We start from the raw sequence: 115,343 nt of genomic DNA on the forward strand, positions 1-115,343 counted from the left end.
GAAGGCCTCTGGAGGTTTGGCGCAAGATCGGGAACCAAGGCCCTGCGGACCTTATCGCAGCCTCGCGGGCTCGGCAGCGGCTACAGGGCCAATGTTGAGCCGAGATCGTTGTGGCAGTGGCTACAGCGAAAATTCCTACAACACGCGTCGACTCCCATCACCTTGTCCCGCCGGGCCCCGGACTCTATGGTTTAGTCTGTCACTGCAAACTCAGTGACAGGGCGTAGGAACCCTTTTGATGACCCTGGGCGCACTGGAGCCAGTTCAATGAAAAAGGTTGTTTCCGATACACCCGCCCTACCCACCTCACCCCGCCGCTACATGGCCCTGACCAGCAACGACTGCACCATCCCCGCCTTGCTGATCGACACCGAGGCGCCATTGGATGTGCTGCACGAAGCCGCCGCCCACCGCATCCGCGCCGCGGCCCAGTTGCTGGAAAACCTCGCCAGCGACGCCAACCTGCACGGCAACCCGGCGCTGCTCCAGGATTTCGCCCAGCTCTGCGTCATCCCCCTGCGCGACGGTTGCGACCTGCTGGACGTACTCGGCCGGCGCCTGCAGGAACAACTGCTGAGCTGAACCTCGATCCGGGGCCGGCGACTCCAGCCGGCCCTGCGCCGACGCCGTCCTCAACCCGGTCATTGCAAAGGGACATTAGCCCATCTGTGCTAATCGACCCTCCCCCACCCCGGCGATATAGTGCCAACCACTCACTCGCTCGCTCTTCTCAACACCGCCGCTCTGCGGTGTCGGGGTCGGCTGCGCCGTAGAAAACACAATAATGCCAAGGAAGAATCACCATGAACCTCCACCCCACTGCTCGTCCCCTCGCCCTGCTGAGTATCCTGGCGCTCGCCCTGGGCGGTTGCGCCATTGCCAAACCCAGCAACGACGACCTCAAGAACCGCGCCCAGACCACCCTCGGCAAGCCCGTGACCACGGTCTCCAATGTGCGTAGCGACGCGTCCCAGACCTACTTCACCGCCAGCACCAGCAACGGCGAATACAATTGCATCCTGCCCAGTGGCGGCATGGTCGCCTTCGCCTCCATGGGCGGCGTCGTGGCGCTCCCCGCCGAGTGCACCAAGCAGTAAGCCGCGGCCCATCGCCGAGGGTTCATGGCGCCAGACTTCACACCGTGAAGCAGGGCCTGCAGATCTCTGGCTGCAGCGCCCGGTGCGGCCACACAGGGCTGCTCAGCTGGAAATCCGCGACTTCAACAGCCAGGCCTCGAAGGCTGTGGCAGTCAGCGGCCGGCTGATCAGGTAGCCCTGGGCCGTGTCGCAATGCCAGCGCTCCAGCAGGCGCAGGCTGCGCTCCTGCTCCACCCCTTCGGCCACCACCTTGAGCCCCAGGTTGTGGCTCATCTCGATGGTGGAACGCACGATCACCGCGTCGCCGCTGGTTTCGTCGAGGTTGCGGATAAACGACTGGTCGATCTTCAACTCCTGCACCGGCAGCCGCTGCAATTGCGCCAGCGACGAGTAGCCGGTGCCGAAGTCGTCCACCGACAGGCTGATGCCGCAGTCGCGTAGGCTCTGCAACACCTCCAGCGCCTGCTCCGGATGACGCATGATCGCGCTTTCGGTGATCTCGAAAATCAGCTGCTCGGCGGACAATCGATAACGCTGCAGCAACACGCTCACCCGCGCCGCCAGGTCGTGGCCATGCAGGTCGTCCGCCGAGATGTTCAGCGACAACTGCAGATGCAGCCCGCGCATGTTCCATTCGGCCAGTTGCCGCATGCCCTCCTCGATCACCCACAGGGTCAGGCTGTTCATGCTGCCGGTCCGCTCGGCCAGGGGGATGAACTCCGCCGGCGAGACCATGCCGAATTCCGGATGCTGCCAGCGCAGCAGGGCTTCGGCCTGGTGCACATGGCCGTGACGCAGGTCCAGCTTGGGCTGGTACAGCAAGAACAGCTCGCCTTCCGCCGCGGCCCGGCGCAGGTCGCGGATCAGTCCGATCTGGCGCTGATGGGCCAGGTCGCGGTCCTGCTGGTAGATCTGCAGGTAACCGGGCTGGGCGGCCGCATCGTGGCGGGCGATGGCGGCGCGGCTGATCAGCTCTTCCGCCGATTGTCCGTCGGTGGGGTAGACCGCCACGCCGATGCACACCTGGCGCTGCACTTCATCGCCACGCAGGGGCTGCGGCCGGCTCAACAACGCATGGAGCCGGTCGGCCATGGCCACCGCGCCATCGATCTCGGTATTTTCCAGCAGCAACAGAAACTCGTTGGCGGTGATGCGCGCGGCGGTGTCGCCGGTGGACACCGTCTCCGACAGCCGCCGGCTGACTTCGCGCATCATTTGCTCCACCCCTTCCGGGCCCAGGCCTTCGTTGATCGCCCGATAGTCCTCGATCCCCAGGTACAGCAGCACCACCTTGCGCCCGGCGCTGATGGCGTTGCTCAGGCGCTCCATGGCCAGCGCCCGGTTGGGCAGGCCGGTCAGGGGATCGTGCAGGGCGTTGTGGGCCAGTTGCAGCTCGCGGCTGGCAATCCCGCTCTGCATGGCGTTGATCGCCTCGGCCAGCAAGCCGAACTCGTCGGTGCGCTTGAGCACCACCGGCACCTGGTAGTTGCCGGCGCCGATGCGTTGGGCGGCATCGGCCAGCACATTCAATGGCCGCGACACCCGCCGCGCCATGAACAGGGCGCCGGCCAGCGACACCACCAGCGCCGCCAGGGCAATCACCAGGAACTCGCGGTCCAGCGGCGCAAAGGCCTGCAAGGCGTGATCCAGCGGGCTTTGCAGCAACGCCAGAACCTTGGGGTCGTCGGGATCGTCGGTATTGGCCAGCTGCAGGGCCTGATTGAGGAAGCGCTTGCCGTGGGCATCGCTCAACTGTGGTCGCGCGCGCCAGGACGCATTGCGCAGGGTGGTGATGATGGTCGCCCAGAAAATATCCGGCTGAGTGCTGAACAGCTCCCCCGCGCGCCCGTCCTGCAGGGTGAGGAAGGACACCTCCAGGTTGCTCATGGAACGCAACTCGCTGGCGAACAGGTCGTCCATGCGAAACGCCATGACCACCCGATTCATGTGCATCGGCGTCAGCACCTGCCCCTGTACCAGCAGATAAGGCTGGCCCTTGAGCGCGACGATCAACATGCTTTTGTTCTGCCGCAGGGCCGTGCGCAAGGCTCGGTCGTAGGGGAAATGCTCACGCTCGGCGATCGCCCCCAGGGTGCTGGCGATCACCGTGCCTTCGGCGCCGAGCACGAACAGCTCGCTGCCGCGGGTGCCGGTACCATGCTGACGCAGCGCCTCGAGAATCGCCTGCGAGTCGCCGCTGATCACCGCCTCACGGAACTGCGCGTCCACCACCAGCCAGTCCACGCCATAACGCAAGCGCCGACCGCGCAGTTCCAGCAGGCGTTCGAAGACCCGGGTGCCGGTTTGCAGCTGCACTTGCGCCTGGTTTTCCACCGCATGATTGGTCGCGGCCTTGACGGCGAAATACACCACCCCGATCACGATCAACAGCAACAACGCCAATACCCCAGTGATCCTTACCTGGAACGTATGGCGCCACTTCATGAGACGGCTCTCGTCGCCGCGACCTCACTGTTGTCGCCCCTGCACCCCCACGGCGACACCCGCCGCTCCCCGCTGAAAAGTCCTTTGATCATTACGCGTCCCTCTGGGCAGCTTAAGATGCGTCAAATAAATGCCATTTCCCTGACAACATTTAATCGGTCCAGATTAGACTGCCAAGAGAAGAAGATCACGCAATAAAATCAGGGGGTTCATAAAGTCATTTTTTTGTCACCGCCAATTTACCAACGTTCTTGCGCAGAAATGACAGCCTCACAATCAGCGCTTTGGAGGCTGCCCTGCGTTGCGGCGACAAGGACTGAAATAATTGATCCGGCCCGGGCACCATTGAAACCGCTCGTCACCTGCCCCATCTAACTTCGCATACCCCATTGCGCAGGTGCCCCATGAGCGACCAGCAAGAACTTCCTGAAACCATGAGTGAATACGCCGACCCGGAAAACGCCGAACTCCATACCTCCTCCGGCAAGGGTCTGGCCCTGCCTGGGCAGAATCTGCCGGACAAGGTCTACATCATCCCGATCCACAATCGGCCGTTCTTCCCCGCGCAAGTCTTGCCGGTGATCGTCAATGAAGAACCCTGGGCCGAAACCCTGGAGCTGGTGAGCAAGTCCGAACACCATTCCCTGGCGCTGTTCTTCATGGACACCCCGCCGGAAGACCCGCGCCATTTCGACACCTCGGCCCTGCCGCTGTACGGCACCCTGGTCAAGGTGCACCACGCCAGCCGCGAAAACGGCAAGTTGCAGTTCGTGGCCCAGGGCCTGACCCGCGTGCGCATCCGCACCTGGCTCAAGCACCATCGCCCGCCCTACCTGGTGGAGGTCGAGTACCCGCACCAGCCGAGCGAGCCGACCGACGAGGTCAAGGCCTACGGCATGGCACTGATCAATGCGATCAAGGAACTGCTGCCGCTCAACCCGCTGTACAGCGAAGAGCTGAAGAACTACCTCAACCGCTTCAGCCCCAACGACCCGTCGCCGCTGACCGACTTCGCCGCCGCGCTGACCTCGGCCACCGGCAACGAACTGCAGGAAGTGCTCGACTGCGTGCCGATGCTCAAGCGCATGGAGAAAGTCCTGCCGATGCTGCGCAAGGAAGTCGAGGTCGCGCGCCTGCAGAAAGAGATTTCCGCCGAGGTCAATCGCAAGATCGGCGAGCATCAGCGCGAGTTCTTCCTCAAGGAACAGCTCAAGGTCATCCAGCAGGAGCTGGGCCTGACCAAGGACGATCGCAGCGCCGACATCGAGCAGTTCGAGCAGCGCCTGACTGGCAAGGTCCTGCCTCCTCAAGCGCAAAAGCGCATCGTGGAGGAAATGAACAAACTGTCGATCCTCGAGACCGGCTCGCCGGAGTACGCGGTCACCCGCAACTACCTGGAATGGGCCACCGCGGTGCCCTGGGGCGTGTACGGCGAGGACAAGCTCGACCTCAAGCATGCGCGCAAGGTGCTGGACCAGCACCACGCCGGGCTCGACGACATCAAGAGCCGGATTCTCGAATTCCTCGCGGTCGGCGCCTACAAGGGCGAGATCAGCGGCTCCATCGTGCTGCTGGTGGGCCCGCCCGGCGTGGGCAAGACCAGTGTCGGCAAGTCCATCGCCGAATCCCTGGGCCGGCCGTTCTACCGCTTTAGCGTCGGCGGCATGCGTGACGAGGCCGAGATCAAGGGCCACCGCCGCACCTACATCGGCGCCTTGCCGGGCAAGCTGGTGCAGGCGTTGAAAGACGTCGAGGTGATGAACCCGGTGATCATGCTCGACGAGATCGACAAGATGGGCCAGAGCTACCAGGGCGACCCGGCCTCGGCGCTGCTGGAAACCCTCGACCCGGAACAGAACGTGGAATTCCTCGACCACTACCTGGACCTGCGCCTGGACCTGTCGAAAGTGCTGTTCGTATGCACCGCCAACACCCTGGATTCGATTCCCGGCCCGTTGCTGGACCGGATGGAAGTGATTCGCCTGTCGGGCTACATCACCGAGGAAAAACTGGCCATCGCCAAGCGCCACCTGTGGCCCAAGCAGCTGGAAAAGGCGGGTGTGTCCAAGGCTAACCTGAGTATCAGCGACGCGGCCCTGCGCGCGGTGATCGATGGTTACGCCCGCGAGGCCGGCGTGCGCCAGCTGGAAAAACAGCTGGGCAAACTGGTGCGCAAGGCCGTGGTGCGGCTGCTGGAAGATCCGGACGCGGTGATCAAGCTCGGCACCAAGGACCTGGAAGCCTCCCTGGGCATGCCGGTGTTCCGCAACGAGCAGGTGCTCAGCGGCACCGGGGTGATCACCGGCCTGGCCTGGACCAGCATGGGCGGCGCCACGCTACCGATCGAAGCCACGCGGATTCATACCCTCAACCGTGGCTTCAAGCTCACCGGGCAATTGGGCGATGTGATGAAGGAGTCGGCGGAAATCGCCTACAGCTACGTCACCTCGCACCTCAAGCAGTTCGGTGGCGATGCCAAGTTCTTCGACGAGGCATTCGTCCACCTGCACGTGCCGGAAGGCGCCACGCCGAAGGATGGCCCGAGCGCCGGGGTGACCATGGCCAGCGCCCTGCTGTCGCTGGCGCGCAACCAGCCGCCGAAAAAGGGCGTGGCCATGACCGGCGAGCTGACCCTGACCGGGCATGTCCTGCCCATCGGCGGGGTGCGCGAGAAGGTCATCGCGGCGCGCCGGCAGAAGCTCTACGAGCTGATCCTGCCGGAAGCCAACCGCGGCCACTTCGAAGAGCTGCCGGACTACCTCAAGGAAGGCATCACCGTGCACTTCGCCAAGCGTTTCGCCGATGTGGCGAAAGTGTTGTTCTAAACGCGGATCTGTAGGAGCAGCGTCGACCGGCTGCTCCTACAACGCCTCGCCTGCCCCACCACATATTCCTCAATCTTCGGTTATGCTCGCCCTTTGTCATGACCGGAGCTTTCTGACCCATGTCACCGATTCGTCTGTTGCTGCCCCTCAGCCTCGCCCTGCTCGCCGCCTGCGCCAGCCAACCCAAGCACAACGTCACGGTCGAGAACCAGAGCGAATGCCCAGTGCAACTGAGCAACGGGCAAAACCTGATCCTGACCCTGCCGAGCAACCCGACCACGGGTTATCGCTGGGCGATCCAGGACTCGGCCGGCGGCGTGCTGCGCAAAATCAGCCCCGAGGTCTACAGCAACCCCGAAGACAGCGGCCTGGTAGGCAGCGCCGGCCAGTCCACCTGGCGCTTCCAGGCCTTCGCCGCCGGCACCGGGCGCCTGCTGCTGACCTATCAACAGCCCTGGGCTCCGGAAGTCGCGCCGGTGAAAGCCTTCGACTGCACCATTTCGGTCAAATGACATGGGCTGGCTGATCCTGGCGCTGATGGGCGCGGTGACCTTCCTCTACGGCCTGAGCATCCACGCCACCCTGCTGTGCCTGCTGGTCAAGCCGCTGCCGGTGCTGGCCCTGCTTGGCTGGCTGCACGATGCGCCCCCCAGCGACTATCGCCGCTGGATCAGCCTCGGCCTGTTGTTCTCCCTGCTCGGCGACGTGCTGCTGGCCTGGCCCGCCGACCTGTTCGTGTTCGGCCTCGGGGCCTTCCTGGTTGCGCACCTGGCCTACCTCAAGGCCTATACCAGCGATTGCCGGCGCCTGGCGCCCTTGCCCCTGCTGCTGGCCCTGGTCGTCGGCGCGGCGTTGCTGGGCCTCCTGATCAGCCATGGCCTCGGCCCGTTGCTGGTGCCGGTGATCGTCTACGGCCTGGCCATCAGCGCCATGCTCTGGCGCGCCCTGGCTCGCTTGGGCAGTGAGGTGCCCAAGCGCTCGGCGCAACTGGCCGCCGCCGGCGCCGTGGCCTTTGTGTTCTCCGACAGCATGATCGGCATCAGCCGTTTTGTGGTGGCCTTCGATGCCGCGCCCTACCTGATCATCCTCAGTTACTGGCTGGGGCAATGGGGGATTGCAGCCTCGGCCTTCCGCCAGAAGCCCCGCTGAACCTGTAGCCCTGTAGCCGCTGCCGAGCCCGCGAGGCTGCGATCGGCTGCGCAGCGGCCGTAAAACCAGTCGCCACGGCTCTTCAGATAAACCCCATGCACAGGCTTGGCGAGGACTACGTCCTCGTGCGCAGCCTCGCAAGCTCGGCAGCGGCTACAGGGCCACAGGTGGGCATCAACCTTGTGTCGCCCTTGAGGCCCCGAAGGCCCTTCGGGCCTTATCGCAGCCTGCGTCAGCGGCTACAATGCCGCCCCTCTTTCTATCTCCACCGCTGGAACCGCCGTGAGCAAAGAACCCGACCGCCTTTTCGCCCAGCCCCTGGCCCAGGTGCCCGACTTCGCCTTCAACGAGGACGTGGTGCGGGTGTTCCCGGACATGATCAAGCGCTCGGTGCCGGGTTACCCGACCATTGTCGAGAACCTCGGCGTGCTCGCCGCCCAGTTCGCCCAGCCCAACAGCGTGCTCTACGACCTGGGCTCGTCCCTCGGCGCCGTGACCCAGGCCCTGCGCCGCCATGTGCGCACCGACGGCTGCCGGGTGATCGCGGTGGATAACTCGGCGGCCATGGTCGAGCGCTGCCGCGAGTACCTCAACGGCCAGGACTCGATGTTCCAGGAGCTGTTGCCGGTCGAAGTGATCGAAGGCGACATCCTCGCCCTGGAATTCCAGCCGGCCTCGGTGGTGGCGCTGAACTTCACCCTGCAATTCATCGCCCCCGAACAGCGCCTGGCCCTGCTCGGGCGCATTCGCCAGGCGCTGCTGCCCGGCGGTGCGCTGATCCTCTCGGAGAAGCTGCGCTTCAACGACTCCGAGGAGCATGCGCTGCTCACCGACCTGCACATCGCCTTCAAGCGCGCCAACGGCTACAGCGAACTGGAAATCGCCCAGAAGCGCAGCGCCATCGAAAACGTCATGAAGCCCGACAGCCTCGAAGAACACCGCGAACGCCTGCTGGCCGCCGGGTTCTCGAAAGTCGTGCCGTGGTTCCAGTGTCTTAACTTTGCCTCGTTGATTGCCTTGCCATGATCGATCTGTCCCCCCTCGCCCGCCGTCTGGCCGGTACGCCGCTGGCTGACTGGGCCAACACCCTGCAAGCGCAACTCGACACCAAGATGGAAAAGGGCCACGGCGACCTGGAGCGCTGGCAGAGCGCGCTGGACGCGCTGCCGAAGATCCAGCCGAGCACCATCGACCTGCTCAATGGCCTGACCCTGGACACTGACTGCGACGACGCCACCCGCGCCCAGATGCGCAGCGCGCTGATGGGCCTGTCGCCCTGGCGCAAGGGCCCGTTCGACCTGTTCGGCGTGCACGTGGACACCGAATGGCGCTCGGACTGGAAATGGTCGCGGGTCGCGAAGCACCTGGACCTGCAAGGCAAACGCATCCTCGATGTCGGCTGCGGCAACGGCTACTACATGTGGCGCATGCTCGGCGCCGGTGCCCACAGCGTGATCGGCGTCGATCCGAACTGGCTGTTCTTCTGCCAGTTCCAGGCGGTGCAGCGTTACCTGTCGGAGCCCGCGGTGTGGCACCTGCCGTTCCCGTTCGAGGACCTGCCGCCCAACCTGGAAGGCTTCGACACGGTGTTTTCCATGGGCGTGTTCTACCACCGCCGCTCGCCGATCGAGCATTTGCTGGCGCTCAAGGACTGCCTGGTCAAGGGCGGCGAACTGGTGCTGGAAACCCTGGTGGTGGAAGGCGACCGGCATCAGGTGCTGGTGCCGGAAGACCGCTACGCGCAGATGCGCAACGTGTGGTTCCTGCCGTCGGTGCCGGCCCTGGAACTGTGGCTGCGCCGTGCCGGCTTCAGCGATGTGCGTTGCGTGGATGTGAGCGTGACCAGCATCGAGGAACAGCGCGGCACCGAGTGGATGAAGTACCAGTCGCTGAGCGATTTCCTCGACCCGAACGATCACAGCAAGACCATCGAAGGCCTGCCGGCGCCGATGCGCGCCGTTATCGTCGCCAGGAAGTAATTGCGGCGTCTGGGCGGATCAGCGCGCCCGGCGCGCCTTGAAAAACTCGCTCAACACCGCGCCGCACTCTTCGGCCAGCACTCCGCCCTCGACCAATACCCGGTGGTTGAGAAAGCCCTGGCTGAAGAACTGCCCCTGGCTCTGCACGATGCCCGCCTTGGGCTCCAGCGCGCCGTACACCACCCGGGCGATACGCGAATGCACGATCAGCCCGGCGCACATGCTGCACGGCTCCAGGGTCACGTAGAGGGTGCTGCCGGGCAGTCGATAGTTGTCGAGCGCCTGGGCCGCGGCGCGGATCGCGACCATCTCCGCGTGGGCGCTGGGATCGCTGCCGCTGATCGGGCAGTTGAAACCTCGGCCGATGATTTCCCCGTCCTGCACCAGCACCGCGCCCACCGGCACCTCGCCCAGGGCCGCGCCCTGGGCGGCCAGGGCCAGGGCTTCACGCATGAAGTCCTGGTCGCGGCTGCGATCGATGATCCGGGCGGGGCGAATCTGCCGCATCAGGCCACCTCGATGGCGGCCATCAGGCCGGTTTCCATGTGGTCGATCACATGGCAATGGAACATCCACACCCCCGGGTTATCCGCCACCAGCGCCACCCGGGCACGCTCGTTCTTGCCCAGCAGGTAGGTGTCGGTGAAGTACGGGGTGATCTTCTTGCGGTTCGAGGCGATGACCTTGAAGCTCATGCCGTGCAAGTGGATCGGGTGCTGGTACTGAGTCATGTTCTTCAATTCGAAAATGTAGCTCTGGCCCTTCTTGAGCGTGGCGATCGGGCGGTCGGCACAGGTCTTGTCGGTGATGTCCCAGGCCTTGCCATTGATCTGCCAGAGGCTCGGTGGCTTGCCATTGTCCACGTTCACCGAGACCGAGCCAACCCACTCGAAGTTGAAGTTGAGCTTCTCGGCGTTATCCAGGTCCGGCTCGGCGATCGGGTTGGCCGGCAACGCCGGCGGCCACTCGGTCGGCACGTCGCTGTTGGCCACCGAACGCAAGGTGCCCAGGCGCACCGGGCCGTTGCGCAACGACAGCTCTTCGCCGGCCGGCGGTGCCTTGATCGCCAGGCAGATGCGCATGCCCGGCCCCAGCCAGTACTCCTTGCCCAGCGGCCGCGGCTCGATGGGGTTGCCGTCCAGGGCGTAGATCTGCGCTTCGACACCCGGAATGTTGATGCGGTAGGTCAGGGTGTTGTCGAGGTTGAGCAGGCGCACGCGGGTGATCTGCCCGGCCGGGATCTCCACCACTGCCTGGGACACGCCATTGATGGTCGACAGGCGCCCCGCCGTGCCGCCACGCGCCGCCTCGCGGGGAATGCTGAAAGGCACGAAGGCGCCGGCTTCATCTACATGCCAGCTTTTCAGGCTCAGGGTGCGTTCGTACTTGAAGCCGGTGGGCTCGCGCTCTTCGATGATCAACGGGCCGACCAGGCCGCGGCCCAGTTCTTCGCTGCTGTTGACGTGGGGGTGGTACCAGTAGCTGCCGGCATCCGGCACGCGGAACTTGTAGTCGAAGTACTCGCCCGGCATCACCGGCAATTGCGAGACGTAAGGCACGCCGTCCATTTCCAGCGGCAGGCGGATGCCGTGCCAGTGGATGGTGGTGGCCACCGGCAGGTGGTTGATGAAGCGCACCCGTAGCCACTCGCCCTGGCGCACCCGCAGCTCGGTACCCGGCGCAGACGGGCCAAAGGCCCAGGCTTCGGTCTTGTGGCCCGGCACCAGTTCCACGTCCAGCGGCGCGGCGATCAGTTGATAATCGTGGCCCGCCTCGGCGTCGGCCATCTTGCCCAGCCAGTAACGCGCCGCGCCACCGGCGCCCACGCCAACCACTGCAAGACCGGCCAGACCACCGAGTATCTGTCGACGGGTAAAGGACATGGACTCAACTACCTCACGTATCCGCGGCGGGCCGGGGCCCGCAAAAGGCGAATACGATACACCCGCAGTTGAGAAACAGTAAGGCCGGCGTGGTGACCGGCCGCAGGCGTAACCGCCCCTGTAGCCGCTGCCGAGCCTGCGAGGCTGCGTACGGGCGCGCAGCGCCCGCCAAGGCATCCAACGTGGTGGCTCAGGTGCAACGCATTGCCTGGGTTGCGGACGCTTCGCATCCGTACGCAGCCTCGCTCGCTCGGCAGCGGCTACGTCGGAGATAGGCCGACGAGCAGATGCACCACGCCGCCGACCAGCGCCATTACCCCGGGCACGCCGGCATTACGCAAGGCCGTGGCATCGAGCAAGGTCGGGTCATGCAATTCCACCCGCACCCGGGTCAGGGCCACACGCTGCCGGCTCTTGAGGTTGTTGGCGCCGCCCAGCGCCGCAATCACGGCCTGGTCCAGGGCGGCGTCGTCCTTGACCGGGGCCGTCGTTTTCGGCTGGTCGGGCACCAGGTCCGGGGTCAGGGCTTTCCAGAACGCCCGCTGCAATTTCTCGAACATGTTCAGTTCTCCAGAACCGGTGAAGGGGCCAGCGTCGATTGCCGATGCTGGTGCAAGGCGTCGCGCACCTGCTCGGCGCTTTCCAGGCCGAGAATGCGCCCGGCGAGGGCCTGGCACTGGCTCAGCTCGACCTCGCGCACACCGGCCTTGATCGCCGGAATCAGCGGCACGCTGACCGACAGCTCGTCCACGCCCAGCCCCAGCAACAGCGGCACCGCCAGGGTTTCCGAAGCCAGCGCCCCACACACGCCGACCCACTTGCCATGGGCATGGGCGGCCTTGACCGTGGAGGCGATCAGGCGCAGCACCGCCGGGTGGAAACTGTCGGCCTGGCTGGCCAGGCGCGGATGATCGCGGTCCATGGCCAGGGTGTACTGGGTCAGGTCGTTGGTGCCGATGGAGAAGAAATCCACCTCCGGCGCGAACAGGTCGGCCAGCAGCGCCGCCGACGGCACTTCGATCATGATCCCCAGCTTCGGCAATTCCTTGAGCCCCAGGGCCAGGGCTTCGTCCTCCAGCATCTGCCGCGCCTGCCGCAACTCCGCCAGCTGGGTGACCATCGGCAGCATGATATGCAGGCGGGCCAGCCCGGCGCTGGCGAGGATCGCCCGGAACTGTTCGCGCAACAGCTGCGGGCGCTCCAGGCACAGGCGAATCCCGCGCATGCCGAGGAAGGGGTTGGCTTCAGGCTCCATCGGCACATAGGCCAGCGGTTTGTCGCCGCCGACATCCAGGGTCCGCACCACCAGATTGCGCTCCGGCCCCAGGGCCCGGGCGATGGCGCTGTAGGTCGCGGCCTGTTCCTCGTGGCTCGGGGCGATGCCGCGGTCCTGGTAAAGAAACTCCGAACGCAACAGACCGACGCCCTCCCCGCCCAGGTCCATGGCCTGCTCGGCCTCGGCCAGCGAGGCGACGTTGGCCGTCACCTCGAAGTGATGGCCGTCGCGGGTCACCGCGGCCTGGGCCGACTGCTCCAGCTCCTGGCGCTGGCGCTGCTGTTGCTGCTGACGTCGTGCCTGCAACTGCGCGATCACCGCCGGCGCAGGCTCCAGGTGCAATTCGCCCTGGTCGGCATCCAGCAGCACCGGTGTACCGCTGGCCAACGCCAGCACCTGTACCGGCAGGCCGCAGACCGCCGGCAACCCCAGGGCCCGGGCCAGAATCGCCACATGGCTGGTGGCCCCGCCGCCGACCGTGGCGAACCCCAGCACCTTGCGGGTATCGAGGCCGGCGGTCTGGGACGGGGTGAGCTGCTCGGCAATCAGGATCGCCTGCTCCGGCAGGGCCCAGGCGCTGTCCTGCACACCCAGCAGCAACTTGAGCACCCGCTGGCCGACATCCATCAGGTCCAGGGCACGCTCGGCCAGCAACGGACTGCCTGAACCCTTGAACAGCTCGGCGGTGGCTTCGGTGGCGCGGTTCCAGGCGAATGCCGCGCTCTTGCCGTCGCTGATCAGGGCCTGGGCCTGCTCCAGCAGGCTCGGGTCTTCCAGCAATTCCTGGTGAGCCTTGAAGATCTCGCCCTGGGCTGTGCTGGCGGCCTTGTCCCGCAGCGCTTGCAGGGCCTCGGTGGCCTGCGCCAGCGCCCGCTCCAGCTGCCCGCGCTGCGCGACCTGATCGCTGGCGAACTCGACGATCTCAAGCTTCTGCTCGGCGACCTGCACCACTTGCCCGAAGGCCGAGCCCGTCGAGGCGCAGACGCCCCGCAGCAACTTGCCCGCTGGCGCGGCAACCGGCGCCACAGGTTCAGCGGCGATCACCGCGGTCACCGCCTCGCCACAACCACTCGCCAGCAATTCGGCCAGGGTCTTGATCGCCGCCTCGGCATCCGCGCCCGCCGCGCTGACCTGCAAGGCATCACCCTGCGCGGTCTGCAACGCCATGATCGCCACCAGGGACTTGGCGTTGGCGCTGGCCTGCTGCTTGTGCAGGCAGATGCTCGCCTTGAAGCCCTTGGCCGCCTGGGCGAACACCGCCGCAGGGCGCGCATGCAGGCCATTGGGATTGGGCAGCGTCACCGGTTTGGAGAACAGCGCCTCGCCCTCTTCCTCGGGCTCCGCGCTTGGCGCAGGCGCGCCCAGGCTCAGTTGCAACAACGGCTGGCCGCTGTCCACCAACGCACTGTCCCTTGTCAGCCAGGTGAACGGCTCGCCACTGACCACCAGCATCAGCGTCAACAGGCTGCGGGCATGCACGACGATGTAGTCGGCATCGAACTCGATCAACGGTTGCCCAGCCTCGACCCGCTGGCCCTCCTGCACCAGGCGGCTAAAACCCTTGCCCGCCAGGTTCACCGTGTCCAGGCCGATGTGCATCAGCACCTGCACGCCGTTGTCGTCGGTGATACTCACCGCATGGCCACTGTCCTGCACGTTGCTGACCACACCGGCCAGCGGCGCGCGCAGGGTCTGCGAGGTCGGGTCGATGCACAGGCCGTCACCGATGACCCGGCTTGAGAACACCGGGTCCGGCACTTGCTCCAGGGGCATCAGCAGCCCGGACAGCGGCGCGAGCAGTTGCAATTGTTGGGTTGTAGCCATGACTTCACCTGCTGTTTGTTCTTGTAAGTGCCGATGGAGCGCGAGCCCCGACAGCATCGCTTATTTCCACCAGTACTCGACCTGCAATCCGACGTTCGCACCATGCCTGGCCGTGCCGAAGGCGCCGGTATCGGACAGCGCCGAACCCGCCGCCAGCTCGTTCGCCGCGCGCTTGGCGGCCTGGTTCCAGCTGGCATAGGTGTAGTACAGGCGCACCTCGGGGCGCGCCCAGAATTCCGGGCCCTTGGGCGACCAGGTCGGGGCGAAGGTGAACTTGCTGAGCTTGCGCGTGCCGCCGGGGGCCTCGACCTGATCGTGGCCCAACTCGGTGACCAGCTTGAACTGCTCGCTGATCGCATAGGCCGGGCGGATGCCCAGGGAGATCCAGTTCTGGTCGTTACCGTCGGGGCGGATGTCTTTCTGATAGATCGCCTCGACCTGCCCGCCAAAGCGCGGGGTCAATTGCCAGTCGAAGAACTCCACCAACCGGTAGCTCTTGTTGCTGTCGTCCAGTTGCACATTGCCGGTGTAGCCCAACCCCGTGCCCGGGCCTTCGCCGTACTGCAATGCCAGCTTGTTCTTGCCGCCCAGGAAGTCCTTCTGCACATGCTGGGCGGTGATCGCCCAACCCCGATGGGCGTCGCGACTGTCGGGCTTGTCGATGTAGCTCAGGCCCAGCTCCAGCTCGCCGCCGGGGTTGGTCTTGAAACCGGCGACGTTGAAGTCGTGCCGGTTGATGTAGTCCTTCTGGTACAGGTTGTCCTTGCGCGAGAAGGCGTAGCTGTATTTCAGGTCGCCGATCAGCACATCCTCGATGCCGCCGCCGGTGGCGCTCTGGTTCCAGTAGTAGAAGTCGGAGATATGGATGTCGTTGCGCTTGTAGTAACGCCGGCCGGCCCACAGCGAGCCGCCATTGAGGCTGGGCATGTTCGACCACTGGGCATACATCTGCGGCATGCGCGCCGAGCCGTTGTCGCCCTGGAAGGTCAGGCTGCGGTCGTACTGGTTATACAGCGACGCCATGGCATCGACACTGAGCACCGAGCCGTCGTCCAGGGTGTACAGGTCCTGGCGCAGCTCCAGCTCGGCATACTGTTCGCATTCGTTGCCCAGGCGGTACTTGGACTGCGCGCCGGGCAGCTGGAAACAGGATTGCGAGCTGCTGTTGACCGAGCTCCCGAGGCCGCTACGCAGGTAACCGGCGAACTCCAGGGCCTGGGCCGAGAACGGCAAGGCCAGGCAGACGCAAGAGGCTGCAAGACCGCGATTTATTGTTGTTTTCATAAGCCACCCCATTATTTTTATTCTGTGTGTGCCCCGCAGGCGCCGCCCTACCGGCGAGCGAAAGCTCGCGGTGTGCCGGGCACGCCGCGCTCATGCGGGGAAGGTTGTCAGCGGTCGATCAGGTGCAGGACAAAGGACTCGTAAGGCCGCAGGAACAGCTCGCGACTGCGGGTTTGATGGTCTGCGTAGTTACTGATGACCAGGCGCTGCTCCATGCGCTCGGTCATCACTCCCTCCGGCAACTGCACTTCGCAGGCGCTGCCGTAGAAATTGTTCACCACCAGCAGGCGCTCGCCCTGGCCCTCGCGCAGATAGGCCCAGACCTGCGGATGCTCGGCCAGCAGCTGGCGATACTCGCCGTCCTGGATCAGCGGCTCGCGACGGCGCAGGGCAATCAGTTGGCGGTAGTGGTGCAACACCGAATCCGGGTCTTCGAGCTGCTGCGCGACGTTGATCCGCGCAGCATTGGCCGGCACGCCGATCCAGGGCTCGACGCTGCTGAAACCGGCATGGGCCTCGGTATTCCATTGCATCGGCGTGCGCCCGTTGTCCCGGGACTTCTGCATGATCGCCGCCATGTTGTCCGCTTCGTTGTCGCCGGTTTCGCGCTTGAGGCGGTAGATGTTCAGAGTCTCGACATCGCGGTATTGGTCGATGTGGGTAAAACCGGGGTTGGTCATGCCCAGCTCTTCGCCCTGGTACACGAACGGCGTGCCCTGGAGGAAGTGCAGCGCGGTGGCGAGCATCTTCGCCGAGACCACCCGGTACTCGCCGTCGTCGCCGAAACGCGAGACCACCCGCGGCTGGTCGTGGTTGCACCAGAACAGCGCGTTCCAGCCACCGCCGGCCTGCATGCCGCTCTGCCAGTCACAGAGGATGCGCTTGAGCTGGAGGAAGTCGAAATCGGCGCGAATCCACTTCTGCAGGTTCGGGTAATCGACCTTCAGGTGGTGGAAGTTGAAGGTCATCGACAGCTCTTTCGACTCGGGCTGCGAATAACGAATGCAGTGCTCGAGGCTGGTGGAAGACATCTCGCCGACGTTGATCAGGTCAAAGCCCTCGAAGACCTCGCGATGCATCTGCTGCAGGTACGGGTGCACGTTCGGCCCGTCGGTATAGAAGCGCCGGCCGTCGCTGGCGTCTTCCGGGAAATCGGCCGGCTTGGAGATCAGGTTGATCACGTCCAGGCGGAAACCGCCCACGCCCTTGTCGCGCCAGAAACGCATCATCTTGAACACTTCGGCGCGTACCTGGGGGTTGTCCCAGTTGAGGTCGGCCTGGGTATGGTCGAACAGGTGCAGGTAGTACTGGCCGGTCTGCGCTTCGTATTCCCAGGCGGAACCGCCGAATTTGGATTCCCAGTTATTCGGCTGGTCGCGCCAGATGTAGAAGTCGCGGTACGGGTTGTCGAGGCTGCTGCGGGCCTGCTGGAACCACTCATGTTCGATGGAGGTGTGGTTGACCACGATGTCCAGCATCAGCTTGATGCCGCGCTTGCCGGCCTCGGCGATCAGCAGCTCGCAATCGGCCATGGTCCCGTAGCTCGGGTCGATGGCGTAGTAGTCGCTGATGTCATAGCCGTTGTCGCGCTGGGGCGAACGCAGGAACGGGGTGAGCCACAGGCAATCGACGCCCAGCCAGTGCAGGTAGTCGAGCTTGTCGACCACCCCCAGCAGGTCGCCGGTGGCCTGGCCGCTGTGGCTGTAGAAACTCTTCGGGTAGATCTGGTAGATCACCGAACGCTGCCAGTCTTGCATGGCGGGCTCCTTCAATGGGGTTGGTACTGGCCTTGAGGGCCTCATCGCGAGCAAGCTCGCTCCTACAGAGGAATATGCGGTCATGTAGGAGCGAGCTTGCTCGCGATGCGATTTTTCAAGCGACGCGATACCCCGGCCGGATGATCTTCATGCTCAAGCCGCAGGTCAGCACGAACGGCACCACCAGGGCGACGACCATGCCGACCACGAACATCGGGATGTACTGGGGAATGATCGAGATGAATCCGGGCAGCCCGCCGACGCCGATGGCCGAGGCCTGGACCTTGTTCAGCGAGAGGAAAATGCAGCCCAGCGCCGAGCCGATCAGCGCAGCGTAGAACGGGAACTTGTAGCGCAGGTTGACCCCGAACATGGCCGGCTCGGTGATGCCGAAATAGGCGGAGATCGCCGAGGTCGAAGCCATGCTGCGGTCCCGCGCGTTGCGGCTCATGCTGAACACCGCCAGCGCCGCGCTGCCCTGGGCCAGGTTGGACATGACGATCATCGGCCAGATGAAGGTGCCGCCCTGGGTCGAGATCAGTTGCAAGTCCACGGCGAGGAACATGTGGTGCATGCCGGTGATCACCAGCGGCGCGTAGAGCAGGCCGAAAATCGCCCCGCCGACCATCGGTGCCAGTTCGAACAGGGTGACCACGCCTTCGGTGATCAGGATCCCCAGGTGCCGGGTCACCGGGCCGATCACCGCCAGCGCCAGCACGCCGGTGACCACGATGGTGGTGATGGGCACGACCAGCAGGGTGATCGCATTCGGCACCCGCGCCCGCAGCCATTTCTCGATGACGCTCATGACGTAGGCCGCCAGCAGGATCGGCAGGATCTGCCCCTGGTAGCCGACCTTCTCGATCTGGAACAGACCGAAGATGTCGAAGTACGGCAGGCTCTGGCCCTCCAGCCCGGCCACGGCCTTGCCGTAGTTCCAGGCATTGAGCAGGTCGGGGTGCACCAGCATCAGGCCCAGCACGATGCCGAGGATTTCGCTGCCGCCAAAGCGCTTGGCCGCCGACCAGCCCACCAGTGCCGGCAGGAATACGAAGGAGGTGTTAGCCATCAGGTTGATCAGGCTCCACACGCCATCCAGGGTCGGATAGGCCTCGAGCAGGGTCCGGCCTTCGATGAACATGCCCTTGGCGCCGATCAGGTTGTTCACCCCCATCAGCAGGCCGGCAATGATCAGCGCCGGCAGGATCGGCATGAAGACATCGGAAAACACCCGCACCAGACGCTGCATGGCGTTGGTCTTGTCGGCGCCCTTCTGCTTGACGTCGGCGATGGTGGAAGCGGCCAGCCCGGTGAGTTGGCGCAACGCGGCATAGACCTTTTCGACTTCGCCGGGGCCAATGACCACCTGGAACAGGCCACCGGTGAAAAACGAACCCTTGACCAGATCGATCTGGTTCAGCGTGGCGCTGTCCACCCGGCTCGGGTCCTTGAGCGCCAGGCGCAGGCGGGTGACGCAATGCGCGGCTTGTTCGAGGTTGTCGGCGCCACCGAGGCTGTGCAGCAACTCGCTGGCGATCGTGGAGTAATCGTGGCTCATGCTTGTTCTTCCGCTTTGGTTTTTTGTTATTGGCAGCACGCCGAAGCGAAAAATACTCGTCTGTACGAGTTAAAGCAACAACTCGTACAGACGAGTTTGCCGACGTCGCTCCGAAACCCAGGTCGCAGGCAGTTTCTGCTGCGCAAAAACGGCTCTAGATCCACACTTTCCGGCAAAGCGCGCCATGCGCGACAGAAAATTCTTAAACTGCTGTAAGGTGTTTCATTGCCATTTCGACACCCGCAGTCAGGCGTTCGACCCACTCGCCTCAAATAGACAAATCCGCTCACGGCCCTTAAGGTTCCCGCCTTGAGCGCAGACGGCACAGAGCCATCCCATGAGTAAATACAACCAGATCTACAGCGATCTGCTTGCCAGCATCACCACCGAGCGCCTGGAACGCGGCGCTCGTCTGCCTTCCGAAACCGAGTTGATGGACAGCTACCAGGCCAGCCGCGGCACCGTGCGCAAGGCCATCGAGCAGTTGCAGGAGCGCGGCTTCGCCCAGAAGATCCACGGCAAGGGCACTTTTGTGCTGTCGCCGCACCCGATCGAGTTCCAGCTGGGCGGCATTGTCAGCTTCCAGGAAACCTATCCGCGCCTGGGCAACGACGTCAGCACCGAGGTGGTGGAGTTCACCCAGTTTCCCCTCGAAGGCGCGTTGCGCGAACACCTGCAGGCCGAGGAAGGCAGCCTGATTACCCGCATCAAGCGGGTGCGGCGTATCGATGGCAAACGGGTGATTCTCGACATCAACCACTTCGTCGCCGAGTTGATCCCGGGGCTGGACCGGCAGATTGCCGAACACTCGATCTACGCCTATATCGAGCAGACCCTGCAATTGCAGATCAGCTACGCCCAGCGGACCATCGAAGCCACCCCACGCACCCGGGATGACCAGCAGCACCTGGACCTGGAGGGCCAGAGCCACGTGATAGTGGTGAGCAACCAGACCTTCCTGCAGGACGGCCGGCAGTTCGAATACACCGAATCACGCCATACCCTGGACAAGTTCTACTTCTCGGACGTCGCCCGGCGCTGACCGCCGCGGCAGGCCCGCTCAGCCCAGCAGCGCCACCAGTTCGGCGCTCGGGGTGCCGACCCGCCGGGCCTCCTTGGCGACGTTCACGGATTGCGCGACCCGCGCCACTTCTATCACCGGATGCTGCAACTGGTAACCGCCCCGGGCCGCCAGCCAGCTCAGCACTTCCGCCAGATGCCAGAGCGAGGCACTGCCCTCGTGGATCGCCAGGGGGAAACTGCCGGCATGGTTGAGCATCAACTTGCGCATGTTCTGCCGGGAGACCCCGACGATATCGGCAATCTCGCTCAGGCCGACGAAATCCGGGCTGGCCTCTACCAGTCGCGCATCCGGAATGATCCGCTTGATATCGCTCAGGGCACTGAGCAGGGCCGCTTCGCCGCTTTCGGCCTCGCGGCTGAATTCCAGGGCCAGGCGCCCCGCCAGCCCGGTACCGACCAGCGCGTCGGTGCAGCCCCCCGCGCCCAGGCGCTCCACCAGCACGTCCGGGTCGCAGTCGTGGGCGGGCAGCAGGTAGTTGAGGGTAAACAGGTATTCCATGGTCATGACTCCCGACGAGGTTGCGGGACTTTCCCGCCGCGCAGCTGATTCAGCGTGCAGTTGTCGATTACCCGGCACAGCGCCCGGGCATGCTGGAGGGGATTTTTCGGCGTGCTCCACACACTGGTGATGCAGAACTCGCCGCAACGACACACCTCACTGTTGTAAGGGCAGTAGATCCTGCCCCAGGCATGACCGCCGCCGACTTCGACGCGCCAGCCCTGCCATTCGGCGTAGCGCAGCGCCATTTCAATGTCTTTCCTGGGATGAGGTGTGCGAGCCATCCATGGCCTCCAGTCTCGTCAACAATGAAAAGGTTGTCAACTGACAACCATGAAATCTTTCAACACCCGCACCGGCATCGCCAAAGGCTGCCGCAGGGCGTTCGATGAATGTCTGTCGAGGGTACACAGGCCAGGCGGACGACGATGGGCCCAAGTCTTTCCTGGTATTGCGGGAGGGCTGGAAAGCGGTTTTTTTAAAGACCCTGAAACACAAATGGCGATCGACACCCGAAGGTCTCGATCGCCATTGCTGTTGCCTGAACGATCAGTGGCCGATCACTCGGCCAGGATCACTCCCACTCGATGGTGGCTGGCGGCTTGCTCGACACGTCGTAGGTGACGCGGGAGATGCCTTCGATCTCGTTGATGATCCGGCCGCTGACGGTTTCCAGCAGCTCGTAAGGCAAGTGCGCCCAACGCGCGGTCATGAAGTCGATGGTTTCCACGGCACGCAGGGCCACGACCCAGGCGTAACGACGGCCGTCACCGACCACGCCCACCGATTTCACCGGCTGGAACACCACGAACGCCTGGCTGACCTTGTGGTACCAGTCGGCCTTGCGCAGCTCTTCGATGAAGATGTGGTCGGCGCGACGCAGCAGGTCGGCGTATTCCTTCTTCACTTCGCCAAGGATACGCACGCCCAGGCCCGGGCCCGGGAACGGGTGACGGTAGACCATGTCGTACGGCAGGCCCAGCTCCAGGCCCAGACGACGGACTTCGTCCTTGAACAGCTCGCGCAGAGGCTCGACCAGCTTGAGGTTCATTTCTTCCGGCAGGCCGCCCACGTTGTGGTGCGACTTGATCACGTGGGCCTTGCCGCTCTTGGCGCCAGCCGACTCGATCACGTCCGGGTAGATGGTGCCCTGGGCCAGGAACTTGATGTTGTCCAGCTTGCAGGATTCGGCATCGAACACATCGATGAAGGTACGGCCGATGATCTTGCGCTTCTTCTCCGGGTCGGCTTCGCCGGCCAGGTTGTTGAGGAACTGCTCCTCGGCGTTGGCGCGGATCACCTTGACGCCCATGTTCTCGGCGAACATGGCCATCACTTGCTCGCCTTCGTGCAGGCGCAGCAGGCCGTTGTCGACGAAAACGCAGGTCAGCTGGTCGCCGATGGCCTTGTGCAGCAGGGCCGCAACCACCGAGGAATCGACGCCGCCGGACAGGCCGAGCAGCACGTTGTCGGTGCCGACCTGGGCACGCACCTGGGCAATGGCGTCTTCAGCGATTTTCGATGGGGTCCACAGGGCTTCGCAGCCGCAGATGTCGAGGATGAAGCGCGACAGGATGCGACCGCCCTGCTTGGTGTGAGTCACTTCCGGGTGGAACTGCACGCCGTAGTAACGCAGGTCGTCGTTGAACATGCCGGCGATCGGGCAGCTCGGGGTGCTGGCCAGGATGTGGAAGTCTTGCGGCATCTTGGTGACCTTGTCACCGTGGCTCATCCACACGTCGAGGCCGAACAGGCCGTCGGCGTCGACGTGGTCTTCGATGCCGTCCAGCAGGCGGCTCTTGCCGACCACATCGACGCGGGCGTAACCGAATTCACGCAGTTCGGAACCCTCGACCTTGCCGCCCATTTGCTCGGCCATGGTCTGCATGCCGTAGCAGATACCGAAGACCGGCACGCCCAGGTCGAACACCGCTTGCGGGCAACGCGGGCTGTTGGCTTCGTGCACGGACTCGGGGCCGCCGGCGAGAATGACGCCTTTGGGAGCGAATTCGCGAATCGCTTCGTCATCCATGTCGAACGGATGCAGTTCGCAGTACACGCCGATTTCACGCACGCGACGGGCGATCAATTGGGTGTACTGAGAACCGAAATCGAGGATCAGGATGCGGTGGGCGTGAATGTCGAGGGCCATGATTCAGTCTCGTCTAGGTAATTCGAAAACAGTCGTGATTCAGAAACGACTCGGGGCTGAATAAAACAGCCCCGGTCATTTAACGTTTTGCTTGAAGCATCAACCTACGCGGTAGTTTGGCGCTTCCTTGGTGATCTGCACGTCATGGACGTGGGATTCAGCCATGCCGGCGCCAGTGATGCGTACGAACTCTGGCTTGGTGCGCATTTCTTCGATGTTGGCGCTACCGGTGTAGCCCATGGAAGAACGCAGGCCACCCATCAGCTGATGGATGATGGCGGTCAGGGTGCCCTTGTAGGGAACACGGCCTTCGATGCCTTCCGGAACCAGCTTCTCGGCACCCGCGGAGGAGTCCTGGAAGTAACGGTCGGAAGAGCCCTGGGCCTGGGACATGGCGCCCAACGAACCCATGCCGCGGTAAGCCTTGTAGGAGCGACCCTGGAACAGTTCGATTTCGCCTGGCGCTTCTTCGGTACCGGCGAACATCGAGCCCATCATCACGCAGGAAGCACCGGCGACGATGGCCTTGGACAGGTCACCGGAGAAGCGGATGCCGCCGTCGGCGATCAATGGAACGCCGGTGCCTTCAAGGGCCGCGGCGACATTGGCAATGGCGCTGATTTGCGGTACGCCGACACCGGCGACGATACGGGTGGTGCAGATCGAGCCAGGGCCGATACCGACCTTGACCGCATCGGCGCCCGCCGCGGCCAGGGCCTTGGCTGCGGCACCGGTGGCGATGTTGCCGCCGATCACCTGCACTTGCGGGTAGTTCTCCTTGACCCAGCGAACGCGGTCGATCACACCCTTGGAGTGACCGTGGGCGGTGTCGACCACCACCACGTCCACGCCGGCGTTGACCAGGGCGGCAACGCGGTCACCGGTGTCTTTACCGGTACCGACGGCAGCCCCGACGCGCAGACGACCTTGATCGTCCTTGCTGGCCAGCGGGTAAGCCTTGGCTTTTTCGATGTCGTTGACGGTCATCATGCCTTTGAGGGCGAACTTGTCGTCGACGATCAGCACGCGCTCGATGCGGTGTTTGTGCAGCAGCTCGCGCACGTCGTTCTTGTCGGCGCCTTCCTTGACCGTGACCAGGCGCTCTTTAGGCGTCATCACTTCACGGACGCTGGCGTCCAGGCGGTTTTCGAAACGCACGTCACGGGAAGTGACGATGCCGACCAGGTCGCCATCGTGCAGTACCGGAACGCCGGAAATGTTGTGCATGCGGGTCAGTTCGAACAGGTCGCGCACCGTGGCGTCAGCCTCGATGGTAATCGGGTCTTTGACGACGCCGGCTTCGAACTTCTTGACCTTGCGGACTTCGGCAGCTTGCTGCTCGATGGTCATGTTCTTGTGGATGATGCCGATGCCACCTTCCTGAGCCATGGCGATTGCCAGACGGGCTTCAGTGACGGTGTCCATTGCGGCGGAAACCAGTGGAATATTCAGCTCGATGCCACGGGTAAGACGGGTCTTGAGACTGACTTCGTTAGGAAGCACCTCGGAATAACCGGGCACTAGGAGAATGTCGTCGAAGGTCAGAGCTTCTTGGCTGATACGCAGCATCGCGGGGGCTCCCGAGCGGGAAAATGGAAGCGCGCCATTATACTCAGACACCTACCCGGGCTCAATGTAAAACTCTGTCTATTATCAACGGGGTGATGGATGGGGAATTTGCCGGAACACGGCATCTGTTTCGCGAACAGACATGGCACCTGCCGATGATGAATTCACCCCCCGGAACCGGCTGCCGAAATCGCCTTACAACTCCACCTTCACCCAGCTCACCGGCTGATCCAGCCATTCGGCGAACTCGTCGAGAAAACTCTGCTTGAACCCGGCTTCGGCCCAGTTGTTGAAGATGAAACCGAGGTTGGAAAACCCGCACTCCTGCAAGAACAGAAAGCCATTGATGTCATCTTCATGCCCGCACTCGGGGCAGGTGAAGTTATCGGTGCGCCCGGGCATCCAGTCCTCCAGGCTCTCGAACAGCGCCTCCCCCACTTCCTGGCGGCACTCGGCACAACCCGCTTCCTCGAGAAACCCCTTGGCCGGGGTATAGATGCAGCGCTTGGTAATGATCTCCAGGCCGTTGACCGGTTCACCGAAGGGCAAGGCCTCCGGGTGCAGCACCACCTCCCGCGCGCCTGGGGCGATCGCATGCGCCATGCGATTGCCGGTACGACCACAGGTGCTCAAGGCCTCCTCGACGATGTTCTTGCGCACCAGCCAACGCACGATCGCCCGGGCGCGGGGTTCGTGAACCGGCAAGGTGGAGATTTTCGGGACGATGATGCTTTGCGAGTTCATGGATGGGGCCTGAAGCGTTTGAAGGGAAGTCTGCGTCGCCTACTCGAACAGTACCGTCAGCGAGTCGATACCTGCCAATAAGTGTAGAAGTCGGCGTGCCTGGCAAATCCGAGGGCCCGCAGCTTAATCCCTGAACCCCAGAGGTCAAGTGCTCAGGTAACGACCGACCAGGGCAATGCCGCTGGCCAGCACCAGCCAGGTCACCAGCCGGACGAACGCCTCGCGGGACAACTTCATGGTCAGCCGCCGACCAATCCACAGGCCCAGGGCCATGGCCGGCAACAAGCACAGCGCCAGCACCAATAAAGGCAGTTGCGCATAAACGCCGGCAATGGCGAACAGGCTCAGGCGTACCACCGTGCTGCAACTGATCAATGCACTCTGGGTAGCCCGCGCCGCATCCTTGGGCAAACGGCTGTTCAAATAGATGGCATATAAAAAGCCGCCACTGCCGAACAGCGCGCCGAACGTTCCACCCACGGTCCCCATGGGAATCGCCCAGCCCGCCGCCAGCGCCTTGGGCCTTGCCTTGACCCAAAGGCTGTACACCGCATAAGCACTGATAAACAGCCCCATCAACAGCAGCAACACATCGGACTTGAGGTTGAGCAGGAAGATCACCCCCAGGGTGCAGCCCAGTGCCATGCACGGCAGCAGGCGCAACAGCTCGGAGCGATCGACATCCCGCCGCGACGGCAGGAGATTGCCAAAGGCCGCGACAAAATCCAGCAGCACCAGCAGCGGGATTATCTTCGACAGCGGCATGAACAGGATCAGCACTGGCCCGGCCACCAGCGCCGTACCAAACCCGGCGATGCCAAACACGATATACGCCAGGGCAATCCCCAGGCCGATCGCCAACCAGCCACTCGTCCCCAACGACCACTGCCCCAACAACTCGACCATGCTCATCGATTCGCCTTCCTTCTTTATCAAGGAATGACTTTAGCCAGCCACAAGCCTTGCGACTAATATCATCAAAGCCATCTACTCATCTCAAAAAGGCATGACGCGTGATTTCAACCCGCCAACTGCGCTACTTCGTGGAAATCGCCGACAGCGGCAGTTTCAGCGCCGCCGCCGAACGCCTGTTCGTTGCCCAGTCCGCCCTCAGCCGGCAGATCAAGGAACTGGAAACCCACCTCAAGACCCCGCTGTTCGAGCGCACTGCGCGCCTGCCCAGGCTGACGGCGGCGGGCGAGGCGTTCTACCCGCGCGCCCGCAACCTGCTCGATGAGCTAAACAAGGCCAGCGAACTGGCGACCCAGGTCGGCCAGGGGCAGTTGGGGACATTGCGCCTGAGCCACTCGAGCACCGTGTCCATGAGCGGCCGCTTGCTGCGCGCCATCAGCAGATACCTGGAGCGGTGCCCGGGGGCCTCGATGGATATCGCCACCCTGTCCTCCGAAGCGCAATTGGAGGAAGTCGCCGAAGGCCGGCTGGATATCGGCCTGCTGCGACTGCCGGTACTGCGCCAGCGCGAGGGCGTGCAGATCACGCCGCTGTTCAGCGAACGCCTGCTGCTGGCCGTGCCGCTGGGCCACCCTCTGGCAGCAGATCCTCCCAAGCAGGGCGTGGATCTGGCGCAACTGCGCGACGAAGCCTTTATCTCCATTCCCCATCCGCAGCGTGGCGGCCTGAGTTACCTGTCGGCCGAGCTGTGCATGCGCCAGGGCTTTTTCCCCAAGGCGGCGCGGGTGCTGTCGCGCAAGACCACTCAGTTGCAGTTGATCCAGGCCGGATTCGGCATCGCCCTGCTGCCCGAGTCGATGCGTGACATCGCGCCCGCCAGCCTGCACTTCCTGCCCTTGGCGGACCCGGCGTGCCAGAGCACGGTCGCCCTCGCCTGTCGGCAAGATCCGACACCTTTGGTCAAACAGTTCATCGAACACTTCCACAACGCTCTCACGCCCTAACCGCCGAAGGCGTATTCGAGGCCGGCAAAGGCATCGTCTCCTTTTGTTTCGATCCATGGAGATTGTTTGCCGAATGCCTTTAAACTGCGCCCCATGATTAAAGATCCCTTTGCAAGACTCGGCCTGGACCGCGAAGTCCTGACCGTCAGCCAGCTCAACGGCCGTGCGCGGGTGTTGCTGGAAGACGTGTTCAGCAACATCTGGGTCGAAGGCGAAATTTCCAACCTCGCCCGCCCGGCGTCCGGCCATGTGTATTTCACCCTCAAGGACAGCGGTGCCCAGGTGCGCTGCGCGCTGTTTCGGCAAAATGCCGCGCGGGTGCGCCAGGCGCTGAAGGACGGCCTGGCGGTCAAGGTACGCGGCAAGGTCTCGCTGTTCGAAGGCCGCGGCGACTACCAACTGATCCTCGATACGGTCGAACCGGCCGGCGACGGCGCCCTGCGCCTGGCCTTCGATGCGCTGAAGGAAAAGCTCAGCGCCGAAGGCCTGTTCAGCAGCGAACGCAAAGTGCCGCTGCCCGCCCATCCGCAGCGCATCGGCATTATCAGTTCGCCGACCGGCGCGGTGATTCGCGACATCATCAGCGTGTTCCGGCGCCGCGCACCACAGGTGGCCCTGACCCTGATCCCGACCGCCGTACAAGGCCGCGAGGCGACCGCGCAGATCGTCCGCGCCCTGAAGATGGCCGATGCCCGGGGCTTCGACGCGCTGATCCTGGCCCGTGGCGGCGGCTCCCTGGAAGACCTTTGGTGCTTCAACGAAGAAGCCGTGGCCCGGGCGGTGGATGCCTGTGTCACGCCGATCGTCAGCGCCGTGGGTCATGAAACCGACGTATCGATCAGCGACTTCGTCGCCGACGTGCGCGCACCAACGCCCTCGGCGGCGGCCGAACTGCTCGCGCCGGACGCCAGCGACCTGCAACACCGCGTCGAAAGCCTGCATCGGCGCTTGGTGATGCGCATGCGCGATCGGCTGCTGCGTGATCGTCTGCGCCTGGAAGGCATGGCCCGGCGCCTGCGTCACCCAGGTGAACGCCTGCGCCAGCAAGCGCAGCGCCTGGACGACCTGGACATGCGTATGCGCCGGGCGTTCGAGCGCAGCCTCAATACCCGCCGCGAGCGCCTGATCCGCCTGGAAACCCGGCTCGCCGGCCAACACCCCGGGCGGCAACTGGCGCTGCTGCGGCAACGCCTAGACAGCCTGGCCGAACGCCTGCCACGGGCCATGCGCGAAGGTCTGAAATCCCGTCGCCTGCAACTGCAAAGCCAGATGCAGACCCTGCATGTGGTCAGCCCGCTGGCCACCCTGGGCCGTGGCTACAGCATCCTGCTGGACGAACGCGGCCAGGCCATTCGCAGCGCCGCACAGACCCAGCCGGGCCAGCGCCTCAAAGCCCGGCTCGGCGAAGGCGAACTGCAGGTCCGGGTCGAGGACAATCACCTGACGCCTGTCACCCTTTCTTTACTGGATTGATCCATGCCGCGTTTTCTGAGCTCCCTGCTGTTGCTGTGCCTGACCTTCAACGCCCACGCCGATAGCTACATCACGCGCCTGCTGAACAAACCGGTGCCCGGCGGCGTGGCGGTGATCGACCTGGGCAGCGCCACCCAGGCGCCCAAGGCCAGCTACCAGGGAAAACCGCTGCTGGTGGTCAAGGAACAGAACAACTGGCTGGCGATTGTCGGCATCCCGCTGACCGTCAAGCCGGGCACCCAGCAGATCAGTGCTGGCGGTCGCAACCTGAACTTCAGTGTGGGCAGCAAGAAGTACCCGGAACAGCACATCACGCTGAAGAACAAACGCCAGGTCAACCCCGATCCGGCCGACCTCAAGCGCATCGACGCCGAGTTGGCCGAGCAGGTCCGCGCCTACCGCAGTTTCAGCCCTAACACCCCGAGCAACCTGCTGCTGGACAAGCCGGTGAGCGGCCCGCTGTCGAGCAAGTTCGGCGTACGCCGCTTCTTCAACGGTGAGGAGCGCAATCCACACGCCGGGCTGGACTTCGCGGTACCTGCGGGGACGCCGATCAAGACGCCGGCGGCCGGCAAGGTGATCCTGATCGGCAATTACTTTTTCAACGGCAACACCGTATTCGTCGACCACGGCCAGGGCTTTATCAGCATGTTCTGCCATATGTCGAAGATCGACGTGAAGGTCGGCCAGCAACTGGCCCGCGGCGGCGTGGTCGGGAAAGTCGGCTCCACCGGGCGCGCCACCGGGCCGCACATGCACTGGAACGTCAGCCTGAACGATGCCCGGGTCGATCCGGCGATCTTTATCGGGGCCTTCCAGCCCTGAGCCGTGGCTCCCGCAGGGATTGCGCAGGTTCAAAACTCTGCGCAATAAGATCGAGCCAGCCGTAAGCTCGACAGAATAAAATCTCGCAAAAAACCATTTTTAAGAGATTTATCTCAATTTTTTTCGACTGCTTGCCATCTTTCACCCCAGTGGTTAGGGTTGAGGGCATGAAAACCTCTCACACCCTCATTCAGCGCCGTCAACACCGAAGCCTCTGCCTCGTCAGCGCACGACTGCCAGGTTGAGTCGCGGTACCTCGTCCCCTGCTTCAAACAACACACCCATTGATTCACCGGCAGGCCGCCTCTTCTCGGCCCGGACAATAAGGATTTCCCCATGAGCATGCTCAAAGACCCTTCCTCGAAGTACCGCGCGTTCCCGACCATCAACTTGCCGGACCGCACCTGGCCGTCGAAGACCATCACCCGCGCGCCGATCTGGTGCAGCTCCGACCTGCGTGATGGCAACCAGTCGTTGATCGAGCCAATGGATGCGGTGAAGAAGCTGCGCTTCTGGAAAACCCTGGTCGCCGTCGGCGTGAAAGAAATCGAGGCCTCCTTCCCGGCCGCTTCGCAGACCGACTTCGACTTCGTGCGTACCCTGATCGAAGGCGGCCACATCCCGGACGACACCACCATCCAGGTGCTGACCCAGGCCCGTGAAGACCTGATCGCCCGCACTTTCGAATCGTTGCGCGGGGCGAAGAAAGCCATCGTCCACCTGTACAACGCCACCAGCCCGTCGTTCCGTCGCATTGTCTTCAACCAGGACAAGGAAGGCGTGAAAGAAATCGCGGTGAACGCCGCCAAGCTGTTCGTCAAATACGCCGCCCAGCAGCCGGAAACCCAATGGCAGTTCGAATACTCGCCAGAGACCTTCAGCGCCACTGAGCTGGAGTTCGCCAAGGAAGTCTGCGATGCGGTGATCGAGGTCTGGAACCCGACGCCAGCCAACAAGGTGATCCTCAACCTGCCGGCCACCGTCGAAGTCGCCACGCCGAACATCTATGCCGACCAGATCGAATGGTTCGGCCGCCACATCAACCGTCGTGACAGCGTGATCATCAGCCTGCACACCCACAACGACCGTGGTACCGGCGTAGCCGCCACCGAGCTGGGCCTGATGGCCGGCGCCGACCGCGTCGAAGGCTGCCTGTTCGGCAACGGCGAACGTACCGGCAACGTCGACCTGGTCACCGTGGCCCTGAACCTCTACACCCAGGGCATCGATCCGGAACTGGATTTCTCCGATATCGACGGCGTGCGCAAAGTGGTCGAAGAGTGCAACCAGATCCCGGTTCACCCGCGTCATCCGTATGTCGGCGATCTGGTTCATACCGCCTTCTCCGGCTCGCACCAGGACGCTATCCGCAAGGGCTTCGCCCAGCAGAAATCCGATGCGCTGTGGGAAGTGCCGTACTTGCCGATCGACCCGGCCGACATCGGCCGCAGCTACGAGGCGGTGATTCGCGTCAACAGCCAGTCGGGCAAAGGCGGTATCGCCTACCTGCTGGAGCAGGAATACGGCATCAGCTTGCCGCGCCGCATGCAGATCGAGTTCAGCCAGGTGGTACAGCGTGAAACCGATCGCCTGGGCCTGGAGATGACCGCCCAGCAGATCCACGCGCTGCTCCACAGCGAATACTTGCAGGCCAACACCCCGTACGCGCTGGTCAGCCATCGCCTGCAGGAAGAAAACGGCCACAGCGCCGTGGAAGTGGAAGTGTCCGGCAAGGGCCAGGGCGAGACCAACCTGCACTGGCGCGGCAAGGGCAATGGCGCCCTGGAAGCCCTGGTGGCCGGCTTGCCGGTTCCGGTGGAAATCATGGACTACAACGAGCACGCCATCGGCGCGGGCACCAACGCCAAGGCCGCGGCCTATATCGAACTGCGCGTGAACGGCGAGCGTGCGGTGCACGGTGTGGGTATCGATGAAAACATCACCACCGCCAGCTTCAAGGCCCTGTTCAGCGCGCTGAACCGCTCCCTGAGCCAGCTGGACGCCAAAGCCGCCTGACGGTTTTACGGCGACAAAAAAGCCCCGGATGATCCGGGGCTTTTTTTGCTGTGTATTTATTGCCCCGCTCAGGCGGTGGTATTGATCCGCGCCGTCAGCGCCTGGAGCAAGGCCGCCTGCAACACCTGCAGGTTGTTGGCGGTGATCGCGATCTGCGCCTGCACCTCCAAGGCCTGTTGTGCCTTCTGCTCCTCGCTCGCCTGCCCCTTCTGCACCCCGGACAAGTGCGACTGCTGCTCGGACAGGGTCTTTTCCGTCTGGTCGATCTGCTTCTGCAACTGCGCGACGATATCGGCGGTGGATGAGCTGAGGTCGGCCTTGGCGCCGTATTCCTGCATGTCGACACTCACCGAGTTGCTGTCTTCGACAGCGCTCTTGTCCTGCACCTCGAGCGGACTGGCCTGCTGCTCGGCGATGTTGAGCTTTTGCGGCGCGGCCCCCAGCGGGAATGGATTGATGCTCGCGGCACCGATAGTGGTCATGACAAATCTCCCTGAAAATCCTCTTACCCCTTAACGGCCCACCCCGACAGATCTTTAAGCCTGGGTGAACTCGAAGGTGTCCGCATCGAGGTAGGCTGGAAAGCGCGCGCGGTAGGCCGCCAGATCCGCGGCATTCAGGCAGACCTGGAATACCCCGTCGGCCTCACCGGCGCTGAGCAGGGTCTCGCCCTGGAAATCCAGCACCTGGCTATCCCCGGTGTAGGCAAACCCCTTGCCGTCGGTGCCGACCCGATTGACCGCAGCCACATAACACAGGTTTTCGATGGCCCTGGCCGGCAACAAACGGTTCCAGTGCTGGCGCCGCGCCCCCGGCCAGTTGGCCGTGTACAGCAGCAAGTCGGTATCCCGGGCATCGCGGCTCCACACCGGAAAACGCAGGTCGTAGCAGATCAGCGGCCTGACCCGCCAACCCTTGAGTTCGAACTGCACCTGGCGTTCGCCCGGCGTGTAGTGATCGTGCTCGCCCGCCATGCGGAACAGATGGCGTTTATCGTAATGCCAGACCTCGCCGTCAGGGCGAGCCCACAGCAGGCGGTTGCGGTGGCTGCCGTCGGCGGCCTGGATAATCACGCTGCCAGTGATGACCGCATCGAGCCTGGCGGCCTGGCTGCGCAGCCACTTGCTGGTCGGGCCGTTTTCCGCCTCGGCGAGGGCTTCGGACTCCATGGAAAATCCGGTGGTGAACATTTCCGGCAGGATAATCAGATCAGCGCCCCGGGCCTGTTCGAGCAACAGCTCGAAGTGCTCGAGATTGGCCTGGCGGTCGTGCCAGACCAGAGAGGTCTGGATCAGCGCCACATTCAGATTGGGCAAAGCACTCAGATCACGCATAGCTTCTCCGCTGCCCGACGCAGCGTCTCCTCACGCTTGGCAAAGCATAGCCTCACCAGACGCTGTCCTTGCGGTGGCTCGTGGTAGAACACCGACACCGGAATGGTCGCGACACCGTGCTCGCGGGTCATCCAGATCGCCATCTCGACGTCATTCAGGTCCGGGCGGATCTGCGAGTAGTCCACCAGTTGGAAGTAAGTACCGGCCACCCGGGTAAAACTGAATCGCGAAGGTGCCAGCAGGTCGCAGAACAGGTCGCGCTTGGCCTGATAGAAACCGGGTAGCTCTTCGACATGCTCCGGGTGTTCGGCCATGTAGTCCGCCAGAGCGTACTGCAAAGGGGTCACGCCGCAGAAGCTGACATATTGATGCACCTTGCGCAGCTCCGCGCTCAGGGTCGGTGGTGCGACCACATAACCGGTTTTCCAACCGGTCACGTGATAGGTCTTGCCGAAGGAGCTGACCACGAATGCCCGTTGGTACAGCTCCTCATGGGCCAGCACGCTGACGTGGGGGATGCCGTCGAATACCAGATGCTCGTACACCTCGTCGCTGACCAGGTAGATATCCCGATCGCGAATCAGCGCAGCCAGCCGGTCCAGTTCCGCATGGCTGATCAGCGCACCGCTGGGGTTGTGCGGGGCATTGAGAATGATCATCCGCGTACGCGGGCTCAGGGCCTCGCCAAGCTTCTGCCAGTCGATGGCGAAATCGGTCAGGCCAAGCTGTACATGCACGCAGCGCCCGCCAGCCAGCTCCACCGAAGGCTCATAGCTGTCGTAGCAAGGATCGAAGACGATCACTTCATCACCGGGCTGGATCACTGCCTGGATGGCGCAGAAGATCGCCTGGGTGGCGCCCGGAGTAATGGTTACCTCGGTGTCGGCATTCACCTGCACGCCATAACTGCGGGCGATCTTGGCCGCCACTTGCTGGCGCAAGGCCGGCAGGCCGGTCATCGGTGCGTATTGGTTGTGGCCGCTGGCGATATGCCGGGCAACCGCATCGCGCAGGGCCTGCGGGCCATCGAAATCGGGAAAACCCTGGGACAGGTTCAGCGCGCCGGTTTCCACGGCGAGCTGTGACATTTGCGTGAAGATAGTGGTGCCGACATTCGGCAGCTTACTGGTGATCATGGGTGGTTCCCTGCTGAACACCCGGCTCTACGGCGGCTCGGGGAGGTCCCGAGAATAGCCCAAACCACAGGCATGAAAAAGGGCGCCAAAGGCGCCCTTTTTCCAAGGCAAATCCTGTAGGAGCCGGCTTGCCGGCGAAGCCGCGGACCCGCTTCAATGCTTCGCCGGCAAGCCGGCTCCTAGCGGGTGACTCAGCGCTTGTCTTTGCGCTTCTTCTCGGCCTTTTTGTGGTGCGTCATCAAACGACGCTTCTTGTTGACCTGACGGTCGGTGAGCGTGTTCTTGTTGCCTTCGTACGGGTTTTCACCGCCCTTGAATTCGATGCGGATCGGCGTACCGACCAGCTTCAGAACACGCCGGTAGGTGTTTTCCAGGTAGCGCACATAGGACTTCGGCACCTTCTCCACCTGGTTACCGTGGATCACGATCAGCGGCGGGTTGGCGCCACCCAGGTGGGCATAACGCAGCTTGATGCGACGGTTGTTGACCATCGGTGGCGCGTGCTCGCTCACGGCGTCTTCGAGAATCTGCGTCAGGCGGCTGGTCGGCCAGCGGGTTACCGCGGACTTGAAGGAGTTCTGCACCGACTGGTAGAGGTTACCCACGCCAGTACCGTGCAACGCCGAGATGAAGTGGATGTCGGCGAAGTCGACGAAGAACAGCCGGCGCTCCAGCTCGGTCTTCACATAGTCACGCTCGCGCGGGTCCATGCCATCCCATTTGTTCAGGGCGATAACCAGCGCCCGGCCTGCTTCCAGGGCAAAGCCCAGCAGGTTCAGGTCGTGATCCACCACGCCTTCGCGGGCGTCCATAACGAAGATCACCACGTTGGCGTCCTTGATCGCCTGCAGGGTCTTGACCACCGAGAACTTTTCAACTTCCTCGTGGATCTTGCCGCGCTTGCGCACACCGGCGGTGTCGATCAGCGTGTACTTCTCTTCGTTACGCTCGAAGGGAATGTAGATACTGTCGCGGGTGGTACCCGGCTGGTCGTAGACGATGACCCGGTCTTCGCCGAGCATGCGGTTGACCAGGGTCGACTTGCCCACGTTCGGCCGGCCGATGATGGCGATCTTGATCCCGTCTTTTTCGCTCGGGCCCGGAATGCGCTTGGCTTCCTCGCCTTCGGCTACGACTTCTTCCTCGCCCTCTTCCGGCTCGTCTGCGTCGTCTTTCGGGAACTCGCGCAGGGCGATTTCCAGCATCTGCGTGATACCACGACCGTGAGCGCCGGCGATCGGGATCGCATCGCCCATGCCCAGCGGGGCGAACTCGGCACGTGCCATGTCAGGGTCGATATTGTCGACCTTGTTGGCGATCACGTAAGAGGTCTTGTTACGTTTGCGCAGGTGCTCGCCGATCATCTGGTCGGCCGCGGTGAAACCGGCCTTGGCATCTACCAGGAACAAGACGACATCGGCTTCTTCGATGGCCAGCAGCGACTGCTCGGCCATCTTTTCGTCCATGCCATGCTCGTCACCGGAGATACCGCCGGTGTCGATCAGAATGTAGGTACGCCCTTGCCACTTGGCCTCACCGTATTGGCGATCACGGGTCAGACCGGACAGGTCGCCGACAATGGCGTCGCGAGTCCGAGTCAGGCGGTTGAACAAGGTGGACTTGCCGACGTTCGGTCGGCCCACCAGGGCGATTACGGGAACCATGCGGCTCTCCACTGCGTTAATTCAGAAAATACAAAAGCCGCTGCGAGGCAGCGGCTGGTGCTCGGGGCAGCACGTGACGTGCTGCGAACCTTGCCGGGGCAAGGCCGCTTGGGGATCAACCCCAAGCATAGTCAAACCATTACTTGATGGTCAGGGCTTCCAGTTTGCCGCTGTTGCCATACACATAAATCATGTTGCCCACTACCAGCGGGCGCGCACGCAGACCATCGCTGTCGATACGCTCACGGCCGACGAAGCGACCGTCCACCTGGCTCAGCAGGTGCAGGTAACCTTCCAGGTCGCCGACCGCCACGTAGCTGGAGAAGACTTCCGGGGCCGACAGTTGACGGCGGGCCAGCGAGTCGTTGCTCCACAGCGCAGTGGTGGAACGCTCGTCGATGCTTTCGACTGTGCCGGAGGACAGGCTCACATAGACGCTGCCGAAACCTTGAGCGACACCCGCATAGCTGGAAGCATCGCGCTGCCAGAGCGGACGACCGCTTTCCAGGTCCAGCGCCGCTACGCGACCCTGGTAGCTGGCGACATACAGGGTGCCGCCGGACAACAGCAGGCCACCGTCGATGTCGACCACGCGATCCAGCTCGGAACGACCTTGCGGAATAGCCACACGCTGTTCCCACACCGGCACGCCGTTACGGATATCCAGGGCCACCACTTTACCGGTCGACAGACCGGCAACCGCCAGGCGGTTGGTGGTGATTGGCGCACTGGTGCCGCGCAGGGTCAGTACCGCTGGGGTGCTGTCGTAGACCCACATCTGGTTGCCGGTGGCGGCATCGAGGCCGATCACACGGTCATCCTGGGTCTGGACCACCACCACATCGCCATTGGTGGACGGCGGAGCCAGTACTTCACTGGTCACCCGCGCGCGCCACTTCTCTTCGCCGCTCGAAGCGTCCAGAGCGACCACTTCGCCCTTGAGGGTACCGATCATGACCAGGCCGTAACCCACGCCAACGGCACCGGACACAGGCAACTCCAGGTCCTGTTTCCATTTGACATCGCCGTTCATGCGATCCAGTGCCTCTACCACGCCAGTGACGTCGGCGGCGTAGATAGTGCTGCCGTCGATCGCCGGAACCAGCATGTTGTAGGTTTCGCCCTGGCCGTCACCGACCGAACGGCTCCACTGTTTCTGCAGGACCACTTCTTCTTTGAAGTCGACCAGTTCGGCAGGTGGCAATTCTTTCTTGCTGTTGCTGCTGCAACCCGCGGCCAGAACGGCCAGAGCCAGCAATGCTGCATGTTTCCAACGGATCACGTCACGCATCCCCTTTGGCCAGGTCGTCCAGCTTGATTTGTAGGCCACCGACCGCCGCTTCATCGGACAGCGCGGCCTTGGCTTTTTCGTACGCAGCATGGGCTTCGTCGGTACGGCCCAATTGGACCAGCAGGTCGCCCTTGAGCTCTTCGCGAGTGGCCAGGAACGCCTTGTCGGCATCGCCTTCGAGCAGCTTCAGCGCTTCATCGGCCTTGTTCTGCGCGGCCAGGACCTGGGCCAGGCGCTGACGGGCGATTTCGCCCAGCGTCGGGTTGGCCGGCTTGTCGGCGATGGCTTTGAGCTCGGTCGCTGCGTCGTCCAGCTTGCCGGTGTCGACCGCCACCTTGGCGACGAACAGGCTGCCGTATTGCGCGTAGGCAGTACCGCCGAACTCACTGTTGAGCTTGCCGGCCAGGTCTGCCACACGGGCTGCATCCGGCTTGCCGTCAGGCGTCAGCGTGGTCTCCAGCAATTGCTGATAGAGCATCGAGGCGCCTTGCGATTGATTGTTCTGATACTTGTGCCAGGCCTGCCAGCCGAACACGATGACCAGCGCCAACAGGCCGCCGGTGACCAAGGGCTTGCCGTTGCGCTGCCACCAGTCCTTCAAATCCGCCAGCTGTTCATCTTCGGTACTCGACACCCCAATACTCCTTATTCGCTAAATCGGCTGTTTGACAGCTTCAACCCTGCACGACGCAGGTGGCCAGGTGTGCAGCGAGCGCATCCCAGGCAATGCTTTGTTGTTCGCCCTGGCCACGCAGGGGTTTGAAACCTACCACTTGCTGGGCCAGTTCGTCGTCACCGAGGATCAATGCGTACAATGCACCGCTCTTGTCGGCTTTCTTGAACTGGCTCTTGAAGCTGCCGGCGCCGGCGTTGATCTGCAGGCGCAGGTTGGGCAACTGATCACGAACCCGTTCGCTCAACGCCAGAGCAGCCAGTTCGGCGGCTTCCCCGAAGGCGCAGAGGTAAACGTCGACCTGGCGCGAGATCTCTTCCGGGATCTGCTCCAGGGTTTCCAGCAGCAGTACCAGACGCTCGATACCCATGGCGAAACCGACGCCCGGGGTAGGCTTGCCGCCCATCTGCTCGACCAGGCCGTCGTAGCGGCCGCCGGCACAGACGGTGCCCTGGGCACCGAGCTTGTCGGTGACCCATTCGAAAACGGTCTTGCTGTAGTAATCCAGCCCGCGCACCAGCTTCGGGTTGATCACATAAGGGATACCGGCGGCATCCAGACGGGCCTTGAGGCCCTCGAAGTGCACGCGGGACTCTTCGTCCAGGTAGTCGGCCAGCTTCGGCGCGTCCACCAGTACGGCTTGAGTGTCCGGGTTCTTGGTGTCGAGCACGCGCAGCGGGTTGGTTTTCAGGCGGCGCTGGCTGTCTTCGTCGAGCTTGTCCATGCGTGCCGAGAGGAACGTCACCAGCGCATCGCGATAACGCGCACGGGCTTCGGCGGTTCCCAGGCTGTTCAGCTCGAGCTTGACCGCGTCACGGATACCCAGTTCGCCCCACAGGCGCCAGGTCAGCACGATCAGTTCGGCGTCGATGTCCGGACCGTCGAGGTTGAAGACTTCGCAACCGATCTGGTGGAACTGACGATAACGGCCTTTCTGCGGACGCTCGTGACGGAACATCGGGCCGATGTACCAGAGTTTCTGCACCTGGCCACCGCCAGTGATGCCATGCTCGAGCACAGCGCGCACGCACGCCGCGGTGCCTTCCGGACGCAGGGTCAGGGAGTCGCCGTTACGGTCGTCGAAGGTGTACATCTCTTTTTCGACGATGTCGGTCACTTCACCGATGGAGCGCTTGAACAGCTCGGTGAACTCGACGATCGGCATACGGATCTGCTTGTAACCGTAGTTATCCAGCAACCGCGCAACGGTGCCCTCGAAATAGCGCCACAGGGGCGTCTGCTCGGGCAGGATGTCGTTCATGCCACGAATGGCTTGCAGAGACTTGCTCACAAAAAATCCTTAATTCGTTCGATTAGCCGCGCGCGATCAGCGCTGCGTCGGCTTCGACCTTTTCGGCCGCTTTCTCGCGGATCAGCTTTTCCAGTTGATCCACAAGATTGTCATTCGTCAGTTTCTGCGACGGTTTGCCGTCGATGTAAATCAGGTTCGGCGTCCCGCCGGTCAGGCCGATATGCGCCTCTTTGGCTTCACCCGGACCGTTGACCACACAACCGATGACCGCCACGTCCAGCGGTACCAGCAGATCCTCGAGACGCCCTTCCAGTTCGTTCATGGTCTTGACCACATCGAAATTCTGCCGCGAGCAGCTCGGGCAGGCGATGAAGTTGATGCCACGGGAACGCAGATGCAGGGACTTGAGAATGTCGTAGCCGACTTTCACTTCTTCGACCGGGTCGGCCGCCAACGAGATGCGAATAGTATCGCCAATCCCTTCGGCCAGCAGCATACCGAGGCCCACGGCGGATTTCACCGTGCCTGAACGCAAACCGCCGGCTTCGGTGATACCCAGGTGCAGCGGCTGGATGATTTCCTTGGCCAGCAGCCGATAGGCTTCGACGGCCATGAACACGTCGGAGGCTTTCACACTGACCTTGAAGTCCTTGAAGTTCAGGCGCTCAAGGTGCTCGACGTGACGCAGGGCAGACTCCACCAGCGCCGCCGGGGTCGGCTCGCCATATTTCTTCTGCAGGTCTTTTTCCAGGGAACCGGCGTTGACGCCGATACGGATCGGGATCCCGCGATCACGGGCCGCGTCCACCACCGCGCGCACGCGGTCTTCACGACCGATGTTGCCGGGGTTGATCCGCAGGCAATCGACGCCCAGTTCGGCCACGCGCAAGGCGATCTTGTAGTCGAAGTGGATGTCGGCAACCAGCGGCACCTTGACCTGCTGCTTGATACGGCCGAAAGCTTCGGCCGCGTCCATATCCGGTACGGAAACCCGCACGATATCGACACCGGCGGCTTCCAGACGGTTGATCTGGGCCACAGTGGCCGCCACATCGTTGGTGTCGCTGTTGGTCATGCTCTGCACGGCAATGGGGGCATCGCCACCCACGGGTACCGAGCCGACCCAGATCTTGCGGGACTCGCGACGTTTGATTGGAGATTCGCCGTGCATGACTATTGACCTAACTTCAGGCGAGCAGTCTCGCCACTGGTGAACGGAGCCACATCGACCGCTTGTCCGTTGTAGCTGACCTGCGCACCACGGGCATAACCCAGGCGCACGGCAAATGGCGGCTTGCCGGAAACATCGGCGGTCTCGCCCTTGCGCTTCAGGCCACTCAACAGCACTTTGCCGCTGCCGTCGGTGATCTGGGTCCAGCAATCGGCTGTGAACTGGATCTGTACCTGACCCGCGCCGGCTACAGGCGCGGCGGCAGGCGCAGTTGGCGCTGCCGGGGCAGCCGGAATAGTCGCTGCTGCGACCACAGGCGCTACAGGGGCAGGCGCGGCCGGAGCGCTCGGCGCTGGTGCCACGACCACTGGAGCAGGAGCAACCGGGGCTGCAGGTGCGGCAGCCGGAGCGCTTGGCGCAGGAGCTGTAGCATCAGCCTGGGCCTGGCCTGGAGCCGGGGTTTCAGGCAGGGCCAGGGCGGTTTCGCCCTCGGTCTGACCTTCCACGACCGCCTGGTCTTCCGGCTCATCGATCGGATGAATCTGCGTGGTGCCGTCGGCCCCTTCGACTTCGACGTGTTCCTGATTGAGACCAACCAGCTCCTTGGTGCGCACGGACGTTTGATCCTGCCACCAGATAAAGCCACCACCGATCACCGCGATCAGCAGCAACAGGCTGACGATGCGCAAAATGGTGTGGGAAACCCGTACTGGCTCTTCGATACGGCCGAGGCTGTGCACATTGCTGCCCTGGGAATCGGTGCCCGTGTATTGGTCGAAGGCCTGGACCAGAACGGCCTGGTCCATCCCCAGCAACTTGGCATAGGCACGGATATAACCGCGGGCGAAGGTATGCCCCGGCAGCTTGTCGAAAGCGCCGGCTTCCAGATTGCTCAACGAGTTTGCGGTCAGATTGAGCTTGAGGGCCACTTCAGCCAGCGACCAACCATTGCTTTCGCGGGCCTGACGCAGGGTCTCACCGGGGTTGACGCGAGTCGCTGCTAGAACTTCGGGATGCGCCGCTTTCATCATTGCTCCGACAGGTATTGCTGATATTCCGGCGTACCGGGATAGAGTCGTTTTAATTGCAGGCCGTAACTGGCGGCCTTGTCGCGATCTTCGAACACCGTTGCCAGCCGAACGCCGAGCAATAGACTACGTGCATTTTGCTCGCTCAGCAGGCTAAAACGATCGTAATAGTCGCGTGCGGGCACATAATGCCTGTCTTCGAAGGACAACTCAGCCATTTCCAGCAATGCGCGAGGCTGCTGGCGGTTCAAGCGCAGGGCTTTTTCCAGGTGTTGCCGGGCCAGGTCACGGTCACCCAGCATCGCGGCGGTCATGCCAAGGTTCTCGAACACTCGGGATCGCTCGGGGTACAGGGTATCAGCAGCCGCCTGTTCAAAGCGCTGATAAGCATCTTTGTAACGTTTTTCTTCAAAGAGAAAACTGCCGTAGTTGTTCAGGATACGGGCATCGGAGGGACGAGCAGCCAGGGCCTTGCGGTAATGCTGGTCAGCCAGCTCGGGTTCCATTTCAGCCTGGAACACCAAGGCCAGGGCGGCATTGGCGTCAGCATCGGACTCGTCCAGCTCCAGGGCCTTTTTCAACGGTACTTTCGCCCGCTCGGTCATGCCTTGCTGCAGATATCCCAGGCCCAGCTGAACATAGGCCTCACGCGCCTCGTCCCGCCCCTTGCTTGTCTTCATCGGGTTGAAATCCCCCGAAAGAACACAGCCAGCCGACAGGCTGACAAAAAGCAGAAGCAGCGCGACGCGCAAGGTCATGGAGATCCTCTCTCAGGTACGATTCGCAGCGCTTTGCGGCATATCGGCGTCGGCGCTCAACTCGCGCACGGCGATATAACGTTCGCTACGACGGGTGCGATCCAGCACCTGCCCGACCAGTTGTCCACAGGCCGCATCGATGTCTTCGCCGCGCGTGGTACGCACGGTGACGTTGAAGCCTGCGTGATGCAGTTGATCCTGGAACCGGCGAATGGCGTTGTTGCTCGGCCGCTCGTAACCGGAATGCGGGAACGGGTTGAACGGGATCAGGTTGATCTTGCAAGGAATGTCCTTGAGCAACGCGATCATCTCGACAGCGTGTTCAACCTTATCATTGACGTCCTTGAGCAGCGTGTACTCAATCGTCAGCACACGTTTCTCGCCCAGCGACGACATGTAGCGCTGGCAGGACTCGAGCAGCATCTTCAGCGGGTACTTCTTGTTGATCGGTACCAGCTGGTTGCGCAGCGCATCGTTTGGTGCGTGCAGGGACAACGCCAGGGAAACGTCGATGTGCTTGGCCAGCTCATCGATCATCGGTACCACGCCGGAGGTCGACAGGGTCACGCGGCGCTTGGAAATGCCGTAGCCCAGGTCGTCCATCATCAGGTGCATGGCCGAGATGACGTTGTCGAAGTTCAGCAGCGGCTCACCCATGCCCATCATCACCACGTTGGTGATGGCACGGTCGACGGTCGCCGGGACGCTGCCAAAGGATTTGTTGGCAATCCACACCTGGCCGATGACTTCGGCGGCGGTGAGGTTGCTATTGAAGCCTTGCTTGCCGGTGGAGCAGAAACTGCAGTCCAGGGCACAGCCTGCCTGGGACGAAACGCACAAGGTGCCGCGTTTGCCCTGGGGAATGTAAACGGTCTCGACGCAGCTGCCGGACGCCACGCGCACCACCCACTTGCGGGTGCCGTCGCTGGAGATGTCCTCGCTGACCACTTCCGGACCACGAATTTCGGCAACGGCCTTGAGCTTTTCGCGCAAGGCCTTGCCGACGTTCGTCATGGCGTCGAAATCATCGACGCCAAAGTGGTGAATCCATTTCATTACCTGACCGGCACGGAAACGCTTCTCCCCGATTGAGTCGAAGAATTTTTCCATTTCCGGTTGAGTCAGACCCAACAGGTTAGTTTTGCCAGTCGATGTAGTCATGGTTTCACCTTCACTCACGGGCCTTTGGCTTAGCGAGTGGTCACTTCGGTGGAAGCGAAGAAGTAAGCGATTTCGCGTGCAGCAGCGGCTTCGGAGTCCGAACCGTGAACGGCGTTGGCGTCGATGGATTCAGCGAAGTCAGCGCGGATGGTGCCGGCAGCAGCTTCTTTAGGGTTGGTAGCGCCCATCAGCTCACGGTTCAGAGCGATAGCGTTTTCGCCTTCCAGAACCTGAACGACAACCGGACCGGAAGTCATGAAAGCAACCAGCTCGCCGAAGAAGCCACGAGCGCTGTGCTCAGCGTAGAAGCCTTCAGCTTCGGCTTTCGACAGTTGCTTCATTTTCGAAGCTACAACGCGCAGGCCAGCTTTTTCGAAACGGGTAACGATCTCGCCGATGACGTTTTTTGCAACAGCGTCAGGCTTGATGATGGAGAAAGTACGTTGAACAGCCATGGTGTAACTCCAGAAACGGTGATTAAAGCGAAAAATTAAACCCGCGAATTATACGCGGGTTTATAGGGATTGCCTAACTGCGTACGGGACAGACTCAGTCTGCTTCTTCGATCCAGGCGGCCTGAATGGCTTCAAGAACCTTCTCGCCACCGCGAGCCGGATCGTCGCTGAATTCCGGCAGCGCCAGAACCCATTGGTGCAGATCGACAAAGTTTACGTACCGCGGATCCACATCCGGCTTGGACTCAGCCAGCTGGATCGCGATTTCCAGCACATCAACCCATTTCAGACTCATGATGATTCCTTGAATCAGTGCGGCGCTTCGGCTGCATGGTTGAGCGAGTATTTCGGAATTTCGACGGTCAGGTCTTCCTCGCCGACGATCGCCTGGCAGGATAGACGCGATTGCGCCTCCAGGCCCCAGGCTTTGTCCAGCAAGTCTTCTTCCAGCTCGTCGGCTTCGTTCAGCGAGTCGAAACCCTCGCGAACGATGCAGTGACAGGTAGTACAGGCGCAGACGCCGCCGCAGGCGCTCTCGATCTCGATGTGGTTGTCATGCGCCACTTCGAGAATCGAGGTACCCGGGGCAGCCTCTACAACCAGGCCATCCGGGCAAAACACGGCGTGTGGCAGAAAAATGATCTGCGGCATCAGTTATTCCTCGATTTCATTCAGATTGCGCCCCGCCAGAGCGGCTTTCACCGTCGAGTCCAGGCGGCGGGCAGCAAAAGCATCGGTCACTTGCGACAGACGCTTGGTCTGCTGCTCGATGGCGTAACCATCGGTGCCACGCATCAATTCACTCAATTCCTGCATTTGCAGCTCGATGACCATGCGCTCTTCGGCATCCAGCAGACGCTCGCCGTCCGCTTCCAGAGCGCCCTGCACCGCCTCGATCAGGCGCTGGGCATCGACCTGCTGCTCACGCAGCACGCGGGCGACCTTGTCGTCGCTGGCGTACTGGAAGGAATCCTTGAGCATCCTGGCGATTTCGCCATCGGTCAGACCGTAGGAGGGCTTGACCTGGATGCTGGCTTCGACGCCCGAACCCAGCTCGCGAGCGGACACGCTCAGCAGACCATCGGCATCGACCTGGAAGGTCACGCGGATCTTCGCCGCCCCGGCGACCATGGCCGGAATGCCGCGCAGTTCGAAACGCGCCAGGGAACGGCAGTCGCTGATCAGCTCGCGCTCGCCCTGCAACACATGAATCATCATGGCCGACTGGCCATCTTTGTAAGTGGTGAAGTCCTGGGCCCGAGCAACGGGGATGGTGGTGTTACGCGGAATCACCTTCTCCATCAACCCACCCATGGTTTCCAGCCCCAGGGACAGCGGAATCACATCAAGCAGCAGCAGTTCGCCACCATCGCGCTTGTTGCCGGCCAGGGTATCGGCCTGGATCGCGGCACCAATGGCCACCACCTGGTCCGGGTCGATCTCGGTCAGCGGCTGGCGACCGAACATTTCGGCGACCGCCTCGCGAACCCGTGGAACACGGGTCGAACCACCGACCATGACCACTGCCTGGACATCTTCCAGCTCGACATTGGAATCACGCACGGCGCGACGGCAGGCCTTGAGGCTGCGCGCCACCATTGGTTCGATCAGGGCATCGAAGGCTTCGCGGGTCAGCGGTGCCGACCAGGCGCCATAGGTCACATCGACCGACGGGGCATTGGTGAGCGCTTCCTTGGCGGCACAGGCGATTTGCAGCAGATTGCGCTGCTTGCCCGGATCGAGATCGGCGGACAGGCCAGCGCTCTCGATGATCCAGCCGGCGATCGCATGATCGAAATCGTCACCGCCCAGGGCGCTGTCGCCACCGGTGGCCAGCACTTCGAAGACGCCGCCGGTCAGGCGCAGAATAGAAATATCGAAAGTCCCGCCACCCAGGTCATAAATGGCCACCACGCCTTCGGCGTGTTGATCCAGACCATAGGCCACGGCCGCCGCAGTCGGCTCGTTGAGCAGACGCAACACATTGAGACCGGCCAGCTTGGCCGCATCCTTGGTCGCTTGACGCTGCGCATCGTCGAAATAGGCCGGAACGGTGATCACCGCCCCCACCAGCTCACCGCCCAGGGTCGACTCGGCGCGTTGACGCAATACCTTGAGGATGTCGGCGGAGACTTCCACCGGGCTTTTCGGGCCCTGGATGGTGTCGATGAACGGCATGTGCGACTCGCCGTCGACGAAGCGGTATGGCAGCTGCTCGCCCAACTGCTTGACGTCGGACAGACCACGCCCCATCAAGCGCTTGACCGACAACACAGTGTTCAGGGGATCGGCAGACGCCGCCAGCCTGGCGGACTCGCCCACCTCGACACGGTCGGCGTGATAGCGCACGGCAGACGGCAGGATGACCTGCCCGTTGGCATCGGCCAGCGGCTCGGAAAGACCACTGCGCAAGGCAGCGACCAGCGAATTGGTAGTACCCAAGTCGATCCCCACAGCCAGGCGACGCTGGTGCGGTTGAGGACTTTGGCCGGGTTCAGCGATCTGCAGTAGGGCCATGTTTATCTGGACTTATCTGTATATCAGGCGTGCGACCGGAGCGGCACTGGGTTAATCGTCGAGGCGCTCTTCTAACTGGCGCACTTCGTAGGTGAGCTTGTCGAGGAACTGCATGCGCCGCATCAGGCGCTCGGCCTGTTCGCGTTGCGCAGCATCATCCCAACAGGCTGCGAAGCTTTCGTTCAATTCATCCTGGGCCACTTTCAGGCGGCGCTTGAAAGCTGCAATACCGGCCAGGTCGGCCTCGTCCTGCAGATCCTCGAGCTCTTCGCGCCACTGCATCTGCTGCAGAAGGAACTCCGGATCGTGCACCGTGACCTCCAGCGGCAGCTCATGGCCGCCCATCGCGAGCAGGTATCGCGCGCGCTTGGGAGGACTCTTGAGAGTCTGGTAGGCCTCGTTGAGGCTGGCGGATTGTTCCAGCGCCAGGCGCTGCTCACGCTCGGAAGCGTCAGCGAAGCGGTCCGGATGAACGGCACGCGCCAACTCACGGTAGCGCGTGGCCAGCTGATCGAGATCCAGGCGGAAGCTCGGTTGCAGCTCAAATAAAGCGAAATGACAAGGAGTACCCACGAGCTGCCTCAGATGTTGAAGCTTTCGCCGCAGCCACATTCACCGCGCACGTTGGGGTTGTTGAACTTGAAGCCCTCGTTCAACCCTTCCTTGACGAAGTCCAGTTCGGTGCCGTCCAGGTAGGTCAGGCTTTTCGGATCGATGATCACTTTCTCGCCATGACTCTCGAACACCTGATCGTCTTCACCGATCTCGTCGACGAACTCCAGGACATAGGCAAGGCCGGAACAGCCCGTGGTGCGAACACCCAGACGAATCCCATCACCTTTGCCGCGCCCGTTGAGGGAGCGCCGCACGTGTTGAGCAGCCGCTTCTGTCATGCTGATAGCCATCGTGACTCCTTACTTGTCGCTCAATCTGTGAAAGCTGATCCGCGAAAATCAGATCAGGCCTTTCTTCTGCTTGTAGTCGCGAACGGCGGCCTTGATGGCGTCTTCGGCGAGTACCGAGCAGTGGATTTTCACTGGCGGCAGGGCCAGCTCTTCAGCCAGCTGAGTGTTCTTGATGGTCTCTGCTTCATCCAGAGTCTTGCCTTTCATCCACTCGGTAGCCAGGGAGCTGGAGGCGATCGCCGAGCCGCAACCGTAGGTCTTGAACTTGGCGTCTTCGATGATGCCCTGCTCGTTGACCTTGATCTGCAGGCGCATCACGTCGCCGCACGCCGGAGCGCCGACCATGCCGGTGCCGACATCAGGATCTTCCGCGTTCATCTTGCCGACGTTGCGCGGGTTCTCGTAGTGGTCGATGACCTTTTCGCTGTAAGCCATGATTCTTAATCCTCACTCATCAGGGCCGCTCTTGAGCCCCTGTAGTTACGCCTGCGTCAGTCGCCGCGTCGCTACAGGAGCTGTACCTGGCGGCTTCTATATTTAGTGTGCCGCCCACTCGATCTTCGAGATATCGACGCCGTCTTTGTACATGTCCCACAGCGGCGACAGAGCGCGCAGCTTGGTCACGGCCTCGCAGACTTTCTGCGCGGCATAATCGATTTCTTCTTCGGTGGTGAAGCGGCCGAAGGTGAAGCGGATCGAGCTGTGTGCCAGTTCGTCGTTGCGGCCCAGGGCGCGCAGCACGTACGAAGGCTCCAGCGAAGCCGAGGTGCAGGCCGAACCGGAGGAAACCGCCAGATCCTTGAGCGCCATGATCAGCGACTCGCCTTCGACGTAGTTGAAGCTCAGGTTCAGGTTGTGCGGCACGCGGGAGGTCATGCTGCCGTTGATGTACAGCTCCTCCAGGTGCTCGACCTGCTTGTAGAAGCGGTCGCTCAACGCCTTGATGCGCAGGTTTTCGGCAGCCATGTCTTCCTTGGCTACACGGAAGGCTTCGCCCATGCCAACGATCTGGTGGGTGGCCAGGGTGCCGGAACGCATGCCGCGCTCATGACCGCCGCCGTGCATGGTCGCTTCGAGGCGAACCCGCGGCTTGCGGCTGACGTACAGCGCGCCGATACCTTTAGGACCGTAAGTCTTGTGGGCAGAGAAGGACATCAGGTCGACTTTCAGCGCCTGCAGGTCGATATCGACCTTGCCGGTGGACTGAGCCGCATCGACGTGGAACAGAATGCCTTTGGAACGAGTCAGCTCGCCAATGGCGGCGATGTCGTTGATGGTGCCGATTTCGTTGTTCACGTGCATGATCGAAACCAGGATGGTGTCGTCGCGCAGGGCAGCTTCAACCATGGCCGGAGTGATCAGGCCGTCTTCGCCTGGCTCGATGTAGGTGACTTCGAAGCCTTCACGCTCGAGTTGGCGCATGGTGTCCAGGACAGCCTTGTGCTCGATCTTCGAGGTGATCAGGTGTTTGCCCTTGGTGTGGTAGAAATGCGCGACACCCTTGATTGCCAGGTTGTCGGACTCGGTGGCACCGGAGGTCCAGACAATTTCACGCGGGTCGGCATTGACCAGGTCAGCCACTTGGCGACGGGCATTTTCCACCGACTCTTCGGCCTTCCAGCCGAACACGTGGGAGCGGGACGCCGGGTTACCGAAGTTTCCGTCGACCAGCAGGCATTCACTCATCTTTTGCGCGACACGCGGATCAACCGGGGTGGTCGCTGAGTAATCAAGGTAAATCGGCAATTTCATGGACTCTCTCCTAAATCAGGCTGGCTGGCGTGCCGCTAGCTCTTTGGCTGTCATTCGACGGCGGACGCTTCAATCTTGTCCAGGTGCTGCGCCTTGCCATTACAGCGGCGCTGATCCTGACGCTGGGCTACTTCTTGCACCTCACGGCGAGTCACAAGGTCAGCCAAGCTGATACCGCTCAGAAATTCGTGAATCTGCAGGCTCAGATCGCACCACAGGTGGTGGGTCAGACAGGTGTCGCCGGAATGGCAATCGCCCTGGCCCTGGCATTTGGTTGCATCGACCGACTCGTTCACCGCATCGATCACCTGGGCCACCTGAATGCCTTGCATGTCACGCGACAGCTGGTAGCCACCGCCTGGACCACGCACGCTGGACACCAGATTGCTGCGGCGCAGCTTGGCGAAGAGCTGTTCGAGATAGGACAGGGAGATGCCTTGGCGCTCAGAGATATCGGCCAGGGACACCGGCCCATGTTGCGCGTGCAACGCCAAGTCAAGCATGGCTGTTACCGCGTATCGGCCTTTTGTAGTCAGTCGCATGGACAAGTACCACGGAGTGTTTCGGGATGGGAGCGAGTATGCAATTCCCGAGTAATTAAGTCAACTATAAGACCTACTACTTTAGTCAGGTTTACCCGCAAAAGAGCGCGCGAATCATAGCAAAGTCTGCAGGGTAATGGCACGCCCTGGATTTGCTCGGTGACTAATGGGTCGCCAACGCCCTTTTGGACGTTGCGCAAGCAGGCTCACTTCGACAAAGCGAACCTGCTCGCGATCAACGCCAAAGCGCCCGAAAGGCTCAGCCGACCTGGCTGTCGCCCTTGTCCTTGACGCCCGCGAAGTCCTCATCGCGCAGCGCCGGCAGATCCTTGGCACAGTAGTTACTGCCCAGATCCTTCAAGGCCCCGCACATACCCTCCAGACGTCCATCGACGGCCTGCAGGTGATCGAGCAACTGGCCAATGGCCCGCGCCACCGGATCCGGCATGTCTTCACTGACCCCATAGGCGTCAAAACCGAGCTTCTCGGCCATGGCCTTGCGCTTGGCTTCCTGCTCGTCATCGGACTTGACGATGATACGCCCGGGAATACCCACCACCGTGGCGCCCGCCGGCACCGCCTTGGTCACCACCGCATTGGAGCCGACCTTGGCGCCCGCCCCTACAGTGAACGGCCCCAGCACCTTGGCGCCCGCCCCCACCACCACGCCATCTTCCAGGGTCGGATGACGCTTGCCCTTGTTCCAGCTGGTGCCGCCCAGGGTCACACCCTGATAGAGGGTCACGTCGTCACCGATCTCGGCGGTCTCGCCAATGACGATGCCCATGCCGTGGTCGATAAAGAAACGGCGACCGACCTTGGCCCCCGGGTGAATCTCGATCCCGGTCAACCAGCGCCCGAAGTTCGACACCAGGCGCGCCAGCCACTTCCAACCCATGCCCCACAACGCGCCGGACAGGCGATGAATCCAGATGGCATGCATGCCCGGGTAGCAGGTCAGGACCTCGAACGCGTTACGCGCCGCCGGGTCACGATGGAAAACACTCTGGATATCTTCACGCAAACGCTCAAACATCATCATTCTTCCGCTTAAGGAGCTCGCCACGGGCCGCTTTCTGGGTTTCCGTGAGGATGCCACGCAAAATATTCATCTCCGCCCGGCTCACCGAGCTGCGTCCGTACAACCGGCGCAGGCGCGCCATCAAGTGCCGTGGTTTTTCCGGATCGAGGAAGTCGATGGCCACCAGCGTCTGCTCCAGATGCTCGTAGAACCGCTCCAGTTCGTCCATGGTCGCCAGCTCATCACTGCGCGGCGACGCCACTTCATCCTTCTCGACCTTGCTCGGCTGGCCTTCGGCCGCCAGCCAGGACATACGCACTTCATAAGCCAGTACCTGCACCGCCGTCGCCAGGTTCAGCGAGCTGAACTCCGGGTCCGAAGGGATATGCACGTGAAAATGACATCGCTGCAGCTCGTCATTGGTCAGGCCGGAATCCTCACGACCGAAGACCAAGGCAATTTCGGCGCCCTGCCCCGCTTCTTCCACCACCTTGACCCCGGACTCACGGGGGTCGAGCAACGGCCAGGGGATACGCCGGTCACGGGCGCTGGTGCCAAACACCAGGGTGCAGCCAGCCAGGGCATCTTCCAGGGTGGCGACCACCTGAGCGTTTTCCAGAATGTCGGTAGCGCCGGAGGCGCGCGCATCGGCCTCATGGGACGGGAAAATCCGCGGCTCAACCAGCACCAGCCGCGACAGCCCCATGTTCTTCATGGCACGCGCAGCCCCGCCGATGTTTCCGGGATGACTGGTATTGACCAGGACGACACGAATGTTCTGCAGCAAGGGAGGCGCTCTCGGACACGGGAAAGGGGAGCAGATCTTACAGAACAGCCAGCGCTCCCGCCTCAAAAATAACTGCTTCTGGATCGCACCTTATAGAAGCCGACCAGTTGCAGACGAACCACCACTCGTCAAAATGTCCGCGTATTTATGGGCTTGAGCGGCAGACCAGGCAAGCGGAGCGAATGTCGACCTTCATCTGCAAAAGTTTTCTGCTAGAATGCTCGGCTTTCTTTAACAACCTTAGGTGACCTATCCATGCAGCCAATGCTGAATATCGCGCTGCGCGCCGCCCGCAGCGCCAGTGAACTGATTTTCCGCTCCATCGAGCGCCTGGATACCATCAAGGTCGACGAAAAAGACGCCAAAGACTACGTATCCGAAGTTGATCGCGCTGCCGAGCAGAAGATCATCGACGCATTGCGCAAGGCCTACCCGACTCACGGCATTCTCGGTGAAGAAACCGGCCTGCACGCTGGCAGTGGCGAAGGCGAAGACTACCTGTGGATCATCGACCCACTGGACGGCACCACCAACTTCCTGCGCGGCATTCCTCATTTCGCTGTCAGCATCGCCTGCAAATACCGCGGCCGCCTGGAACACGCCGTGGTTCTGGACCCGGTGCGTCAGGAAGAATTCACCGCCAGCCGTGGTCGCGGCGCCCAACTGAACGGTCGTCGCCTGCGCGTCAGCGGCCGCACCAGCCTGGACGGCGCCCTGCTGGGTACCGGCTTCCCGTTCCGTGACGATCAGATGGACAACCTCGACAACTACCTGGGCATGTTCCGCGCCCTGGTCGGCCAGACCGCCGGCATCCGCCGCGCCGGCGCTGCCAGCCTGGACCTAGCCTACGTGGCTGCCGGTCGTTTCGACGCCTTCTGGGAGTCAGGCCTGTCCGAGTGGGACATGGCTGCGGGCGCCCTGCTGATCCAAGAGGCCGGCGGCCTGGTGAGCGACTTCACCGGCGGTCACGACTTCCTGGAAAAAGGCCACGTGGTTGCCGGCAACACCAAATGCTTCAAGGCGGTCCTCACCGCCATCCAGCCGCACCTGCCGGCTTCGCTGAAGCGCTAAGCGCCAGCGACAAAAAAGCACCCCTCGGGGTGCTTTTTTATGCCTGGGGTTTATCGGAAAACAACTCTCCCTGTAGAAGCCTCAAAAACCTGCAGGCAATAAAAAAGCACCCCGCAGGGTGCTTTTTCATGATGACAATGAATGCTTATTGCACCGGCTGGTTCTGGCCCAGGATCAACTGACCTTCCTTATTGACCGGAATCTGGCTGCCTGGATCACGATCCATACGCACCTGACCCTGCTTGCCGTTCAGCTCGTACTTCACGTCATAACCCACGACCTTTTCGCTGATGTCGTTGACCGTGTTGCAGCGAGTCTGAGTGGTGGTGTAGGTGTCACGCTCCTGCATGCCTTCCTGCACCTTGTTACCGGCGTAACCACCGCCGACCGCACCAGCGACCGTGGCGATCTTCTTGCCTGTGCCGCCGCCGATCTGGTTGCCCAGAAGGCCACCGGCCAGCGCACCGACCACCGTACCGGCGATCTGATGCTGATCCTTCACCGGAGCCTGACGGGTCACGGTGACGTCCTTGCACACTTCACGCGGTGTTTTGATCTGTTGTTTGACCGGCTGAACTGCCAGCACCTGCGCATACTCAGGGCCACTATTGACCAGCTTGTAGGTGGCAACAGCCCCCCCAGCAGTCACAGCGACGGCACCTAATACCGCACCAACCAGCATCGACTTGTTCACGTGAACCTCCTGACCATCACAAGCGGGACAAGCCCGCGCTTCTCCCAGCCTTGGAGCATAAAAAAAGGCGCGAGTTCAATACTCGCGCCTTTTCGACTGCTTGCCGGGAAGGGAAAACCGTTATGGACGGTCGTCGACTTCCTTCTCGGTATTGGTCGGAGGAATCAGGTCCTCGCTGCTCAGGTTCAGCCAGATCAGCACCACGTTGGCGATGTAGATCGACGAGTAGGTACCCGCCAGGACACCGACGAACAAGGCGATGGAGAAGCCCCACAGGTTGTCGCCACCGAAGAACAGCAGTGCCGCGATCGCCAGCAGGGTGGAGATCGAGGTCGCCATGGTGCGCAACAGGGTCTGAGTGGTCGAGATGTTAATGTTCTCGATCAGGCTGGCCTTGCGCAGCACACGGAAGTTCTCACGCACCCGGTCGAACACCACGATGGTGTCGTTGAGCGAGTAGCCGATGATCGCCAGTACCGCCGCCAGCACCGTCAGGTCGAAGGTGATCTGGAAAAACGACAGGATACCCACGGTCACCACCACGTCGTGGATCAGGGAGACGATGGCGCCGACCGCGAACTTCCACTGAAAGCGGAAGGCCAGGTAGATCAGGATGCCGCCCAGCGCCATCAGCATGCCGAGGCCGCCCTGGTCGCGCAGCTCTTCACCCACTTGCGGGCCGACGAACTCGACGCGCTTGACCTGCGCCGGGTTGTCGCCGCCGGTCTTCTGCAGCGCCTCCGCCACCTGGTGGCCCAGTTGCGGATCTTCACCCGGCATCCGCACCAACAGGTCGGTGGTCGCACCGAAGCTTTGCACGATCGCTTCGTGATAGCCGGATTCGCTCAGTTGAGCACGAACCTTCATCACATCCGCCGGACGCTCGTAGGTCAGCTCGATGAGCGTACCGCCGGTAAAGTCCAGGCCATAGTTCAACCCCTTGTGGAACCAGCTGAACAGCGCCAGAACGGTCAGGAGCAAAGTGACGCCGAACGCAACGTTCCGCACGCCCATGAAGTTGATAGTACGTAACATGGCAGCCCCTTAAATCCACAACTTCTTGAAGTCACGACCGCCGAAGATCAGGTTGACCATCGCGCGGGTCAGCCAGATGGCCGTGAACATCGAGGTAAAGATCCCGAGGGACATGGTCACCGCAAAGCCTTTGACCGGGCCGGTGCCCATGGCAAAGAGAATCCCGCCGACCAGCAACGTGGTCAGGTTGGAGTCGAGAATCGCGGTGAATGCCCGGCCGAAGCCTTCGTTGATTGCCCGCTGCACGGTCATGCCGGCGGCGATCTCTTCACGTATCCGCGAGAAGATCAGTACGTTGGCGTCCACCGCCATACCCATGGTCAGCACGATACCGGCGATACCCGGCAGGGTCAGCGTAGCCCCCAGCAAGGACATCAGGGCCAGCAGCAGCACCATGTTCAGCGCCAGCGCCACGGTGGCGATGATGCCGAAGAAACGGTAGATGGCGATGATGAACAGCGACACGAACAGCATGCCCCACAGCGATGCATCGATACCCTTGGTGATGTTGTCGGCACCCAGGCTCGGGCCGATGGTGCGCTCTTCGGCGAAGTACATCGGTGCAGCCAGACCACCGGCACGCAGCAGCAGCGCCAACTCGGAGGACTCGCCCTGGCCGTTCAGGCCGGTGATGCGGAACTGGCTACCCAGCGGCGACTGAATGGTCGCCAGGCTGATGATCTTCTTCTCTTCCTTGAAGCTCTGCACCGCGACGTCTTTCTCGACACCGTCGACCACTTGCTTGGTGTAAGTGGTGGTCGGCTTTTGCTCGATGAAGATCACCGCCATGCTGCGACCGACGTTGCTGCGGGTCGAACGACTCATCAGCTCGCCGCCGTGGCCATCGAGCTTGATGTTCACCTGTGGACGACCATGTTCGTCGAAGCCCGCCTGGGCGTCGGTCACCTGGTCACCAGTGATGATCAGGCCACGCTCGATCAGCGCAGGAGGACGATTGCCTTCACGGAACTCGAAAGACTCGGAAGTGGCTTTCGAAGCGCCCGGCTCGGCGGCCAGACGGAACTCAAGGTTGGCCGTCTTGCCCAGGATACGCTTGGCTTCAGCGGTGTCCTGCACGCCCGGCAGCTCAACCACGATACGGTTGGCGCCCTGGCGCTGAACCAGAGGCTCGGCAACACCCAGCTCGTTGACGCGGTTACGCACCGTGGTCAAGTTCTGCTTGATGGAGTATTCACGGATTTCCGCCAGCTTGGCCGGGGTCATCGCCAGACGCAGCACCGCCTGACCATTGAGGTCGGCCGGAACAATGTCGAAATCGTTGAAGTTCTTGCGGATCAGCGCACGGGCCTGTTCACGGGTCGCTTCGTCGCTGAAGCCCAGTTGAATGGCACCGCCCAGCTGCGGCAGGCTGCGATAGCGCAGACGCTCTTTACGCAGCAGGCTCTTCACATCGCCTTCGTAGACTTTCAGGCGTGCGTCGAGGGCTTTTTCCATGTCCACTTCCAGCAGGAAGTGCACACCACCGGACAAGTCCAGGCCCAGCTTCATCGGATGCGCGCCGAGGTTGCGCAGCCATTGCGGGGTGGTTTGTGCCAGGTTCAATGCAACGACGTAGTCGTCACCCAGGGCCTTGCGCACGACGTCCTTGGCTGGAAGCTGGTCTTCCTGCTTGGTCAGACGCAGCAGGCCGCCCTTGCCCTTGGCCGCGATGGTCGCTGCCTTGACGTTGATCCCGGCGTCGGTGAGCGCTTTGCTCGCACGATCCAGATCCGCCTGAGTGACCTGCAACGCGGTGCTCGCGCCGCTGACCTGAATGGCCGGATCATCAGGGTATAGATTGGGAGCGGAATAAATAAAACCGATCGCCAGCACCGCCAGGATCAGTACGTATTTCCACAGAGGGTATTTGTTCAGCATCACGCCGCCCGTTTATGAAGCGGGGCGCCTTGCGCGCCCCGTCGATTGGTAAAAGTTGAAACTTAGATCGCCTTCAGCGTGCCTTTTGGCAGCGTGGCAGCGATCGCGCCTTTCTGAAACTTCATCTCGATAGTGTCGGAAACTTCCAGCACTACGAAGTCGTCGGTCACTTTGGTGATCTTGCCGGCGATACCGCCAGTAGTCACAACTTCGTCACCTTTCTGCAGGCTGCCCAGCAGGTTCTTTTGCTCTTTGGCGCGCTTGGCCTGTGGACGCCAGATCATCAGGTAGAAGATGACCAGGAAACCGACCAGGAAAATCCACTCAAAGCCAGTGCCGGCGGGGCCAGCAGCAGGTGCAGCAGCATCAGCCATTGCAGTCGAGATAAAAAAGCTCATGTAACACTCCGGATAATTGCAAAAGTGGGTCTAAACGTCTTTAGAACTTATTCTAAAGGCGGCACGGGTAACCCGCGTTTGGCATAGAAGGAATCGACAAAGGCGGCCAATGTACCCTGTTGAATAGCCTCGCGCAAACCAGCCATAAGCCGTTGGTAATGACGCAAATTATGGATGGTATTGAGCATGCTCCCCAGCATTTCGCCGCACTTGTCCAGATGATGCAGATAAGCACGGGAGAAGTTCTGGCAGGTATAGCAATCACAGGTCGGATCCAGCGGCGAATCATCATGGCGATGGAACGCGTTGCGGATCTTCAGCACGCCAGTGTCAATGAACAGGTGCCCATTGCGGGCATTACGGGTTGGCATCACGCAATCGAACATGTCCACACCGCGGCGCACACCCTCAACCAGATCTTCCGGCTTGCCAACACCCATAAGGTAACGAGGTTTGTCTGCTGGCATCTGGCCTGGCAGGTAATCCAGCACCTTGATCATCTCGTGCTTGGGCTCACCCACCGACAGGCCGCCAATGGCCAGGCCGTCGAAGCCGATCTTGTCCAGACCTTCCAGGGAACGCATGCGCAGGTCCTGGTGCATGCCGCCCTGGACGATGCCGAACAGCGCCGCCGTATTGTCGCCATGGGCGTTCTTCGAGCGCTGGGCCCAGCGCAGCGACAGCTCCATGGACACCCGTGCGACGTCTTCGTCGGCCGGGTACGGGGTGCATTCGTCGAAGATCATCACGATGTCCGAGCCCAGGTCGCGCTGGACCTGCATCGACTCTTCCGGGCCCATGAAGACTTTAGCGCCGTCGACCGGCGAGGCGAAGGTCACGCCCTCCTCCTTGATCTTGCGCATGGCGCCCAGGCTGAACACCTGGAAACCGCCGGAGTCGGTGAGGATCGGGCCTTTCCACTGCATGAAATCATGCAGGTCGCCGTGCTTCTTGATCACTTCGGTGCCCGGGCGCAGCCACAGGTGGAAGGTGTTGCCCAGGATAATCTCGGCGCCAGTGGCGACGATGTCCCGCGGCAGCATGCCCTTGACCGTGCCGTAGGTGCCCACCGGCATGAAGGCCGGGGTTTCCACAGTGCCGCGGGGGAAGGTCAGACGACCGCGACGAGCCTTGCCATCGGTGGCGAGCAGCTCGAAAGACATACGACAGGTGCGACTCATGCTTGATCCTCAGGGCCGCGTGGCGCGGGATTGCGGGTGATGAACATCGCATCACCGTAGCTGAAAAAGCGGTATCCATGCTCGACGGCAGCCTTGTAGGCGGCCATGGCTTCGGGATAACCGGCGAACGCCGAAACCAGCATCAACAGCGTGGATTCGGGCAAATGGAAGTTGGTGACCAGGGCATCGACCACATGGAACGGCCGGCCCGGGTAGATAAAGATGTCGGTGTCGCCGCTGAACGGCTTGAGCACGCCATCGCGCGCCGCGCTTTCCAGGGAACGCACGCTGGTGGTCCCCACCGCCACCACCCGACCGCCGCGCGCGCGGCAGGCGGCTACCGCGTCCACCACGTCCTGGCTGACCTCCAGCCATTCGTTGTGCATATGGTGATCTTCGATGCGCTCCACCCGCACCGGCTGGAAAGTCCCGGCGCCGACATGCAGGGTCACGAACGCGGTCTCGACGCCCTTGGCGGCAATCGCCTCCAGCAGCGGCTGGTCGAAGTGCAGCCCCGCGGTCGGCGCGGCCACCGCGCCCAGGCGCTCGGAATACACGGTCTGATAACGCTCGCGGTCCGAGTCTTCGTCCGGGCGGTCTATATAAGGAGGCAACGGCATATGGCCGACGCGCTCCAGCAGCGGCAACACTTCCTCGGCAAACCCCAGCTCGAACAGGGTGTCGTGACGGGCCAGCATCTCGGCCTCGCCACCGCCGTCGATCAGGATCTTCGAACCCGGTTTCGGCGATTTGCTGGAGCGCACATGGGCCAGCACACGGTGGCTGTCGAGCACCCGCTCCACGAGGATTTCCAGCTTGCCGCCGGAGGCCTTCTGGCCAAACAGGCGCGCCGGAATCACCCGGGTATTGTTGAACACCATCAAGTCGCCCGGGCGCAAATGCTCAAGCAAATCAGTGAATTGACGGTGGGCCAGGGCGCCGGTGAGCCCATCCAGGGTCAACAGGCGGCTCGCGCGACGCTCGGCCAGGGGGTGGCGGGCGATCAGCGAATCAGGGAGCTCGAAGGTAAAGTCAGCAACACGCATGATGGGGTTCGTCTAGCAGGGCCGGAAAGTTTAGCGGAAATAGCCAAAATTGACCATGAAACCTGATTGACCAACGGTAGGCACGTCTCTATACTTCGCCGCCATTGAGCCCTGATGGCGGAATTGGTAGACGCGGCGGATTCAAAATCCGTTTTCGAGAGAAGTGGGAGTTCGAGTCTCCCTCGGGGCACCACATAGCAGTATCTGAGAGTCTCTACCAGCCTCTCAGACCCAGAGAAACCGGCCACTTGGCCGGTTTTTTTGTGCCTGTCTGTTTATCCCTGTCTCCCCTTATCCGTTGTATCCCTGTATCCCTGCTTGTATCCTGAGAAAAATACCGAACTTTGGGATACAAGGATGAAGCGCGCAGACATCAAGCGCCGCCCTCTCGCTGACACGACACTTGCGGGACTGGAACCGGAATCAAAGGAATACCGTGAGCTCGACGGAAACGGCCTCTACTTCAGGGTCAAACCTGATGGCGGCAAATCCTGGCAGCTCCGTTACAAACGCCCTGCGGGCAATTGGGCCTGGATGGGGCTAGGGGGTTACCCCGAGGTGAGCGGTGCACTGGCCCGGGAAAAAGCTGTCGACCTGCGCAAGACCATAAGCAGCGGAGCTGATCCCCTTGAGCAAAAGCGATCTGCCAAGGCCGCCATAGATGCAGCCAAGACACGAACCTTCAGAGCAGCTGCTGATGCCTGGCTAAAGGCAAAAGAAGAAAAGGGACTAGCTCCCTCAACGCTCAACAAGATCCGCACCTACCTCGACAAGGACATTCTCCCAGCACTGGGGGACAAACCGCTCGACGAAATCACCCGTACCGATTGCGCCGAACTCCAAGCATCCATCGAAGCCCGAGATGCACATAACGTAGCGGAAAAGTGCCGCACCTGGATCAACCAGATATTTGGGCGGGCTATCGGCTTAGGGCTCACTGAAAACGACCCGGGAAGCCGACTTCGGGATATAGCTGCTCAAGCTCCAAAAACTCAACAGCACCCTCACCTGCTCGAGCCCGAGCTAGGTGAATTCCTCACCGCACTTAAAAACACCCCCAGCAGGCTGACAGCACGAACAGCTGCATGGCTTTGCATCTGGACAGCCTCACGACCGGGCATGGTTCGCTTGGCCGAATGGAAAGAGTTCGACCTCGATAAGGCCACTTGGACGACACCAGCCGCAAAGATGAAGATGCGCCGGGACTTCGTGTGCCCTCTTCCCCATCAAGCTATTGCCGCCTTAAAAGAACTTCAATGCCTGACTGGCCGCAGTCGCTGGCTGTTTCCCGGCGTGGGCGCCAAGAACCCAACGATCAGTGAAAACACGATCAACAAAGTCTTCGCTACCATCGGGTACAAGGGGCGTCTTGTGGGCCACGGTACCCGACACACTGCAAGCACATTGCTTCGAGAGCATGGCTGGCCTAAAGAACACGTTGAAGCCCAACTGGCCCACAAGGAGGAAGGAATCTCAGGGGTTTACAACAAGGCTCAATATCTCGAACAACGCATAACTATGATGCAGTGGTACGCCGATCGCCTGGACGCCCTGGAGCGGGGAAATGTTGTTCAGGGCCAATTCGAAAAGGCGATCTGAGCATGAAATCGCTAACTACTAAAAAAATGTGTGTTCCGCGTGTTCCATGTGTTCCAAAACTGCTGAAAGCCTTTAAATTCGCGGCTTTCGAACCCGGAACACAACTGGCGCTCAGCTGGAACACATGGTCGATGGCACACAAAAAGTGTTCCAGAATTGACCACACCGCTCCTCACTGGCGGTCTCTCGGCTCTGCCGGGCGCAAGCGCTCGCATTTTTTCGGTCACGGAAACGGGGCGAGGGGTGAATGTTGAATAAAGAATTTTACTTGAGCGATCCACTTAACATTGAAGGCTGGGAGATTGTCGAGACGTTTGAACGATTCACTCTGTACGACGAATTTGCAGATCGTATTGATGATGCTCTCGAACTCATACGACAGGGCCAGGAGCATTGGGCAAATCATCAGAAAGATGGGGAGTGGTCCGTTGAGTCCGTTCGAGTACTGGCCAATGTAAGGCGGCTCTCCTACAACATACGCCAACAATTTGAACGCTCCGGGGACGAATTGCCTCGATGCATCCACTGGGCAGTAGGGGAATCGTCGAACTTGGCTATCACTGATAGCCAGTACATTGCCGCGCTGGCGATTGATCGCGCTTGCCGTGTCATTGAGACACTAGAGAGATGGTTGAGTGGCTTCGACAAGGATCTATGTGCGGGAGACTTTGAGAATCTAGCGGCTCTGATTGCAGATGCGTCAGACGATTTTATGGAGCTTGTGGAAGAGGTACGTCACGAGCAACCTCATCTGGAAATCGAAGCACGTGAGGCGGCCGCTGACTTGATGGGTACAGCCCGGTATTACATGACCTTGGCGAACGTCTACGCCTCTCCGCTTTTGAGCAGCGCAGATAAGATCCGGATTAGTGCAACTGCGCGCAAAGCGGGCAGCAGCTCGGCAGCCATACGCCGTGAAGCCACGATAGATCGCAATGAGAGCATTTGCTCCCACGCCAAGCGCCTGCTCAGTGATGGTCGATCAGAAAGAGAGATCGTTGGCATTATTGCAGGCACCGATTCTGCACTTAAGTCACCGAGCGGTACCACCAAGCTTTCCACAAAACAAATCCGCAATATTTTAGTCGCAAACCGTGTGCTTTCTTAAATGCAGCGCAGCGCTTCCAGATTCAAATCGACATTACCTGTCATCTGCATTCAACTTGGTGCTGGTTACAGGCGATTTGACTAGCTAAACAGCGAGCGCCCCCGAAGGCATAGCTACCAATCACAAGAGGCGAGTCCTTTTCGGACAGGCTCGCCAACCATAGCCCCACGTTGCGCTTGTCTAGATCTCGTCGTTTCTTCTCAAAAACCGTCATTTTTAGGCCGTAATGTATGGGCTTAAGAATCACACACGCACAGGGGACTGCCCTCCTGACATAAACTACTGCTAAATTATCCACAAATGCTGCACGCTTACCTTGGCATCTAAAGAAAGGAATCCACTTTGAACAAAAAAATCTCTGAAAGATTTGAAAGCTTGATGAACGAAGTAGATGCAATAGAAACAGCTAAAGTCAAAGTTGCCAGCGATTTTGGTGATGGATGGCGAATCGACCACGACGCCCTTCTATCTTGGCGTGTAAAAGCAAAAAACATAATAATTCAAGTTTGCGGTGAAACTTCACAGCATTTCATCGAATTTACTCATTCAGAAAAGTTAAACGGTTTAGGTGATGGTTATTACAATGCATTGAAACGTACCCGAGCTGTTTTGGGGGCCGCAAAAGATGACTTTGAGGGCGGCCATTTGACGTCTATTAAATCCTTAGTCCAGGCTGAGGTTTTCGACAATGAATTGGAGCAAGCGGAAGAGCTCTTGACAAGCGGCTATCACGTTGCAGCAGCCGTCATCGCGGGGGTCGTCCTTGAAACCGGACTTAGAGAATTATGCGATAGAAGTGCTGTTGAGCATGGCAAGCTCGACAAGATGAACGCTGACCTAGCCAAGGCTGGTACCTATAATAAACTTCAGCAGAAAAGGATTACCGCGCTCGCCGACATTAGAAATAATGCGGCACACGGGAAACCCTCTGAATTTTCTGCGGACGATGTACGCTCTATGATTAAAGAAGTAGAGCAATTTTTAGCACAGTATCTAGGATGATACTCGTCCAACCGTCAAATAGACCGAACTACCGGCATCGCTTACTATCAATGTACTAAAGCAACCTCATCAACCATAGTACGAGGGATTGTATGGAACTTACTTTCTACGACAGCAACGGCCAACCATACTGCTACTGTCAAGACGGTGAACATCTTTACACATTTGGCGGCCAGCCTATTGCATATATCCATGAGGCGTCTATTTACTCCTTCCCCGGAAGGCATTTAGGTTGGTTCGTTAATGGCTGGATTTATGACCCCAATGGACGTGCCCTGCTATTCACTGAACATGCCAATGGTGGTCCTGGTAAACCCGGGCGCGCTGGTCGACCAGGAAAAGCAGGTCGAGGTGGTCGTCCAGGAAAGGGCGGGCGCGCAGGACGTCCTGGCCGCCCCGGCTTGAGCGCGAGTTGGTCTAACCTCACAGCAGCAGCATTTTTTAACCAACCCTAACACCGTAATGTTATTGAAAAGGGAAGTGAACCACCGTTCATTTCCTTTCCCTAATTTAGCGTTGGCCCTGTAACTCTCCACGACTACAGGAAACGCTTAATGACTGTCGCAACACTTCAATCCATCCTCCCGCTTTCTCCTTCCGCTACTGATCTGCTCACTCCCGATCAAGTGGCCGCCGCACTGGGCCTGTCGCATCGCACACTCGCCGCCTGGCGCAGTTCGCGCCGCAATCCGCTGCCGTATGTAAAAGTCGGAAGCCGCGTGCGCTATCGGCTTAAGGATGTGTCGGCGTGGCTCGAAAGCCGCACGCATAGCACTGCAGCAAGCGCGAGGAGCGAGTAATGAAAACCTCTCGCCTCCACTCCTCTGCAAACGACTCCACGCCAATCGATCCATCGCTGACGCTCATCCGCATTGGCGAGGTCATGACCATCGTCGGTCTGGCGCGCCCCACGATCTACAAGCTGATGAATGAGCCTGTAAGTGGTTTTCCTAAAACCGTAAAACTCACCAACAGCAACGCTCGCGGCGCCCCGGTCGCCTGGGTTTTGTCGGAAGTTCAAGCTTGGGCACGCGGTCGCATTGAAGCCCGTGATGAGGTGGCCGCATGAAGCGTAACTACTGCCCATTCAAAGGCCCCTTCCACGACTCCTACAGCATCGGCTTTCAGCTTTACGCTCAAGGCGGCATCAATTGGCGTCACCGCACCATCGCCGGTGTGAGCTGGAACGGTGAGGAGAAAGAGGCGTTCTTTTTCAATCCTGACGGCCTCGTTTTGCCAATCACGCCCAACCCTTGGGAACTGCCGGAGATCATCCACAAGCACGCCATTCGCCGCGAGTTTTCCAGCATCCACGGCCATGGTCATTTCGCGATGAAAGAGGGTCGTCGTGCTGGGCTGAGTCAATTCGCGCTGAACAACTGGGTCACCTACTGGCTGATCGATCAAAAGGATGGCTACTCGAACGATCCCCAAGTTTGGAGCCAGTTTGTTGAGAAGGACATTGAGCAAGAAAAGGTCATCAATGAACGGCTCTACACAGACCTGCGAATCACGTCCGACCTCAGCCAATACATGGAAGAGTGCCTGGTCGAGCGACGGAATGCGCTCGCCGAGCAGCACCGTCGCCGCTGCGCCGAGGACAGCAAGATCCTCGCGTGGCTCAAGGGTGAAACCCCGTCTCCTTTGTTCGCCAACTTGCAGGAGGCAGCGTGAGCCATTCGATTGCCAATCAAGCCTTGATGCATCCCTTTTCAGTGCTACGCAGGATCGGCTTTTCGTCCGCCACCATGCAGCGCCTCGAGCGCTATCGCAGCCAGCAGGACAAACAGGGGCGTGTGGTCAGCGTACTTAGTTGGGCCGATGGCACCTGGTGCGCTCTCGCTCTTCATTGCGAAAAGGTCGGTGTGGTGATCGTCGACGAAGGCCAGCAAACAGAGGCCTATGAAGACGCCCGCTCCATGCTCAATGACGGCTTCCTACCCTTGCTTAATCTGCGCTGGGAAGCCCACGCCTGAAACGAAAACGCCCCCGGCGGCAACCGGGGGCGTTTGAGGTCAATCTGTATGCCCGGTCAATTTATGTCGCATCAAAAAAATGCGCAAGGCTTCGTGCCGGTTGCGCTCGTAAAAACTCGGAGTTATCCTGCCGCAGTCGCTGCAAATTCAGCGACCGGGTTTGGCGACCCGAGATACTTGGCGCACAGGCGCCCCATACGACAGCAGGCGCTTTTTTTGTGCCCGCCGTTTCGTGTTATGGCAGCTGTGCGTGGGAGACCTTCGGGTCTGCCGGGTTCCAAGTTCCCGGTTCGCCAACCTGCGCACAGCTGCCACCTTAAATCGTTTGGCGACGATCAGTGGCAGCTCCATCTTCAAACTTGGAGCTACACCTATGCCCGCCCTCATTCCGTCCAAAAATCGCGCCGCTGCACACCGTGCAATGGCTCTCGCCGCTCTACACGCCAACTCCAGTCTTGCCACACGTCTCGCCCGCTACAACGTACATATGGCCAAAGCTCGCGCTCTCGAAGCCGCAGGCGGTGCCCAATGAACAACCCCCTGAGCTTTGCCCTGCCCGAAGACATTCTCAGCGTCAGCCAGCGCGCCGGAGCCGGTGTACCGATTGACGCCATCGCCTGCGCAATTGAGCGCGCCGACTCGGTGCTGACGTTGCTCGAAGACCATTTTGAAGGTGAGTCACGCCTATCCAACCGTGTTATCGCTGCCGTCATTTGGGATGTTCGCGGCACTCTTGGCCTGATCAAAACCCTTGCTATGCACGGCGATAACACTTCTGTCCCTGCGGATCAGAAAGGCGGTGCGCTATGAGCGCATTGACCACGATTGGCCGCACGGATTTTTCACTCGCAAATGCCCGAGGCTTGAAGCTTTTTCGGGTGAACGCAGGCATACCGCTCGAAGACGCGCTGGAGATCGCTTCGCAACTCCAAGAGCACGTTAACCAGCTCAGCCGCGATGCTGCCATGAGTGATCAAGACGAGCGCTTTAGTTGGCCTGCCCTGTACTTGGGTGAAATGGCGAAAGCGCTACTCGATGACGTGTCTGCCACGCTGTTCCTACCGAGGGCCGACACATGAGCCAGCGCCAGAACAGTAAAGCGAAGCGTCCGAGCTTCGCCGACGTAAAAGCCGCCTCGCTGAAGGACATTGCACGTGTCCTCGCGCACTGGTTGCCCAACGGAAAGCGTGTGGACGGTGGCAAGGAATACACCGCGCCCAATCCGACTCGCACCGACAAGCGCGCCGGCTCGCTCAAGGTCAATTTGAACAAAGGCACCTGGGCTGACTTTGCTACTGGAGACAAGGGCGGCGACCTGATTGATTTAGTCCGCTACTTGGACGGCGGCACCGATGTCGAGGCGTGCGCGAAGCTGACCGAACTGCTGAGCGTAAGCGTCGGTGCGGCGCAATCGGCTCCCGCTCAAGGCAAAACCAAAGCGCCAATATGGACCGCCATACAGCCGATCCCGGCGGAAGCCATGAAGCGATGCCCGGTCCGCCATCGAGATCACGGCGCCCCCTCGAAAGTCTGGATCTACCGCGACGCTAGCGGTCAGCCGCTCATGGCTCTTTACCGCTTCGATCTCGGTCCAGATGAAGACGGCAAGCCCAAAAAGGTCTTCGCTCCACTGACTTGGTGCCAGCGCTCCAACAGCGAAACCACGCAATGGCGCTGGCAGGGATTGCCTGACCCGCGTCCGCTCCTGCGCCTGGAAGAACTGGCACTGCGCGATACCGCACCTGTCGTATTGTGTGAAGGCGAAAAAGCCGCCGACGCGGCAGGCGAGTTGATGCCGGACTATGTGGCGACGTGCTGGCCGAACGGGTCCAACTCTTGGCACAAGGCTGACCTGACACCGCTCAAGGGGCGTCCGGTTGTGCTTTGGCCGGACAACGACAGTAGCGGCAAGTCGTGCATGGAAGACGTCGCCAAAAAGCTGTACGAGATCGGCGCCGAATCGGTCCGGTTCGTTGAGCTCAATATATTCAAACGCAAGCCCACCTTGAAGGACGATCGAGCATCGTTTGCCAAAGGTGGCAAATGGGACGACGGGGACGATGCCGCCGACGCGCTGGGTAAAGGTTGGACGGCAGCACACGTCGCCGAATTGGAGCGCAGCGGTGAGTTTTTCGTCTCCCTCGCCGACGAGCAATCCGACGAAGCTGCGGAGCCCAAAACAGCAGCCAAACAACCGGCAAAATCGAAAACCGATTTACTGCCCGGTGGTTTTCGATTGGCCCCCGAAGGCGTGTTTTATACCGGCGATGATGGTGAGTCGCGTCCTGTGTGTTCCTCCTTGGAGATTCTCGCCCGTACTCGCGATGACAAGGGTCACAACTGGGGTTTGTTGGTCGAATTCGATGACCCGGACGGCGCTAAAAAGCGCTGGAACATTCCCGCTCGCAACATGACCGGCGACTTCGGCAAGGACGTCTTGGGGCCGCTGGTGGATATGGGGTTGCGCTTGCCTGGAACGCGTTCTGGCCGCAATGCGCGCAACGATCTTCAGAGTTACCTGCAAGGTTTCGACAGCAACGAGCGGGCGCGCTTGGTCACTCGCCTTGGATGGCATGGACCTGCATACCTGCTACCCGATCAGCAGATCGGCAATAGCCATGAGCATCTGTTCTTTTGCGACGCTGGGGCGCAGCTTCCTCCCATCAGTGAGGCCGGCACCCTGAAGCAATGGCAACAGCAAATCGGAGCGCTTTGCGTCGGCAATCACCGCTTAGCGTTTGTTGTCAGCGTGGCCTTTGCCGGGCCGCTGCTCCACTTGTTAGGGCATGAATCAGGTGGCTTCCATCTGTATGGCGACAGCTCCGGCGGCAAGACGACTCACCTACAAGTTGCCGCGTCGGTCTACGGCGGGCCGAGATTGGTCCGGTCGTGGCGCTCTACCGACAACGCATTGGAGTCAATTGCCGCCGCGCATTCCGACGGTGTTTTGGTGCTCGACGAAATCGGTATGTGTGATTCGCGCATCATCGGAGAGACGGTGTACATGCTCGGCAACGGCACGGGCAAAGCTCGCGCCAATGATCGAGGGCAAGCAGGCCGTCAAGTACAAGAGTGGCGTTTGCTGTTTCTCTCGACTGGCGAGAAGACACTGGCGCAACACATGGCTGATGCGAACAAAGAGCTAAAGGCGGGGATGGAGATCCGCATGTTGGCCGTACCTGCGGATGCGAGCAAAGGGCTGGGCATGTTCGACGTGCTGAACGGGTTCGAAGATGCCGCCGCGCTGTCGGACGCGCTCAAAGCACGCGTAGGCAAGTACTACGGTACGCCGCTTACCGCGTTCCTGTCAGCGCTGTGCAAGCCCGGTGAAATGCTCGGCTGGACAGCCATGCTGCGGCGCACGGTAGAGCGCTTTATCGCCAAGGCGCTTCCTGCTTCCGCCAGCGGTCAGGCGCATCGTGCCGCTGCTCGCTTCGGTCTTGCCGCTGCAGCTGGTGAACTGGCGACAGCACTTGGCGTAACAGGCTGGCCTGAAGGCACCGCAACCACAGCGGCGCTGATTTGCCTCAATGCTTGGCTCGAAGAGCGCGGCGGCGCTGGGAACATGGAAGGTGACGCCATTGTGAGTCGATTGCAGCAGGTCATCGAGCGATTCGGTGAAAGCCGCTTCACCCGCTGGGACGGTCTTGCTGCCAAAACCGACGATCACGCACCACGAACCACAGACCGACTCGGCTTCCGGCGCACGGTTGAGCACGGTATGGGCGATGGCGTTTACACGCTAATCACCTACTACTTCTTGCCTACTGCGTGGAGGGCTGAGGTGTTCAAAGGCATGAGCCTCACCCTGGTCAATCGGGAACTGATCGAGCGCGGGATTTTGGAAGCCAGCGCCGAGGGCCGTGCTGCGCAATCGGTGCGACTACCTGGACTCGCCAAAACGAGAGCCTATGTGGTGCATGCCAATGCACTCCTCTCCTCTGAAACCGAAGCAGCGTGATGCTTAGGAACATAGAGAGGAACAGCCGGCAGCTTTGGGCCTGGCCTGCCCACACCAACTCGAATGAACCCTCCAATTCTCCAATGGAAAACGATCAATGAGCGAATACAAGAAGCAACTCAAGCGGCACCAAACCGAAGTGGAACAACTCAAAAAGCAGCTCCCAGCTCTCGCCGCCGCGGCCAAGGAGTCCATAGCGCGGTTTGAAATGTCTCGCCTCAATCGAGCCCAATATCCACATGAGACGACTAGTGCTCACAACAACATGAAATCGAAGATCGAAGGACACATCGCCGAAATCAAGCGTTTACAAGTGCTGATTGAGTGGGAAGACGGTGTTCAATTCGCAACTGAAAATATCAAAAAGGCGCAAAAGGATAGCGGACAAGCTCAAGCTGAGCTTCGAAAGCTACAGGACAAGCGCGCCAAAGTATTAAGTAAACTGGAGAGGCTGGAAAACGACAAAAGAAACCAAATTGAAAAAGCTCAGTCTGCGGAGCAGCGCGCCGCAGCCGCGTATGCCAGCGCATTGAGCGATGGAGACGAGGCAGCAGAACAGCGCGCAGAGAAAGCACTCAAACTCGCCTCTGAGGAAGTGACGCAGGCAACCCGAGGCAAGCGCGGAGTTGCGACCGTTGTGAGCGCGTTGACGATTGAGGTTGAAAAGCTGGATGAAGCAATCGCCAAAACAAATCGACTTTTAGCTGATCTCCACAACGACCAACTACGAGCAGCTCGTTTCTTGCTGGCCGACCGCCTGGACAAAACCGCACAGGAACTTGTAAATGTCGCAGCACAGCTACACGCCACTCGGAAAGCGCTGGGGTGGAATAGTTCACTGCATGATCTATATGTGCCTCTACAGGCTCCCATAGGCCCTAAGTTCATCAGCGAACGTACAGTAAGTGACAAAGCATCAGGGATCGCTGTAGAGCAAATTCTAGCAGCGTAATTCATGCACCTGTCATCGTCATAGGCGGTGATCTACATCAAACCGGAACAACACTCGCGGAACACCAAACGTGTTCCATGCAGGCGGTGTTCCGGTTCTTCTTTTCTTGTGTTCCACCTCTGAAAGCCTTGTATTGCTTGGCCTCTAGGTGTTCTGGAACACATGGAACACATGGAACACCTATATTTATTCATCAGTGGATTAGCGCTCCCCTGGCCCCACTCGAGGGCTAAACCCTCAGCGGAAACTAACGCGGCAGATCGCTGCGAAGCTCCAAGGTCATACCCTGGCTCGCCGGAGCATGCTCCCCTCCTCTACCAGAGAATTTATGGGTCCTCCCGGAGGGGGGCCCCCTACACGGGTCACCGTACTCGCAGGTTTCCTCTAGCTGAGATTTCTGCAGGGATGTCCGTCTTTTTATCCACCTATTATGAGCTCCCGCTTCCCCTGCGTCGCTATGACTCCTTTGCTCAAGAATAACGACACCAGTTAATCAAAACACGATGTCGAATCGCATAGCCGGTATCTCTCCTCTCGTCGTAACTCGATAGCCTTTGAAGAATTTCAGAACGAAGCTAGCCTACTGATGAGCCTGCGCTTCATTGATCGGATAACCGAAGAGGCCCCTTCCACCATGGTAAAGCTTCCTATAGAGTGCAGCCCGGCGCAAAAGGCTAGTCCACGATGTATGGCGGAGGGATATATGAGCTCTGATATAAGCGCGGAGGCACTTCTCAAAGCTGCAGTTATTGACCGTTTAATAAATTCCGGAGTTTTGGATGAAAACTCTGTATTGGTTTCAGAACTAACGGTAGATAATTGGACGCATAGAACCGATATCGTTCTTGCAAATGGTCGCCTTTGGGGATTTGAACTGAAGTCTGAGAGAGACTCCCTTGCTAGGCTTCCCGCACAGATAGAGTCTTTTTCCCGGCATTTCGAAAAATTTGTTCTCGTAGTAGCAAAAAAATTCGAAAAACGAGCTTTAGAACTTATTGAAAATGTGAACGGTGTCGGCCTATGGATTGCGTCAGATAATGGCGAAATAACTGAAAAAATTCGTCCTCGGGCGCAATCAATATCTCCTGATGCTTCTATAAGCTTAATAACGGTTACTGAGTTGCGTCGCCTTTTGACCGCCAATGGCATAAAGCATCAGAAAGCAAACCGCAGAATTGAATTAGTCGAGCTCGCAAAAAAATTACCGACCAAGATACTGGCTGACGGCGCTCGTACTGCAATAAAAACACGCTTCAAGGAAGTTCACCTCCGTTTCTTACACCAGCGCGAGAAGACAGGATCTTATGACGCTATACCTGCACTGAGAAGGACAGTTGGTTCTAAGCTACCAACCGCCCTCACCATTGAAGCGCACGATTTAACAAAGTACCCGAAGATTCCGACAGAACATCCGGACCTTATAAATGCTCCTTCGGGACCTGTAATAGCAAGATCTCGCCGCTAAATATCGATATCAAAATCATCATCATCATTAACTTGAGATGCAATGTGTTGACGTTCTATATGCATGTTTACTCTCGCAGCAATCCAGTTTGCTGGTGCCGCGAAACCTGCAGGTACGCTGACGCTTGTTTCTTGAATTTTAGCGGCTCCCCATGAGAGCTGGGTAAATGCTGGATCCCAATCGGGAGACTGAATTATTGATCTCGCGCATTGCACGTATCCGCCAGCGCTCTCTCGATACCGACGATAAATCCATGAATCTTCCAGGCAGTAATCAATTCTTGGCACGTATCTACTTATACTAGGCTCAAACGGCTCTGAAAATATTGATGAATGGTCGCCGTAAATTGCTACACGATCTCCACCAATCTGTGCATGAAGCTCCCGCTCTTCGATTTCTAACACACCGCTTTCTTCACCATAGGCAGCGACAGAGCGAGGATATGAGGATCCGACGACAGCAACACGCGCCACAGGATCTATAGTCCTTAAAGCAGAGATTAGACGCCTAGCTTCAGACTCTCGTGGTGCAATTGCGCCTCTGATATAACCAAAATCCAATACGAACAGAATATTGTTTACGTCATCAACAGCAGAGATCGCCGCTTGTAAGGCAGGTAAATCGTGCGCACCATTTCTCGAACGAATAGCTACAACGCCATGCCGCCTTTCTATTTCAATTACTTGCCGAATAAACGATCGAACATTACCACCTTGCTCCAACACTGCTGTTGGAATGTAGTTCTCACTGCCGTTAAAAAGATCTCTCCATGCGGCATAACTTCCCGCAGAATCAAGATAATCTGAAAAATTCGCACAGTGCTGGTGGTTATTCGAATTGATATCTATAAAAGCACGAGGAACAATATTTTTTACCGCATCTAAAACTTGCTGAACACCGGATGTTGCCCCGAGCTTCCCAAGAGAAATTAGCGGAATTAAATCATCCTTCGTAGATTGTCTAAGTTCCCTATACCCGCGAAGTTCCGCCCTCCTTGATCTAAGGCATGGAAGATACTTGATGCTGTCAAGATCATTACTCGTTATCATTTTGATCATCCTGATTGCGGGGTCTTACTCGACGAGCAGGAGCCTCCGGCGTTAAGGCAGCTAGCTCATACATGGAGCGTATCGCCACGGAAATACTGTTGGATGTGGCACTCCATTCTCCTGCCTGGCGCCTTGACTCCTTTAGATCGATTTCCAGTTCACTGATGCGCTTACTTTGTTTGTGTGTGATTACCCACAGCCCAACCGCCAGGGTAAAGGAGGCTCCGGCTGCTATAGCTAAAAGAATTGTTTTATCCTGCCAAACAAGAGCCGCAACCCCAACCAATCCGAAAATGAACGCGGATATGGCCAATGTCGCACCGAGCCAAGAGGTGTTTGACGCACTTGCTGATTCCATTCACAAGTCCTCTGCCTTGCCCTGAAGCCATCCCGTCATCGAGCGGCTACAGCGCTACTTAATCACGCGGATTGGCCGCGAGCAACCACTGAAATTTCCTACGCGTCGGCACCGCAACTTAGGCAGGTTTCTCTCTCCCGCGGGTCAACAGACCCCATAGCCGGTCAAATGCTGTAAAGCGAGGACGAGGGAGCTCGACGAATAGCAAAGTAAACAGGCCTCAATCGCCACATTTGCGAGAGAAACATAAAACGTCCCGGAGTAGAGTTGTCAGCCTGTTTCGGTAACTCAGTCATGATGTAGACGATCTCCTCCCAACTCAGAATCTTGCTGCTCGCTACACGAGAGACAATATCTGAATGGCTCACAGGCGTTACTTGTTTATGTAGATCCGGGGAGTCTGCACAATTTCTGATATCGACGGAAAATAGAATATCCTCTTCAATATCTGTGCTACTGATATCAAGCCAGATGGATTGCGCATCGGCCTGCCCAAATATATTGTTAGTCAGTGACATTCCGCAAAACGTCGAAATGCCAAAACTTGATGCGCATCGGGCTACTCTGAAAAGGCTCTTGTTAATTTTCCCTTCGACACAAAGACTTCCAGGTCTTTCTATTTTCGGTCGTCGCGAGAAAAACGCTACCAAATGAAAACCATCCGCCTTCAAAGTTTGGAGAGAAACATTCGTGTTTTCTCGCCCTCTTGTAAAAAATATTGGGATCACCGCACCTAACGGCTTGAGAACCTCAATGAACTTCGGGATCAACGTATATTCGGCCGTCCGTTCAGAATAAAAGCTAGGCAATCAATATCCTCCAACACCAATATTTAGCGAACTCATCACCAATCAAAAAACCACCCAGTGAGACTTAGATGAAGCCGTCAACTTCAGAACGAGTTAATAATCCTTAGATAACCACTATCCTTCCCTAAATTCGGAATCTGCGGATCAGTACTGACCCCGATCATATTCAGAGCTGCGAGGGTAATCTGATTAGTCGTCAGAGGAATAAATGATTGAGCTAACTGCCGAAAATTTGGCGCACAAGATCGGAGCGAGAGCCTTGCCGAGAAATCTCGCTCAAGCAGAAGTCGCACGAACTCTTTGTGCTCATCCTCTGAGAAACTAGAGATCATTACCCTATAGTGGGGCAGAGCCATTTCCGATACTCCGTACCCATTACCAATCGACGCCATAACGATGGTCTTTACATATCGCAACCTAACGCTTTCAGGAATCCTCCCATTATTTGGTATATAGGAAACTAAATTTCTAGCATGTACCGGTTCATTGTGAAAATTATTATAGCCATTATGAGCATTAAATAAGGCAGTGATAGCTTCGGAAAGCTCTACCGCCAGATTATCTGGCGGCAAGTAACCCAAACCGTTAACGCCCGCAAGAAACTCATGAGCGAGAGTACGTCTCGCGGTCTCACCGTTTGCGGCGAAAGTTGCGAAACGTAATCCGCACTCAAATCGAGAGTCGTCTTGCGCCAAAGCCCAACACTTTTGCGCTACTAGCTTTATATTTGACTTTATCTGAATTGAGGTGGTTTCGGACGTATACATTCCGAAGATAGTTCGTAGAAGTGATTTGACAATATCTACGGGCAGATGCTCCATACCTGCCCGTATGTGTTGCGCATCCTGCTCGCCAAGCACAGCATTTCGAATGCTATGTAAAAATCGCTTTACTTCTATTGCTGGACCTTCGGGCTCCTTAGCAATAACTTCACGAATACATGTTTCAAGCCAAGAAACCAACTGCAACCCAGACAGGTCATTTTGATTCGGATGTGCAGCGCTCGCCCAGTTGCGCATATCTCGAATGTAATCAAGATGGCGATAACCTATATCAGAAAGAACCCCTGTTAAATGACAGCCTCGAACAAGCTCCCACTCATCAATCTTCACTAGGTCCTCTTCACTTTTTAACTTAGCTCTCCGCACGGTATCAGTAACGACACTATCAAAAAAGTAATCCAGATCAAATCTAGCGACTTTTTTACGCAGACTTACAACTGTTTCATCCCATATAAAGTTAAGCGCAGCGTCGAACAACCCCGCACCGCACGCGGCGATGAACTTTGATATATAGAGAGACTGCCCTCTCCTAGCATACTCTATTGTATTTACAACATCGGGCAAATTATTAATGACCTTTTGTCGCTCATGTACTGGGACCAATACATTTTCAGTCGGCAACCCTAGGTGATTCAAATACGCAGTTAAGGCATGAGTAAATTGATCGACCCCGCTTGATACTTGCCCTTGCGCGGTGATAATTGGCGGCTGTGACATATTGGCTCCGTACTCTTATTGGTAGTCGATAAAAACTCGTACGAGCACGCAGGTTATTTCAACTCTGCAAACTCGATACGTACCCCACTATTTTTTCATACAAATACAATTAACCACTGGCAAAACCAATGTGCATCTGAAATCTTTACTACCAATGCTTAGGGAATCGCATATCCACTGCTCCTTCGACTCGCACATTTTTCTAGCCCAATCGAACTTGTGCATATATCTTCTGCAACTGCGTAAAATCATTTATTGCGGTGCCATCGCGCATTACACCTCCCCAGGTGGAAAGATCACCTCTTCGGACTACTTCGTGACGGTCACGTTTCGGATTTCCTCCTGCAGTCCGCTCGCTGCTCAATGGTAAGCGTGTCGGGAGTCAAAGTACGACCATTTGCAAGAAGGTCATCTTCAAAATCTGTGCACATAATTATCCTTTTTGTTAGCCTCCTGCTGCCTCAATCGTAGCAGTACCTGATTAAGAAGGTCGCCCAACAGAAAGCAGCGTGTATCCCTACTTGTATCCCTGAATCTGAAAATAGGCTGAAAGGCTCAGGGTATATAGGACACACGAGTCTCCCTCGGCACCAAACTTAAAAAAGACCTTGAAATTCAAGGTCTTTTTTTTCGCCTGCAGAAAAGTGCCACAGCCCCCGCGCGCCAGGATTCTGTAAGAGCGAAGCTTGCTCGCGATGAACGAAAACGTGAATTGGCTGACACTGCGCAGCGCCTGGTTCGCGGCCAAGCCTCGCTCCTACGGACGACTGAAAGCACCAATGCAGACCCGCTCAAAAGCTTCCTTGATACGCATCAAGAAGCCCTGACTTGTGCGCCATAGACTGTCTGAAAGACATTGGAGCGATCAGACAGGCCCGATATGAGCGAAGAATCCACCGCGCGTCCCCTTCCCAACCCTCTTCCCGAAAAAGCCACACCCAAACCCACCGTCACGGCCAGCAGCAAAAGCGCCCCACGCAAGCCCGCCACCCCACGCCCGCGCCGGCCTCGTGCGGCCAGTAAACCTGCCGCGGCCAAAACCGCCGAGGCGGAAATCAGCGCCATCAGCCAGCAGCCGATCGCCCTGCAGGTGGCCAGCGCGCCCCATGGTAGTAATGAAGACAGTTCCACCGCCAAGCTGCCGGCCAGTTACCCGTACCGCAGCCGCATGCGCCGCGCCGAATATGAAAAGGCCAAGCAGGAATTGCAGATCGAACTGCTCAAGGTGCAAAGCTGGGTCAAGGAAACCGGGCAGCGCATCGTGGTGCTGTTCGAGGGGCGCGATGCCGCGGGCAAGGGCGGCACCATCAAGCGCTTCATGGAGCACCTGAACCCGCGAGGCGCGCGGATCGTCGCCCTGGAAAAGCCCAGCGAGCAGGAACAGGGCCAGTGGTATTTCCAACGCTACATCCAACACCTGCCCACCGCCGGGGAAATGGTGTTCTTCGACCGCTCCTGGTACAACCGCGCCGGGGTCGAGCGGGTCATGGATTTCTGCTCGCCCCTGCAATACCTGGAGTTCATGCGCCAGACGCCCGAGCTGGAACGCATGCTGTGCAACAGCGGCATCCTGCTGTTCAAGTACTGGTTCTCGGTCAATCGCGATGAGCAACTGCGCCGCTTCATTTCGCGCCGCGACGACCCGCTCAAGCACTGGAAGCTCTCGCCCATCGACATCAAGTCGCTGGACAAGTGGGACGAATACACCGCCGCCAAACAGGCGATGTTCTTCCACACCGACACCGCCGATGCGCCCTGGACAGTGATCAAGTCGGACGACAAGAAGCGCGCGCGGATCAACTGCATCCGCCACTTTCTGCACTCCCTCGACTATCCGGGCAAGAACCTGCGTGTGGCCCATCAACCCGACCCAGTGCTGGTCGGCCGGGCGTCGCGGGTCATGGAAGAAGACGAGCGGGTGTACAACGAAGCGGCCGCGGAGCCGGTGCGCAATCCGCAGGCGACACTCGCCTAGGCAGCCAGCCTTGAAGAAGGCCCCGCTCCAGGATCGCTGAAGGATCCTGAAGCGGGGCCAGCCAGCTAGATCCCCTGCACCGGCAACAGCACACAGGCCTGCAACCCGCCACCGTCACGGTTGCGCAAGCGCAGTTCGCCACCGTGCTCCAGCACGATCGCCCGCGCCGCGGAAAGCCCCAGGCCGACACCGCCGGTGTTGCGGTTGCGCGAGCTTTCCATGCGGAAGAACGGCTCGAACACCTGTTCCTGCCACTCGACGGGAATCCCCGGCCCGCGATCCAGCACGCAGACTTTCACCTGCTCGGCATCCGCCAGCACTTCAATCGCCGGTTCGCTGCCATATTTGATGGCGTTTTCCAGCAGGTTGCTCATGACCCGCTTGAGCCCCAGCGGGCGGCCGAAATACACCAGGCGCGGCGGGCCGCTGAACGCGATGTCGATGGACTGGTCGCGGTAATCGTCGACCAGGGTTTGCAGCAGTTCCGCCAGATCGAAGGACGTCGCCTCCTCCAGCCGCGCATCGTCACGGAAGAAATCCAGGGCCGAGTTGATCATCGCCTGCATCTCGTCGACGTCATGGAACAGCCGGCGCTGCTGCTCGGGATCCTCGATGAACTCGCCGCGCAGGCGCATGCGCGTCAGGGGGGTACGCAGGTCATGGGAGATCGCCGCAAGCATCTGCGTGCGGTCCTTGATGAAGTGCTGCAGCTGGGCCTGCATGGCGTTGAACGCAAGGATCGCCTGGCGAATCTCGTGGGGCCCGACCGGCTCGATGGGCGGTGCGCGAAAGTCCACGCCAAAGCGCCGCGCGCCCAGGGCGAACTGCTGCAGGGGCCTGGCCAGGCGGCGGGTGGCGATCAAGGCAACCAGGACGGTGGACAACAACACCAGCCCGATCACGATCAGGTTACGCGGCCCCTCATCCAGCCCCCAGTTGCGCGAGACCGAGGAGAACATCAGCCAGGAGCCGTCGCTCATCTGGATCAACAACGCATAAGGTCCGCCCGGCTCCGGCCAGTCGCTGGGCTGATAGGCTTCAATGTGCCCGGCCCCCGGCCTGAGCAGCTGCTTGAGTTTCGTCGACCCCTCGCGGTACTCCGGCTCATCGACGACCGGTACCTCGATATCCCGTCGCGTAGGGTGCCAGGTCACGCTCAGGCCGTGGTCGCTGACCGACTCGGCCAGGCGCGCGCGTTGCGCCGGCTCCGAAGCGTCGATCAGATTGCTGATGGACGCGATCTTTTCCACCAGGCCGGATTCGCTCAACGGCGGCTTGGCCCAGACCCCGGCCAACTGCACGAACAGCGCATTGAAGGCCAGCGCGGTGAGCATCGCCATCAGGGTGGTCAGGGCGATCCAGCGGGCAATGGTGTCGCGCGGGCCGCCCGGTCTGTGTCTTGCTCTCATTGGCGGGTCACGCTGGGGGTGAACAGATAGCCGCCATTGCGCACCGTGCGAATCATCGCCGGGCGCTTGGTGTCGAACTCCAGCTTGCGTCGCAGGCGACTGACCTGCACATCGATGCTGCGGTCGAAGGCGTCATGGGCCTGCCCGCGCGCCAGGTCGAGCAACTGCTCGCGGGTGAGGATGCGTTGCGGATGCTCGACGAACACCAGCAGCAGGTCGAACTCCCCCGCCGACAGCGGGATCATCACCTGGTCCGGCGAGCGCAGTTCGCGGCGGGTCAGGTCCAATTGCCAGTCGGCGAACCGGATCAACGGACGCGGCACCTCCCCGGTCACCGACCGACTCTCCCCGGCCCGGCGCAGCACCGCGCGCACCCGGGCCAGCAACTCGCGGGCATCGAAGGGCTTGCTCAGGTAATCGTCGGCGCCCATTTCCAACCCCACCACGCGGTCGCTCAATTCGCCCATGGCGGTCAGCATGATCACCGGCACGGCGTGCTGCTGGCGCAGGCGCTGGCACAGGGTCAGGCCGTTTTCCCCCGGCAGCATCAGGTCGAGAATGATCAGGTCCGGCACCTGCCGCTCCAGCGCCGCCCACAGCGAAGCGCCCTCGGTGGCGACTTCCACCGAGTAGCCGTGTTGCACAAAAAATTTCTTCAGCAGCGCGAGGACCTCAAGGTCGTCGTCCACGATCAACAGACTGCTCACCAGTGTGTATCACTCAAGCTCGGAATGAGCTGTCATTCAAAACCATTGGACGCGGCCCGTCATATATTTCAACGCGGTAACAAACCGACAACCCCGCAATAAAGCAGACATCTTTAAGCAAAACGCCCATGCCAGCATCGGCCTCCCTGTTCCCAAGGTCCGCCGCCCATGCGCTCATTCCTGTGTTCCGCCCGCCTGCCTCGTCATACCGCCCTGCTGCTGTCCCTGTCCTACCTGGCGGGCTGTACCAGCCCGGGCCCCACTACCCAAACCGCCTGCGCGAAGGTCGACTATCCGATCTATGACCCCGCCGAGCCGGTCAACCGTGGCGTGTTCGCCTTCAACAAGGCCGTCGACGACTACGCACTGGCACCGGTCGCCCGCGGTTACCGCCACCTGCCCGACTTCATGCAACAGGGCGTGCACAACTTCGCGAGCAACTTCGGCGAGCCCAAGGTCTTCATCAACGACCTGCTGCAAGGCAACCCACAGCGCTCGGTCAACAGCCTGGGGCGCTTTGCGGTCAACACCACGGTCGGCGTGCTCGGCCTGTTCAACGTCTCGGACCCGCTCGGCATCCCACGCCACACCGCCGACTTCGGCCAGACCTTCGGCGTGTGGGGCATCGGCAACGGCCCCATCGTCGAACTGCCGCTGCTGGGCACCGACAACAGCCGCGACTCCGTGGGCAAGATCCTCAACTTCGTGGTCTCCCCCTTCGGCGACAACAGCGACACCGTGCAGACCCTGGGCACCGTCGCCATGGTCGGCGGCGTAGTGGACGGCCGCGCCGCCCTGCTGCCGCTGACCGACAGCCTGAAAACCATGCCCGACTACTACAGCGCCCTGCGCGACGTGAACGCCGAACACCGCGCCGCCTTCGTGCAGGAAGGCAAGCAAGGTGCCACCAGCCCCGCGAAAAACCGCTGTGAAGGAGCAACTCATGATGACTTCTGAAACCGACGCCCTAGTCCTGCTGCAACGCGTGGCCAAACACGGCGACGCCTCCCTGCAATGCCGCGAAGTTAGCCTACGCTTGTCAGACGACCAGCAGCACCTGACCCTCAGCCGCTACAGCGAGCACTACAGCCCCGAAGGCCTGGAATGGGTCGAACGCCAACACCGCATCAGCGTGACCGAGTTGATCCGCTGGGTGATCAAGCAGGGGGAACCGCAGGTGTTGATGCAGAATATCGAGCAACAAAAGGTTCCGGCTTGAGGGCGAGCGAAGTGCCTACCTTGGGTACCACCGCCGAAAAAGTGGGCCAGAGCGCCTCATCTGAGGCTATGTGTAAGCCACTTCAATCAGGATCAATCAGATAGAGCCTATAAAAAGGAAGATAACTCTGCCTTGGTTTGTTTTTAAAAAGCGCAGTGTCAAGGTTCGGAGGTCACTAATCCTGGTGGCACTCAAAGAGAAATACACATGGCACTCAAAGCAGGCGCAACCGCCGAAGTCGGCGAAAAATGCCCACAAGGTGGAATCTGGTACCCGGTTGGCAATCCGAGCTCCACTCGCTCGTTCGGCATTGGTAACACCATGACTCCGACACCCAACGGGGAAAACCACTGGGTCCTCAAAACTCCGACCGGCGATAATTAAAAACAGGTAGTTTCACCATGTCTTGCGTGCAGCCCTCCCTCGGTTTCCGACGGAGGGTTTTTTGCACCTGGCAACGAAACGCATACGCCTGAGCATCGATTAAAAGTTGAATCCGATGATGGGCATTCAGATTTGAAGAACCTGCTCGGCTACTGCATCATGCGCGCCCCAAATGGATGACTCGCAACACTTCAAGGACCGATCATGAGTGGCAAACCCGCTGCCCGCGTCAGCGACCCAACCGCCTGCCCGCTTCCCGGCCACGGCACCAACCCTATCGTCACGGGTTCGCCCAATGTCGTTTTCGACGGCCTGGCCGCCGCTCGAAAGAGTGACCAATCAGCTTGCGGCAGCCCGATAACCGGGGCGGTTTCCTGCACTGTTTTCATCAATGGCTTGAACGCCGCCACGCTGGACAGCACCGGCGGGCACGGCAACATCATCGTCGGAGGCTCCGGCACCGTCATCATTGGCGACACGGTGGTCAACGCCCCCTTCTCCGGGCTCCTGCCCATGCCGGTGAACTTCACCGACCGCTTGAAGCTGGTGAACGATGTAACGGGCGAACCGATGCCCAATCATGCTTACGTGATCCAACGGGCCGATGGGCGCCTTGAGCATGGGGTTTCGGACGCCGCTGGTTTCACCCATGAAATCAGCTCGCATGTTGCAGAAAGCATCAAGTTGTTTTTGGAAGAGTGACGCATGGAAGCCAACACCATTACCTCGGCGATCGGTAAACCCGTCAAGTTGAAAGCCGAGCACACGCTTACAGATAAAAAAGACAAGAGTGACAAAGTCATTCCTATCGAAAGCACCAAGGCCATTGTGTTTTTTGTCGGGGGTGCAGGGGACAAGGAAAGTTATTATTTTTCTGGTCCCTATGCCAACATCAATGAGGCAAAGAGACCTCTAGATGACCGGGCGGTACAACTCCAGCTACAAGGCAAGTACCGGTCTGAGTGGCTGGGGTACAATGAAATCAGAGGAAAAAAAGATATTCAAAAAAATGTGCTGAATATCATTCCGTATAAGTCTTGCCCTATCTATATAATCGGCCACAGCCTGGGTGGTTGGAATAGCGGGCACCTGACCAGCATCATGGCCAATTGGGGCTACACCATCAAAATGCTGGTCACTCTCGACCCTGTAGGCGAGGGTGCACTGGTATGGCTCGGATCAGATATTTACGGATCAGTACCAACTCCCGTCGCCGAGCAGTGGATAAACATCAAAGCCACACCCTCCAATCCCGATAGATCGGATGGCGTCGCTAACTTTGGGGAAAAATGGTTAATAAGCAGCGGGCCTGACCTCAATGTAAGCATGAATACAAACCATGCTAATGCACTCGGCATGTTCACAGGGGCCATTGCAGGTCGAAAGTCCGCTTGCGACCTGATTTTCGAGTCCATTACAAAGGAGTTCAGCAAATGAAAAAAATACTACTCCTGCTATTAATTGCTATTTGCTCATCCTGCGCCAAAGATCATGGAAAAGTAATCGCCGATCTGACTTTCCTCTCTATCGAACGAAAAGATGATCTTCCGCTGTACACCATTCATTACAACTCGAACGTAAAACTACTAAATCTCTACGGTGAGAGTGCAAGAGACGGGATAGCTGCAGCGTTTTTCATCTGTGCCTTAGGTGATGACCAAGACCTATCCGTTGGTCATACCCCCATGTACTATGCCGCCGGCTTGATTAAAGAGGATGCTATTCAAACTTCAACATCAGCATTTAACTTCACGACTCGACTACCACTTAACGAAACGCCCAACAATGGACAATCCAATACTTTTCTTTCCCAAAGTAAACTGAATGAGCTTTTAGCCAACAAACAAAGTATCCCCTGCAAAGCCGTCATCACCGCCTATGGCTACAAAGCCTACTATTCCAACACCTTGCAATTACCCGTTGCCGATCTCCTTCGGGAAATCAATAAACCCGAGACCCCGTAACCCCCTACGAGCACCGCACAGTTCTTCCCCCCTCTGTGCGGCGCCCCCTTAAACAACCCGAGCACTCGCTGACAATTCTTCGACATCGGCTGCGGTACTATCCACGCCTCCGTTTGCCGCAAGAGCCTCGAACCTGCATGTCTCAACCGTCGCCATCGACCGCTTCCAGCATCGACTTGCCCTGCGTCCTCGCCGGCCCTCTGCTGCGCCGCCTGGAACCCACGCGGCTGGTGCTGTGGCTGGTGGGCTCGCGGGCGCTGGAGCTGACGCTGCGGTTGCAGGCAGGCAGCGAGGCGCAAGTCCGCGACTACCCGCTCAGCGCCGAGCAGTGCCAGGTCATCCCGGTAGGCCAGCACGCGTTTATCCACCTGATCGACCTGCCGCTGGACAATCCCCTGCCTTGCGATGTGCCCATCGACTACGACCTGCTGATCGCCAACGCCGACGGCTCCAGTTCGGGGATCGCCGAGTGGGCGCCGCATCTGCTCTATGGGCAAAAGCAGCAGCCGGATTTTGTCCTGCACAGCCGCATCCAGCAGTTGGTCCACGGCTCCTGCCGCAAGCCCCATCATTCGGCGGACGAGGGTTTGCTTTGCGTCGATCGCCTGCTGGCGGAAACAGCCGATCCGCAGCAACGCCCTGCCCTGCTGCTGATGACCGGCGACCAAGTGTACGCCGACGATGTGGCCGGGCCGATGCTGCGGGCGATTCATGCGCTGATCGAGCGCCTGGGTTTGTTCGGCGAACATCTGGAGGGCGCGGTGGTGAGCGACAGCGCCGCGCTTTACCGGCACCGCGCCAGCTATTACAAACGCGCCGAATTGCTGCCGGCGCTGAAAAGCAACGAGACCCTGCGCGAGCGTTTCTTCGGCGGGGTGAAGAAGCCGATCTTCACCAGCAGCAGCGCCGACAATCACCTGGTGACCTTCGCCGAAGTCATGGCCATGTACCTGCTGGTCTGGTCGCCGCTGCCCTGGCGCCTGATCGATCCACGACCGCCGCAGCTGGATGCCAAGGAACAGCAGCGCTACCAGCGCGAACAACTGCGGATCGAGGCTTTCGCCAAGGGCCTGGATGGCGTGGCGCGGGTGTTCGCCCACCTGCCGAGCCTGATGATCTTCGACGACCACGACATCACCGACGACTGGAACCTCAGCGCCCAGTGGGAAGAAACCGCCTATGGCCACCCGTTTTCCAAACGCATCATCGGCAACGCGCTGATCGCCTACATGCTGTGCCAGGGCTGGGGCAACAATCCGGATGCCTTCGCCACGCCGCTGCAACACACCCGCGCCCTGAGCGCCGAGGCCCAGGGCGATGCGCTCTACCTGGACAGCGCCACCCAGGACACCCTGATCGACGAATTACTGCGCTTCCAGCAATGGCAATACACCCTGCCCACCACCCCGGCGCTGGTGGTGCTGGACACCCGCACCCGGCGCTGGCGCAGCGAATTCAACCTGGCGCAGCCCTCGGGCCTGCTCGACTGGGAAGCGCTGAGCGAGCTGCAACATGAACTGCTGGATCACCCGTCGGCGATCATCGTGTCCCCGGCGCCGGTGTTCGGCGTCAAGCTGATCGAGACGGTGCAGAAGGTCTTCAGCTGGTGCGGTCACCCACTGCTGGTGGACGCGGAAAACTGGATGGCGCACCGCGGCGCGGCCCAGGTGATCCTGAATATTTTCCGCCACTCGCGCACCCCGGGTAACTACGTGATCCTCTCCGGCGACGTGCACTATTCCTTCGTCTACGAAGTGCTGATCCGCCACCGCAAGGGCGGCCCGCAGATCTGGCAGATCACCAGCAGCGGCATCAAGAACGAGTTTCCACCGACCCTGCTGGAATGGTTCGACCGTCTCAATCGCTGGCTGTATTCGCCACGCTCGCCGTTGAACTGGTTCACCCGCCGCCGGCTAATGCGAGTGGTGCCCTACAGCCCCGAACATCGCGAGGCCGGCGAACGGCTGTGGAACTCGGCGGGCATTGGCCAGGTATTCTTCAACGACAACGGCCAACCCCGGGAGATCTACCAGCACAACGCCAATGGCGCGCCGAAAACCCGGATGCTGGCGCCGGAGGAAGACTGATACTGGTTTGCCGCCCTATCAGTGCCTTGACCCGCCCTCCGCAACAAGCAGCCGTACTTAGAGCCAATCTTCAATACGCAGCCCTGGCACTCGCTCAAACTCGCGCACATTGTTGGTCACCAATACCAATCCCTGAGACCTGGCATGGCCAGCAATCAGTTGATCATAAGGACCTATTGGCGTACCTGCCCTGGCCAATTCGGCACGTAACTGGCCACTGTGAATAGCGGCCTCGTAGTCATAAGCGAGTACTTCAAGGCGTGCCACAAACCCCTCTATAACAGACAGGTTTCTCTCGGGAGCCGCTGATTTTTCTGCGCCATAAATCAGCTCCATCAAGGTCACCGAACTGATGCACAGCCGACCGTGCTGACGATTGAACGCCTCCCGAACCTTCTCCGGTTTGTTCTTGATGGTGAAAATACAGATGTTCGTGTCCAACATGTACTTGAGCATCAGAACGCCTCACGCTCTTGTTCCGCAGGCTGATCCCGCTCACTCATGAAGTCCGCGCTCACCGACTCGCCCTCGAACCAGCTGTCCCAGGCTTCCCCTGCCGGGGTAATGATTCGGGTACGGCCTACCGCAACGATATCCACCCGTGTCACGTCGTCAGGGAGAGCCACTGCCTTGGGCATTCGAATCGCCTGGCTACGGTTACTTTTGAATACTGACCCTTGCTCCATAAGCCCACCTCCGGGATATGCCTGATGTATATCCAGTCTATCGAGCAGCGTGGATATGTCCAAGGTATATCCCTACATTCCCGACAAGCGATACAGCAGCTGGTGACAGGTGCATACCGGCTTCCGGCCCGAAAAGTATGCGCATGCCTCAAGCCGCTTGAATCTGTCTCCTTCTCGAACTCAAGCTTTGCAAACGAAAAAGCGAAGGCACACTATCTCCCTCGCACTAATCCCCACTGCTTATTGAACGGACGCACCTGGCGATTCAAACATGGAAGAAATCAGCCCTTCGGATCTCAAAACGATCCTTCACTCCAAACGCGCCAATATCTATTACCTGCAGCATTGCCGGGTCTTGGTGAACGGCGGCCGGGTCGAATATGTGACTGATGCCGGCAAACAGTCGCTGTACTGGAATATCCCGATCGCCAACACCACGACAGTGCTGCTGGGCACAGGCACCTCCATTACCCAGGCAGCCATGCGCGAACTGGCCAGGGCAGGCGTACTGGTCGGTTTTTGCGGAGGGGGTGGAACGCCTCTGTTCAGCGCAAACGAAATGGATATCGAGGTCGCCTGGTTCTCCCCGCAAAGCGAATATCGCCCCACCGAGTACCTTCAACGCTGGGTAGCCTTCTGGTTCGACGACAGGCTGCGTCTGGAAGCAGCCAAAGCCTTTCAACGACTGCGGCTCGAACATATTCAACGGCATTGGGGGGATCGAGGGGCCTTCGCCAAAGCCGGGTTTCAGATAGCTCCAGCTTTGCTCGATAACGCCTTGACCCAATCGCTGAATGCCTTGAACGCAGCGCCCGACCATACGTTTCTGCTAACTGAAGAAGCGCGCTTGACCAAACGCCTGTTCAAACTGGCGGCAGAGGCAACCCAGTACGGCGACTTTGTACGTGCTAAACGCGGTGGGGGTAGCGATCCTGCCAACCGATTCCTCGACCATGGCAATTACCTCGCCTACGGACTCGCAGCGACCGCCACCTGGGTGCTCGGATTGCCCCACGGCCTGGCCGTACTGCATGGCAAGACCCGCCGCGGAGGCCTGGTATTCGATGTGGCGGATCTGGTGAAAGACGGGCTCATTCTGCCTCAGGCGTTCATTAGCGCCATCCGCGGCGATGATGAACAGGCCTTTCGCCAGGCCTGCATTGAAAACCTGACACGCAGTGAAGCCCTGGATTTCATGATCGACAGTCTCAAGGACGTCGCCCAGCAACTGGGAGCAGCTGTTTCTTGAACATCCTGCTGATCTGCCAATGTGACAAGCGAGCGCTGGTCGAAACCCGTCGTATCCTCGATCAGTTCGCCGAACGCCGTGGCGAACGTACCTGGCAAACGCCAATCACCCAAGCCGGCCTCGACACCCTGCGCCGCCTCTTGAAAAAAACGGCGCGACGCAACACGGCAGTGGCCTGCCACTGGATCAGAGGCCTCGATCACAGCGAACTCTTGTGGATAGTCGGCGACGCCAGCCGCTTCAACGAGCAAGGCGCCGTGCCGACCAACATCACCCAGCGCAATATCCTTCGTAAAGAAGACGAGAACGACTGGCACACGGCGCAAGACATCAGGTTGCTGGCACAACTGGCATCGCTGCTGCACGACCTGGGAAAAGCCAGCGTGGCGTTCCAGGCCCGCTTGCGCCAGCCCTCCATGCAAAAGAACCTTTATCGTCATGAATGGGTGTCACTGCGTTTATTCCAGGCATTTGTCGGTCATGACGACGACGAAACCTGGCTCAACCGCCTGATAGCACCAACGGCAGATGATGATGCCACCTGGTTGGCCAAAGACCGTTATCAGCGTGACGGGCTGGATGCCAATACCGCCCCGCCTTTTCGTCAATTGCCACCTTTGGCTGCGGCGATTGCCTGGCTGGTGGTCAGCCATCACCGTTTACCGGTTCTTCCTGCCTGGGATGACCAGGGAATCCAACAACTCCGGCTCGGGCAAAAGTCCAAAACATTCAACCCCAGCCAGCTGGACAATCTGCTCGACGGGATTACCCACGAGTGGAACGAATCCAGCCGTACAGCTGATCCAGGCGAGATTGCAACCTACTGGCAGTTTGAACATGCACTGCCGGTGACATTCCCCAAATGGCGAGCACAGGCAGCGAAAGTCGCCAGCCAACTGCTGGTTCTGCGAAACAAGGCAGGCAAGGGCGACTGGCTGTCCAACCCTTACGTCATGCACCTTGCGCGCATGAGCCTGATGCTTGCCGACCACCACTATTCCGCGCTCAAGCGTGACTCCAGACAAAGGGTTCACGGCGATAACCTGGGCAAGCTGTATGCCAATACCGACTCCGACGGCAGCCTGAAGCAACCACTCGACGAGCACTTGCTGGGCGTTGCGCGCCTGAGCACCGGCATCGTTCATGGCCTGCCAGGCTTCGAGCGCCATTTACCGCGCCTGGCCCGCCATCGCGGCCTGAAAAAACGCAGCAACTCGGAACGTTTCCGTTGGCAAGACAAGGCAGCCGATGCCGCCACCAGCCTGCGCAACCACGCAAGCACGAACGGTGGCTTCATCATCAATATGGCATCCACCGGTTGCGGCAAGACCCTGGCCAATGCCCGCATCATGTATGCATTGGCCGATCCCCATTTCGGCATGCGTTGCACCTTCGCCCTGGGCCTGCGCACCCTGACCCTGCAAACCGCGAATAGCTATCGCCAGGATCTGCACCTGGGCGAAGACGAATTGGCGGTTCAGGTCGGAGGCGCAGCCAGCCGCACATTGTTCGAGTACTTCCAGGCAGAGGCGGAGCTGACAGGTTCTGCCTCGATACAACAACTGATCGATGAAGACAGTCATGTGCTGTACGAGGGACAGCTTGCTGATCATGGCCTGCTCTCCAAAGCCATGGACAACCCTCGTATTGCTTCATTGCTCGCAGCCCCGATGCTGGTCTGCACCATCGACCACCTGATGCCGGCAACCGAAGCCCAACGTGCCGGGCGGCAAATTGCGCCCATGCTGCGCATGATGAGCAGCGACCTGGTGCTGGATGAGCTGGATGATTTCGATCTGGCGGACCTGCCCGCCCTGACTCGCCTGATCCATTGGGCCGGCCTGCTCGGCACTCGGGTCCTGCTGTCTTCCGCCACGCTGCCACCATCACTGCTGGACGGTATGTTCCAGGCCTACCGGGCCGGCCGCCGCCACTACCAACGCAATCGCGGGGTGGATGGTGAACAAGGCGCATCGCGCATTGAAATTCCATGCCTGTGGGTGGATGAATTCAATACCCACAGCACGACCTGCAGTGATGCTCAGTGCTTCCTCGACAACCACACGCAGTTCGTACAGCGCCGGATAAAGGCACTCGAAAAAGTCGAACCACGACGATGCGCTGAGCTCCTGCCCCTGAAGATCGAAACGAACACCAAAGAAGTCATTCGCCAAATATTCGCCAGGCACATACAGGAAGCCATGCAACTGGCTCACAATCGTCACGCAGAAAACTGCCCGCGCAGCGGTAAACGGGTGAGCTTCGGACTGGTGCGCATGGCCAACATCGAACCGCTGTTCGACGTTGCCCTCGAACTTTTAAAGCTGGGGGCTGGCGAAGACTACCGGGTGCATCTTTGCGTCTACCATTCACGCTTCCCGCTGTTGCTGCGCTCGGCCATCGAACAGCAGTTGGACAACGCGTTGAACAGGCGCGACCCGCAAGCCGTGTATGACTTGCCGGAGATTCGCCAGGCCATCGATGGTTTTCCTGAATCCAACCACCTGTTCGTGGTTCTGGGGTCACCAGTCACAGAGGTGGGCCGAGACCATGACTATGACTGGGCCATCGTTGAACCTTCGTCGATGCGCTCACTGATCCAACTGGCGGGGCGCATTCAGAGACACCGCAATCAGCCGTGCCGGGCGCCGAATATTTTCATTTTCGACACCAATCTGCGGCACTTCGAGAAAACCAATGGCAAAGATGGTCAGCCTGCCGCGGCCTTCATCAAGCCGGGTTTTGAACAGGACAACAGCCCGGTCGAACATCCCTTTCGACTGGCCACTCATCGGCTGGGCAAACTGCTGCAGGAGTCGGAATACCAGACACTCACGGCCATCCCGCGTATCCAATCGCGCCCGCCACACACCTGGCAACCCAAACAGAGCCTGGTGGATCTGGAACACGCACGACTGGCTGAGCAGATGCTGCCCAAAGACCGCAGCCTGGCTCAACAGCCCATTCGGCGCGGAGTCAAACCCCAGGTATTCGAATTGGACGCAGCCTGCGCCTGGCAATATCCCCAGGCCGCTCTGACCTGGGTGCTGCCACAACAACAGCCTTTTCGCGAAAATACCGCGCGCGAAACAGAGTTGGTGTTTCTACCGGATGAAGACCAGGAGCACCTCGTCATAAACCGTATCCATGAGAAACCTGACTACGGCAAACCGGCGCTTTACGTTCCAGTACAAGGCAGCCAGATAGACCTTATCGACCTCAGCCTGCAACCAGGTCCGCGTATTACCCCCTGGGGCCAGCATGAACTGATGGATCTACTCACCCGGCAAGCGGAAGCCCAAGGGCTCTCGCTACAGATCTGCGCCGAACGTTTTACACCAGTCAGCGTGCCTGAAAGCACTTACGGCTGGCGTTATCACCCGATGCTGGGGTTTGCGAAAAAAAGAAGCAGCTAAAGCTGGGCTATCAGTACCAGTCAACTTGGCAGCAGTCACATAGCTGGCCCAACCTGAAATCTGTTTGGTAAAAGAGCACGCCCTGGTACTGAAAAAGGCCCAATCAAGTGACTGAACTGCCTGTACGGCAGTGAATATAGAGCAGCGGACTTTTAATCCGTGGGTTGTGTTTCTGAGCTACCGGCACGGCAGTGAAGGGAAATCATCCCCCCAGCATTTAAGCAGTGCTCCGTAAGCTTGCCAGCACTTCAGCTCTCCGAATGGTTTACACAACAGAAAAGTCTGAGCAACCCTCACTTCAATTCCCAAGTTGCTGTTAGAGCGGTCGCCACCGATAGAACAATGGAGCTGATTGCGACATGATCTGACCGCCAACACCTACAAAAACCTACTGAGTGGCTCACCACCCAAACAATCTGCATGGATTCTCTTTATGACAGAAGGACCTGATCAGACACTTCGCGTACACCTCTTCCACAACGCAATCAGCGCATTTATCCACGAACGACGAGAAGCCAAGCTCAAGGGCAGCGATGCCGATCCAGCGACAGCCGAAAAATACGCTTACGCCACATGGCTGGCCGACGCCGCCCGTCGAGTAGCGCAGATTCAAGCCGTGACCCATGTACTCAAGGCCACCCACCCTGATGCACGGGGTAGCAGCCTGCATGTGATCCCGCAATCGCTGCCCTCGCACAGCGAGATTGGCACCCATGTGCTGGGCCAGGACTATGTCGATGATGTGGTCGGTAACGCGGCAGCCCTGGACGTCTACAAATTCCTCAAGCTGGAAGTCGAAGGACGGCGCTTGCTGGACTGGCTACAGGACAACGACAGCGACCTGCTGAACGCATTGGACGGCGACCCGAAGGTCGCCCATGAATGGGCCATGTCGTTCAAGGGGTTGATTCGTTCAAGCGGGAAGCCGACCTCCCACGGCATGGCCAAACAAGTCTACTGGAGCGTCTCCGGCGAGCCGACCGACGATACCGGCTTTCACCTGCTGCAACCCTTGTTCCCCAGTAGCCTGGTCCATGCCGTGCACACCGATATCAACGAAGCCCGCTTTGGCGAAAACAACAAGGCTGCACGCCTGGCCAAACGCAACAACCAACCCCACATCGGTATTTACCGCGACTATCGCAACCTGGTGGTACGCAAACTCGGCGGGACCAAGCCTCAGAACATCAGCCAGCTCAACAGCGAGCGTGGTGGTGTGAACTATCTGCTGGCCTCCATGCCGCCACAGTGGCAACAAGGTCAACTGAAGCACTTTCTTTCCATCTCGTCGGTGTTCGAACGTTTGCGCAGGTTCGAAGATGTGAACGAACTTATCCTGGCGCTGTGCGCATTATTGGAAAGTGCCCCCAAGCCAACATCCTCCACCCGCCTGCGCCGTGAGCGTATCGAACAGGCATTGGCCCAGGCGTTGGCCGCCTTTGGCCTGACCCACCGCGAGCAATTCGAACCGGGCTGGACCCGCCACCCGGACTGCCGGCTGCCCTTGTGCGAACAGCTGTGGCTCGACCCTCTGCGAGCCGAACTGCCTTTGCGCGAAGACCACCTCGAAGAAGATCAAGCCTTTGCCTCGGCCATTGAATCAGGGGACTGGCCAAGCCAGGTGGCTCATCGTTTCGGTAACTGGCTGAACGCCATTCTCCAGCAACGGGGTCTCCCCGTCGGCGATGCCGAACATGCTCACTGGGCCAGGCAGGCAATGATCGACGCCGACTATCTGCTGCCCCGCCATACCGCATTGCTGAATGACGAAAAGGACATCGCCCATGGCTGAGTGCCCACACTTCGATCACCTGCTGGTCATCCCCCACCTGCGAGTGCAAAACGCCAATGCCATTTCCAGCCCGCTGACCCACGGTTTTCCATCGATCAGCGCCTTTCTCGGTTTGATGTGGGCCCTGGAGCGCAAGACTTCCGCCATTGGCCTGGATCTGCAATTCAACGCGGTCGGCGTAGTCGCTCACCGGCATCAGGAACAGGTTACCGACGACGGTTTCGTCCACGCCTTTCGTTTGACCCGTAACCCGATCAATCGAGATGGCAGTACAGCAGCCATCGTCGAGGAAGGCCGCATCCACCTGGAAGTCAGTCTGGTGCTGGCTGTACAAAGCGTCGTGCTGAATGCCGATCAACACGCTGCTGCGTCCGTCGCACGCCAGGTACGGGACCTGCTCCTGCAGATGCGTATCGCCGGGGGCAGCGTGATCCCCAACGACATAGCTCACCGCCGACAGCAACCCTACATGGTGCGACTGACCGGCACCGAGGCCGATCGCCAGGCCTTGTTCGAGCGCGCCAAGCTACGGCTGTTACCAGGTTTTGTCCTGGTAGATCGGCAGGACTTGCTGGAGCAGCGGTATCAAACACTTCTGGCAAACGATCCTGAAACCTCGAGGCTGGACGCCTGGCTCTCCCTGTCCCGAATCAACTGGCGCAACGCGCCAGCCGACCAGGACGACAACCCAGCCAAGCCAGTGACCTGGAGTAACGATCGCGAGGGGCTCGGCTGGATCGTGCCGATTCCTGTCGGTTATGGCGCCCTGGACGAGTTGCAACCGCCCGGCACGGTCAGCCATGCCCGCGATGAGCAAACCGCCTTTCGCTTCGTTGAAAGCCTGTACGGCATTGGCCAGTGGATCAGCCCCCATCGCCTGCACTCGCCGCAACAGTTGCTTTGGTACGCCGGCTCGCAACCCGAGAACGGTCTGTATCGCTGCCACAACGACTACCAACCGACACCGATATACGCCTTCGACTGACCCATTGCCCATTTCATAAAGGATGTTTGACCATGGCCAACGACACTCTCAAAACCGCTTCCGTTCTCGCCTTCGAGCGCAAGCTCGACCCTTCTGACGCGCTGTTCCATGCCGGTAGCTGGCAATCTCCTGAACACTGGACGCCTGTCGCGATCCGCGAGAAGTCGGTGCGCGGCACCATCTCCAATCGCTTGAAAGCCAAGGACCAGGATCCCGCCAAGCTGGATGCGGCCATCGAAAGCCCCAATCTGCAGACCGTTGACGTGGCCGCCCTGCCTCATGACAGCGATACCTTGCGCGTCAGTTTTACCCTGCGCGTGCTGGGTGGGACCGGCCAGCCATCCGCCTGCAACGACTTCGACTACCGGCAGAAACTGCTCGCCACGGTGAAAAGCTACGTGGATGCCAACGGTTTCGCTGAACTGGCCCGACGCTACGCACATAACCTGGCCAACGGTCGCTTTCTGTGGCGCAACCGTATCGGTGCCGAACAGGTGGAAGTCCAGGTGGCTCATCTGGTCGACGGCCAGGCAGCCACTCAATGGACATTCGATGGGCTGGCCCTGTCCCTGCGTGACTTCAATGCTGCCCCTGAAAGTGCACAGCACCTGGCCGAGTTGACGCAGTTGATCGCCAGCGGCCTGGCAGGCGAGCAACATGTCCTGCTGGGTATCACCGCCTATGTCCGCATGGGGGCCGGCCAGGAAGTGTTCCCCTCGCAGGAACTGATCCTGGATCGCGGTCGTGGCGACAAAAGCAAAACCTTGTATGACGTAGAGGGGGTGGCCGGCATCCATTCGCAAAAAATCGGTAACGCTATCCGCAGCATCGATACCTGGTACCAGGAAGCCGGGATCAATGGCCCGATCGCCGTGGAACCCTACGGCTCGGTCACGACCCAGGGCAAAGCCTATCGGCAGCCACGCAAGACCAACGATGACTTCTACACATTGCTTGACGGCTGGGTCCTGAAAGACAAGGTGCCCGAGCTGGAACAGCAGCACTACGTCATCGCTACCCTGATCCGCGGTGGGGTCTTCGGTGAGGCGGGTTGAACCATGGACCACTACATCGACCTGAAACTGCTCCCCGACCCTGAGTTCGCGGCGACACAGCTGATGAGTGCCTTGCTGGCCAAATTGCACAGAGGCCTGCATGACCTGCGCCGCGACGACATCGGCATCAGTTTCCCTGGCATCGAACGCTCGGGTCATAGTCTCGGTTCACACCTGCGCCTGCATGGTAGTCCTCAAGCGTTGGCAAGCCTGTTGGCGCTGAACTGGCTGACGGGCATGCGCGATCACGTGCAACTGGGCGAGCCCTGTGCGGTGCCCAGCCAGGTGCAATACCGACATGTCAGCCGTGTGCAGATAGACAGCAACCCCGAGCGTGCTCGTCGACGCCTGGTCAAGCGTCACGGGATTAGCGAAGAAGAAGCCCGTCAACGGATTCCCGACCACGCCGCAAAACGCTGCGACCTGCCCTTCGCCAACCTGCGCAGCCACAGCAATGGCCAGACCTTCCGCCTGTTCATTCGCCACGGCCCACTGCTCGATACACCGCAGCCAGGCAGTTTTGGCAGCTATGGTCTGAGCACGACGGCAACCATCCCCTGGTTCTGACCCTCTTTTTTTCATCTGACAAAGCCCCTTGTAAAATCAATGAGTTACAGGGGGCCTCGAAAAAAGCATGTAAACCTGGTTTTGAAGGGTTTTCTCTTTAAGAACGTGGGGTTATGGAGGGAGGGGTCTACTTCACTGCCGTGTAGGCAGCTTAGAAAACAACAGAGAGCCGGTTTGGTCGCCTTCAACGCTTCACTGCCGTGTAGGCAGCTTAGAAAACAGAGTCCGGAAACCCAGTCTGTTGCTCAGCCTTCACTGCCGTGTAGGCAGCTTAGAAATTAGCCAGCGCTTCAATGCCGCCGTTCTCTACCTTCACTGCCGTGTAGGCAGCTTAGAAACAAACAAACGGTTCCACTGCGCGTTCCTCCTACTTCACTGCCGTGTAGGCAGCTTAGAAAAACGGGAGGGCCGCTCGTCAGCGCCCGATTGATCTTCACTGCCGTGTAGGCAGCTTAGAAAATAGGGATACATATCCAGTTCGTCGAGGGTGTCTTCACTGCCGTGTTGGCAGCTTAGAAAATGTCATCGCGAGAAATCGCAGAGCTGACCGGCTTCACTGCCGTGTAGGCAGCTTAGAAATTCTCCACCTGGCCGTAGTAATTCTGGCGCTCCTTCACTGCCGTGTAGGCAGCTTAGAAAAAACGCATTGTTCAGCCCCATCACCGGGTCGACTTCACTGCCGTGTAGGCAGCTTAGAAATTCCAGGCCCCGCCCGCGCCAGCGGCGAGCAGCTTCACTGCCGTGTAGGCAGCTTAGAAATTTTCACTTCTGCCACCGATGCGGTGGCAGCGCTTCACTACCGTGTAGGCAGCTTAGAAAGTGGTGGCCACTCGTACCGACTACTTGCTGTCCTTCACTGCCGTGTAGGCAGTCTCTCCCCATCTCAGCCAGTTCAAACAACTCGCTCTCAACACCTTCTCGACCATCCCCCAATCCAACATCCGGAATTTTCATACTGACCCCCGCACTTTATTTCGTTTGCGGCCCCACCCCGCTCTTGGCTTAGATAGCCCGCATGTTCCAGGCAGACAGAGCCCTTAGCCCATGAGCAGCGAAAGCATCAGCCAGTCGATTTCCATCGTTCACCCCATCCGCCTGAGCCACGGCAGGAATGCCGAGGTATGGGACGAGAATGGCAAGCGCTACATCGATTTCGTCGGTGGGATCGGCGTGCTCAACCTGGGGCATTGTCATCCGCGGGTGGTGGTGGCGATCCAGCAGCAGGCCACCCGGCTGACCCACTACGCGTTCAACGCGGCGCCCCATGGGCCCTATGTGGAGTTCATGGAACGGCTGGCGCGCTTCGTGCCCTTGAGTTACCCGGTCAGCGGCATGCTCACCAACAGCGGCGCGGAGGCGGCTGAGAACGCCTTGAAGATCGTGCGGGGCGCCACCGGGCGCACCGCGGTGATCGCCTTCGATGGCGGTTTCCATGGCCGCACCCTGGCCACCCTCAACCTCAATGGCAAGGTCGCGCCCTACAAGCAGAAGATCGGCGTGCTGCCCGGCCCGGTGTATCACCTGCCCTACCCGAGCGCGGACAACGGCGTGACCTGCGAGGAGGCGCTGAAGGCCATGGACCGGCTGTTCAGCGTGGAGATCGACGTCGCCGAAGTGGCCTGCTTCATTGTCGAGCCGGTGCAGGGCGAGGCCGGTTTCCTGGCCCTGGACGTCGAGTTCGCCCGTGCCCTGCGACGCTTCTGCGATGAACAAGGCATCCTGCTGATCGCCGATGAAATCCAGTCCGGCTTCGGCCGCACCGGCCAGCGGTTCGCCTTCTCGCGGTTGGGGATCGAACCGGACCTGGTCCTGCTGGGCAAAAGCATCGGCGGCGGTGTGCCGCTGGGCGCGGTGCTCGGGCGCAAGGCGCTGCTGGACAACCTGCCCAAGGGCGGCCTGGGCGGCACCTATTCCGGCAACCCCATCGCCTGCGCGGCAGCCCTGGCGACCCTGGACGAGATGAGCGACCACAACCTGCAAACCTGGGGCGAACGCCAGGAGCAGGCCATCGTCAGCCGCTACCAGCGCTGGCGGGCCGAGCGCCTGACACCTTATCTAGGGCGCCTGACCGGGGTCGGCGCCATGCGTGGCATCGAGCTGGTCAAGGCCGACGGCTCGCCGGCCCCGGAGCAACTGAGCGCACTGCTCAGCGCCGCGCGGGACGCCGGCCTGCTGTTGATGCCCAGCGGCAAGTCGCGGCACATCATCCGCCTGCTGGCGCCGCTGACCATTGAACCGCAGGTGCTGGAAGAAGGGCTGGATATTCTCGAGGGCTGCCTGGCGCGGTTGGCATGACACCACGCGTTTGCACAAAAGCCGCTCGCCATGGACACTGGCCCGCCTCATGCCATCGACAAGGAAGTGCAACATGACGTGTCCCAGCTACAGAGAGCGGCCCACGGCCGCCAGCCCAGGAGTCTTCGGCCGCGGCGAGCAAGCCTCGTGAAACAGTACATTCCCTTTGTGCTGGTCTACCTGCTGCTGACGCCGCTGTATTACTGGATGAAGCCTTACCCGCTGAGGAAGTGGACAGGCCTGGCCCTGGGCCTCGCCGGGCTGCTGTGGATTCTGTTCCTGCCGCCCATGCTGGGCGAGATCGATGCCGGGCTGATTGCCGTGGCGCTGGTGGCCATGGGCAGCTCGCTGTTTTTCAGCCGGCGCCGCTACCAGGACCACACCTGAGGCGCCGCGCTACAAGCCGAATACCCGCCGCGCATTGCCCTGCAGGAACTTGTCCCGCACCGGCTCCGGCAGCTCCAGGGCCTGGACCTGCTGCATGCATTTGGCGAACGGCAGCTGCGGGAAATTACTGCCGAACAACACCTTGTCCTGTCCGTAGGTGCGCATGAAATGCAGCAGCTGCGGCGGGTAATAGGCCGGCAGGTAGGCCGAAGTGTCGATGTAGATATTGTCGTGCTTCCAGGCCAGGCCGATCATCTCGTCGGTCCAGGGGTGGCCGATGTGCCCGGCGACGATTTGCAGTTCCGGGAAGTCCAGCGCCACCTCATCCAGATAAGGCACCGGCCGCCCGGTTTCCGAAGGCATCAGCGGGCCCGTGTGGCCGACCTGGGTGCAGAAGGGAATGCCCAGCTCCACGCACTTGGCGTACAGCGGGTAGTACAGGCGGTGGTTGGGCGGCAGTTTCCACAGCCAGGGCACGATGCGCAGGGCCTTGCAGCCCAGCTCGTCCACCGCCCGCTCCAGCTCGGCCAGCGCCGCCATCGGCCGGCTCAGGTCCACCGTGGCCACGCCGACGAAGCGCTCGGGATAGGCGCGGGTGAACGCGGAGATTTCATCGTTGCTGAACACCCAGCGCTCCGGCCGGCACCAGGCCGCCAGCATCAGCTTCTCGACCCCGGCCTGGTCCATCAGCTCGACGGTCTGCTCGATGCTCAGCGGCTGGTCCAGCAAGTGCGCCGAACCGGATTTCTCGAACAGCCGCGCCACTTCCGGCAACAACTGCCGCGCCCGGCCGTTGGCCGGTTGCGCCCATGCGTCGATAGCACCCTTCATTGACCTATCCCCTCTGCTGACGGTGATCCAGGCGACGAAGGGCTCAGGCTACGTCCGCGCCACTGCAGCGACAATGTTCGCAGCGCTCGGCGGCATTGACCGATCCGCCCAGGCTCGACTCCCGCCCTTGACCTTGTTCCGCCTCCCTCTTTTCCCCTTCTGCGCCCTCGGACCGACCAGCGGTTTCAAGCGCGCATTTTGCAGGCATCGTCGTTGATCGAGCCGAAAACGAACTTCTAGAAACAGAACGAGCTGAAACGTATCAGCTTCAGCAAAAACAGCAAATATGCATAAATGCAAATTTATTCTTGACCCAAAAAACCGCCTCGCTTAAGGTGAAATTGCTGTATGCACATACAGTATTTTTTGATGAACATTTATGTGAATCCATTCACGGACGAGGTATTACCTATGAAAAGCAACACTGAAAAATTCGGCAAAACACCCCATCAACCCAGCCTCTGGACTCGCGCCGATGCGCTGAAAGTCCATGCGGACGATCCCACCACGACCCAGCCACTGGTCAGTGCGGATTTCCCGGTACTGAGCAACGAGGTGTTCATCTGGGACACCATGCCGCTGCGCGACCTGGACGGTAACGTGACCTCCGTCGACGGCTGGTCGGTGATCTTCACCCTGACCGCGGATCGTCATCCGAACGACCCGCAGTACATCGACGAAAACGGCAACTACGACATCACCCGCGACTGGAACGACCGCCACGGCCGGGCAAAGATGTACTACTGGTTTTCCCGTACCGGCAAGGACTGGGAACTGGGTGGCCGGGTGATGGCCGAAGGGGTTTCGCCCACGGCTCGCGAATGGGCCGGCACGCCGATCCTGTTGAACGAACAGGGTGAAGTGGACCTGTACTACACCGCCGTCACGCCGGGTGCGACCATCGTCAAGGTGCGCGGCCGGGTAGTGACCACCGAGCATGGCGTCAGCATGGTCGGTTTCGAGAAGGTCAAGCCGCTGTTCGAGGCCGACGGCAAGATGTACCAGACCGAAGCGCAGAACCCCTTCTGGGGCTTCCGCGATCCATGGCCGTTCCGCGACCCCAACGACGGCAAGCTGTACATGCTGTTCGAAGGCAACGTGGCCGGCGAGCGCGGCTCGCACAAAGTGGGCGAAGCAGAAATCGGCGACGTGCCGCCAGGTTATGAAGACGTCGGCAACTCCCGTTTCCAGACCGCCTGTGTCGGTATCGCCGTGGCCCGTGACGAAGACGGCGACGACTGGGAAATGCTGCCGCCGCTGCTGACCGCGGTCGGCGTCAACGACCAGACCGAACGCCCGCACTTCGTGTTCCAGGACGGCAAGTACTACCTGTTCACCATCAGCCACACCTTCACCTATGCCGACGGCGTGACCGGGCCGGACGGGGTGTACGGTTTTGTCGCCGACTCGCTGTTCGGTCCCTACGTGCCGTTGAACGGTTCCGGCCTGGTGCTGGGCAACCCGTCCTCCCAGCCGTTCCAGACCTACTCGCACTGTGTGATGCCCAACGGCCTGGTGACCTCCTTTATCGACAGCGTACCGACCGACGAAAGCGGCACGCAGATTCGTATCGGCGGTACCGAAGCACCGACGGTCGGGATCAAGATCAAAGGGCAACAGACCTTCGTGGTGGCCGAGTACGACTACGGTTACATCCCGCCGATGCTCGATGTAACGCTCAAGTAATAGCGACACAGGGCGTTCAGGCAGCGGGTTCGAGTTCGATGAAGAACCCGTTATGGATATGAATCGAGGTATCCCGCCTGGCTCACTGCGACTTTGCTCAGGAGCTTCATTGAACAATGCGTAGTACCGACCCTTCGGAACTGGCTACACGGATGTAGCCAGTTCTGCTCCTTTCCTTCTTGCTTGCCCCCTGGCCAGCATTGCTCCCCCTCCCACCCAGGCTTGGCTCTCGCTCTTGACCTGGCGCCATACCCGGGCCCCTTCCTCTTTCCGCGACGGCGCTCCAGCGAAAACCGCGTGGCCATCAGAAATACCCCACCAAGGTTAACTGGCGAGTGCTCGATACACAGCACCGGCTCAAGCGTCCCCCAATGGCTGGCGGGAAGCCATCGGGGATTTCAGCGAGCGCCAGGTCCACAGCGCGCCGCACAGGTCCGGCAAGGCCAGCAGCAACAGCACCGGCGACACCAGCCCGGCGGCGACGAAGGCGGCAAAAAACACCGGCACCGACAGACGGATCACCACCGTCAGGGCCATGAACTCGCGCCGCTCGGTGTAGCCGGCCCAGACGTAATAGACGCCCAGGTACAAGGCCAACTGGCCCATCACCCGGATCCACACCTCATCAGTCAGGGCGAAGCCGAACAACGGCAACAACAGGTTCGGCGCCAGCACCAACGCGGCGCCCAGCACCAACATGTACAGGCCGAACACAAACACGCTCTTGCCCGGATGGCTCATGGTTTCACTCCTTGGGGTGCGATGTGAGGCGATAGACCTCGGCGTCGAAATAACGGGTCTGCTGGCGGAACTGCCAGCTGAACCCCGGCCACAGGGCGACGTTGCGCCCGCTGTCGGGGTCCATGTACCAGCTCTGGCAACGGCCGACGCTCCATACCGCGCCGCGCAGCCGGTGGCGCAGGCCCTGGTTGAAGCGCGCCTGGGCCTGCGGATCGACATCGACGCTGGTCACGCCCAGGCGTTGCAGGGTGTCCAGAGCGCCGAGGATGTAGGCGATCTGCGACTCGATCATGTAGACGATGGAGTTGTGCCCCAGGCCGGTGTTGGGCCCCATCAACAGGAACAGATTGGGAAAGCCGCTGACCGTGGTGCCCTTGTAGGCTTCGCTGCCCTGCTGCCAGGTGTTGACTATGTCCACCCCGCCACGCCCGAGGATCATCCCCGCCGGGAACGGCGTGCGCGCCTTGAAGCCGGTGCCGAAGATCAACGCGTCCAGGGCATGGCGCTGGCCGTCGACGGTGATCAGCGCGTCCTCGGTGACTTCACGGATGCCGCTGGTGACCAGCCGGGTATTGGCCTGGGCCAGGGCCGGAAAATAATCGTTGGACAGCAGGATGCGCTTGCAGCCGATGGCGTAGTCCGGGGTCAGGCGCCGGCGCAGTTCCGGGTCCTTGACCTGGCGCCGCAGCAGGTTGAGCGCCAGCCATTTGTGCAGGGCCATCAGCCGCGGGTTGAACACGAAGCCCAATACCCGGGTTTCATGGGCGGTGTAGATCAGCCCGCGCAACAGCCGCTGCACCGCGGGAAAACGCCGCAGCAGACGCTGGGCAGTCGTGGAAAACACCCGGTCCGGCTTGGGGATGATCCACGGTGGCGTGCGCTGGAACACCGCCAGGCTGGCCACCTGCGGCTGGATCTGCGGCACGAACTGGATCGCCGAGGCGCCGGTGCCGATCACCCCCACCCGCTTGCCGGCCAGGACGTAGTCATGGTCCCAATGCTGGGAATGAAAGATCCGGCCCTTGAAGCGCTCAAGCCCCGGCAGTCGGGGATAGTCCGGGGTCGACAAGGCCCCGGTGCCGGCCACCACCACCTGGGCAAAACGCACGCCGCCACGGGCATCCGTCACCTGCCACAGGGCGCGCTCTTCCAGCCAGCGCAGGCCGGTGACCGCGGTGTTGAAGCGGCAATGTTGCAGCACCTGATACTTGCCGGCGCAGCGCCGCAGGTAGTCGCGGATCTCCGGCTGCGGCGAAAAGCGCCGCGACCAGTCGGGGTTGGGCTCGAAGGAAAACGAATAGAGGTGGGAAGGAATATCGCAGGCACAGCCGGGGTACTGATTGACCCACCAGGTGCCGCCGACGCCGGCTTCCTGTTCGAGGATCAGGAAGTCCTGTTCGCCGCGCTGGCGCAGGTTGATCGCCATGCCGATGCCGGAGAAGCCGGCGCCGATGATCACGACCCGATAGACCCGCGCGGGGTCGGCCTGCTCCTGAAGTAGCGCACTCATGTTCCTGACTCCTGGCGGCACAAACGCCGGGCGAAACCGCCCGCAGCGCATGCACGGCTGTTCATTCCGAAGTTCTGTGGATCGAGGGTGGGCCGCTCACCGGCCCTGGCGGTTAGGTTGACGTTGCGTGCAGCCTGCTGGTCCGGTGCGCCAGGTTCTCCAGCGCCTGCGGGTCGAGCTCGGCGGCAATCACCAGGGCCTGTCGGCGCAGGGTCTGCAGGGGCGTGCGGCGGCCGAACAGGCCGGTGAAGTGCATGAACATGCGCAGGCCGAAACCCAGCCCATCGCCCCTTTGCCGCGGCACCAGGTGCAGGTGGGCGTGGGGAATGTGCTGGTTGGTGGCCTTGCCGTCGTTGACGATCAGGTGCGTGCCTTCCACACCGAAGCCGGCACGCCGCTGGGCGGCGAGCAAGGTATCGAACACCTGGTACAGGTGCTGGCGGATGACCGTGGGCAGTTGCTCGAGTTTTTCCACATGGGCCAGCGGGATCAGCAGCAAGTGCCCCTGCCCCAGCGGATGCACATCCATGAAGGCCATGCAGTGGGTGTCGCGATAGACCAGGGCACTGGGCAATTCGCCGGCCGCGATCTGGCAGAAAATACAGGTCATCCGTGAATCCTCGGTGGGTGGCGCTCCTTCGGGCGCTGTAAATGTAGCTCACGCCGCTCGCCGAGGTTCGGCGCAAGTTGTTACCGGACGTCGCGCGAACATCCGCGCCAGCAGCCAGCGGTCGCGCAAATAGGGCTTGTTGTCCAGCAGCGCCGCCAGCCGCGGCAGGTTGACGAAGGGCACGCCGGGGTAGATGTGATGCTCGACGTGGTAATTGATATTGGCCCACAGCAGGCCGATCAGCCGGTCGCTGACGGTCACGGTGTTCTTCGCCAGGTCCAGGCGCTGCGGGTCGCCAACCGCCAGGGTGGCCATGGGGAAGTGCTCGTAGCCTCGGGAAATCGGGTTGATCACCAGCGCCAGCAACAGCAGCGGCACGATGAAAATCAGTACGAATTGCAGCATCAGCCCCTGGCTGTAGCACCAGGCGCCGATCGCCGCCAGCGACAGCAGATTGAACGCCAGCTCGCGCAGCACCCGGTTGCGCACCGCCTTGCCGTAGCGCACCAGGGAAAAGTAGATGAAGCGCGGCACGAACACGGCGATGCGCAGGAACATCCACTTCACCCCGCCGGTGTAGTTCCAGTCGTCGGGGTCCTTGTCCGGGTCGCCCAGGTAGCGGTGATGGTATTTGTGGCACTCGGTGAAGGAGGAAAACGGGAACACGATGAACCAGGCCATGAAGCGCCCGACCCACAGGTTCAGCGCCGCCGAACGAAAGCCGCTGGCATGCCCGCAATCGTGTTGCAGCACGGTGAAGGCATGCAGCTGGTTGCCCAGCACCAGCACCGCCAGCGCCAGGCCCCAGGGGTTGTCGCCGAGCAGGATGTACAGCGCCGCCGCGCACCAGACCAGCACATGCAGCACCGACCAGAGCACGAACTTCAGCGGCTGCGGCTGCATCAGTGCCTGCAGTTGGGCCTGGCGCTCGCGGTCGACCCGCAGTTCGGCGCGCTTGGCCAGCCGCAGTTCGTCCTCGGTGGCGTGGTGGGTTGAATGATTCATGAATTGACCTTCCTCTGTCTGTATCGCTAATCGACTTGCAGGCGCACGTCGTCCGTCAATGGATAGCCCACGCACAACAGTGCCTGGCCCCGGTTCAGTTCGTCCGCCGACAGCCCATGGTCCTCGCGCATGCGTACCTGCCCCGCCAGCCGGGTGCAGACGCAGGCCGTGCAGAAACCGCTGCGGCAGGAAAACGGTGGCTGCACGCCGCTGGCCAGGGCCGCGTCGAGCAGGGTCTGGCCCGGGGCGACCGTGAAGCTGAACGCCTGGCCCTGCATCAGCAGTTCCACGCGTTTCTCCGTGTCGCCGCTGGCCACTGGCGCCTTGGCCGGGGTGAAACGCTCCTGGTGCACGCTTTCCGGGGCGATACCCAGAGCCTCCAGGGCGGCGGTCACCTCGTCCATCATGCCGCTGGGGCCGCAGCTGTAGTATTCGCGGGCTTGCGGGCCGGGCAGCGCGCCGAGAATGTCGATCACCCGCTGCCGGGTCAGGCGCCCTTCGTGGGCCCCCGGGGTGTCCGGCCGCGACAGCACATGCACCAGCTGCAAACGCTCGCCGAAGGTCTGGCGCAGCTGGTCGAGCTTGTCGCGAAAGATCACCGACTCCTGATTGCGGTTGCCATAGATCAGCGACACCTGGGCATCCGGCTCGAAGTGCAGCGCCGACTTGAGGATCGAGAAGATCGGCGTGATCCCGCTGCCCGCCGCCAGCAGCACCAGGTGCCGCCCCCGGCCCGGCTGCGGGGCGAAGGTGAAGCGGCCATGGGTGCCGAGGGTCTGCACCGCGTCGCCGGCGCTCAGTTCCTGCACCAGGCGGTTGGAAACCTTGCCGCCGGCCACGCGCTTGACGGTGATCGACAGGGTCTTGTCCAGCCCCGGCGTGCTGCTGATGGAATAGGCGCGGCAACCCTTGGCGCCGTCGACGTCGACCTCCAGGGTCAGGTACTGCCCGGCGCTGTAGCGGACTTTGCGCAGCAGCGGCTGCTTGAGGTGAATGGTCACCGCATCGTCGGTTTCCCGTTCGATGGCGGCGACTTTCAAGGTCAGGGGACGGTTCATGGCTGGCCCAGGGCGCTGTGCGCGGGGGTGGGTTCGTCGGCGTTGCGCGGTGTGGCGAGGCGCCGTTGATGGGCATGTTCATGGGCCGCGATGGGCGCCGGCAGCACCCGGAATTGCAGCAGGCGGACTTTCTCTGCGTGGTCCAGCGGCTGCCACCAGTCGAGCTTGTCCGCCAGCGCATCGAAGCGGCGCAGCATCAGCAGTACGAACAGGCCGAATACGCTGAGGTCGCGAAACACCATGGAACCCGCGGCCGCCAGTTCCGGCTTGAGCCGCTCGAACAGCACCGGGCTCTCCGACCAGTGGCCGACGGACCAGTGATGGTGGCAGGCGTGGTAACCCTCGTTGAGGATATTCACCGGTGTTTCCAGCAGGGTCACGGTGTTGTACATCCAGTCCTTGGGGTCTTGCTGGCCACCGTAGAAAGCGTGCTGGCTCCAGTGGATGACGCCCATCAGGAAGTTGCTCGCGCACCAGGGCACCAGCATGTAGAACACCGCGATCGGCAGGCTGTAGCACGCCAGCGCGACGAACAGCCCGACATGCACCAGGTTGCCCATGACCATGGCCCGGGCCTGGCTGCGCTTGTGTTTGCTCTTGAAGTACAGCCAGGGCGAAACCATGAACTGCTGGTACATCACCTCGCGCACCATGTACACGGCGAAATCCCAGGCACTGGCATGGTCGTAGCGCGCGGTGGCGTAGACATCCAGCGGCCCGGCGTTTTCCCGGTGATGTTGTTGCAGGTGCGCCGCCGCATGGGGGATCAGGCCCATGGGAATGGCGAAGAACATGTACAGGAAGGAATTGCCGACCCAGCGATCGAGCAGGCTCGAACGCTTGAAGATGCCACCGGGCACATGGCCTTCCTGATGCATGGCGCTGAAGGAGCGGACAAAGCCGCGAATGTTCGGCCCATAGACGAAGGCGTAGAACAGCAGCACCAGCAGCCAGGAGATTTCCTTGAGCCACAGCTGGGCAATGAACACCGGCCCGGCGGTCAGGCCCAGGCTGATGGCGGCGGCCAGGATCGGCTCGTCCCGCGGATCCTTGAGCAAGCGGTCGGCCAAGGGCTGCAACAGCCGGTGATATCTCGTCACCAGCCAGCCGCCCAGGGCCTTCATTCCCGGCAGCCACGACAACACCCGGCGCCCGGCCTGCAAGGTGCACGACAAGGCCAAAATCACGACGATGGCCGCGGTGTTGAACACCAGCAGCAGACTGAACAGCGGAACAGCCAGGCAGTGAAACCCGCGACCGACATTGGCCGGGCGCGGCGGATAGAGAAAATCGCTACTCATGCTTCTACTCCATTAGGCATGTTGCCGAGGCCGGAGCGACGCCAGGGGCGCCGAAGCTCCGGCTGCGGTAGCAGGCGAATCAGGCGCTGTAGGACTCGCGCAGGAACTGCGCCAGTAACGGCGTGGCGGCGCTGCGGGAGATCGGGTGGAAGCCGATCGCCCGGGAGGCCGCCAGCAGATAGGCCACTTCGTCGGAGGCGATGAACGCCATGCCGCCCAACAGCTCGACGCTGAGGTTGGTTGCCCGCTCGATCGCCGCCTGCACCAGGAAGCGCGTGCACAGCGCCTTGTGGTAGGTGTTCATCGGCGCATCCTGTTGCGCCTGCAATTCGCCGGCGGTGCCGAGCAGTGCCTGATGGGCGCCCTCCAGCTCGATGCACAGCAGGGCCAGTTGCGCGGGGTCGGCGAAGGCTTTTCTCAGCAACCGGTCGACCAGCGCCGAGGCCACGCCCAGGTAGCTGCCGCCGACCATCAGCTGGAACCAGCTCAGGCCGTTGAGCGAGGTTTCCATGGCGGTGGCGGCCACTTCTTCGCTGTCGGCGCCGTCGGCCAGCAGCATGCGCTCGCTGGGCACGAACACGCCGTTGAACACCAGTTCGTTGCTGTCGGTGGCGCGCAGCACCGTGGCGTTCCAGAAGGGTTCGCGGGTGATCGTGCTGCCATCGGCAAAGACCACGGCAAAGCCCTGGCTGATGCTGCCGTCGTCCTGTTCACAGGCGACGCCGACCACGATCACGTCCATGTGGTGGCTCATGGTGCAGGGTTTCTTGCTGCCGTCGAGGACGAAACCGCCCTCCACCGGCCGCGCCTTGACGCTGCGGTTGAAGATCTCCGAGCCCGGCTTGCCCTCGGCGAAGGCCGAGGCGATCAGCAGCTGGTCCTGGGTGATGCCCCACAGCAGCTCTTCCGCCGCCGGGATCAACCCGCCCAATTGCACGATGGTGGCGATGGTGTGGTGGTGCATGGTCATCATCACCGCCAGGGACGGGCACAGCGAACCGATGGCGCGCAGGATCTCCACGGTTTCCTCCGGCGAGGCGCCGAGGCCGCCGTAGGTCTCGGGGATGATCAGGCCGGCGGCGCGGTAGTCGCGAAACAGCCCGCAGAGCACGGCCGGGTCGGCTTGCTCCAGGGCCATCAGGCCGCGCTCCCGGAGGGCGGCGAGCAGGCCCGGCAGGTACTTCTCGGTGGCGTTGCGGGCGTTGTGCATCGACATGGTGTGGACTCCTTTCTCGTTGTCAGGGTTAACCGGCTTTTTCGATCAACTGCTCCACCGCGGGGGCGAAACCGAAGGCTCGGGCCAGGTCGAAGATCGCTTCGGCATCCTCCAGTGGAGGACGCTTGCCGATGCTGTAGTCGCGCTGCAGGCCGGCCATGGTCAGGACCATGGTTTCGGCCAGGCAGCTGAAGGTCACGCCCGTGGGCAGACCGGTGAGGTTCTGTTGGCCGAAACGCTGGCTGCGGTCGGGCAGATGGATCAGGCCGCCTTCGATCACCGTGACGTCCGGGCGCAGCGCCAGGGTGACGTGACCGATGTCCGGTGGCTGCGCGCAGTCGCAGATGATCGCGTTCTGATGCAGCACCAGCGGGTCGATAAAGGCCGAGCCATTGGAGGTCGCCGAGAGCACGGCTTCCAGGCGCGGCAGCCAGTGACCCAGGTCCGCGGTGATCACCAGCGGCGGCTGCACCTGCGGCTTGCCCTGGGCCAGGGCATCGACGCTGTCGAACAGCGTGCGCAATTGCTCCTCATCGCCAAGGTCGCGATCCAGCAGTTGCTCGACGCTGGCCAGGCTCGGCAGGAGCAGCACCAGGGTCTTGGCGATGCCGCTGCTGTGGCCACCCTGGATCTGCAGCAAGGCATCGCGATACAACTCGCCGGCCACCAGCCGCAGCTCGTCCATGGCGCCCCGGTTGGCCCCATTGCCGAGCAATACCAGGTGCTCGCAGAAGCGCCCCAGGCGCAGGCTGGCCAGGCGCCCCACCGAACCGTAGGCACCGATCACCCCGGTCAGGCGCTTGGCCAGCGGCGCACCGCGGTTGGCGCAAGTGCTCAGCAGCGCATCGACACCGACCATGGCCGTCAGGCTGTTGCCGGTGGTGGTGTGGAACCGCTCGTTGATGACATCCGCGCCGGCACTGGAAATCACCGAGGTGTAGGCCCCCAGCCCGACGAAATCCACCTCCAGCTCGGCGACGCTGTCCAGGTAGTTGGCCAGCAGCTTGCGCCGCTTGCCCAGGCTCAGGCGCATCAGGTCGCGCGGTTGCAGCAGGCTGCCGACCAGCCAGCCTTCGACGTAGTCGCCGGCATCGTTGTAGACCCGGCGGGCGTGATAGGACACCCCGGCGTCGAGGTCGGGCTTGGCCCATTCGGAGAAGTCGTCGAGCCAGCCCTGCATAAAGGTTTTTTCCGCCGCCGACAGCCCCAGGCCGTCCACCACGCTGTCGCCGTTGACGCTCTCGGCAGTGGTCGGGTGCAGCAGGAAGGCGAAGCGCCCCAGGCAACGCCCGCTGCTGCGTGGTTTGCCCGGTGCGATCCAGGGGCTCAGGGCCCCCCGTGGCCCGGCATAACCGTGGGCTTCGAGAATCAAGCGGTGCTGCTGGTTATGCACCACCAATTCCGCCACCGCCTTGAGGCCTTCGAGCAGCAGGTCAATGTCGGCGCGTTCGATGCACAGCGGCGGCTGGATGCGCAGCACGTTGCCTTCGGTGAGGGTCGGCAGGCAGTACACGCCATGCCGGCTTTTCAGGTAGCCGCAGACGATCGGCACCAGGGCGCCGAAAGCGCTGGCCAGGGACAGCGTGTACAGGCGCTCGCCGCTCCAACGCCGGAACTTCAGGCCGAGCATCAGGCCGCGGCCGTCGAGGCTGTGGAACACTTCGGGATAGTCCTGCACCAGCCGCGACAGCCCGGCGTACAGGTAGGCGCCCTGCTCCGCCGCATGCTTGAGCTGTGCACCGTCGTTGGCCGTGAGCTGGTCGAGCACGGCCAGGCCGATGGCGGCGCTGAAGCCGTTCACGGCGAAGGTGGAACTGTGGTGCCGGTCGAAATCGCGGCTCCAGCATTGCTCGCCGTAGATGCACGCGCCGATGGCCGCGACGCCGCCGCCCAGGGCCTTGGCCAATAGCACCACGTCCGGCTCCAGGCCGTGGGCGGTGGCGGCGAACAGCTCGCCGGTGCGGCCCAGGCCGGTCTGGATCTCGTCGAGCACGAACAAAGTGCCGTATTGGCGGCAGAGGTTCTGCGCCGCCAGCAGGTAGCCTGGCGGCGGGGTGACCATGCCCGCCTCGCCCTGCACCGCCTCGACGAAAAAGGCCGCGGCGCGCCGGGTTTTCAGCAGCGCCTCGAGGGCCTCCAGGTCGCCATAGGGCACATGGCTGAAACCGTCGGCGCGGATCTGGAACGGCTCGCGGTAAGTGGCCTTGCCAGTGACCCCGACCGCGCCCTGGGTCTTGCCGTGAAAACCGGTCAGGGTGCCGATCACCAGCTCGCGCTGGGTCGCGGCGCGGCACAGCTTGATCGCCGCTTCGACGGTCTCCGCGCCACTGGTGGTGAAGGTCACCTTCGAGTGGGTGCCAGGCGCCAGCTCGATCAGGCGCCGCGCCAGTTCTTCGGCGCCGGGGTTGATCAGCGGCTGGACCAGCGAAGCCTGGCCGCTGGCGAGAAAGGTGTGGATCGCCTCGGTAACAGGCGCCGCGCCATAACCGAAGGGCACCGCGCCGAACTGGCCGACGAAATCGATCAGGGTCTGGCCGCTGGCGGTCTCGATGCGGGTGCCCTGGGCGCGCACCACGGTCTCGTTGAGGCCGACGAATTCCAGCAGTTCCTGGCGGGTGATATTGAGCAATGAATCAGCCATGACTGACCTCCCCCACCGCGCCGAGCGCGCCCTGGTTGATGACGCCGTACAGGTGCTGGCTGACCTTGCTCACGGTGTCGTGCAGGTAGGCCAGCTCAGGGTCCAGGGAGATGCCGAAACGGTCCTCGAACTCGGCGGACAGGCCGACGATCAGCACCGAGTCGACGCCCATCTCGTGGAACGAGCGCTCGACGTCCAGCGACCCGGAATCGACCTCCAGCAGGCTGGCCAGGGTTTCGGTCACGGCAAAGGTTATTTCGTCTATGTGCACAGTCGCCTCCCAGCGTATTTCGCTTCCTTTGCATGGCCGTTGGCCCGCGCCAACCGCGTGGTGAAACCAGCGGATCAACGCTTGGGCAGGCGTCATGATGCAAACGCGTTTTGAGTGTGGATAACCCGACGGAGCAGGTTATTTGCTACACCCCGATGCTCGGCGTCATGCCGGCTCAGCTCAATACTCCGTAAGGAGTAGCGAGCCCTGTAGCCGCTGCCGCAGGCTGCGAAAGGACCGAAGGTCCTCCAGCGGTTTCAAAATCCCAGCGCCCCCTGCGGGGTCGATCGCAGCCTCGCGGGCTCGGCAGCGGCTACAGGGTTTAGCGCCGACCGGTAGGTCGCGCATGGCGCAGCTTTGGCTTTTGATCTACCCGCCCCATCGGGAGGCCGAGTGGAGGCGTTCATCAGGGGGATGGCGCGCAGCGCCCCTCGACGCAGTCGAGGACATCGTATGGAGGTCGAAGCGAAGCCGACCGGAGTCGATGCCCCCTGATGGACGCCGGAGCGAGGGAACCTGAGCGCAGCGAAGGCCGTACGCCAGGGGCAAGACCTTTTGGTTACTTTTGGCTGGGCCGGCATTCCGGGCGTTTGCCAAAAGTGACCCGCCGTAAGGGCGGAACCCTAAGCGGCCGTTACCACAGAAATGGATATGTACACCGACCAACATCAGCAGTGAGACCACCCCCGTCATCACGGCCAATCAAGCGTCGACCGGCCGCTCCTACAGAGGCGCAGGCGACGCCGAAGCACTGACCCCCGTCAGCACTGTGGAAGGGTTACCGGATGAAAGACAGGCAGGCAGCACTCACTCGTCGCAGAACAACGCCGCGATCTGCGCCCGACTCGACGCCTGGAGTTTGGAGAAGATGTTCTGCAGATGGGTTTTCACGGTCTTGTCGCTGATGCCGAGAATCTGGCCAATCTCCCAGTTGGTCTTGCCTCGGGCCACCCAGCGCGAAATCTCCGCTTCGCGGCTGGACAGGATGGACAACAGTTGATGGTTCGGCCCCGGGTTGTGGCGCAACAGCTTGCTGCCCAGCGCTCGGTTCAGGGCGATGTGCAGGTACGGGGCGAAGACCATCATGCGCATTTTGCTTTCGTGGGCCACGGTGGCCGAGATGTTGTGAAAGAAGTAGCCGGTGAAGGTGTTGCGGTGCAATCCGGGCAGCAGGGTCCAGCCCAGGTTGCGTATGCCGTGTTCGCGAAAGATCTTCGCCCACACCTGATCCTGCGAATTGCCCAGGCGCTCCAGGGTGGTGAACTTGGGGCGCCCGCAGTGCTCGATGGGGTCGATGCCCAGCGGCGGAATCATGCCGTCGCGACCGACGATGGCCTTGATCAGGTCATCGGAGACGCTGTCCGGATGAATCAGGTGCGAAAAGAACACCCGGTGCGCGCGGACCCTGCCGCTGGCGAACACGAAGTTCTCGCAGGGCAGGATCTGCGGCAGCGCCAGCTGGGTCTGCTGCGTCAGCTCGGCGATGCTGCGCGCCGAGGTGATGGAGTTGAGCACGCTGGTCAGCTGCAACCGTTGCTGGCTGTCGGTGGGCGGCAACGACAGCACCGACCGCGGGCGGCTGGCCAGTTCCAGCCGCGGTTCGCAGAAGGCCGGCTGGGCGAACAGCAGCGCCGCGGGCTTGGGCGCATGCACCGGGCCGATCGATAGACTGGTCATGCTTCCACGACCTGGCTGTCGACGGTGATGTCACGCAATACCCGGCCGTTGCTCTCCACCGCGACCACCGACTTGTCCAGCGGGTGGGCTTCGGCCGGCGCGGCGCTATCGAGTGCCGCCAGCCAGGGAGCGAACTGCTTGCGGCACTCCTGGCGCTTGATCTTGCCGCTGGAGGTACGCGGCAACGACCCGCCGAACACCAGCAACAGCACCGGCCGCGCCAGTTGGTGCTGTTGCCACAGCCGCGCTTTCAAGTCGCTGAACAGCTGCGGCAGGTCGAGGCTGCGCAAGGCACGCCGTTCGATTTCCTGGGCGATCACCACCTGCTCGCTGTCGCCGGTCTCGATGCTGAAGGCCGCGGTGCCGTCCGGGCGAAAGCTGTCATGGGTACGCAGCACGGTGTTCTCGATATCGCCCGGATGATGGTTGACGCCATTGACGATAATCAGGTCCTTGAGCCGCCCGGTGACGAACAGCTCGCCGTCGAGCAGGAAGCCCAGGTCGCCGGTGCGAAAGTAGCGCGACCAGCCGAGCGCAGGCGGCGCCGGGCGAAAGGCCGCGGCGGTGCTCTCCGGGCGCTGCCAGTAACCGCTGGCGACGCTGTCGCCGAGGATGCAGATCTCCCCGACCCGCCCGTCCTCCAGCGGCTGCTCGGTGTGCGGGTCGCAGATGAACGGGCCCTGCCCGGGAATGCCGCGACCGCTGCTGACCAGGGTGCGCAGGCGCAACTCGGCGTCGCTGCCCGGTCCTTCATGCAGGCGTGCCACATTGTCCTCCAGCAAGCCGGCATGGAACTGGCGGATCACCGGCTCGCGCTTGCTGCCGCCGGCGCTGACCATCAGCGTGCCTTCGGCCAGCCCGTAGCAGGGAAAGGCCGAGGTGCTGGCAAAACCGGCGCGGGCGAAACGCTCATGGAAGGCGGCAATGGTCTGCGCCCGCACATGCTCGGCGCCGTTGAACGCCACCTCCCAGCTGCTCAGGTCGAGGCCGGCCAGCTCTTCGTCCTTGATCTTGCGCAGGCACAATTCATAGGCGAAGTTCGGCCCGCCGCTGACGGTGCCGCGGTAGGTGCTGATGGCCTGCAACCAGCGCAGCGGCCGTTGCAGGAAGTGGATCGGCGCCAGCAGGGTCGAGCCGAAGCCGACGAACAAGGATTGCAGGATGCCGCCGATCAGCCCCATGTCGTGATACGGCGGCAGCCAGCTGACCAGGTGGCTGTCCTTGTGGGTCAGGAAACCGCGGCTGATGCTGCGCGAATTGTGAATCAGGTTGCCGTGGGTCACCGCCACTCCTTTGGGAATCCCGGTGGAGCCGGAGGTGTATTGCAAAAAGGCGATATCGTCCCGGGTTACCGGGACGGCCCGCCACTCGCTGGCCAGGGCCAGGTCGAGGCTCGCCATGTCCAGTACCCGCGGACTCTGCGCCTGCCCCAGCCGGGCCTGGATGGTCGGGACATCCTCGCCACTGGCCAGTGCCGCCGTCGGCTGGCAGTCGTCGATGATGCCGTCCAGCCGGTCCAGGGTCTTGGTCGCCCCCGGCGGATAGGCCGGCACCGCCACCAGCCCGGCATACAGACAGCCCATGAAGGCGATCACATAGTCCAGGCCTGGCTTGAGCAGGATCAGCACCCTGTCCCCCGCCTGGCAATGCCCCTGCAACCGGGCCGCCGCCGCGCTCGCCGCGCGGTCCAGTTCAGAGAAGGTGATCAGGGTTTCTTCGTCTCGCCCGTTGTGCAGAAAACGATAGGCCAATCGGTCCGGGATCGTATGGGCGTGAAGCTGCAGACATTCCGAAAAATTCGCATACGGAACGTCGCTATCGTGGTCGTTCGTAGTCATTATTTTGTGTCCAGGCAGCCGTACTTAGCCATCTCCCGCAAGGCCCGAAATCTGCGGCCTTGCGCATCCATTACGCTTGATCATCCTCTGGGAGCGCGCAGTCGAAGTTAATACTCCGAACGGCGTATACCCGCAATTTCCGCCCCCGGCGCATATTCGCCTCACAGCTCGATGCATGCATGGCTTTTTGCCATGCCGCTTGCAGCCATCAGCCTTTTCCAAGGATGTGAAGCCGATATCCAGGCCCGTGCAAGCCGGGCCTGTGCAACCGGCCATGTCATCAAACCCAGGCCGGAGCGGGAGCGCCCCGGTATCGCCAGCAGCGTGCGCAGCACGGGAGAACAGGATGTCTTTTAGCGAATACGCCACCTTCGATGCGGTCGGCCTGGCCGATCTGGTCAAAACCGGGCAGGTACGCCCCTCCGAACTGCTGGAGGAAGCCATACGCCGCATCGAAGCCTTCAACCCGGCGGTCAACGCCGTGGTCTACAAAGCCTACGACAAGGCCCGGGCACAGGCCGCCGCACAGGACAAGGCGCCGCCGACCGGCGCGCTGCACGGCGTGCCGTTCCTGCTCAAGGACATTCTCGGCGACTGCCAGGACCTGCCTTCGACCCTCGCCTCACGCATGCTGCAAGCGCGGGTCATGCCCCAGGACTGCGAGCTGGTGAAGCGTTTTCGCCAGGCCGGGCTGGTGTTCGTCGGCAAGACCAACGCCCCGGAGTTCGGCATTCTGCCCACCACCGAAGGCGCCTTCCATGGCCCGGCGCGCAACCCGTGGAACCTGGCATATTCCACCGGCGGCTCCAGTGGCGGCGCGGCCGCCGCGGTGGCCACCGGCATGGTCCCGGCGGCCCATGGCAACGACGGCGGCGGCTCGATCCGCATTCCCGCGTCCTGCTGCGGCCTGGTCGGCCTCAAGCCGACCCGGGCGCGCAACTCCCTGGCCCCGGACTTCGGCGAGCTGCTCAGCGGCCTGCTGGACGAACATGTGCTGACCCGCAGCGTGCGCGACAGCGCCGCCTTGCTCGACGCCACCCACGGCGTGGTGCCGGGCGACCCGTATCGCGCGCCGCCGATGCAGGGGCGCTTTCTCGACCAGCTCGGCCACGAACCGGGGCGCCTGCGCATCGCCTATTCCAGCACCGACCCGGCCGGGCGGCCGCTGCACCCCGACTGCATCGCGGCGGTGGAAAGCACCGCGCGCCTGCTCGAATCCCTCGGCCACCATGTGGAAGAAGCCGCGCCGCAGCTGGACCTGCAAAGCTTCGCCGAAGCCTTCAGCGCCCTGTGGTTCTCCGGCATTGCCTTCGCCGTGGAACTGATGAGCCTGCAACTGGGACGCGGCCCGCTGCCCGGCGAGCTGGAAAACCTGACCCAGGCCGTGCATCAACGCGGCCTCGGCGTGAGCGCGGTGGAGTACCAGATGTCCGAGCTGGTGCTGCAGCAGGTCGGTCGGGAAATGGCGCGTTTCCACCAGACCTACGACTGCTGGCTGACCCCGACCCTGGCCCGGCCGCCGCTGCGCAATGGCGTAGTGGATATCCATTCCAGCGACCTGGAAAGCACCTACGGCCCGCTGATCGACTACAGCCCGTTCACCGCCATCCATAACGCCTCGGGGCAACCGGCGATTTCCTTGCCGTTGCACTGGAACGCCGAGGGCCTGCCGATCGGCCTGATGCTCAGCGCGGCCTTTGGCGAGGAAGGCCTGTTGTTCCGCCTGGCCGGCCAGTTGGAACAGGCACGTCCGTGGAAGGACCGGCGGCCGCAGCTGTTCCTGCAGCACAGCCCCGACGAAGCGGTTATCGGCTAAGGAGAGCACCGAGCATGCGCACGCTGGACACCTCGACCGCCTCTGCTTGTTGCCGCGCCGGCGCAGGCCAGGAACCGCACCAGCCGGGGGCCATCCCCTGGCCCACCGACGGCCTGGACCGCGAGCAACTGGCGCGTTATGGCAAGGAGCTGATTCGCCAGACCCTGCCCTTTACCGTGGAAAACCGCCGCCTGAGCTGGTGGCATTTCTACTCGACGCTGCTGGTGATCGGGCTGTTCGGCGCGGCCGTGGCCATGCCGCTGTGGTGGCCGCTGCGCCTGGGGTGCAGCGTGCTGCTGGGCTTGTCCCTGGTGCGCATGTTCGTGCTGTACCACGACTACATGCACGGTGCGATCCTCAAGGGCTCGCGTTTTGCCGAGGTGTTTTTCAAGACCTTCGGCCTGCTGCTGATGGCGCCGCCGACGCTGTGGAAGCAGTCCCACGATTACCACCACGGGCACAGCTGCCAGTACGTCGGCGCGGAGAAAAACCGCCTGCCGCTGCTCTCTACTCACACTGACCTGGGCACCTTTCCCCTGCTGTCCACCGAGGAATATGCCCGGGCCGGGCGCCTCAAGCGCGTGCGTTATCGCATCGCCCGGCACCCGCTGATGATCCTGCTGGCGTCATTCAGTATCTTTATTTTCAGCATCTGCCTGGTCTCGCTGATCACCCAGCCGCGGCATCGGCTGTGGTCGCTGCTGGCCCTGGCGCTGAACCTGGCGAGCGCCGTCGCCCTGGCGCTGCTGGCGCCGGACATCCTGCTGTACGGGGTGCTGGTCCCCAGCCTGTCCGGCTCGGCGCTGGGCGCCTATATGTTCTACTGCCAGCACAACTTCCCCGGCGTGCGTTACCCCGAGCGCGCCGACTGGGACTACGCGGCCACCGCGGTGTTCTCCTCCAGCTACATGCGCACCGGCCCGCTGATGGCCTGGTTCACCGCCAATATCGGCTACCACCATGTGCACCACGCCAACTCGGGCATCCCCTTCTACCGCCTGCCGCAAGCCATGGCGGCGATCCCGGCGCTGCAATCGCCGATCACCACCTCACTGCACCCGCGGGATATCTACCGCTGCCTGC

106 protein-coding genes, 1 tRNA gene and 1 CRISPR repeat array (1 of these 108 cut by a window edge) are annotated in these 115,343 nt (G+C 61.0%); of the genes, 45 read left to right on the top strand and 62 right to left on the bottom strand.

Features of this window, described 5'->3' with window-relative positions:
- Positions 1-267 precede the first annotated feature (267 nt).
- Both BM019_RS03410 and BM019_RS03415 read left to right on the top strand, forming a co-directional pair.
- A complete protein-coding gene (locus BM019_RS03410) occupies positions 268-582 on the top strand; it encodes a hypothetical protein (RefSeq protein WP_087090081.1) in 315 nt (104 codons plus the stop codon).
- A gap of 221 nt (positions 583-803) precedes the next feature.
- Positions 804-1,097, top strand: coding sequence for a hypothetical protein (locus BM019_RS03415; RefSeq protein ID WP_009045413.1), 294 nt, complete (start codon positions 804-806; stop codon positions 1,095-1,097).
- Between the two features lie 102 nt (positions 1,098-1,199).
- On the opposite strand, the gene BM019_RS03420 is transcribed toward BM019_RS03415, so the two are convergent.
- On the bottom strand, positions 1,200-3,542 hold the full coding sequence (locus BM019_RS03420) for a putative bifunctional diguanylate cyclase/phosphodiesterase (protein ID WP_092417605.1): 2,343 nt from the start codon (positions 3,540-3,542) through the stop codon (positions 1,200-1,202).
- A gap of 404 nt (positions 3,543-3,946) precedes the next feature.
- On the opposite strand from BM019_RS03420, the gene lon reads away from it, so the two are divergent.
- From lon to cmoB, 5 genes are all read left to right on the top strand, one after another.
- Positions 3,947-6,367, top strand: a complete 2,421-nt coding sequence (gene lon, locus BM019_RS03425; RefSeq protein WP_092417606.1) for an endopeptidase La — start codon at positions 3,947-3,949, stop codon at positions 6,365-6,367.
- Between the two features lie 119 nt (positions 6,368-6,486).
- Positions 6,487-6,879 (top strand): protease inhibitor I42 family protein, encoded by a 393-nt coding sequence (locus BM019_RS03430; RefSeq protein ID WP_092417607.1) that lies wholly within the window; start codon positions 6,487-6,489, stop codon positions 6,877-6,879.
- Between the two features lies 1 nt (position 6,880).
- Positions 6,881-7,516, top strand: coding sequence for a lysoplasmalogenase (locus BM019_RS03435; protein ID WP_092417608.1), 636 nt, complete (start codon positions 6,881-6,883; stop codon positions 7,514-7,516).
- 282 nt (positions 7,517-7,798) lie between these two features.
- Positions 7,799-8,542 carry a carboxy-S-adenosyl-L-methionine synthase CmoA gene (gene cmoA / locus BM019_RS03440; protein ID WP_092417609.1) on the top strand — a complete coding sequence of 248 codons (744 nt, stop codon included), beginning with the start codon at positions 7,799-7,801 and terminating at the stop codon, positions 8,540-8,542.
- Positions 8,539-9,495, top strand: coding sequence for a tRNA 5-methoxyuridine(34)/uridine 5-oxyacetic acid(34) synthase CmoB (gene cmoB, locus BM019_RS03445; protein ID WP_092417610.1), 957 nt, complete (start codon positions 8,539-8,541; stop codon positions 9,493-9,495). The genes cmoA and cmoB overlap by 4 nt, the downstream gene beginning before the upstream one ends.
- An 18-nt stretch (positions 9,496-9,513) precedes the next feature.
- On the opposite strand, the gene tadA is transcribed toward cmoB, so the two are convergent.
- The 7 genes from tadA to treP all read right to left on the bottom strand — a co-directional run bounded on the left by tadA (position 9,514) and on the right by treP (position 19,077).
- Entirely contained in the window at positions 9,514-10,002 is a 489-nt protein-coding gene (tadA, locus tag BM019_RS03450; RefSeq protein ID WP_092417611.1) for a tRNA adenosine(34) deaminase TadA, read from the bottom strand.
- On the bottom strand, positions 10,002-11,378 hold the full coding sequence (locus BM019_RS03455; protein WP_092417612.1) for a multicopper oxidase family protein: 1,377 nt from the start codon (positions 11,376-11,378) through the stop codon (positions 10,002-10,004). The genes tadA and BM019_RS03455 overlap by 1 nt, the downstream gene beginning before the upstream one ends.
- 260 nt (positions 11,379-11,638) lie before the next feature.
- Positions 11,639-11,938, bottom strand: coding sequence for a PTS sugar transporter subunit IIB (locus tag BM019_RS03460; protein ID WP_092417613.1), 300 nt, complete (start codon positions 11,936-11,938; stop codon positions 11,639-11,641).
- A gap of 2 nt (positions 11,939-11,940) precedes the next feature.
- Positions 11,941-14,478: a phosphoenolpyruvate--protein phosphotransferase gene (gene ptsP, locus BM019_RS03465; RefSeq protein ID WP_092417614.1), complete on the bottom strand. Its 2,538-nt coding sequence runs from the start codon at positions 14,476-14,478 to the stop codon at positions 11,941-11,943.
- Positions 14,479-14,538: 60 nt separating this feature from the next.
- Positions 14,539-15,762 carry a maltoporin gene (locus BM019_RS03470; RefSeq protein WP_092417615.1) on the bottom strand — a complete coding sequence of 408 codons (1,224 nt, stop codon included), beginning with the start codon at positions 15,760-15,762 and terminating at the stop codon, positions 14,539-14,541.
- A gap of 107 nt (positions 15,763-15,869) precedes the next feature.
- A complete protein-coding gene (gene treC / locus BM019_RS03475) occupies positions 15,870-17,519 on the bottom strand; it encodes an alpha,alpha-phosphotrehalase (RefSeq protein ID WP_092417616.1) in 1,650 nt (549 codons plus the stop codon).
- A gap of 115 nt (positions 17,520-17,634) precedes the next feature.
- Entirely contained in the window at positions 17,635-19,077 is a 1,443-nt protein-coding gene (gene treP / locus BM019_RS03480; RefSeq protein WP_009045423.1) for a PTS system trehalose-specific EIIBC component, read from the bottom strand.
- Between the two features lie 337 nt (positions 19,078-19,414).
- On the opposite strand from treP, the gene treR reads away from it, so the two are divergent.
- Positions 19,415-20,119, top strand: a complete 705-nt coding sequence (gene treR, locus BM019_RS03485; RefSeq protein WP_007929570.1) for a trehalose operon repressor — start codon at positions 19,415-19,417, stop codon at positions 20,117-20,119.
- An 18-nt stretch (positions 20,120-20,137) separates the two neighbouring features.
- Here the strand turns inward: treR and BM019_RS03490 are convergent, their stop codons facing one another.
- The 6 genes from BM019_RS03490 to BM019_RS03515 form a co-directional block, all read right to left on the bottom strand.
- Positions 20,138-20,659 carry a helix-turn-helix transcriptional regulator gene (locus BM019_RS03490; RefSeq protein WP_062824745.1) on the bottom strand — a complete coding sequence of 174 codons (522 nt, stop codon included), beginning with the start codon at positions 20,657-20,659 and terminating at the stop codon, positions 20,138-20,140.
- Positions 20,660-20,661: 2 nt separating this feature from the next.
- Complete coding sequence (locus BM019_RS03495) at positions 20,662-20,943, bottom strand: hypothetical protein (protein ID WP_092417617.1); 282 nt, start codon at positions 20,941-20,943, stop codon at positions 20,662-20,664.
- 290 nt (positions 20,944-21,233) lie between these two features.
- Positions 21,234-22,811, bottom strand: a complete 1,578-nt coding sequence (gene guaA, locus BM019_RS03500; RefSeq protein WP_007929562.1) for a glutamine-hydrolyzing GMP synthase — start codon at positions 22,809-22,811, stop codon at positions 21,234-21,236.
- Positions 22,812-22,910: 99 nt separating this feature from the next.
- Entirely contained in the window at positions 22,911-24,380 is a 1,470-nt protein-coding gene (gene guaB, locus BM019_RS03505) for an IMP dehydrogenase (protein ID WP_007929561.1), read from the bottom strand.
- Positions 24,381-24,575: 195 nt separating this feature from the next.
- Complete coding sequence (locus tag BM019_RS03510; protein ID WP_038576146.1) at positions 24,576-25,124, bottom strand: hypothetical protein; 549 nt, start codon at positions 25,122-25,124, stop codon at positions 24,576-24,578.
- Between the two features lie 144 nt (positions 25,125-25,268).
- On the bottom strand, positions 25,269-26,036 hold the full coding sequence (locus tag BM019_RS03515) for a sulfite exporter TauE/SafE family protein (RefSeq protein WP_092417618.1): 768 nt from the start codon (positions 26,034-26,036) through the stop codon (positions 25,269-25,271).
- Between the two features lie 101 nt (positions 26,037-26,137).
- Between BM019_RS03515 and BM019_RS03520 the strand changes: the two genes are divergently transcribed.
- The 4 genes from BM019_RS03520 (at position 26,138) to leuA (ending at position 31,354) form a co-directional block, all read left to right on the top strand.
- Complete coding sequence (locus tag BM019_RS03520; RefSeq protein WP_092417619.1) at positions 26,138-27,040, top strand: LysR family transcriptional regulator; 903 nt, start codon at positions 26,138-26,140, stop codon at positions 27,038-27,040.
- A gap of 93 nt (positions 27,041-27,133) precedes the next feature.
- Entirely contained in the window at positions 27,134-28,513 is a 1,380-nt protein-coding gene (gene xseA / locus BM019_RS03525; RefSeq protein WP_085532247.1) for an exodeoxyribonuclease VII large subunit, read from the top strand.
- 3 nt (positions 28,514-28,516) lie between these two features.
- A complete protein-coding gene (locus tag BM019_RS03530; protein WP_092417620.1) occupies positions 28,517-29,338 on the top strand; it encodes a peptidoglycan DD-metalloendopeptidase family protein in 822 nt (273 codons plus the stop codon).
- A 336-nt stretch (positions 29,339-29,674) separates the two neighbouring features.
- Entirely contained in the window at positions 29,675-31,354 is a 1,680-nt protein-coding gene (leuA, locus tag BM019_RS03540; protein ID WP_007929549.1) for a 2-isopropylmalate synthase, read from the top strand.
- A gap of 68 nt (positions 31,355-31,422) precedes the next feature.
- Here the strand turns inward: leuA and BM019_RS03545 are convergent, their stop codons facing one another.
- From BM019_RS03545 to trmJ, 22 genes are all read right to left on the bottom strand, one after another.
- Positions 31,423-31,836, bottom strand: coding sequence for a hypothetical protein (locus BM019_RS03545; protein WP_092417621.1), 414 nt, complete (start codon positions 31,834-31,836; stop codon positions 31,423-31,425).
- Positions 31,837-31,890: 54 nt separating this feature from the next.
- A complete protein-coding gene (locus BM019_RS03550; protein WP_007929544.1) occupies positions 31,891-32,688 on the bottom strand; it encodes an amidohydrolase in 798 nt (265 codons plus the stop codon).
- A complete protein-coding gene (locus BM019_RS03555; RefSeq protein WP_092417622.1) occupies positions 32,676-33,824 on the bottom strand; it encodes a pyridoxal phosphate-dependent aminotransferase in 1,149 nt (382 codons plus the stop codon). The genes BM019_RS03550 and BM019_RS03555 overlap by 13 nt, the downstream gene beginning before the upstream one ends.
- A gap of 191 nt (positions 33,825-34,015) precedes the next feature.
- Positions 34,016-35,488 (bottom strand): ribosome biogenesis GTPase Der, encoded by a 1,473-nt coding sequence (gene der, locus BM019_RS03560; RefSeq protein WP_007929542.1) that lies wholly within the window; start codon positions 35,486-35,488, stop codon positions 34,016-34,018.
- 139 nt (positions 35,489-35,627) lie between these two features.
- Complete coding sequence (gene bamB, locus BM019_RS03565; RefSeq protein WP_009045434.1) at positions 35,628-36,779, bottom strand: outer membrane protein assembly factor BamB; 1,152 nt, start codon at positions 36,777-36,779, stop codon at positions 35,628-35,630.
- A complete protein-coding gene (locus BM019_RS03570; RefSeq protein WP_007929540.1) occupies positions 36,772-37,413 on the bottom strand; it encodes a tetratricopeptide repeat protein in 642 nt (213 codons plus the stop codon). The genes bamB and BM019_RS03570 overlap by 8 nt, the downstream gene beginning before the upstream one ends.
- A 40-nt stretch (positions 37,414-37,453) precedes the next feature.
- Positions 37,454-38,743, bottom strand: coding sequence for a histidine--tRNA ligase (hisS, locus tag BM019_RS03575; RefSeq protein ID WP_009045435.1), 1,290 nt, complete (start codon positions 38,741-38,743; stop codon positions 37,454-37,456).
- 22 nt (positions 38,744-38,765) lie between these two features.
- On the bottom strand, positions 38,766-39,875 hold the full coding sequence (gene ispG, locus BM019_RS03580) for a flavodoxin-dependent (E)-4-hydroxy-3-methylbut-2-enyl-diphosphate synthase (RefSeq protein ID WP_007929536.1): 1,110 nt from the start codon (positions 39,873-39,875) through the stop codon (positions 38,766-38,768).
- Positions 39,876-39,877: 2 nt separating this feature from the next.
- Positions 39,878-40,903 (bottom strand): RodZ domain-containing protein, encoded by a 1,026-nt coding sequence (locus tag BM019_RS03585; protein ID WP_092417623.1) that lies wholly within the window; start codon positions 40,901-40,903, stop codon positions 39,878-39,880.
- Positions 40,903-41,661, bottom strand: coding sequence for a type IV pilus biogenesis/stability protein PilW (gene pilW / locus BM019_RS03590; RefSeq protein ID WP_092417624.1), 759 nt, complete (start codon positions 41,659-41,661; stop codon positions 40,903-40,905). The genes BM019_RS03585 and pilW overlap by 1 nt, the downstream gene beginning before the upstream one ends.
- A gap of 12 nt (positions 41,662-41,673) precedes the next feature.
- Positions 41,674-42,822 (bottom strand): dual-specificity RNA methyltransferase RlmN, encoded by a 1,149-nt coding sequence (gene rlmN / locus BM019_RS03595; RefSeq protein ID WP_007929531.1) that lies wholly within the window; start codon positions 42,820-42,822, stop codon positions 41,674-41,676.
- 29 nt (positions 42,823-42,851) lie between these two features.
- Positions 42,852-43,277 carry a nucleoside-diphosphate kinase gene (gene ndk / locus BM019_RS03600; protein ID WP_007929529.1) on the bottom strand — a complete coding sequence of 142 codons (426 nt, stop codon included), beginning with the start codon at positions 43,275-43,277 and terminating at the stop codon, positions 42,852-42,854.
- A 94-nt stretch (positions 43,278-43,371) separates the two neighbouring features.
- Complete coding sequence (gene iscX / locus BM019_RS03605; RefSeq protein WP_007929528.1) at positions 43,372-43,572, bottom strand: Fe-S cluster assembly protein IscX; 201 nt, start codon at positions 43,570-43,572, stop codon at positions 43,372-43,374.
- 14 nt (positions 43,573-43,586) lie between these two features.
- Complete coding sequence (fdx, locus tag BM019_RS03610; RefSeq protein ID WP_009045439.1) at positions 43,587-43,928, bottom strand: ISC system 2Fe-2S type ferredoxin; 342 nt, start codon at positions 43,926-43,928, stop codon at positions 43,587-43,589.
- Between the two features lie 3 nt (positions 43,929-43,931).
- Positions 43,932-45,794, bottom strand: coding sequence for a Fe-S protein assembly chaperone HscA (gene hscA, locus BM019_RS03615; RefSeq protein ID WP_092417625.1), 1,863 nt, complete (start codon positions 45,792-45,794; stop codon positions 43,932-43,934).
- Between the two features lie 51 nt (positions 45,795-45,845).
- Positions 45,846-46,367 carry a co-chaperone HscB gene (hscB, locus tag BM019_RS03620; RefSeq protein WP_038576126.1) on the bottom strand — a complete coding sequence of 174 codons (522 nt, stop codon included), beginning with the start codon at positions 46,365-46,367 and terminating at the stop codon, positions 45,846-45,848.
- Positions 46,368-46,375: 8 nt separating this feature from the next.
- Positions 46,376-46,699 carry an iron-sulfur cluster assembly protein IscA gene (gene iscA / locus BM019_RS03625; RefSeq protein WP_007929524.1) on the bottom strand — a complete coding sequence of 108 codons (324 nt, stop codon included), beginning with the start codon at positions 46,697-46,699 and terminating at the stop codon, positions 46,376-46,378.
- Between the two features lie 48 nt (positions 46,700-46,747).
- Positions 46,748-47,134 carry a Fe-S cluster assembly scaffold IscU gene (iscU, locus tag BM019_RS03630; RefSeq protein ID WP_007929523.1) on the bottom strand — a complete coding sequence of 129 codons (387 nt, stop codon included), beginning with the start codon at positions 47,132-47,134 and terminating at the stop codon, positions 46,748-46,750.
- 102 nt (positions 47,135-47,236) lie between these two features.
- Entirely contained in the window at positions 47,237-48,451 is a 1,215-nt protein-coding gene (locus tag BM019_RS03635; RefSeq protein WP_009045441.1) for an IscS subfamily cysteine desulfurase, read from the bottom strand.
- A 50-nt stretch (positions 48,452-48,501) separates the two neighbouring features.
- Positions 48,502-48,993, bottom strand: coding sequence for a Fe-S cluster assembly transcriptional regulator IscR (gene iscR / locus BM019_RS03640; RefSeq protein WP_009045442.1), 492 nt, complete (start codon positions 48,991-48,993; stop codon positions 48,502-48,504).
- Positions 48,994-49,252: 259 nt separating this feature from the next.
- Positions 49,253-50,029 carry a serine O-acetyltransferase gene (gene cysE, locus BM019_RS03645; protein ID WP_007929518.1) on the bottom strand — a complete coding sequence of 259 codons (777 nt, stop codon included), beginning with the start codon at positions 50,027-50,029 and terminating at the stop codon, positions 49,253-49,255.
- Entirely contained in the window at positions 50,022-50,801 is a 780-nt protein-coding gene (gene trmJ, locus BM019_RS03650) for a tRNA (cytosine(32)/uridine(32)-2'-O)-methyltransferase TrmJ (RefSeq protein ID WP_009045443.1), read from the bottom strand. Before trmJ ends, cysE begins: the two co-directional genes overlap by 8 nt.
- A gap of 255 nt (positions 50,802-51,056) precedes the next feature.
- Between trmJ and suhB the strand changes: the two genes are divergently transcribed.
- Positions 51,057-51,872 carry a type III secretion system regulator SuhB gene (suhB, locus tag BM019_RS03655; RefSeq protein WP_007929514.1) on the top strand — a complete coding sequence of 272 codons (816 nt, stop codon included), beginning with the start codon at positions 51,057-51,059 and terminating at the stop codon, positions 51,870-51,872.
- Positions 51,873-52,017: 145 nt separating this feature from the next.
- On the opposite strand, the gene BM019_RS03660 is transcribed toward suhB, so the two are convergent.
- The 6 genes from BM019_RS03660 to queA all read right to left on the bottom strand — a co-directional run bounded on the left by BM019_RS03660 (position 52,018) and on the right by queA (position 58,104).
- Positions 52,018-52,566 (bottom strand): glycine zipper 2TM domain-containing protein, encoded by a 549-nt coding sequence (locus BM019_RS03660; RefSeq protein ID WP_007929513.1) that lies wholly within the window; start codon positions 52,564-52,566, stop codon positions 52,018-52,020.
- Positions 52,567-52,686: 120 nt separating this feature from the next.
- Positions 52,687-53,601, bottom strand: a complete 915-nt coding sequence (gene secF, locus BM019_RS03665; RefSeq protein WP_092417626.1) for a protein translocase subunit SecF — start codon at positions 53,599-53,601, stop codon at positions 52,687-52,689.
- A gap of 9 nt (positions 53,602-53,610) precedes the next feature.
- The gene (gene secD, locus BM019_RS03670) at positions 53,611-55,479 is read right to left on the bottom strand and encodes a protein translocase subunit SecD (protein WP_007929511.1); all 1,869 of its coding nucleotides are present in this window, start codon (positions 55,477-55,479) and stop codon (positions 53,611-53,613) included.
- A 62-nt stretch (positions 55,480-55,541) separates the two neighbouring features.
- Positions 55,542-55,877, bottom strand: a complete 336-nt coding sequence (gene yajC, locus BM019_RS03675; RefSeq protein WP_007929510.1) for a preprotein translocase subunit YajC — start codon at positions 55,875-55,877, stop codon at positions 55,542-55,544.
- A 47-nt stretch (positions 55,878-55,924) separates the two neighbouring features.
- A complete protein-coding gene (gene tgt, locus BM019_RS03680) occupies positions 55,925-57,040 on the bottom strand; it encodes a tRNA guanosine(34) transglycosylase Tgt (RefSeq protein ID WP_162096445.1) in 1,116 nt (371 codons plus the stop codon).
- A gap of 14 nt (positions 57,041-57,054) precedes the next feature.
- A complete protein-coding gene (gene queA, locus BM019_RS03685) occupies positions 57,055-58,104 on the bottom strand; it encodes a tRNA preQ1(34) S-adenosylmethionine ribosyltransferase-isomerase QueA (RefSeq protein WP_007929508.1) in 1,050 nt (349 codons plus the stop codon).
- A gap of 108 nt (positions 58,105-58,212) precedes the next feature.
- Between queA and BM019_RS03690 the strand changes: the two genes are divergently transcribed.
- The 14 genes from BM019_RS03690 to BM019_RS30400 all read left to right on the top strand — a co-directional run bounded on the left by BM019_RS03690 (position 58,213) and on the right by BM019_RS30400 (position 70,167).
- Positions 58,213-58,297: transfer RNA gene (locus BM019_RS03690), tRNA-Leu, on the top strand.
- A 164-nt stretch (positions 58,298-58,461) separates the two neighbouring features.
- The gene (locus BM019_RS03695; protein ID WP_092417627.1) at positions 58,462-59,703 is read left to right on the top strand and encodes a tyrosine-type recombinase/integrase; all 1,242 of its coding nucleotides are present in this window, start codon (positions 58,462-58,464) and stop codon (positions 59,701-59,703) included.
- A gap of 247 nt (positions 59,704-59,950) precedes the next feature.
- Entirely contained in the window at positions 59,951-60,811 is an 861-nt protein-coding gene (locus tag BM019_RS03700) for a hypothetical protein (protein ID WP_092417628.1), read from the top strand.
- A 342-nt stretch (positions 60,812-61,153) separates the two neighbouring features.
- Positions 61,154-61,813 carry a DUF4145 domain-containing protein gene (locus BM019_RS03705; RefSeq protein WP_092417629.1) on the top strand — a complete coding sequence of 220 codons (660 nt, stop codon included), beginning with the start codon at positions 61,154-61,156 and terminating at the stop codon, positions 61,811-61,813.
- A 264-nt stretch (positions 61,814-62,077) separates the two neighbouring features.
- Entirely contained in the window at positions 62,078-62,218 is a 141-nt protein-coding gene (locus BM019_RS30725; protein ID WP_175510560.1) for a hypothetical protein, read from the top strand.
- Between the two features lie 149 nt (positions 62,219-62,367).
- Positions 62,368-62,613 carry a helix-turn-helix domain-containing protein gene (locus tag BM019_RS03710; protein WP_092417630.1) on the top strand — a complete coding sequence of 82 codons (246 nt, stop codon included), beginning with the start codon at positions 62,368-62,370 and terminating at the stop codon, positions 62,611-62,613.
- Positions 62,613-62,882 (top strand): helix-turn-helix transcriptional regulator, encoded by a 270-nt coding sequence (locus BM019_RS03715; RefSeq protein WP_092417631.1) that lies wholly within the window; start codon positions 62,613-62,615, stop codon positions 62,880-62,882. The genes BM019_RS03710 and BM019_RS03715 overlap by 1 nt, the downstream gene beginning before the upstream one ends.
- A complete protein-coding gene (locus tag BM019_RS03720) occupies positions 62,879-63,487 on the top strand; it encodes a hypothetical protein (RefSeq protein ID WP_092417632.1) in 609 nt (202 codons plus the stop codon). The genes BM019_RS03715 and BM019_RS03720 overlap by 4 nt, the downstream gene beginning before the upstream one ends.
- Positions 63,484-63,789, top strand: coding sequence for a hypothetical protein (locus BM019_RS03725; protein ID WP_009050656.1), 306 nt, complete (start codon positions 63,484-63,486; stop codon positions 63,787-63,789). Before BM019_RS03720 ends, BM019_RS03725 begins: the two co-directional genes overlap by 4 nt.
- A gap of 528 nt (positions 63,790-64,317) precedes the next feature.
- A complete protein-coding gene (locus BM019_RS03730; RefSeq protein WP_092417633.1) occupies positions 64,318-64,599 on the top strand; it encodes a hypothetical protein in 282 nt (93 codons plus the stop codon).
- Positions 64,596-64,868 (top strand): DUF3077 domain-containing protein, encoded by a 273-nt coding sequence (locus BM019_RS03735; protein WP_092417634.1) that lies wholly within the window; start codon positions 64,596-64,598, stop codon positions 64,866-64,868. Before BM019_RS03730 ends, BM019_RS03735 begins: the two co-directional genes overlap by 4 nt.
- Complete coding sequence (locus BM019_RS03740; RefSeq protein WP_092417635.1) at positions 64,865-67,750, top strand: DUF927 domain-containing protein; 2,886 nt, start codon at positions 64,865-64,867, stop codon at positions 67,748-67,750. The genes BM019_RS03735 and BM019_RS03740 overlap by 4 nt, the downstream gene beginning before the upstream one ends.
- 97 nt (positions 67,751-67,847) lie before the next feature.
- Positions 67,848-68,702: a coiled-coil domain-containing protein gene (locus tag BM019_RS03745; RefSeq protein ID WP_092417636.1), complete on the top strand. Its 855-nt coding sequence runs from the start codon at positions 67,848-67,850 to the stop codon at positions 68,700-68,702.
- A gap of 703 nt (positions 68,703-69,405) precedes the next feature.
- Positions 69,406-70,167, top strand: a complete 762-nt coding sequence (locus BM019_RS30400) for a sce7726 family protein (protein WP_175510562.1) — start codon at positions 69,406-69,408, stop codon at positions 70,165-70,167.
- Here the strand turns inward: BM019_RS30400 and BM019_RS03750 are convergent.
- The 4 genes from BM019_RS03750 to BM019_RS03755 form a co-directional block, all read right to left on the bottom strand.
- Positions 70,164-71,216: a beta family protein gene (locus BM019_RS03750; protein ID WP_175510564.1), complete on the bottom strand. Its 1,053-nt coding sequence runs from the start codon at positions 71,214-71,216 to the stop codon at positions 70,164-70,166. The two genes, BM019_RS30400 and BM019_RS03750, sit on opposite strands and share 4 nt — an antisense overlap.
- Positions 71,203-71,574, bottom strand: coding sequence for a hypothetical protein (locus BM019_RS30405; protein ID WP_139217356.1), 372 nt, complete (start codon positions 71,572-71,574; stop codon positions 71,203-71,205). Before BM019_RS30405 ends, BM019_RS03750 begins: the two co-directional genes overlap by 14 nt.
- Before the next feature lie 164 nt (positions 71,575-71,738).
- A complete protein-coding gene (locus BM019_RS30410; protein WP_139217357.1) occupies positions 71,739-72,383 on the bottom strand; it encodes a hypothetical protein in 645 nt (214 codons plus the stop codon).
- A gap of 83 nt (positions 72,384-72,466) precedes the next feature.
- Positions 72,467-73,882 carry a hypothetical protein gene (locus BM019_RS03755; protein WP_092417638.1) on the bottom strand — a complete coding sequence of 472 codons (1,416 nt, stop codon included), beginning with the start codon at positions 73,880-73,882 and terminating at the stop codon, positions 72,467-72,469.
- A gap of 1,078 nt (positions 73,883-74,960) precedes the next feature.
- On the opposite strand from BM019_RS03755, the gene ppk2 reads away from it, so the two are divergent.
- Positions 74,961-75,857, top strand: a complete 897-nt coding sequence (ppk2, locus tag BM019_RS03765) for a polyphosphate kinase 2 (protein WP_175510586.1) — start codon at positions 74,961-74,963, stop codon at positions 75,855-75,857.
- A 65-nt stretch (positions 75,858-75,922) separates the two neighbouring features.
- Here ppk2 and BM019_RS03770 read toward each other — a convergent pair whose 3' ends face one another.
- Complete coding sequence (locus tag BM019_RS03770) at positions 75,923-77,266, bottom strand: ATP-binding protein (protein WP_092417641.1); 1,344 nt, start codon at positions 77,264-77,266, stop codon at positions 75,923-75,925.
- Complete coding sequence (locus BM019_RS03775) at positions 77,263-77,973, bottom strand: response regulator (protein WP_092417642.1); 711 nt, start codon at positions 77,971-77,973, stop codon at positions 77,263-77,265. Before BM019_RS03775 ends, BM019_RS03770 begins: the two co-directional genes overlap by 4 nt.
- A gap of 168 nt (positions 77,974-78,141) precedes the next feature.
- Between BM019_RS03775 and BM019_RS03780 the strand changes: the two genes are divergently transcribed.
- The 6 genes from BM019_RS03780 to BM019_RS03805 all read left to right on the top strand — a co-directional run bounded on the left by BM019_RS03780 (position 78,142) and on the right by BM019_RS03805 (position 83,627).
- On the top strand, positions 78,142-78,930 hold the full coding sequence (locus tag BM019_RS03780; protein ID WP_092417643.1) for an MlaA family lipoprotein: 789 nt from the start codon (positions 78,142-78,144) through the stop codon (positions 78,928-78,930).
- Positions 78,917-79,192: a VHS/ENTH/ANTH domain-containing protein gene (locus tag BM019_RS03785; protein ID WP_092417644.1), complete on the top strand. Its 276-nt coding sequence runs from the start codon at positions 78,917-78,919 to the stop codon at positions 79,190-79,192. The genes BM019_RS03780 and BM019_RS03785 overlap by 14 nt, the downstream gene beginning before the upstream one ends.
- Positions 79,193-79,780: 588 nt before the next feature.
- On the top strand, positions 79,781-80,278 hold the full coding sequence (locus BM019_RS03790) for a PAAR domain-containing protein (protein WP_092417645.1): 498 nt from the start codon (positions 79,781-79,783) through the stop codon (positions 80,276-80,278).
- Between the two features lie 3 nt (positions 80,279-80,281).
- On the top strand, positions 80,282-81,013 hold the full coding sequence (locus BM019_RS03795) for an alpha/beta hydrolase family protein (protein ID WP_092417646.1): 732 nt from the start codon (positions 80,282-80,284) through the stop codon (positions 81,011-81,013).
- Positions 81,010-81,540: a hypothetical protein gene (locus tag BM019_RS03800; protein ID WP_037004977.1), complete on the top strand. Its 531-nt coding sequence runs from the start codon at positions 81,010-81,012 to the stop codon at positions 81,538-81,540. The genes BM019_RS03795 and BM019_RS03800 overlap by 4 nt, the downstream gene beginning before the upstream one ends.
- A gap of 137 nt (positions 81,541-81,677) precedes the next feature.
- Entirely contained in the window at positions 81,678-83,627 is a 1,950-nt protein-coding gene (locus tag BM019_RS03805; RefSeq protein ID WP_092417647.1) for an alkaline phosphatase D family protein, read from the top strand.
- A gap of 57 nt (positions 83,628-83,684) precedes the next feature.
- Here BM019_RS03805 and vapC read toward each other — a convergent pair whose 3' ends face one another.
- Positions 83,685-84,083 carry a type II toxin-antitoxin system tRNA(fMet)-specific endonuclease VapC gene (vapC, locus tag BM019_RS03810; protein WP_092302509.1) on the bottom strand — a complete coding sequence of 133 codons (399 nt, stop codon included), beginning with the start codon at positions 84,081-84,083 and terminating at the stop codon, positions 83,685-83,687.
- Positions 84,083-84,313 carry a type II toxin-antitoxin system VapB family antitoxin gene (gene vapB / locus BM019_RS03815; RefSeq protein ID WP_092417648.1) on the bottom strand — a complete coding sequence of 77 codons (231 nt, stop codon included), beginning with the start codon at positions 84,311-84,313 and terminating at the stop codon, positions 84,083-84,085. The genes vapC and vapB overlap by 1 nt, the downstream gene beginning before the upstream one ends.
- A 271-nt stretch (positions 84,314-84,584) precedes the next feature.
- On the opposite strand from vapB, the gene cas1f reads away from it, so the two are divergent.
- The 8 genes from cas1f to BM019_RS03855 all read left to right on the top strand — a co-directional run bounded on the left by cas1f (position 84,585) and on the right by BM019_RS03855 (position 96,059).
- Positions 84,585-85,562: a type I-F CRISPR-associated endonuclease Cas1f gene (cas1f, locus tag BM019_RS03820; protein WP_092417649.1), complete on the top strand. Its 978-nt coding sequence runs from the start codon at positions 84,585-84,587 to the stop codon at positions 85,560-85,562.
- Entirely contained in the window at positions 85,559-88,978 is a 3,420-nt protein-coding gene (cas3f, locus tag BM019_RS03825; RefSeq protein ID WP_092417650.1) for a type I-F CRISPR-associated helicase Cas3f, read from the top strand. The genes cas1f and cas3f overlap by 4 nt, the downstream gene beginning before the upstream one ends.
- A 352-nt stretch (positions 88,979-89,330) precedes the next feature.
- Positions 89,331-90,770, top strand: coding sequence for a type I-F CRISPR-associated protein Csy1 (csy1, locus tag BM019_RS03830; RefSeq protein ID WP_204840174.1), 1,440 nt, complete (start codon positions 89,331-89,333; stop codon positions 90,768-90,770).
- The gene (gene csy2, locus BM019_RS03835) at positions 90,763-91,755 is read left to right on the top strand and encodes a type I-F CRISPR-associated protein Csy2 (protein ID WP_092417652.1); all 993 of its coding nucleotides are present in this window, start codon (positions 90,763-90,765) and stop codon (positions 91,753-91,755) included. The genes csy1 and csy2 overlap by 8 nt, the downstream gene beginning before the upstream one ends.
- A 32-nt stretch (positions 91,756-91,787) precedes the next feature.
- The gene (gene csy3, locus BM019_RS03840; protein WP_092417653.1) at positions 91,788-92,810 is read left to right on the top strand and encodes a type I-F CRISPR-associated protein Csy3; all 1,023 of its coding nucleotides are present in this window, start codon (positions 91,788-91,790) and stop codon (positions 92,808-92,810) included.
- A 3-nt stretch (positions 92,811-92,813) separates the two neighbouring features.
- Positions 92,814-93,377 (top strand): type I-F CRISPR-associated endoribonuclease Cas6/Csy4, encoded by a 564-nt coding sequence (gene cas6f, locus BM019_RS03845; RefSeq protein ID WP_092417654.1) that lies wholly within the window; start codon positions 92,814-92,816, stop codon positions 93,375-93,377.
- 130 nt (positions 93,378-93,507) lie between these two features.
- Positions 93,508-94,256: direct repeats of the CRISPR family, unit length 28 nt; unit sequence CTTCACTGCCGTGTAGGCAGCTTAGAAA.
- 165 nt (positions 94,257-94,421) lie between these two features.
- Positions 94,422-95,672, top strand: coding sequence for a 2-aminoadipate transaminase (locus tag BM019_RS03850; protein WP_092417655.1), 1,251 nt, complete (start codon positions 94,422-94,424; stop codon positions 95,670-95,672).
- A 147-nt stretch (positions 95,673-95,819) separates the two neighbouring features.
- Entirely contained in the window at positions 95,820-96,059 is a 240-nt protein-coding gene (locus tag BM019_RS03855; RefSeq protein WP_092417656.1) for a hypothetical protein, read from the top strand.
- A 9-nt stretch (positions 96,060-96,068) separates the two neighbouring features.
- Here the strand turns inward: BM019_RS03855 and BM019_RS03860 are convergent, their stop codons facing one another.
- On the bottom strand, positions 96,069-96,890 hold the full coding sequence (locus BM019_RS03860; protein WP_092417657.1) for an amidohydrolase family protein: 822 nt from the start codon (positions 96,888-96,890) through the stop codon (positions 96,069-96,071).
- A gap of 411 nt (positions 96,891-97,301) precedes the next feature.
- On the opposite strand from BM019_RS03860, the gene BM019_RS03865 reads away from it, so the two are divergent.
- Entirely contained in the window at positions 97,302-98,576 is a 1,275-nt protein-coding gene (locus BM019_RS03865; RefSeq protein WP_009045472.1) for a glycoside hydrolase family 68 protein, read from the top strand.
- 357 nt (positions 98,577-98,933) lie between these two features.
- On the opposite strand, the gene BM019_RS03870 is transcribed toward BM019_RS03865, so the two are convergent.
- From BM019_RS03870 to BM019_RS03920, 11 genes are all read right to left on the bottom strand, one after another.
- On the bottom strand, positions 98,934-99,317 hold the full coding sequence (locus BM019_RS03870) for a hypothetical protein (RefSeq protein ID WP_092417658.1): 384 nt from the start codon (positions 99,315-99,317) through the stop codon (positions 98,934-98,936).
- Positions 99,318-99,321: 4 nt separating this feature from the next.
- Positions 99,322-100,827, bottom strand: a complete 1,506-nt coding sequence (locus BM019_RS03875) for a flavin-containing monooxygenase (protein WP_092417659.1) — start codon at positions 100,825-100,827, stop codon at positions 99,322-99,324.
- A gap of 112 nt (positions 100,828-100,939) precedes the next feature.
- Positions 100,940-101,437 (bottom strand): HIT family protein, encoded by a 498-nt coding sequence (locus BM019_RS03880; RefSeq protein ID WP_009045475.1) that lies wholly within the window; start codon positions 101,435-101,437, stop codon positions 100,940-100,942.
- 48 nt (positions 101,438-101,485) lie between these two features.
- Complete coding sequence (locus tag BM019_RS03885; RefSeq protein ID WP_092417660.1) at positions 101,486-102,442, bottom strand: fatty acid desaturase family protein; 957 nt, start codon at positions 102,440-102,442, stop codon at positions 101,486-101,488.
- A 26-nt stretch (positions 102,443-102,468) separates the two neighbouring features.
- Positions 102,469-103,500 (bottom strand): ferredoxin--NADP reductase, encoded by a 1,032-nt coding sequence (locus BM019_RS03890; RefSeq protein WP_092417661.1) that lies wholly within the window; start codon positions 103,498-103,500, stop codon positions 102,469-102,471.
- Positions 103,497-104,801, bottom strand: coding sequence for a fatty acid desaturase (locus BM019_RS03895; RefSeq protein ID WP_092417662.1), 1,305 nt, complete (start codon positions 104,799-104,801; stop codon positions 103,497-103,499). The genes BM019_RS03890 and BM019_RS03895 overlap by 4 nt, the downstream gene beginning before the upstream one ends.
- Positions 104,802-104,880: 79 nt before the next feature.
- Positions 104,881-106,017, bottom strand: a complete 1,137-nt coding sequence (locus BM019_RS03900) for an acyl-CoA dehydrogenase family protein (RefSeq protein WP_009045479.1) — start codon at positions 106,015-106,017, stop codon at positions 104,881-104,883.
- Between the two features lie 28 nt (positions 106,018-106,045).
- Positions 106,046-108,658, bottom strand: coding sequence for an aminotransferase class III-fold pyridoxal phosphate-dependent enzyme (locus BM019_RS03905; protein WP_092417663.1), 2,613 nt, complete (start codon positions 108,656-108,658; stop codon positions 106,046-106,048).
- Positions 108,651-108,929, bottom strand: a complete 279-nt coding sequence (locus BM019_RS03910; RefSeq protein WP_009045481.1) for an acyl carrier protein — start codon at positions 108,927-108,929, stop codon at positions 108,651-108,653. The genes BM019_RS03905 and BM019_RS03910 overlap by 8 nt, the downstream gene beginning before the upstream one ends.
- Positions 108,930-109,736: 807 nt before the next feature.
- Positions 109,737-110,606, bottom strand: coding sequence for a LuxR C-terminal-related transcriptional regulator (locus BM019_RS03915; protein WP_007929724.1), 870 nt, complete (start codon positions 110,604-110,606; stop codon positions 109,737-109,739).
- Complete coding sequence (locus tag BM019_RS03920) at positions 110,603-112,444, bottom strand: fatty acyl-AMP ligase (protein WP_092417664.1); 1,842 nt, start codon at positions 112,442-112,444, stop codon at positions 110,603-110,605. The genes BM019_RS03915 and BM019_RS03920 overlap by 4 nt, the downstream gene beginning before the upstream one ends.
- Before the next feature lie 346 nt (positions 112,445-112,790).
- Here BM019_RS03920 and BM019_RS03925 point away from each other — a divergent pair, with 346 nt between their 5' ends.
- Together BM019_RS03925 and BM019_RS03930 are read left to right on the top strand one after the other, a co-directional pair.
- Entirely contained in the window at positions 112,791-114,260 is a 1,470-nt protein-coding gene (locus tag BM019_RS03925; protein WP_092417665.1) for an amidase, read from the top strand.
- A 14-nt stretch (positions 114,261-114,274) separates the two neighbouring features.
- Positions 114,275-115,343, top strand: the 5' portion of a protein-coding gene (locus BM019_RS03930) for a fatty acid desaturase family protein (RefSeq protein WP_092417666.1). The gene runs 74 nt beyond the window's last position; the window shows 1,069 of its 1,143 coding nt (coding positions 1-1,069); the start codon lies at positions 114,275-114,277; the stop codon falls past the right edge of the window.

Origin of the sequence: Pseudomonas sp. NFPP07 (assembly GCF_900115645.1) — a bacterium.
GTDB lineage: Bacteria > Pseudomonadota > Gammaproteobacteria > Pseudomonadales > Pseudomonadaceae > Aquipseudomonas > Aquipseudomonas chlororaphis.

Bases quoted from the DNA above. Each gene is read 5' to 3' on its own strand.
- BM019_RS03410 (WP_087090081.1), top strand. From the start codon at position 268: ATGAAAAAGGTTGTTTCCGATACACCCGCCCTACCCACCTCACCCCGC.
- BM019_RS03415 (WP_009045413.1), top strand. From the start codon at position 804: ATGAACCTCCACCCCACTGCTCGTCCCCTCGCCCTGCTGAGTATCCTG.
- BM019_RS03420 (WP_092417605.1), bottom strand. From the start codon at position 3,542: ATGAAGTGGCGCCATACGTTCCAGGTAAGGATCACTGGGGTATTGGCG.
- lon (WP_092417606.1), top strand. From the start codon at position 3,947: ATGAGCGACCAGCAAGAACTTCCTGAAACCATGAGTGAATACGCCGAC.
- BM019_RS03430 (WP_092417607.1), top strand. From the start codon at position 6,487: ATGTCACCGATTCGTCTGTTGCTGCCCCTCAGCCTCGCCCTGCTCGCC.
- BM019_RS03435 (WP_092417608.1), top strand. From the start codon at position 6,881: ATGGGCTGGCTGATCCTGGCGCTGATGGGCGCGGTGACCTTCCTCTAC.
- cmoB (WP_092417610.1), top strand. From the start codon at position 8,539: ATGATCGATCTGTCCCCCCTCGCCCGCCGTCTGGCCGGTACGCCGCTG.
- tadA (WP_092417611.1), bottom strand. From the start codon at position 10,002: ATGCGGCAGATTCGCCCCGCCCGGATCATCGATCGCAGCCGCGACCAG.
- BM019_RS03455 (WP_092417612.1), bottom strand. From the start codon at position 11,378: ATGTCCTTTACCCGTCGACAGATACTCGGTGGTCTGGCCGGTCTTGCA.
- BM019_RS03460 (WP_092417613.1), bottom strand. From the start codon at position 11,938: ATGTTCGAGAAATTGCAGCGGGCGTTCTGGAAAGCCCTGACCCCGGAC.
- ptsP (WP_092417614.1), bottom strand. From the start codon at position 14,478: ATGGCTACAACCCAACAATTGCAACTGCTCGCGCCGCTGTCCGGGCTG.
- BM019_RS03470 (WP_092417615.1), bottom strand. From the start codon at position 15,762: ATGAAAACAACAATAAATCGCGGTCTTGCAGCCTCTTGCGTCTGCCTG.
- treC (WP_092417616.1), bottom strand. From the start codon at position 17,519: ATGCAAGACTGGCAGCGTTCGGTGATCTACCAGATCTACCCGAAGAGT.
- treP (WP_009045423.1), bottom strand. From the start codon at position 19,077: ATGAGCCACGATTACTCCACGATCGCCAGCGAGTTGCTGCACAGCCTC.
- treR (WP_007929570.1), top strand. From the start codon at position 19,415: ATGAGTAAATACAACCAGATCTACAGCGATCTGCTTGCCAGCATCACC.
- BM019_RS03490 (WP_062824745.1), bottom strand. From the start codon at position 20,659: ATGGAATACCTGTTTACCCTCAACTACCTGCTGCCCGCCCACGACTGC.
- BM019_RS03495 (WP_092417617.1), bottom strand. From the start codon at position 20,943: ATGGCTCGCACACCTCATCCCAGGAAAGACATTGAAATGGCGCTGCGC.
- guaA (WP_007929562.1), bottom strand. From the start codon at position 22,811: ATGGCCCTCGACATTCACGCCCACCGCATCCTGATCCTCGATTTCGGT.
- guaB (WP_007929561.1), bottom strand. From the start codon at position 24,380: ATGCTGCGTATCAGCCAAGAAGCTCTGACCTTCGACGACATTCTCCTA.
- BM019_RS03510 (WP_038576146.1), bottom strand. From the start codon at position 25,124: ATGAACTCGCAAAGCATCATCGTCCCGAAAATCTCCACCTTGCCGGTT.
- BM019_RS03515 (WP_092417618.1), bottom strand. From the start codon at position 26,036: ATGAGCATGGTCGAGTTGTTGGGGCAGTGGTCGTTGGGGACGAGTGGC.
- xseA (WP_085532247.1), top strand. From the start codon at position 27,134: ATGATTAAAGATCCCTTTGCAAGACTCGGCCTGGACCGCGAAGTCCTG.
- BM019_RS03530 (WP_092417620.1), top strand. From the start codon at position 28,517: ATGCCGCGTTTTCTGAGCTCCCTGCTGTTGCTGTGCCTGACCTTCAAC.
- leuA (WP_007929549.1), top strand. From the start codon at position 29,675: ATGAGCATGCTCAAAGACCCTTCCTCGAAGTACCGCGCGTTCCCGACC.
- BM019_RS03545 (WP_092417621.1), bottom strand. From the start codon at position 31,836: ATGACCACTATCGGTGCCGCGAGCATCAATCCATTCCCGCTGGGGGCC.
- BM019_RS03550 (WP_007929544.1), bottom strand. From the start codon at position 32,688: ATGCGTGATCTGAGTGCTTTGCCCAATCTGAATGTGGCGCTGATCCAG.
- BM019_RS03555 (WP_092417622.1), bottom strand. From the start codon at position 33,824: ATGATCACCAGTAAGCTGCCGAATGTCGGCACCACTATCTTCACGCAA.
- der (WP_007929542.1), bottom strand. From the start codon at position 35,488: ATGGTTCCCGTAATCGCCCTGGTGGGCCGACCGAACGTCGGCAAGTCC.
- bamB (WP_009045434.1), bottom strand. From the start codon at position 36,779: ATGCGTGACGTGATCCGTTGGAAACATGCAGCATTGCTGGCTCTGGCC.
- ispG (WP_007929536.1), bottom strand. From the start codon at position 39,875: ATGCACGGCGAATCTCCAATCAAACGTCGCGAGTCCCGCAAGATCTGG.
- BM019_RS03585 (WP_092417623.1), bottom strand. From the start codon at position 40,903: ATGAAAGCGGCGCATCCCGAAGTTCTAGCAGCGACTCGCGTCAACCCC.
- pilW (WP_092417624.1), bottom strand. From the start codon at position 41,661: ATGACCTTGCGCGTCGCGCTGCTTCTGCTTTTTGTCAGCCTGTCGGCT.
- rlmN (WP_007929531.1), bottom strand. From the start codon at position 42,822: ATGACTACATCGACTGGCAAAACTAACCTGTTGGGTCTGACTCAACCG.
- ndk (WP_007929529.1), bottom strand. From the start codon at position 43,277: ATGGCTGTTCAACGTACTTTCTCCATCATCAAGCCTGACGCTGTTGCA.
- iscX (WP_007929528.1), bottom strand. From the start codon at position 43,572: ATGAGTCTGAAATGGGTTGATGTGCTGGAAATCGCGATCCAGCTGGCT.
- fdx (WP_009045439.1), bottom strand. From the start codon at position 43,928: ATGCCGCAGATCATTTTTCTGCCACACGCCGTGTTTTGCCCGGATGGC.
- hscA (WP_092417625.1), bottom strand. From the start codon at position 45,794: ATGGCCCTACTGCAGATCGCTGAACCCGGCCAAAGTCCTCAACCGCAC.
- iscA (WP_007929524.1), bottom strand. From the start codon at position 46,699: ATGGCTATCAGCATGACAGAAGCGGCTGCTCAACACGTGCGGCGCTCC.
- iscU (WP_007929523.1), bottom strand. From the start codon at position 47,134: ATGGCTTACAGCGAAAAGGTCATCGACCACTACGAGAACCCGCGCAAC.
- BM019_RS03635 (WP_009045441.1), bottom strand. From the start codon at position 48,451: ATGAAATTGCCGATTTACCTTGATTACTCAGCGACCACCCCGGTTGAT.
- iscR (WP_009045442.1), bottom strand. From the start codon at position 48,993: ATGCGACTGACTACAAAAGGCCGATACGCGGTAACAGCCATGCTTGAC.
- cysE (WP_007929518.1), bottom strand. From the start codon at position 50,029: ATGTTTGAGCGTTTGCGTGAAGATATCCAGAGTGTTTTCCATCGTGAC.
- suhB (WP_007929514.1), top strand. From the start codon at position 51,057: ATGCAGCCAATGCTGAATATCGCGCTGCGCGCCGCCCGCAGCGCCAGT.
- secF (WP_092417626.1), bottom strand. From the start codon at position 53,601: ATGTTACGTACTATCAACTTCATGGGCGTGCGGAACGTTGCGTTCGGC.
- secD (WP_007929511.1), bottom strand. From the start codon at position 55,479: ATGCTGAACAAATACCCTCTGTGGAAATACGTACTGATCCTGGCGGTG.
- yajC (WP_007929510.1), bottom strand. From the start codon at position 55,877: ATGAGCTTTTTTATCTCGACTGCAATGGCTGATGCTGCTGCACCTGCT.
- tgt (WP_162096445.1), bottom strand. From the start codon at position 57,040: ATGTCTTTCGAGCTGCTCGCCACCGATGGCAAGGCTCGTCGCGGTCGT.
- queA (WP_007929508.1), bottom strand. From the start codon at position 58,104: ATGCGTGTTGCTGACTTTACCTTCGAGCTCCCTGATTCGCTGATCGCC.
- BM019_RS03695 (WP_092417627.1), top strand. From the start codon at position 58,462: ATGAAGCGCGCAGACATCAAGCGCCGCCCTCTCGCTGACACGACACTT.
- BM019_RS03700 (WP_092417628.1), top strand. From the start codon at position 59,951: ATGTTGAATAAAGAATTTTACTTGAGCGATCCACTTAACATTGAAGGC.
- BM019_RS30725 (WP_175510560.1), top strand. From the start codon at position 62,078: ATGGACGTGCCCTGCTATTCACTGAACATGCCAATGGTGGTCCTGGTA.
- BM019_RS03710 (WP_092417630.1), top strand. From the start codon at position 62,368: ATGACTGTCGCAACACTTCAATCCATCCTCCCGCTTTCTCCTTCCGCT.
- BM019_RS03715 (WP_092417631.1), top strand. From the start codon at position 62,613: ATGAAAACCTCTCGCCTCCACTCCTCTGCAAACGACTCCACGCCAATC.
- BM019_RS03720 (WP_092417632.1), top strand. From the start codon at position 62,879: ATGAAGCGTAACTACTGCCCATTCAAAGGCCCCTTCCACGACTCCTAC.
- BM019_RS03730 (WP_092417633.1), top strand. From the start codon at position 64,318: ATGAACAACCCCCTGAGCTTTGCCCTGCCCGAAGACATTCTCAGCGTC.
- BM019_RS03735 (WP_092417634.1), top strand. From the start codon at position 64,596: ATGAGCGCATTGACCACGATTGGCCGCACGGATTTTTCACTCGCAAAT.
- BM019_RS03740 (WP_092417635.1), top strand. From the start codon at position 64,865: ATGAGCCAGCGCCAGAACAGTAAAGCGAAGCGTCCGAGCTTCGCCGAC.
- BM019_RS03745 (WP_092417636.1), top strand. From the start codon at position 67,848: ATGAGCGAATACAAGAAGCAACTCAAGCGGCACCAAACCGAAGTGGAA.
- BM019_RS30400 (WP_175510562.1), top strand. From the start codon at position 69,406: ATGAGCTCTGATATAAGCGCGGAGGCACTTCTCAAAGCTGCAGTTATT.
- BM019_RS03750 (WP_175510564.1), bottom strand. From the start codon at position 71,216: ATGATAACGAGTAATGATCTTGACAGCATCAAGTATCTTCCATGCCTT.
- BM019_RS30405 (WP_139217356.1), bottom strand. From the start codon at position 71,574: ATGGAATCAGCAAGTGCGTCAAACACCTCTTGGCTCGGTGCGACATTG.
- BM019_RS03755 (WP_092417638.1), bottom strand. From the start codon at position 73,882: ATGTCACAGCCGCCAATTATCACCGCGCAAGGGCAAGTATCAAGCGGG.
- BM019_RS03770 (WP_092417641.1), bottom strand. From the start codon at position 77,266: ATGAGAGCAAGACACAGACCGGGCGGCCCGCGCGACACCATTGCCCGC.
- BM019_RS03780 (WP_092417643.1), top strand. From the start codon at position 78,142: ATGCGCTCATTCCTGTGTTCCGCCCGCCTGCCTCGTCATACCGCCCTG.
- BM019_RS03785 (WP_092417644.1), top strand. From the start codon at position 78,917: ATGATGACTTCTGAAACCGACGCCCTAGTCCTGCTGCAACGCGTGGCC.
- BM019_RS03790 (WP_092417645.1), top strand. From the start codon at position 79,781: ATGAGTGGCAAACCCGCTGCCCGCGTCAGCGACCCAACCGCCTGCCCG.
- BM019_RS03795 (WP_092417646.1), top strand. From the start codon at position 80,282: ATGGAAGCCAACACCATTACCTCGGCGATCGGTAAACCCGTCAAGTTG.
- BM019_RS03800 (WP_037004977.1), top strand. From the start codon at position 81,010: ATGAAAAAAATACTACTCCTGCTATTAATTGCTATTTGCTCATCCTGC.
- BM019_RS03805 (WP_092417647.1), top strand. From the start codon at position 81,678: ATGTCTCAACCGTCGCCATCGACCGCTTCCAGCATCGACTTGCCCTGC.
- vapC (WP_092302509.1), bottom strand. From the start codon at position 84,083: ATGCTCAAGTACATGTTGGACACGAACATCTGTATTTTCACCATCAAG.
- vapB (WP_092417648.1), bottom strand. From the start codon at position 84,313: ATGGAGCAAGGGTCAGTATTCAAAAGTAACCGTAGCCAGGCGATTCGA.
- cas1f (WP_092417649.1), top strand. From the start codon at position 84,585: ATGGAAGAAATCAGCCCTTCGGATCTCAAAACGATCCTTCACTCCAAA.
- csy2 (WP_092417652.1), top strand. From the start codon at position 90,763: ATGGCTGAGTGCCCACACTTCGATCACCTGCTGGTCATCCCCCACCTG.
- csy3 (WP_092417653.1), top strand. From the start codon at position 91,788: ATGGCCAACGACACTCTCAAAACCGCTTCCGTTCTCGCCTTCGAGCGC.
- cas6f (WP_092417654.1), top strand. From the start codon at position 92,814: ATGGACCACTACATCGACCTGAAACTGCTCCCCGACCCTGAGTTCGCG.
- BM019_RS03850 (WP_092417655.1), top strand. From the start codon at position 94,422: ATGAGCAGCGAAAGCATCAGCCAGTCGATTTCCATCGTTCACCCCATC.
- BM019_RS03860 (WP_092417657.1), bottom strand. From the start codon at position 96,890: ATGAAGGGTGCTATCGACGCATGGGCGCAACCGGCCAACGGCCGGGCG.
- BM019_RS03865 (WP_009045472.1), top strand. From the start codon at position 97,302: ATGAAAAGCAACACTGAAAAATTCGGCAAAACACCCCATCAACCCAGC.
- BM019_RS03870 (WP_092417658.1), bottom strand. From the start codon at position 99,317: ATGAGCCATCCGGGCAAGAGCGTGTTTGTGTTCGGCCTGTACATGTTG.
- BM019_RS03875 (WP_092417659.1), bottom strand. From the start codon at position 100,827: ATGAGTGCGCTACTTCAGGAGCAGGCCGACCCCGCGCGGGTCTATCGG.
- BM019_RS03880 (WP_009045475.1), bottom strand. From the start codon at position 101,437: ATGACCTGTATTTTCTGCCAGATCGCGGCCGGCGAATTGCCCAGTGCC.
- BM019_RS03885 (WP_092417660.1), bottom strand. From the start codon at position 102,442: ATGAATCATTCAACCCACCACGCCACCGAGGACGAACTGCGGCTGGCC.
- BM019_RS03890 (WP_092417661.1), bottom strand. From the start codon at position 103,500: ATGAACCGTCCCCTGACCTTGAAAGTCGCCGCCATCGAACGGGAAACC.
- BM019_RS03895 (WP_092417662.1), bottom strand. From the start codon at position 104,801: ATGAGTAGCGATTTTCTCTATCCGCCGCGCCCGGCCAATGTCGGTCGC.
- BM019_RS03900 (WP_009045479.1), bottom strand. From the start codon at position 106,017: ATGTCGATGCACAACGCCCGCAACGCCACCGAGAAGTACCTGCCGGGC.
- BM019_RS03905 (WP_092417663.1), bottom strand. From the start codon at position 108,658: ATGGCTGATTCATTGCTCAATATCACCCGCCAGGAACTGCTGGAATTC.
- BM019_RS03915 (WP_007929724.1), bottom strand. From the start codon at position 110,606: ATGACCAGTCTATCGATCGGCCCGGTGCATGCGCCCAAGCCCGCGGCG.
- BM019_RS03920 (WP_092417664.1), bottom strand. From the start codon at position 112,444: ATGACTACGAACGACCACGATAGCGACGTTCCGTATGCGAATTTTTCG.
- BM019_RS03925 (WP_092417665.1), top strand. From the start codon at position 112,791: ATGTCTTTTAGCGAATACGCCACCTTCGATGCGGTCGGCCTGGCCGAT.